Raw genomic sequence first — 94,600 nt, 5'->3', positions numbered from 1 at the left:
CCGGGGATGAATCTACGAAGCAGGCTTTATGCCCAGGGGGCGCCCCCATCTCACCAGCAACTTCCCGATGATCAGTCGGGGATCATCATACCCGGAGGAGAATGATCGGGATATAAGGGGCGCCATTCATGGCGACCTCAATGACGCGCCGGACCCTGATACCGCAGCGTATTTAAATTCCCCTGCAACACCAAATCCCGCTTCAGCGTTGACACCTGTCGGCACACCTCCGCGATCGCGCGGTGATCGCGTAACTTCTTCTGCCACTTCTCAGGTACCTGATCCAGCTGCTGATACAGCGCCTCGAGCGAACCAAACTGCAGCAGCAGTTCCCGTGCGCTTTTCGGCCCGATGCCGGGCACGCCTGGAATTTTGCTGCTGCTGATACCGCATAAGCCCCAGTAATCCGCCAGCTGGGCCGGCGCGACGCCGAACTCCTGTTCGATAAATGGCACGTCCAGCCAGCGCTTTTGAAAATAATCGCGGATGCGGATGCTCGGCGCCAGCAGCTGGCAGTAACCTTTATCGGTGGAAACGATGGTGGCCTGATGACCGGCGTCGGCCATCTTCACTGCCAGCGTCGCGGCCAGATCGTCCGCTTCATCCTGTTCGGCAACCCAGCATCTGACACCGCTGGCCTCAAAGGCCGCCTGCAGCGAGGCCATCTCCTGCTGTAAATCATCCGGCATCGGCGGGCGACCCGCTTTGTAGTCCGGCAATAACTGATGACGCCAGCCAGGCTGTCGGTCATGGCTGTCAAACACCGCCACCACGTGCGTTGGCCGCGTGTGACCCAGCAGCTGATGCAGCGCCGCCACGCAGGCCTCACGACAGGGCGAACCCTGCACCGCATGCAGGCGGCGGATCAGATTGAGCGCGTCGATAATAAGCAGATGAAGCGACATAGTGATACCGGCAGCCCGCAGGCTGCCTTCCTGATGGGTTATTTGATGATTTCGTAGCAGGGGATGTAAGCGCTGCCGGGCAGCTTCATGCGCTGCTGCGCGACGAAGCCCTGCAGCAGTTCGTCCATGCGGTGCATCAGATCGGCATCGCCTTGCAGCTGATACGGACCTTTTTCCCGGATTTCGCGGATCCCCATCTCTTTGACGTTACCGGCCACGATGCCCGAGAAGGCACGCCGCAGATCCGCCGCCAGTTTTTCCGCTGGCTGATTCGGGAACAGCTTGAGGTTGGCCATATTTTCGTGGGTCGGCAGGAACGGCACCTGCAGATCCGGTGCAATGCGAATCGACCAGTTGAAGCTGTAGGCATCGCCGGTTTCGCGGCGGTACTCTTTCACCTGCGGCATGGCTTTCTTCATCAGACGCGCCACTTCCGCAGCATCATCAATGATGATTTTGTAATGCCGGCGCGCGGCTTCACCCAGCGTATTAACGATGAAATCATCCAGCACGCGGAAGTAATCGGCGCTCTCTTTTGGCCCGGTGAGGATCAGCGGCAGGACCTGGTCGCTGTTCTGCGGATTCATCAGAATGCCCAGCAGATACAACAGCTCTTCTGCCGTGCCGACGCCGCCCGGGAAGATCACGATGCCGTGCGCGATGCGCACAAAGGCTTCCAGACGCTTTTCGATATCCGGCATGATGATCAGTTCATTCACCAGCGGGTTAGGTGGCTCCGCAGCGATGATCGACGGTTCGGTCAGGCCGATAAACCGGCTGTCGTGATAGCGCTGCTGTGCATGGCCTACCGCTGCCCCTTTCATCGGCGCTTCCATCACGCCCGGACCACAGCCGGTACAGATGTTCAGTTCGCGCAGGCCCATCTGGGTCCCGACATTGCGGCAATATTGATATTCGACCGCGTTGATGGAGTGACCGCCCCAGCACACCACAGTGTTGGGATATTCGCCCACGTGCAGCGCGCGTGCGTTGCGCAGAATAGAGAACACCTGATTGGTGATGTGCGCGGAGTCGGTGACGTCCTGATTTTGTAAACGATCCGCCGCCGAGAGCTGACCGTTAACAAACAGAATGTCGCGCAGTACGGCAAACAGGTTCGCCTGCAGCGAACGGATAATCCGGCCGTCAACAAACGCCTCTTCCGGCGGGTTGATCAGCTCCAGTTTCACGCCGCGCTCGCGGCGCAGCACGTTGATGTCAAAGTTTTCGAAGCGGGAAAGCAGTTCGTGGCTACTGTCGGTCTGGCTGCCGGAGTTGAGTACCGCCAGCGAGCAGTTGCGAAACAGCTGGTAGAGATCGCTGCTGGCAGTACGCTTCAGCATGTCGACTTCCAGCTGGGAGAGCAGATCCATTGAGCCAAGCGGGCTGATATGTGTAATCAAGAGAACTCCTTTACACGCAAATGCGTGACTGATGACGCTGCGCTTAACCCGTTGAGCGCAGTGACGAAAATCCTTCGGTAAGCACGCTGTCGCCCTCGCGCCTGTACCAGAGTACCGTTGTCGGCCGCGAATGCTCAAGTGGAACCGCGCATCCGTGCGGCGGCCTGCGAGACATCTCGCAATCTGTTACTGGCGCACCAGGCGGGAGTAGCCCGGCGTGAAGGGGACATTGCTGCGCCACGGATTGATATCCAGCCCGCCGCGCCGCGTGTAGCGCGCGTAGACGGTTAATGCTGCTGGCTGACAAAAGCGCTGAATATCGTTAAAAATACGCTCGACGCACTGCTCGTGAAACTCATTGTGCTGGCGGAACGAAATCAGATAGCGCAGCAGCGCTTCGCGATCGATACGCGGGCCCTGATAGCGAATCATCACCGAGCCCCAGTCCGGCTGATTGGTGATCAGACAGTTCGATTTCAGCAGATGGCTGACCAGCGTCTCTTCAACCACTTCGCTGCCCGTTGCGCTGGCGAGGTAATCAGCGTTAAAGCCGTAATCGCTGATGGTGATATCCTGCTCGTCAATGACATCGCCAGCGAAGTGCCCGATCGGCTGACCTTCCACTTCGCTCAGACGAAACAGCGCCACGCTGACCTGGCCGTTAGCGCAGGCGCTGAGATCGCGCTCCAGCGTTTGCCGTACGGCGCCCCAGTCGGCGAAAATCGTCTGGTTAAAGCTGTTAAGATAGAGTTTGAAGCTTTTGGACTCGATCAGATTCACGCTGTCGGCGCTTAGCACCACTTCGCCGACCGCGACCTGCGGCACGCCTTTGCTGTTTAGCCAGGAGAGTTCATACAGCGTCCAGATATCTGCGCCGTGGAACGGCAGGTTATCGGGATAAAGCCCGAGCGGCTCGCGATTCAGGCTGCGCGGCACCGCCTGCAGCAGCGTGTTATCGTAGCGATCAACATACGCGGTGGGCTTACCCAAAGTCAGGCCGCTCAGCGCCGTATCCCGGTTTTCAGAAGACATAACGGTTACCACTAAAATCCATCAAAGGGAGTCAGTGTAACCGATCACCAGCGAGAAGATGAATGATGCAGCAAACCGCAGAGGCCCTGCGCGATTTTACCGCCCGTTATGTAGCGCACTGGCAGCAGCAGCACGGCCATTTTCCCGCCAGCGCAGAGCTGTACGGCGTGCCGTCGCCCTGCATTATCAGTGAACTGGATGAGCGTGTCCTGTGGCAGCCGCAGGACTTTACCCTGCCAGCCTCGCTGGCAGCCGTTGAGCGCGCACTGGATATTCAGCTGCAGCCGGACCTCACCACGTTCTACACCACGCAATTTGCCGGCGACATGCACGCGCAGTTTGCACAGCAGCCGCTGACGCTGCTGCAGGTGTGGAGCGAGGACGATTTTACCCGCCTGCAGGAGAACCTGATTGGTCATCTGGTGATGAAGCGCCGTCTGAAACAGAGCCCGACGCTGTTTATCGCCACTACAGATTCGGAGCAGGATGTTATCGCGGTGTGTAATCTGACCGGTGAGGTGATTGTGGAGCAGCCGGGAACGAAAAAACGGCAGAAACTGGCGGTGGATATTCAGACATTTCTTAATGCTTTACAACCGGTTAGTTCGTGAGTTGCAGACTTTTCTCGCAGCCTTTGTAAGAGATCTCTCACAACTGTTGTGCGAGATCGCCAGATCATTGCGCAGACTTCCGGAAGTCCGCAATGTAAAAATATTGTGAATCATGCAGTTATGGCATCAATCCGAAAATACAGACATGGCTTAATCGTTTAACGGCGCTTACTGACTTGTTATTGCGATGGTTTCTGCCAGAATAGTCACCACTGGCAGGAAGCCACGGATTGAGAGACGTTCAGGAGAATGTCAGCCAGGCGGCAGGAACGTAACGGAGTTTACGTCACAGGGAAGGCTTCAGGATGAAGCAGGACACTCCGGAGTGAGTAAAGGACACCTCCAGGATGGAGAATGAGAGCCACGCGGGATGTGGCGGGCCAGGATGCTAAGGACCAATGTCACGATGACAGGCGACGGAAAGCGCAGGAACAGTTGTCAAGGATGAGCAGGGAGCACAGCGGTGGCGGGAATGCTGCAAACGAACCGGGAGCACTGTAATCACAGTGCTCCCTTTTTTTATGCCGTTTTTGCGCGCGCACCCACTAATGATATGCTTGCCGCCCCTTTTTGACGCGGAGGTAGCGTATGTCGACGCACCTGATTATTCAGCGGCTGCAGCAGGTCGAAGCGGTGATGCGCGAACACGGCCACTGGCAGACGCACGCCCCGGCGGCGGAAGCCTTTAATAGCACGCAACCTTTCTGTCTCGATACCCTGCAGCCGCTCGAATGGCTGCAGTGGGTCCTGCTGCCGCGCATGCAGGCGCTGCTTGACGCCGGCGCCGCGCTGCCGCAAAACTTCGCCGTTACACCTTATTATGAGATGGCCCTGCCGCCCACCACGCCGGGCCATGCAGCGCTGCTGCTGACGCTCAGCCAGCTTGATGCGCTGTTTGCGCCGCCGGACGTCTGATGCTGGAGATCATTTATCAGGATGCATGGCTGGTTGCGGTAAATAAACCGGCGGGCTGGCTGGTGCACCGCAGCTGGCTCGATCGCAAAGAGAAAGTGGTGGTGATGCAGACGGTGCGCGATCAGATTGGTCAGCACGTATTTACCGCGCATCGCCTCGATCGGCCCACGTCTGGCGTGCTGTTGATGGGGCTCTCCAGCGAAATCGGGCGGCTGCTGGCGCAGCAGTTTGAGCAGCATCAGATTCAGAAGACCTATCACGCAGTGGTGCGCGGCTGGCTGGACGGTAGCGCAACGCTGGATTATCCGCTGGTGGAAGAGCTGGATAAAATTGCCGACAAGTTTGTCACGGAACCGCGCGCGCCGCAGCCGGCAGTCACCGATTATCGCGCGCTGGCGCAGGCAGAACTGCCGGTGACTATCGGCAAGTACCCCAGCGCACGTTATACGCTGGTTGAGCTGTCGCCGCACACCGGGCGCAAGCATCAGCTGCGACGCCATATGGCGCACCTGCGTCATCCGATTATTGGTGACAGCTCGCACGGCGATCTGCGGCAGAACCGCGGTGCCGCAGCCCACTTTGGCATGGATCGACTGATGCTACACGCCAGTGCGCTGACGCTAACGCATCCGGTGACCGGCGAACCGCTGGTGATTCGCGCCGGGCTGGATCGCGTCTGGCAGCAGATGCTGCAATCGTTTGGCTGGCAGCAGCAACTGCCCGAGGTGCCGAGGGTTGAGTTTGCCGCTGAGGCAGTCCAGGATAAGCCGACAGAATAAAGGAGCGGCAAAATGGCAAAGATTGGCATTTTTACAGGTACGGTGTACGGCAACGCGCTGCTGGTTGCCGAAGAGGCGCAGCCGGTGCTGGAAGCGCAGGGGCATGAGGTGAAGGTGTTTGAAGATCCCTCACTGGCCGACTGGCAGGCTTACAGCAAAGAGGTCGCGTTAATTGTTACCTCGACCACCGGGCAGGGCGATTTTCCGGACAATATCGCGCGGCTGTATGTGCAGGTGCGCGATGAACTGGGCTATCAGCCTGAGCTGCGCTATGGCGTGATCGCTTTAGGCGACAGCAGTTACGACCATTTCTGCGGGGCTGGAAAGACTTTTGATGCCACGCTGCAGGAGCAGCAGGCGCAGCGTATTGGCGAGGTGCTGCTGGTGGATGCGACGGAAAATCCGGAGCCCGAGTCAGTGACCACGCCGTGGGTGGAGAGCTGGGGTAAGTTGTTGTAGTTTGGCCTGGTTCACGCCCTCACCCTAACCCTCTCCCGCTGGCGGGAGAGGGAACAGCCTGTGCGCGGGGGCTGCAGGGATGAAACTTAATGGTTCACCCGAACAGCTTCCTCTTCCGCCAGGTTTGCGCACATCACGTCACCGGTGCCGGATTGAATACTGCCAGCTGGTTACGTATTCCCCAGCGATCTGACCACGTCTGTTTACGTCCGCTGGCGATATCCAGAATCAGCTCGAACAGCCGCCAGCCGACCTGTTCAATACTCTCTTCACCCGTCGCGATGGTGCCGGCATTGATGTCCATCAGGTCATGCCAGCGGTTCGCCAGCGCGCTGCGCGTCGCCATTTTGATCACCGGAATTGCCGCCAGACCGTAAGGCGTGCCGCGCCCGGTGGTGAACACCTGCAGCGTAATGCCGGAAGCCATCTGCTGGGTGCCACAGACAAAATCGCTGGCCGGCGTGGCGGCGTAAATCAGCCCGCGCTGCGTCGGGCGCTGTCCGGGTGACAGCACTTCGACAATCGGGCTGCGGCCGGATTTGGCAATTGAGCCCAGCGCTTTTTCTACCACATTGGCCAGGCCGCCTTTTTTATTGCCCGGCGACGGATTCGCGCTGCGGTCGGTTTGCCCCTGGCTCAGATAATCGTCGTACCACGCCATCTCCTCCAGCAGCCGTTTGCCCACCGCTTCGTTTACCACACGCGGCGTCAGCAGATGGATCGCATCGCGTACCTCGGTCACTTCCGAGAACATCACCGTCGCACCACAGCGCACCAGCAGATCCGAGGCAAAGCCAACCGCCGGGTTGGCCGTCACGCCGGAAAACGCATCACTGCCGCCGCACTGGGTGCCGACCACCAGCGCTGACGCCGGGCAGGTTTCGCGCTGACGCTGGTTGAGTTTTTTCAGATGGCGCTCGGCCACCTGCAGAATTTCATCGACCATCGCGCCAAAGCCCACGTGACGCTCATCCTGCAGGCGCACGATATCGCGCTCATCCAGCGAAATGGCCTGTACGTCCGGTGTACCGGTCAGCAGGCGCTCCGGCTGTAATTTTTCGCAGCCGAGGCTCACCACCATCACTTCGCCGCCAAAATTAGGATTCAGCGCAAGATTGTGAATGGTGCGAATCGGCACCACCGCCGCCGGTGCGTTGATCGCCACGCCGCAGCCATATAAATGGTTGAGCGCCACCACGCCATCGACGTTGCTATAGCGCGGTAGCAAATCGCGCTCAATCAGCTGCACCACATAATCCACCACGCCCGCCACGCAGTGCACGCTGGTGGTGATGCCGAGCAGATTGCGCGTGCCGACGCTGCCGTCGGCGTTGCGATAGCCTTCAAAGGTGTAGCCGTCCAGCGGCGGCAGGGGCGGCGGCACGTTGGTTGCCAGCGGCAGGCTGGCCAGCGGCGGGGCGGCGGGCAGCGCCACCAGTGACTCCTCAATCCAGCTGCCACGCGCAATCGGGCGCAGCGCTGTGCCAATCACTTCACCGTAACGCACGATGTCGCCATGCAGGGCGATATCGCTCAGTGCCACTTTGTGCCCCTGCGGCACATGCTCAGTCAGCTGCAGACCGTCATCAAAGCGGCTGCCTGCGGGCAATCCCTGATCGTTGACCACTATCGCCACGTTATCGGCGTCGTGCACTTTAATGTAGCGCGGTTTGTCTGTCAGAGGTCGGTTCATTGCTCACCTTCCGGTTCGTCGCACCGGTCATAGCGGTGCGGTTGAAATCACGTCCGTCACATCATCGTTATTTGCCAGCCTCAGTATAAGCAGGGGTATTCACCCGCGCATTGTGCAACTGACTGGCTTTGTGCCGCGATCGGCGCGCAGTTTGGTTCGTTTTACCAAACGCAAGTGAAGAGCCTCACAAAGCGTACGCTTGCTGTTCGCTTTTGCAGCAATCTGGCGGCTGAATGGCGGGTTCCGTGAGCCACGCCGCAGCGTTATGGGCAAATGCCAGAAAATCGTGCCGGATTGGGGATTATCCTCGGGCGTTCCTCCAGTGTTTCGCGGCGATGCTGTTCCTATACTGATTGCCGTTCTTCAACGTTTGGTTATTCGTCACGACGCATCATCGTTTTGCCATAACAACAATCGCCGTGTTTAACCCAACATCATTCTGATACCCAACGCGATGTGTATGCAGTCAGAGTGAATGTAGCGTTCGCTATATTTCAGGAGTGCATCATGAATAGTTACAGCCAGACAGCGGCAGCGGTGCAGAAGCGCACCAACGCCCGTTACTGGATTGTGGTGATGTTATTTATCGTCACCTCGTTCAACTACGGTGACCGGGCCACCATTTCGATTGCCGGTTCGGCGATGTCGAAGGAGATCGGTCTCGATTCCGTCGGCCTCGGCTACATCTTCTCCGCCTTCTCGTGGGCGTACGTTATTGGTCAGATTCCTGGCGGCTGGCTGCTGGACCGCTTCGGCTCCAAACGCGTCTATTTCTGGAGCATCTTCCTGTGGTCGCTGTTTACCCTGCTACAGGGCTTTGTCGACATCTTTAGCGGCTTCGGCATTGTGGTGTCGCTGTTCCTGCTGCGCTTCATGGTGGGACTGGCGGAAGCGCCGTCTTTCCCGGGTAACAGCCGTATTGTTGCTGCCTGGTTCCCGGCGCAGGAGCGCGGTACCGCCGTCGCCATCTTTAACTCCGCCCAGTACTTCGCCACGGTGATTTTCGCACCGATCATGGGCTGGCTGGTGGCCGAGGTGGGCTGGGCGCACGTGTTCTGGTTCATGGGCGGGCTGGGCATCATTCTCAGCTTTATCTGGCTGAAAGTGATTCATGACCCGAACGATCACCCTGGCGTGAACAAAGCCGAGCTGGAGTACATGGAGCAGGGCGGTGCGCTGATCAACATGGATGCGAAGAAAGCCGAGCGTAAAGTGAGCTGGGATGAGAAATGGTTCCAAATTAAGCAACTGCTCTCCACCCGCATGATGTGGGGGATCTATCTCGGTCAGTACTGCGTTAACGCCCTGACCTATTTCTTTATTACCTGGTTCCCGGTGTATCTGGTGCAGGCGCGCGGCATGTCGATTCTTAAAGCCGGCATGATCGCCTCGATTCCCGCCATCTGCGGCTTCCTCGGCGGCGTGCTGGGCGGCGTGATTTCAGATTATCTGATGCGTAAAACCGGCTCGCTAAACATCGCGCGTAAAACCCCGATTGTCATCGGTATGCTGCTCTCCATCAGCATGGTGATGTGTAACTACACCGAAACCGAATGGGTAGTGGTGCTGTTTATGGCGCTGGCGTTCTTTGGTAAAGGCATTGGCGCGCTGGGCTGGGCGGTGATGGCCGATACCGCACCCAAAGAGATCAGCGGCCTGAGCGGCGGTCTGTTCAATATGTTCGGTAACTTCTCTGGCATCGTCACGCCGATTGCCATTGGTTACATCATCGCCACCAGCGGTTCGTTTGAAGGGGCGCTGATTTATGTCGGCATCCATGCGTTTGTGGCGGCGTTCAGCTTCCTGGTGATAACCGGCGATATCAAACGTGTCGAACTCAAACCCCGGTCATAAGGAACCGAATATGAATACGCAAAGTTCCCCGGTGATTACCGACATGCAGGTGGTTCCGGTGGCGGGTTACGACAGCATGCTGCTCAACATCGGCGGCGCGCACAGCGCCTGCTTCACCCGCAATATCGTGGTGCTGACCGACAGCGCCGGCCACACCGGCGTCGGCGAAGCGCCGGGCGGTGAAACCATCTATGAGACGCTGGTCGCGGCAATACCGCAGGTGAAAGGGCAGCAGGTGGCGCGCATGAACCGGCTGGTGCAGCAGGTGCACAAAGGTAACCAGTCGGCGGATTTCGATACCTTCGGCAACGGCGCCTGGACGTTTGAGCTGCGGGTCAATGCGGTGGCGGCGCTGGAAGCGGCGCTGCTCGACCTGCTCGGCCAGTGCCTCGGCGTGCCAGTGGCCGAACTGCTGGGGCCGGGTCAGCAGCGCGATGAGGTCACGGTGCTGGGCTACCTGTTTTACATTGGCGATCGGCGTAAAACTGATTTGCCGTATCAGAGCGGCGACGCGGCCGGTCACGACTGGTATCACCTGCGCCATCAGGAGGCGCTGACGCCAGACGCGGTGGTGCGCTTAGCCGAAGCGGCGCAGGACAGGTACGGCTTCAAAGATTTCAAACTGAAAGGCGGCGTGCTGCCGGGCGAGCAGGAGATTGCCTCGGCGGTGGCACTGAAGCAGCGTTTCCCGGACGCGCGCATCACCGTCGATCCCAACGGTGCCTGGCATCTGGATGAAGCCATCGCGCTGTGCAAAGGCCTGCACGAGGTGCTGACCTATGCCGAAGATCCGTGCGGTGCCGAGCAGGGATATTCCGGGCGCGAAGTCATGGCCGAGTTTCGCCGCGCCACCGGTCTGCCGGTCGCCACCAATATGATCGCCACCAACTGGCGGGAGATGAACCACGCGGTGATGCTCAACGCGGTCGATATTCCGCTGGCCGACCCGCACTTCTGGACGCTGAGCGGCGCGGTACGCGTGGCGCAGCTGTGTGATGAGTGGGGGCTGACCTGGGGCTGCCACTCCAATAATCACTTCGACATTTCGCTGGCGATGTTTACCCACGTCGGCGCAGCGGCACCGGGTAAACCGACCGCCATCGATACCCACTGGATTTGGCAGGAGGGCGACCAGCGTCTGACTAAAGAGCCGCTGCAGATCCGCAACGGCAAAATTGCCGTGCCGGACAAGCCCGGCCTCGGCGTTGAGCTGGACTGGGATCGCCTGCGCCAGGCTAACGCCCTGTATCAATCGCTGCCGGCAGGCGCACGTAATGACGCCACGGCAATGCAATATCTGGTTCCCGGATGGTCGTTCGACCGCAAGCGTCCGGCTTTTGGACGCCGCCATGCATAAGGAGCAGGAAATGAGTCACACCCCGAAAATTACATCAATGCAGGTCATTCCGGTGGCCGGTTACGACAGCATGCTGCTGAATCTGAGCGGTGCCCACGCGCCGTTTTTTACCCGCAATATCGTGATTGTGAAAGATAACGCCGGCCACACGGGCGTGGGCGAGATCCCCGGCGGCGAGAAAATCCGTCAGACGCTGGAAGACGCGGCGGCGCTGGTGACCGGAAAAACCGTCGGCGAGTACAAAAATATCCTTACCCTGGTGCGCACTACCTTTGCCGATCGCGATGCCAGCGGGCGCGGCAATCAGACCTTTGACCTGCGCACCACCATTCACGTGGTGACCGGCATCGAAGCGGCGCTGCTGGATCTGCTCGGCCAGCATCTTGGCGTCAACGTGGCGTCGCTGCTGGGCGAAGGACAGCAGCGTGACCGCGTCGAGATGCTCGGCTACCTGTTTTACGTCGGCGATCGCCGCAAAACGTCACTGCCGTATCAGAGCCAGACCGATGATCCGTGCGACTGGTATCGCCTGCGGCATGAGGAAGCGCTGACGCCGGACGCGGTGGTGCGCCTGGCAGAAGCCGCCTACGAAAAATATGGCTTTAACGATTTCAAACTGAAAGGCGGCGTACTGCGCGGCGGTGAAGAGGCCGAAGCAGTAACCGCACTGGCGAAGCGTTTCCCGCAGGCGCGCGTGACGCTCGATCCCAACGGCGCCTGGTCGCTGAATGAGGCCATCCTGCTCGGTAAACAGCTGAAAGGCGTGCTGGCTTATGCAGAAGATCCGTGCGGCGCTGAACAGGGTTACTCCGGACGTGAAGTGATGGCCGAGTTCCGGCGCGCCACCGGTCTGCCTACCGCCACCAATATGATCGCCACCGACTGGCGTCAGATGGGCCACACGCTGTCGCTGCAGTCGGTCGATATTCCGCTGGCCGATCCGCACTTCTGGACCATGCAGGGCTCGGTGCGCGTGGCGCAGATGTGTCATGACTTCGGCCTGACCTGGGGTTCGCACTCCAACAACCATTTCGATGTTTCGCTGGCGATGTTCACCCATGTGGCCGCCGCCGCACCGGGCGCCATTACCGCCATCGACACCCACTGGATCTGGCAGGAGGGCAACCAGCGCCTGACCAAAGAGCCGTTGCAGATCAAGGGCGGCATGGTGCAGGTGCCGCAGAAGCCGGGTCTCGGTGTCGAACTGGACATGGATCAGGTGATGCAGGCCCATGCGCTGTATCAGCAGCATGGACTGGGCGCGCGCGACGATGCGCAGGCGATGCAGTTCCTCGTGCCGAACTGGACATTTGATAACAAGCGTCCGTGCCTGGTGCGCTGATTTTATTCCGCCCGCCCGCGGGCGGCGGTGCTAAATAACAGGAGTAAAGATCATGAGCAATGCCTGGCCCAACCCTTTTCGTCGTCGTTTGCTGGCAGGGGAAACCCTGATTGGCAGCTGGTGCGCCCTTGCCAATCCTCTCACCACGGAAGTGCTGGGGCTGGCGGGCTTTGACTGGCTGGTGCTGGACGGCGAACACGCGCCGAACGACATCACCACCTTTATTCCGCAGCTGATGGCGCTGAAAGGCAGCCCGAGCGCGCCGGTGGTGCGACCGCCGTGCAATGAGCCGATCATCATCAAGCGTCTGCTGGATATTGGCTTCTATAACTTCCTGATTCCGTTTGTGGAAACCGCAGAAGAGGCGGCGCGCGCGGTGGCATCGACCCGCTATCCGCCAGCCGGTATTCGCGGCGTGTCAGTTTCGCATCGCAGCAACATGTACGGCACGCTGGCGGACTACAACGCCACCATCAATGACAACATCACCGTGCTGGTGCAAATCGAAACCCAGCAGGCGGTGGACAACATTGACGCCATCGCGGCGGTTGACGGTGTAGACGGCATCTTTGTCGGCCCGGGCGATCTGTCAGCGGCGCTGGGCTATCTCGGCCAGCCGGCGCATCCGGAAGTGCTGAAAGTGATCCGTTACATCCTTGAGCGCGCCAAAGCCGCCGGTAAGCCGAGCGGGATTCTGGCGCCGGTGGAGGCTGACGCACGCCGTTATCTCGAATGGGGTGCCAGCTTTGTTGCCGTCGGCAGCGATTTGGGTGTTTTCCGCCACGCCACGCAGGCGCTGTGCGACAAATTTAAGCAGTAACTGACGAAGGGGAAAGGCAATGAAAATTGGATTTATCGGCCTCGGCATCATGGGCAAACCGATGAGTAAAAACCTGGTGAAAGCCGGTTATACCCTGGTGGTGCGCGACCATAACGCCAGCAACGAAGCCGAACTGGTGGAGCTGGGTGCCACCGTGGCGAAAACGCCGAAAGAGCTGGCCGCGCAGGTAGACGTGGTGATCACCATGGTGCCGAACTCACCGCAGGTAAAAGAGGTGTGTCTGGGCGAGAACGGCATCATCGAAGGGGCGAAGCCGGGGCTGGTGGTGATCGACATGAGCTCCATCGCGCCGCTGGCCAGCCGCGAAGTGCATGATGCGCTGGCAGAAAAAGGCATCAGAATGCTGGATGCGCCGGTGAGCGGCGGTGAGCCAAAAGCAATTGAAGGCACGCTGTCGGTGATGGTCGGCGGCGATAAAGCGCTGTTTGATCAGTGCTACGATGTTCTTAAGGCGATGGCCGGTTCGGTGGTGCACACCGGTGATATCGGCGCGGGCAACGTCACTAAACTGGCCAACCAGGTGATTGTGGCGCTCAACATTGCCGCGATGTCAGAAGCGCTGTCGCTGGCCACCAAAGCCGGCGTCAATCCGGAACTGGTTTACCAGGCGATTCGCGGCGGTCTGGCGGGCAGCACCGTGCTGGATGCCAAAGCGCCCATGGTGCTGGATCGCAACTTTAAGCCTGGCTTCCGTATCGATTTGCATATCAAGGATTTAGCCAATGCGCTTGATACCTCACACGGCATTGGTGCACATCTGCCGCTGACCGCGGCGGTGATGGAGATGATGCAGGCGCTAAAAGTCGACGGGCAGGGTACGTCCGATCATAGCGCGCTGGCTTGCTATTATGAAAAATTAGCCAAAGTTGAGATCACCCGGTAGTGCCCGCGTCCGGTGTCTGCGGATGCCGGACGCTGTACTGCCTTAGCCAGACGGATTTCCGTCACCTACCGCGCTCGGATTGCCTATGAAAATTGTCATCGCACCGGATTCATACAAAGAGAGTTTGTCCGCCCTGGAAGTGGCTACCGCGATAGAAGCGGGATTTCGCGAAATTTTCCCCGCCGCTGACTATGTCAAAATACCGGTCGCCGACGGCGGAGAAGGCACGGTTGAAGCAATGGTGGCGGCAACCCAGGGCAACATCGTCAGACTGACGGTGACCGGGCCGCTCGGCGAGCCGGTCGACGCGTTTTACGGATTATCCGGTGATGCGCGTACCGCCTTTATTGAGATGGCGGCGGCCAGCGGGCTGGAGCTGGTGCCTGCGGCACAGCGCGATCCGCTGATCACCACCTCCTACGGTACCGGTGAACTGATCAAAAACGCGCTGGATCGCGGCGTCGATCACATCATCATCGGCATCGGCGGCAGCGCCACTAACGACGGCGGTGCCGGCATGGTACAGGCGCTCGGTGCCCGGCTGCTGGACAGCGACGGCAGCGGGATTGGCTACGGCGGCGGGGCACTGCCGCAGCTGGCGAAGATTGAGATCGCCGATCTGGATCCGCGCCTGCTGCAGTGCCGCATTGAAGTGGCGTGTGACGTGACCAATCCGCTGATTGGCGAAGAGGGGGCGTCGGCGATTTTTGGCCCGCAGAAAGGGGCCACGCCGCAGCTGGTGCAGCAGCTGGATGCCGCGCTCGGCCATTACGCCGCGATTATTCAGCGCGACCTGGATATTGATGTGCTGCACATCGCCGGCGGTGGCGCTGCCGGCGGCATGGGCGCGGCGCTGCATGCGTTTTGCCACGCGGAACTGCGGCGCGGCATTGAGATTGTCACCGAAGCGCTGGGACTGGCTCAGCAGGTGCAGGATGCCGATCTGGTGATTACCGGTGAAGGGCGCATCGACAGTCAGTCAGTCAACGGCAAAGTGCCGGTTGGCGTAGCGCAGGTGGCGAAGCAGTTCAATAAGCCGGTGATCGGTATTGCCGGCAGCCTGACGGCGGATGTCGGTGTGGTGCATCAGCACGGGATCGACGCGGTGTACAGCGTGCTGTCGGGTATCTGTTCGCTGGAAGAGGCGCTGGCCAATGCCGCGCAGAATGTCCGCCTGACGGCAAGGAACGTCGCTGCCACGATCAAGGTGGGGCAGGGGTTGTAGGGGGAGGCGGTGCGGTTTTCCCCTCACCCTAGCCCTCACCCCAGCCCTCTCCCGCAGGCGGGAGAGGGGGCTGATGGTGCACGGATTTGGATTTCGCGCTGTTCCTCTGGATCGCACCGGACGGTTCCCTCTCCCGCCGGGAGAGGGTTAGGGTGAGGGCCCAGCGCACAACCCTCACTACGCCACGCCCAGCACCTGACGCGCTTCGCGCGCCACATTCGCCATCTCGTCGCTCAGCTCCAGCAGCTCTGGTTCCAGCGCTGCGATATCGCTCTCCTGATGCAGACTCTTCTCCAGCTGCTGACACAGCTGTTTCAGCCGCGGCACGCCGCTGTAGCTGGCGCTGCCGTGCAGCTTGTGGATAATCTCGCGCAGCCCATCGACGTCATTCTGCGCCATACATTGCGCCACGCGCTGCTCCACTTCCGGCAGAAAATCCAGCAGCATCTGCAGCAGATCGCGCGCCAGCTCGGCTTTATTCGCCGCCTGGCGCAGCGCCAGCGCCCAGTCGAGTGAGGGCGCGATCGCCGGTTGTCGCACCGCGCTCGCCACGCTGCCCGGCGCATAGCGCTGCAGCAGCTGCTTCAGCTTGTCCTCATCAATCGGCTTGGCGAGATAGTCATTCATGCCGGCGGCGATCAACTGCTCACGTTCGCCATCCAGCGCATGCGCCGTGACCGCGACAATCGGCGTGCTGGCGTGCTGTGGCAGGCTGCGGATGATCTCGCTGGCGCGGATGCCGTCGATGTCTGGCATCTGAATATCCATCAGAATCACGTCCAGCCGCTGCTGTCGCGCCTGGTGAATCGCCTGACTGGCGTTGTCGCACAGAATGATGTTCTGGACCTGCTCCTCCAGCAATGCGCCGATCAGCTTCAGGTTGGCCGGATTATCATCCACCGCCATCACCGTCAGCGGCTGTCTTACGCCGCGCGGGGCGGCGTCGCTGTGACGCATGTTGAGATCGAGCAGCATCGGCAGCAATCGCGTCAGCGACACCGGTTTGGCAATGCAGCCGGCGATACCGCGCGCGCGCAGATCGTCAGCGAACAGCATCATTTCGCTCGGCAGCGCCAGCAGCACCGAGTCGGCGTGTGCGCGCAGGCGGGCAATCAGCGCATCGGACAGCGTAGCCGGATGCGGATCGCTGACCGGCAGCCCCATCAGCAGCAGCGGGAAATGGGCGTCGGGCAGATCGTCAAGGCTGGCAAAGTGCTGCACCTGCAGAGGCGTAATGCTCAGCATCTCCTGAACCGCTTTCGCCACCGCCGGATGGGGTTCGATATAAGCCAGCGGCGTGGCGTGCAGATCGTCCAGCATGCGTGGAATCGCCGGTGCGTTAGGATTGAGATCCAGATGTACCTGTACCCAGAAGGTGGAGCCCTGATTCTGCCGGCTGTGGAAGGCGATCTCACCGCCCATTTCGTGTACCAGTTTCTGCGTAATCACCAGGCCAAGACCGGTACCGCCGTGACGGCGCGAAATACTGGCGTCCGCCTGACGAAATGCCTGGAACAGCTGCGACTGCTGCTGCTCAGAGATACCGATGCCGGTATCGTGCACCTGAATCTCCAGTTCCGCCCGTGTGATGCTGAGATGACGCAGCTCGACGCGCAGATCAATGTGGCCGCGCTCGGTGAATTTGATGGCGTTGCCAATCAGGTTGATCAGAATTTGCTGCAGACGCAGCGGATCGCCAATCACATTATCCGGCACCTGTTTCTCCAGGCACACGGTGATCTCGAGGCCTTTCTCATGCGCGGACGGCGCCAGCAGCACCAGCGTTTCATCCAGCGTGGCGCGCAGCGGGAACGGGATCGACTCCAGCACCAGCTTACCGGCTTCCAGTTTGGAGAAATCGAGCACGTCGTTAATGATGCTCAGCAGGTTATTGGCCGAACGTTCAATGGTGCTCATGTAATCACGCTGGTTGGTGCTCAGCCCGGTTTTCAGCATCTGGCGGGTAAAGCCAATGACGCCATTGAGCGGCGTGCGCAGCTCGTGCGACATATTGGCGAGGAACTCTGACTTGATGCGGGCCGCTTCCTGGGCGCGCTTTTTCGCCAGATCCAGTTCGACGTTCTGAATCTCCAGCTGCTCCAGCGTTTCGCGCAGATCGTAGGTTGCCTGATCGATGTTCTGCTGCATCTCTTCATGGTAGGCAGTGAGCGACATCGCCATGGCGTTGATGCCGTTTTTCAGGATGCTCAGCTCGCCCAGCATGTAGCCATCCACGCGGCTGTCGAGCTGGCCACGCCGGATGCGGTCCACGGTGGTAACCATGTTGCGAATCGGGCCGGTGACGTCGCGCATCAGTCGATAGGCAAACAGCATGGCGATGCACAGGCAAAACAGCAGCAGCAGAGTGGCGACAAACACCTCTTTGTACTGCTCCAGCCGCACCGACTGCAGATCCAGCTCAATCGCCACATAACCCAGCGGATTGCCTGCCGGCTTGGCGTCTTCACCCGGCAGTTCGTCCACCGAATAGCGTTCAGAGATAATTGGCGTGCGCAGCACCATCAGGTTGCCGTGTCGCTCCACCGACACGCCATCCGCCAGCGTGGAAATATCGGCTTTTTGCAGCAGCGCGAGGTTCTGGTTGTTATTGGAGCTGACGTAGATGTGATTGTTGTTGTCGAAAACCGTAATGGCACGGACAATATCGGAATGACGGCGATGCAGCAGGCTGACCAGCTCGCGAATCGCATCACGATTATGCCACGTCATGCCGTACTCGCTCGACACCGCCAGCGGTTCGATAATGTTAGCGCCGGCATCGCGCACCTGGTGCTGCAGTTCGTTGTAGCGGTGCACCACGAAGAAGGTACTGAGCAGCAGGCCAATCATCAGCGTCGGCGCCAGTATCAGAATCATCATTCGCGCCCGCAGGCTGTATTTGGTCATAATTGTGGCCTGGCGACTCCTGACATTTTATCCCTGTGCAAAAACCGCGTACGGCTGCACACCTAATGAAAACTGAGAATTCACAATACTATGGCGCAATTTTACTCCGCAAAACAGCGCGTGACGACGAAGCAACGTCTCAGCGTCACCATTGACGAGCTCGATCCCTTTGGTCAGGGCGTGGCGCGCCATAACGGTAAAACGCTGTTTGTCAGCGGCGCGCTGCCCGGCGAACAGGCCGAGGTGATCCTGACCGAAGATAAGCGTCAGTTTGCGCGCGGCAAAGCCAAAAAGATTACACAACCGAGCCCGCAGCGCCAGCAACCGCGCTGCATCCATTTCGGCGTATGCGGCGGCTGCCAGCAGCAGCACGTGTCCGTGGCGCTGCAGCAGGAAAGCAAAGCGCGGGCGCTGGGCCGCATGCTGAGTCAGGAAGCGGCGCTGCCGGTGCAGGTTGATGAGATCATCAGCGCTGCGCCCTGGGGCTATCGCCGGCGCGCGCGTCTCGGTTTGCAGTGGCTGCCGAAGCAGCAGCGCCTGCAGATGGGCTTCCGTCAGGCGGGCAGTAACGATCTGATTGATGTGACGCAATGCCCCGTTTTGGTGCCCGAGCTTGAGGCGCTGCTGCAGCCGCTGCACCACTGTCTCAGCAGCCTGCACGCAGTGAAACGGCTGGGGCATGTGGAACTGGTGCTGGCGGATAACGGTCCGCTAATGGTGCTGCGCCATCTTGATGCGCTCTCCGCTGCGGACCGGACAAAACTGGAACGTTTTTCGCATGAGCACCGGCTGATGATCTGGCTGGCGGACGGCAGTGACGCGCTGCAGGCGCTCGGCGCGGAGCAGCCTTACTACCGCTCGTTTGATTTGCAGCTAACCTTTAGCCCGCAGGATTTCATTCAGGTCAACGATGGCGTGAATCAGCAGATGGTGGCACAGGCGATTGCCTGGCTGGATCTGCAGCCGGACGATCGGGTGCTCGATCTGTTCTGCGGCATGGGCAACTTCACATTGCCGCTAGGAAAGTTCGTACAAAATGCGGTGGGTGTGGAGGGCGTTGCAGCATTAGTGCGCCAGGCAGAGTATAATGCTCAGCTTAACAATCTCAGAAATGTCTGCTTCTTCCAGCACAATTTAGAGGAAGATGTCTCGCGCCAGCCCTGGGCGGCGCAGGGATTTAATAAGGTGTTACTGGATCCGGCGCGTGCCGGGGCCGCGGGCGTGATGTCGCATATCGTTAAACTTGCGCCGCAACGCGTGGTCTATGTTTCCTGTAACCCGACAACACTTGCCCGCGACAGTCAGACATTACTGTCGGCGGGCTACCATCTGGAAAGGGTCGCGATGCTGGATATGTTCCCTCATACCAGCCATCTCGAATCCATGGTGCTGTTTAGCAAAACATAAGCGATGTTTAAGTCGCTGTGGCAGGAGAGGATATGGTTGCGGTTAGAAGTGCGCATTTAAATACGGCCGGGGAATTTGCCCTTGACCAGTGGATCGCCAGCTTGAGTATCAGTAATCCGCAATCCTGCGAACGACTGGCGGAAACATGGCGCTACTGTGAAGCCGAAACGCACGACCATCCAGATCAGGCTCTGCTGCTGTGGCGCGGTATTGAGATGGTGGAAATTCTCACCATGCTCAGTATGGACATCGACAGTCTGCGCGCCGCGCTGCTGTTCCCGCTGGCCAATGCGGGCGTGGTGAGCGAAGAGGATCTGGAAAAGGCCTTTGGCAAAAGCATCGTCTCGCTGGTGCACGGCGTGCGCGATATGGATGCCATCCGTCAGCTGAAAGCCATTCACAACGACTCGATGGCCTCGGAGCAGGTGGATAACGTGCGCCGCATGCTGCTGGCGATGGTGGAAGATTTCCGCTGCGTGGTCATCAAGCTGGCAGAACGTATTGCCCATCTGCGCGAGATGAAAGATGCGCCGGAAGATGAGCGCGTGCTGGCGGCGAAAGAGAGCACCAACATTTATGCGCCGCTGGCCAACCGTCTTGGTATCGGCCAGCTCAAATGGGAGCTGGAAGATTACTGCTTCCGCTACCTGCATCCTGACGAATACAAACGCATCGCCAAACTGCTGCACGAACGCCGCATCGATCGTGAACAATACATTGATAACTTCGTCGATAACCTGCGTAAAGAGATGCAAAAAGAGGGCGTGCGTGCGGAAGTTTACGGCCGTCCCAAGCATATCTACAGCATCTGGCGCAAAATGCAGAAGAAGTCGCTGGCGTTTGATGAGCTGTTCGACGTGCGCGCAGTGCGCATCGTCGCTGAACGTCTGCAGGATTGCTACGGCGCGCTCGGTACCGTCCACACGCTGTATCGTCATCTGCCTAGCGAATTCGACGATTACGTCGCCAATCCCAAGCCAAACGGCTATCAGTCGATTCATACCGTGGTGCTGGGACCGCAGGGCAAAACGGTCGAGATTCAGATCCGTACCCGCCAGATGCACGAGGACGCTGAACTGGGCGTCGCGGCACACTGGAAGTACAAAGAAGGACCGACGGCCAGCAACGTGCGCGGTGCCGCAGGGCACGAAGAGCGCATCGCCTGGCTGCGTAAACTGATTACCTGGCAGGAAGAGATGGCGGATTCCGGCGAGATGCTGGAAGAGGTGCGCAGCCAGGTATTTGATGATCGCGTGTACGTGTTTACCCCGAAGGGCGACGTGGTCGATTTGCCGGCCGGTTCCACGCCGCTCGACTTTGCCTACCACATTCACAGTGATATTGGTCATCGCTGCATCGGTGCCAAAATCGGCGGCCGTATCGTGCCCTTTACCTATCAGCTGCAGATGGGCGATCAGATTGAGGTGATCACCCAGAAGCAGCCGAACCCGAGCCGCGACTGGCTGAACCCCAACCTCGGCTATATCACCACCAGCCGCGGGCGCTCGAAAATTCATGCCTGGTTCCGTAAACAGGATCGCGACAAAAATATCGCGGCCGGCCGGCAGATTCTCGATAGCGAGCTGGGCCAGCTGGATATCAGCATGCGCGAAGCCGAGAAGCTGCTGCTGCCGCGTTATAACGTCAGCTCGCAGGATGAGCTGCTGGCGATGATTGGCGGCGGGGATATCCGTCTTAACCAGATGGTTAACTTCCTGCAGGCGAAGCTCAACAAGCCGAGCGCTGAAGAGGAAGATCGCGAGGCGCTGCGTCAGCTGACGCAAAAATCGCATCAGCCGTCGTCGGCGCGCAAAGAGAGTGGCCGCGTGGTGGTGGAGGGCGTCGGCAATCTGCTGCACCACATTGCGCGCTGCTGCCAGCCGATTCCGGGCGATGATATTGTCGGGTTTATTACCCAGGGGCGCGGCATTTCGATTCACCGCGCCGACTGCGATCAGCTCAGCGAACTGATTTCGCATGCGCCGGAACGGATTGTCGATGCGGTGTGGGGCGAAAGTTACTCCAGCGGTTATTCGCTGGTGGTACGCGTGACGGCCAACGATCGCAGCGGGCTGCTGCGCGACATCACCACCATTCTGGCCAATGAAAAGGTCAACGTGCTGGGCGTGTCCAGCCGCAGCGACACCAAAAAGCAGCTCGCCACCATTGATATGGATATCGAGATTTATAACCAGCAGGTGCTGGGTCGCGTGCTGGCGCGCCTTAATCAGGTGCCGGATATTATCGATGCGCGCCGCTTACATTAAGCCCTGCTGAGACCGGTGCGCAGCAATGCGCACCCGGGCAAAACCGCGTAATTACCCTGCAGGGTCGCCATTAATGGCGGCTTTTTATCTTGTTGTTCCGGGGAGTTTCATGACTGCTTTAAACCGCCTGCTCACCATCATGCAAACCCTGCGCGATCCGGTGCGCGGCTGCCCGTGGGATCGCCAGCAGACTTTCGCCTCTATCGCGCCGTATACGCTGGAAGAGACCTATGAAGTTATCGACGCCATCCAGCGCGAAGACTTTGACGATCTGCGCGGCGAACTGGGCGATCTGCTGTTTCAGGTGGTGTTCTACGCCCGCATGGCCGAGGAACAGCAGCGTTTCAACTTCGATGACATCTGCAACGCCATCAGTGACAAACTGGAGCGTCGCCATCCACACATCTTCGGTGAAGTCCAGGTCGATTCCACGGCCGAAGTGCTGAAAAACTGGGAGGCGATCAAGCAGCGCGAGCGTGCGGAGAAGTCGCAGCACTCGGTGCTGGACGATATCCCTAAAGCGCTGCCGGCGCTGATGCGCGCCTATAAAATCCAGAAGCGCTGTCACAGCGTAGGCTTCGACTGGGACAGCCTCGGGCCGGTGCTGGATAAAGTGCATGAAGAGATCGACGAAGTAATGCATGAAGCGCAGCAGGCGGTGGTGGACAGCGACAAGCTGGAAGAGGAGATTGGCGATCTGCTGTTCGCCACCGTCAATCTGTCACGCCATCTTGGCAGCAAAGCGGAAACCGCGCTGCAAAAGGCCAACGACAAGTTCGAGCGCCGCTTCCGTCAGGTAGAGAATATTATTCAGGCCCAGGGGCTGAGCATGGAACAGGCTACGCTGGCGCAGATGGAAGCCGCCTGGCAGCAGGTCAAAACCGGCGAATAACCTTATTCAGCCTCTCTGCGCAGCGCTGGTGATTATTCCAGCGCTGCGCATAAAATCACCGCCTGAGCTTACTCGATTCAGCCAGTCGGCAACTTTGTGACGTACGTCAACATTTCACCCGGCACTCTCCGCTATGTTACAGGCTGTAATGCGAGGAGGATGGTGTGATTCATCAATTGTGGCTGCGGACGACTTCGGGTATACTGTTTTCCCGTCCTGGTTATTCCACCGTCTTTAAACCTAAACTCTCAGGTTCAGCATGACAACGAATTATATTTTTGTGACCGGCGGGGTCGTTTCCTCTCTGGGCAAAGGCATTGCCGCAGCCTCCCTCGCAGCCATCCTTGAAGCACGTGGTCTGAATGTGACCATCATGAAACTCGATCCGTATATCAACGTCGATCCGGGTACCATGAGCCCTACGCAGCACGGTGAAGTGTTCGTCACCGATGACGGGGCCGAGACCGATCTGGATTTAGGTCACTACGAGCGCTTCATCCGTACCAAAATGTCGCGCCGCAACAACTTTACTACCGGCCGTATCTACTCAGAAGTGCTGCGCAAAGAGCGTCGCGGCGACTATCTGGGCGCGACCATTCAGGTTATCCCACACATCACCAACGCCATTAAAGAGCGCATCATTGAAGGTGGCGAAGGTCATGACGTCGTGCTGGTGGAAATCGGCGGAACCGTGGGCGATATCGAATCCCTGCCGTTCCTGGAAGCGATTCGTCAGATGGCGGTCGATGTTGGCCGTGAACACACCATGTATATGCACCTGACGCTGGTGCCTTACATGGCGGCGGCGGGTGAAGTGAAAACCAAGCCAACTCAGCACTCGGTTAAAGAGCTGCTGTCGATTGGTATTCAGCCTGACGTGCTGATTTGCCGTTCAGACCGCGCGGTGCCCGCTAACGAGCGCGCGAAGATAGCCCTGTTCTGTAACGTGCCGGAAAAAGCGGTTATCTCGCTGAAAGACGTTGATTCGATCTACAAGATCCCGGGCCTGCTGAAATCGCAGGGTCTGGATGATTACATCTGCAAGCGTTTTAACCTGAGCGCGCCGGAAGCCAATCTGGCCGAGTGGGAGCAGGTGATTTACGAAGAAGCCAATCCGGGCGGCGAAGTCACCATCGGTATGGTCGGCAAATATGTCGAACTGCCGGATGCCTACAAATCCGTGATTGAAGCGCTGAAGCACGGCGGCCTGAAAAATCGCGTCACCGTTAACATCAAGCTGATCGATTCGCAGGATGTGGAAACGCGCGGCGTCGAAATTCTGAAAGATCTTGATGCTATCCTGATTCCTGGTGGCTTCGGTTACCGCGGTGTGGAAGGAAAATTGCTGACCGCGCAATACGCGCGTGAAAACAACATTCCGTACCTCGGCATTTGCCTTGGCATGCAGATTGCGCTGATGGAATTCGCGCGCAACGTGGCCGGGATGGAAGGCGCCAACTCCACTGAATTTGTGCCAGACTGTAAGTACCCGGTGGTTGCGTTAATCACCGAATGGCGCGATGAAAACGGTAACGTTGAACAGCGTACCGAGCAGAGCGATCTGGGGGGCACCATGCGTCTGGGAAGCCAGCAGTGCCAGCTGACGCCGGAAAGCAAAGTGCGCCAGCTGTACGGCTCTGACGTCATTACTGAGCGTCATCGCCACCGTTACGAAGTAAACAATCTGCTGCTGAAGCAGATTGAAGCGGCGGGTCTGCACATTGCAGGCCGTTCCGGCGACGATCAACTGGTGGAGATCATCGAGATCCCGAATCATCCATGGTTTGTAGCCTGCCAGTTCCACCCGGAATTCACGTCGACCCCGCGTGATGGTCATCCGCTGTTCGCTGGCTTTGTGAAAGCCGCGCAGGAGCACCAGAAGCGTTTAGCGAAGTAAGAGTTTAACGAACAGCGCGCGAACTTTTCGCGCGTTGTTTGTCTTAGGATTGACTAACTTGTACTGAGGAAAATCGAATGTCCAAAATCGTTAAAGTCATCGGTCGCGAAATCATCGACTCCCGTGGCAACCCGACTGTAGAAGCAGAAGTGCATCTGGAAGGCGGTTTCGTTGGTCTGGCTGCTGCGCCATCAGGTGCATCAACCGGTTCACGCGAAGCACTGGAGCTGCGTGACGGTGATAAGTCTCGTTTCCTGGGCAAAGGCGTAACCAAAGCGGTTGCTGCGGTTAACGGCCCAATCGCTGACGCGGTAAAAGGCAAAGATGCCAAAGACCAGGCGAACATCGATAAGATCATGATCGAGCTGGACGGTACTGACAACAAATCCAACTTCGGTGCAAACGCCATTCTGGCGGTTTCTCTGGCAGCAGCGAAAGCAGCAGCAGCCTCTAAAGGTCTGCCACTGTACGCACACATTGCAGAACTGAACGGCACCCCGGGCAAATACTCTATGCCACTGCCAATGATGAACATCATCAACGGTGGTGAGCACGCGGATAACAACGTTGATATCCAGGAGTTCATGATTCAGCCGGTTGGCGCGAAAACCGTGAAAGAAGCCATCCGTATGGGTTCTGAAGTGTTCCATCACCTGGCTAAAGTTCTGAAAGCCAAAGGCATGAACACCGCGGTAGGTGACGAAGGTGGCTACGCGCCAAACCTGGGTTCAAACGCCGAAGCGCTGGCCGTTATCGCCGAAGCTGTTAAAGCAGCAGGCTACGAGCTGGGCAAAGACATCACCCTGGCGATGGACTGCGCAGCATCTGAATTCTACAAAGACGGCAAATATGTGCTGGCTGGCGAAGGCAACAAAGCCTTCACTTCTGAAGAGTTCACCCACTTCCTGGAAGACCTGACCAAACAGTACCCAATCGTTTCTATCGAAGACGGTCTGGATGAGTCTGACTGGAACGGCTTCGCTTACCAGACCAAAGTGCTGGGCGACAAAATTCAGCTGGTGGGCGACGACCTGTTCGTGACCAACACCAAAATCCTGAAAGAAGGCATCGAGAAAGGCATCGCTAACTCTATCCTGATCAAATTCAACCAGATCGGTTCTCTGACCGAAACCCTGGCTGCGATCAAGATGGCGAAAGACGCTGGCTACACCGCGGTCATCTCTCACCGCTCTGGCGAAACTGAAGACGCGACCATCGCTGACCTGGCGGTCGGTACTGCCGCTGGCCAGATCAAAACCGGTTCTATGAGCCGTTCTGACCGCGTTGCTAAGTACAACCAGCTGATTCGTATCGAAGAAGCACTAGGTGACAAAGCGCCGTTCAACGGTCTGAAAGAAGTTAAAGGCCAGGCGTAATCGCCTGCGGATGTGGCTAAACGGCCACATCGCCTGACATCAAGCCCCGCCTCGTGCGGGGCTTTTGCTTTTTATGGCACGAAGCAGCTGTGAAGCGACGCACAAAATCTGCCATAATCTGCGCCTCGAATTTCTGACGTGAGTAAAAAATGTTCTACCCGATTAACGAAATGTTCCAGACGCTGCAGGGCGAAGGTTTTTACACCGGCGTGCCGGCCATCTTTATCCGCTTACAAGGATGTCCGGTGGGCTGTAGCTGGTGTGATACCAAACATACCTGGGAAACACGGGCGGATCGGGAGACGTCGCTGGGGGACATTCTGGTCAAAACCGTGGAGAGCGATGCCTGGGGCAGCGCCGATGCGGCCACGCTGATTGAGAGCATTCAGCGTCAGGGCTGGACCGCCCGCCATGTGGTGATCACCGGCGGTGAGCCGGCAATTTTTGACTTACGTCCACTGACCGAAGCGCTGGAGGCGGCCGGTTTTCAGTGTCAGATTGAAACCAGCGGCACGCATGAAGTGCACTGTTCCGCTGCTACCTGGGTGACGGTGTCGCCGAAGGTGAACATGCGGGGTGGCTACGATGTGCTGCCGCAGGCGCTGCAGCGTGCCGATGAGATCAAACATCCGGTGGCGCGCGAGCGGGATGTGGAAGCGCTGGATGCGCTGCTGGCTGGCCTGCAGGATGAGAAAAAACGCATTGTGGCGCTGCAGCCCATCAGCCGTGGCGAGGCGGCGACCAGACTGTGTATTGAAACCTGCATTGCCCGCAACTGGCGGCTTTCGATGCAGACGCACAAATACCTGAACATCGCCTGATTCACCGAATGCGCACCCGGCAAAATCAACGCAATTGTGGCTGGTGCGCATCAATGCGCACCCTGTAAAACTCATTACACCGTAGGCTCGCCATTGATGGCGACCTGGCCAATGGTACCCGATGCGCATCAATGCGCACCCTGTAAATCGCACTGCACCGCAGGGTCGCCATTGATGGCGACCTGGCCAATGGTACCCGATGCGCATCAATGCGCACCCTGTAAAACCGCACTGCACCGCAGGGTCGCCATTGATGGCGACCTTCTGACCTTTACCGCGGCTGTCAGCCGCGATAGACGCAACCTGCGGTGCAGGTCTCTTTGATCATCACTGCACTCAGCTCAGGCAGAATCGGCTTCATCTCATCCCAGATCCATTTCGCCAGCACTTCGCTGGTCGGGTTCTCCAGACCGGGAATATCGTTGAGATAATGGTGATCGAGGCGATCGTAGATCGGCCTGAACGCCGCCTTCAGTTCGGCAAAATCCATTACCCAACCGGTATGCGCATCCACTTCACCGGTAATTTCCAGTCGCACCAGAAATGAATGGCCGTGCAGACGACCGCATTTATGCCCTTCCGGCACGTGAGGTAAGCGGTGGGCCGCTTCAAACTGGAACTCTTTAAACAGCGTGGTAGACATAATGGCTCTCAGACGTAAAAACCGCTGAAGTCTACCTGAAAAGCAGATTTTTCGCACCCGCCAGCGCTGAAAAGGGCATTTCTGCCGATCTGCCGTTTACGCCGTAAATTAACTGATTGAATTAAGGCAACTTTATTTACCACTTTTACTGGTTAGTCTGACCCAAAAAACCACTTAGTCATTTTGGTTATTTATTATGTCGAAGCCTTATTTAATCGTTAATATACAGGCCGGTAACCTACCCACTCTTCCGCCGCTTCCCGGTACGGATTTCTGACACTGGAATTTTTAACGCGATGACGACTCAGGCACCCCCAGCGATGCTTCCGCTATCCCCGGAGCAAATTGCGCGCTTACAGGCCGCGACCACCGATTTCAATCCAACGCAGCTGGCATGGCTTTCTGGCTACTTCTGGGGCATGGTTAATCAGGCACCGGGCACCGTTGCCGCGCCTGCGCCAGTCGCCGCTGAGGTGCCGGGCATTACGCTGATCTCCGCCTCCCAAACCGGCAATGCGCGCCGGCTGGCCGAGCAGCTGCGTGACGATTTGCTGGCGGCGAAACTGAGCGTCAACCTGGTGAATGCCGGCGACTATAAATTCAAACAGATCGGTCAGGAAAAACTGCTGGTCATCGTGACCTCAACGCAGGGCGAGGGCGAACCGCCGGAAGAGGCGGTGGCGCTGCATAAATTCCTGCTGTCGAAGAAAGCGCCGAAGCTGAGTGATACCGCCTTTGCCGTGTTTGGTCTTGGCGATACCTCCTATGAATTTTTCAGTCAGGCCGGTAAAGACTTCGACCAGCGTCTGGCTGAACTGGGCGGCGAACGCCTGCTGGATCGCGTGGATGCCGATGTTGAATACAGCGAACTGGCCAGCGCCTGGCGTCTGCAGCTCACCGATATTCTCAAAGCGCGCGTGCCGGCGGAACCGGCAGCGCAGCTGGCAGCCAGCGCGGCTGGCAGCGTCAACCAGGTGGACAGCAGTCCTTACACCAAAGAAGCGCCGCTCACCGCCAGCTTTGCCCTGAACCAGAAAATTACCGGTCGCAACTCAGATAAAGACGTGCGCCATATCGAAATCGATCTGGGGGATTCCGGTCTGCGTTACCAGCCAGGCGATGCGCTCGGCGTATGGTATGAAAACGATGCGGGACTGGTGCAGGAGCTGCTGCAGCTGGTATGGCTGAAAGGCGATGAGCAGGTCGAGGTGCGCGGAGAAACCCTGCCGCTGGCCGAGGCGCTGCAGAAACATTTCGAACTGACGGTCAACACGCCGCAGATCGTCGAGCAGTATGCGGCCCTGTCGCGCAACGAGGCGCTGCTGGCGCTGGCGGGCGACAAGCCGAAGCTGCAAAGCTTCGCGCAGAGTTTCCCGATTGTCGACATGGTGCGCCAGGCGCCCACCGAACTGAACGCCGGACAGCTGACTGGCCTGCTGCGTCCGCTGACGCCGCGGCTTTACTCCATCGCCTCGTCGCAGGCGGAGAGCGAAACCGAAGTGCATATCACCGTCGGCGCGGTGCGTTATGAAATTGACGGCCGTCAGCGCGGCGGCGGCGCTTCTACCTGGCTGGCCGATCGTCTGGAAGAAGATGGCGAAATCCGCGTGTTCATCGAGCATAACGATAATTTCCGCCTGCCGGCCAATCCGGATGCGCCAGTGATCATGATCGGCCCGGGCACCGGCATTGCCCCGTTCCGCGCCTTCATGCAGCAGCGTGAAAACGACGGTGCCAGCGGTAAAAACTGGCTGTTCTTTGGTAATCCGCACTTCACCGAAGATTTCCTCTATCAGGTAGAGTGGCAGAAATACGTTAAAGACGGTCTGCTGACCCATATCGATCTGGCGTGGTCACGCGATCAGGCCGAAAAGATTTACGTACAGGATAAAATCCGCGCCAGAGGAGCGGAAGTGTGGCGCTGGATTGAAGAGGGCGCGCACCTGTACGTCTGCGGCGACGCCAATCACATGGCGAAAGACGTTGAACAGGCATTACTGGATGTGGTGGTCGAACACGGCGGCATGGATCGTGAAACCGCTGACGAATTTTTAAGTGAGCTGCGCATTGAGCGCCGTTATCAGCGAGACGTTTACTAATGAGCGAAAAACATCCTGGACCGCTGGTGGTTGAAGGCAAACTTTCCGACGCCGAGCGTCTGAAAAAGCAGAGCAACTACCTGCGCGGCACCATTTTAGAAGATCTCGACAATGGCCTGACCGGCGGCTTTACCGGCGATAACTTCCTGCTGATCCGTTTTCACGGCATGTACCAGCAGGATGACCGCGACATCCGTGCCGAGCGCGCCGCGCAGAAGCTGGAACCGCGTCATGCGATGATGCTGCGCTGCCGTCTGCCGGGCGGCATCATTACGCCAACGCAGTGGCTGGCGATTGATAAATTTGCCACCGACAAAACGCTGTACGGCAGCATTCGCCTGACCAACCGTCAGACGTTCCAGTTTCACGGCATTCTGAAGAAGAACGTTAAGCCGACTCACCAGATGCTGCATGAAGTCGGACTGGACGCGCTGGCCACCGCCAACGACGTCAACCGTAACGTGCTGTGTACCTCGAACCCGGTGGAGTCAGAGCTGCATCAGGAAGCGTACGAGTGGGCGAAAAAGCTTTCCGAGCACCTGCTGCCGCAGACGCGCGCCTACGCCGAGATCTGGTGGGATCAGGAGAAGGTCGCCACCACCGATCAGGAGCCGATCCTCGGTGAGACCTATCTGCCACGTAAGTTTAAAACCACCGTGGTGGTACCGCCGCATAACGATGTCGACCTGCATGCGAACGATCTGAACTTCATCGCCATTGCGGAGAACGGCAAGCTGATTGGCTTTAACCTGCTGGTCGGCGGCGGCTTGTCGATTGAGCACGGCAACAAAGCCACTTACGCGCGCACCGCCAGCGAGTTTGGTTACCTGCCGGTGGAGAAGATCCTTGATGTGGCTGCGGCGGTGGTCACCACGCAGCGCGACTGGGGTAACCGTACCGATCGTAAAAATGCCAAAACCAAATACACGCTGGAGCGCGTTGGCGTCGAGACCTTTAAAGCCGAAGTCGAGAAGCGTGCCGGCCTGACCTTCGAGCCGATTCGCCCATACGAATTTACCACCCGTGGCGATCGCATCGGCTGGGTGAAGGGCATCGACAAGAAATGGCACCTGACGCTGTTTATCGAAAACGGTCGCCTGCTGGATTATCCGGGCCGTCCGCTGAAGCGCGGTATCGCGGAGATTGCCAAAGTGCATCAGGGCGATTTCCGCCTGACCGCCAATCAGAACCTGATTGTGGCCGGCGTACCGGAGGCGCAGAAAGCGCAGATTGAAGCCATTGCGCGTGAGCACGGCCTGATGGAAGCGGTCACGCCGCAGCGTGAAAACTCCATGGCCTGCGTGGCCTTCCCGACCTGTCCGCTGGCGATGGCTGAAGCCGAACGCTTCCTGCCGTCTTTCGTCAGCAAAGTGGAGGAGATCATGCACCGCCACGGCGTCGGCGAAGAGCACATAGTGTTACGCGTTACCGGTTGTCCGAACGGTTGCGGGCGTGCCATGCTGGCCGAACTGGGCCTGGTGGGCAAAGCGCCGGGCCGTTACAACCTGCATATTGGTGGTAATCGCATCGGCACGCGCATCCCGCGCATGTACCGCGAAAACATCACGGAAAACGAAATCCTCGCCAGCATCGATGAGCTGGTGGCGCGCTGGGCCAGCGAGCGCACGGCAGATGAAGGGTTTGGTGACTTCGTGATTCGTGCGGGCATTGTGCAGCCGGTGGTCGATCCCGCCCGTGATTTCTGGGACCCGGAGGCAGTATGACACTACCCGATCTCGCCAGCCTGAACAGCGGCAGCAAAGTCGATCGCATCATGGCGCTGGCGGAAAGCAACGTCCAGCTGGAAAAGCTCTCTGCCGAACAGCGCGTCAGCTGGGCGCTGGAGCAGCTGCCGGGCGCCTTTGTGCTGTCGTCGAGTTTTGGTATTCAGGCGGCAGTGTTGTTGCACATGGTCACGCAGCAGCGCCCGGATATTCCGGTGATCCTCACCGATACCGGTTATCTGTTCCCTGAGACCTACCGCTTCATTGATGAACTGACGCAGCAGCTGAACCTGAATCTGCAGATCTTCCGTGCCGAAACCTCACCGGCGTGGCAGGAAGCGCGCTACGGCAAGCTGTGGGAGCAGGGCGTTGAAGGGATCGAGCAGTACAACCAGCTAAACAAAGTCGAGCCGATGAACCGCGCGCTGCAAACGCTGGGTGCGCAGACCTGGTTTGCCGGCCTGCGCCGCGATCAGTCCGGCAGCCGTGCCAGCCTGCCGGTACTGGCCGTGCAGCGTGGCGTGTTCAAAATCCTGCCGATCATCGACTGGGATAACCGTCAGGTGCACCAGTATCTGAAGCAGCATGGGCTGAAGTACCATCCGCTGTGGGACGAAGGTTACCTCTCCGTGGGCGACACGCACACCACGCGCAAGTGGGAGCCGGGGATGGCTGAGGAAGAGACGCGCTTTTTCGGCCTCAAACGCGAATGCGGGCTACACGAAGGCTGACGGGCGCATTTGCTGCGAGTGCGCATCGGTGCGCACCCGCAAAAACCGGCAAGATCTTACAACGTCGGATTAGCCAGCTCCGTCAGCAGCGGCTGCAAAATGCGTACGCTGTCGCGCGTGCGCTGATGGATGCGCCCCGGCAGCCAGTGGTCGATGTAAGTCAGATTATCGCGCCCGGTCTGGTGGCGCACCGTACCCTCCGGAAAGTGAGGTGACCGCGCGCGCTGCTGCTCACCGGCTTTATTGCCCAGCGCCCAGTTGGCTGCGGTAACGTCCAGCAGCGGAATCCCGGCTTTATCAAACGGATTAACGCCCGGGTAGTCGCGTGCGGTCAGCACGTGGCTGGCGGCCGTGATGCCGTAACGGTGCGCAATCTGCAGGGCGCGCGCGCTGGTCTGCTTGCGTACCGCCGCTGGTGTATTCATGCCGTTATTAAAGTAGAGGCGATCGCCAACGATCAGGCTATTCAGATCGATCACCAGCAGCGTATCTTTCTTCTCCTGCACGCTCATGCGCGCCAGATAATCATCCATACCGTGTAAACCGGCTTCGCCTGCGCTCAGCGCCACAAAGCGCACGCCATAGTGCAGCGGCGTTTGACTCAGCGCCTGCGCCAGCTCCAGCATCACGCCCAGCCCGGAAGCGTTATCGTCCACGCCCTGCAAACGCAGGCCGCCGAGATTATTGTCTGCCTCGTGCTGGCTGAGCGGCGTCCAGGTATCCAGATGGGTGACGATCAGAATCTCCTGCGGCACGCTGCCGGCGCGTGCGGCGATCACCGAGGTCGCCGTCACTTTATGGCGGCGCGTGATGCCCTGTTTCTCCAGCCAGTTATAGCTGGTATTAAACTGCCGGGTATTGCTCTGATAACCGAGCTGGGTGAACTGCTGCTGCAGATAATCTGCCGTCATCAGCTCGGCGGGGCTGCCGCTCATGCGGCCCGGGAAATAGGTGGCAATGTGGCGCAGCTGCTGTTCGGCAAAGTGGCCAGGGGCGCTCGCTGCAGCCTGCGCCAAAAGAGGCAAACCGCCGGCAATCAGTGCGGCCAGCACGCTGCGGCGGAGAGTGGCAAACATAGTGGTTGTCCTTTTCTGACATCCCGTCAGGGTAAAAAAATTCTGAGTTAGTATGAAACTGTGACGCCGCCTGCACAATTTGTATCGCTCCGAAACACCAGCAATATCATTTGTTAAGCACAAATTGTTATCAGCAATCCCGGTGCGTTATTCCATTTGGTAACTACTCATGCTAATTCGTAATTTCATCTGCCAGAAGGCGGGGACGTATAGTCGCGTTAACTTATTGTAAAACTAACAAGGTTAACGTGGATTACTTGCCTCTCTTTGCCGATCTCAAAAACCGTCCGGTGCTGGTGGTCGGCGGTGGCGAAATCGCTGCGCGTAAAATTGAGCTGCTGCGGCGTGCCGGTGCGCACGTGCGTGTGGCCGCGCGCGAGCTCGGCCATGAACTGCAGGCGCTGCGCGACATTAACGCCATCGAGTGGATTGCTCAACACTTCGACGCGGCGCAGCTGGACGATGTTTTCCTCGTGATTGCCGCCACCGACGATAACGCTCTCAACGCGCAGGTATTTGATGCCGCCAATGCGCGCCACAAGCTGGTGAATGTGGTCGACGACCAGCCGAAATGCAGCTTTATCTTCCCGTCGATTGTTGACCGCTCACCGCTGGTGGTGGCGATCTCCTCCAGCGGCACCGCGCCGGTGCTGGCGCGTCTGCTGCGTGAAAAAATCGAAGCGCTGCTGCCCGCCAATCTCGGGCAGATGGCCGAAGTGGCCGGTCAGTGGCGCGACAAAGTCAAACAGCGCTACCACAAAATGTCTGACCGTCGTCGCTTCTGGGAGCGGGCTTTTAATGGTCTGTTTGCCAGCCAGATGGCGGCGGGTAACGTCAACGAGGCGCGCCGCACGCTCGATCGCGAACTGGAAAACACCTCCGATAATCAGGGTGAAATCACACTGGTCGGTGCCGGCCCGGGCGACAGCGGTCTGCTGACGCTGCGCGGGCTGCAGGTGATGCAGCTGGCCGATGTGGTGCTGTATGACCATCTGGTCAGCGACGAGGTGCTGGAGCTGGTAAGACGCGATGCCGATCGTATCTGCGTCGGCAAACGCGCCGGCGCCCATTCGGTGCCGCAGGAAGAGACCAATCAGCTGCTGGTGACGCTGGCGCAGCAGGGCAAGCGCGTGGTGCGCCTGAAAGGCGGCGATCCGTTTATTTTTGGCCGCGGCGGCGAAGAGCTGCAGGCGGCGCAGGCGGCGGGCATTCCGTTCCAGGTGGTGCCGGGTATCACCGCGGCCGCGGGTGCTACCGCGTATGCCGGTATTCCGTTAACCCACCGCGATTATGCCCAGAGCGTGCTGTTTATCACCGGTCACTGCCGCGCCGACGGCGACGGTATCGACTGGCCGTCGCTGGCGCGCGCGCGTCAGACGCTGGCAATTTACATGGGCACGGTGAAAGCGGCGGAAATTGCCGCCGGGCTGATCGAACACGGCCGCGCGCCGTCAACGCCAGTGGCGGTGATTGGTCGCGGCACGCGCCAGGATCAGCAGGTGCTGACCGGCACCTTAGCACAACTCGAGGCGCTGGCAGCTGCCGCGCCGACGCCAGCGCTGTTAGTGATCGGCGAAGTGGTGAATCTGCACGGGCAACTTGCCTGGTTCCAACATTCGGCACAGCAGGGGGCTCGCGAGTCCGCCGTTGTCAATTTGGCTTGAGGAAAAATTATGGACCAAAATCGTCTCACTCATCTGCGCCAGCTGGAGGCAGAGAGTATCCATATCATCCGCGAGGTGGCGGCCGAGTTCAGCAATCCGGTGATGATGTACTCCATCGGTAAAGACTCCTCGGTGATGCTGCATCTGGCGCGCAAAGCCTTCTATCCGGGCACGCTGCCGTTTCCGCTGCTGCACGTTGATACCGGCTGGAAATTCCGTGAAATGTACGAGTTCCGCGATCGCACCGTGAAAGCGATGGGCGCAGAGCTGCTGGTGCACCGTAACCCGGAAGGCGTGGCGATGGGTATCAACCCGTTCGTGCACGGCAGCGCCAAACATACCGACATCATGAAAACCGAGGGCCTGAAGCAGGCGCTGAACAAATACGGTTTTGATGCGGCGTTCGGTGGCGCACGCCGTGACGAAGAGAAGTCGCGCGCCAAAGAGCGTATCTATTCGTTCCGCGATCGTTTCCACCGCTGGGATCCGAAGAACCAGCGTCCGGAGCTGTGGCACAACTACAATGGCCAGATCAACAAAGGCGAAAGCATCCGCGTGTTCCCGCTCTCCAACTGGACCGAGCTGGATATCTGGCAGTACATCTTCCTGGAAAACATCGAAATCGTGCCGCTGTACCTGGCGGCACCGCGCCCGGTACTGGAGCGCGACGGCATGCTGATGATGATTGATGACGATCGTATCAACCTGCAGCCGGGAGAAGTGATTAAGCAGCGTATGGTGCGTTTCCGTACCCTCGGCTGCTGGCCGCTGACCGGCGCGGTGGAATCCGAGGCGCAGACGCTGCCGGAAATCATTGAAGAGATGCTGGTCTCCACCACCAGTGAACGTCAGGGGCGCGTGATTGACCGCGACCAGGCCGGTTCGATGGAACTGAAAAAACGTCAGGGTTATTTCTAAGGAGACGCCGATGAATACCGTTATTGCCCAACAGATTGCCGAGCAGGGCGGCGTTGAAGCCTGGCTGACCGCGCAACAACACAAAAGCCTGCTGCGTTTCCTCACCTGCGGCAGCGTCGACGACGGCAAAAGTACGCTGATTGGCCGTCTGCTGCACGATACGCGCCAGATTTATGAAGATCAGCTGTCGTCGCTGCACAACGACAGCAAACGCCACGGCACCCAGGGCGAGAAACTCGATCTGGCGCTGCTGGTTGATGGCCTGCAGGCCGAGCGCGAGCAGGGCATCACTATCGATGTGGCCTATCGCTATTTCTCCACCGAGAAGCGCAAGTTCATCATCGCCGACACGCCGGGGCACGAGCAGTACACCCGCAACATGGCGACCGGCGCCTCGACCTGCGATCTGGCGATCCTGCTGATCGATGCGCGCAAAGGCGTGCTGGATCAGACCCGTCGCCACAGCTTTATTGCCACGCTGCTGGGCATCAAACATCTGGTGGTGGCGATCAACAAGATGGATCTGGTGGCGTACAGCCAGGAGACCTTCGAGCAGATCAAACAGGATTACCTCGATTTTGCCGCGCAGCTGCCGGACGATCTTGATATCCGCTTTGTGCCGATGTCGGCGCTGGAAGGCGATAACGTCGCCACCCCGAGCGTAACCATGCCGTGGTACAGCGGCCCGACGCTGCTCGACGTGCTGGAGACGGTAGAGCTGAAGCGCGTGGTCGACACGCAGCCGATGCGCTTCCCGGTGCAGTATGTTAACCGGCCGAACCTCGACTTCCGCGGCTATGCCGGTACGCTGGCGTCGGGCGTGGTCAGCGTCGGCCAGCGGGTGAAAGTGCTGCCGTCCGGTGTGGAATCCAGCGTTGCGCGTATCGTCACCTTTGATGGCGACCTGCAGCAGGCGGCCGCCGGTGAGGCGATTACCCTGGTACTGAACGATGAGATCGACATCAGCCGTGGCGATCTGCTGGTGGATGCCGCAGCCGATTTGCAGGCGGTGCAGTCCGCGACGGTCGACGTGGTGTGGATGGCGGAGCAGCCGCTGCAGCCGGGACAAAGCTATGAAGTGAAAATTGCCGGCAAGAAAGCGCGTGGCCGCATCGAAAAGATTCTCCATCAGGTAGAGATCAATACGCTGGAAAAACGCGCGGTCGACAGCCTGCCGCTCAACGGCATCGGTCTGGTAGAAGTGACGTTTGATGAACCGATGGTGCTGGATGCTTACCAGCAGAACCCGGTGACCGGCGGCATGATCTTTATCGATCGCCTGAGCAACGTGACCGTCGGTGCCGGCATGATCCATCAGCCGCTGAGCGCCGCGCGCAGTCAGGCTGGCCAGTACAGTGATTTCGAGCTGGAGCTGAACGCGCTGGTGCGCCGTCACTTCCCGCACTGGAACGCGCGCGACCTGCTGGGCGGTCAGTAATGGCGCAGCACGACGAAAACGTGGTGTGGCATGACCATCCGGTCACGCGCGCTGAACGCGAACAGCAGCACGGCCATCGTGGCGTGGTGCTGTGGTTTACCGGGCTCTCTGGCTCGGGTAAGTCCACCGTGGCCGGTGCGCTGGAGCAGGCGCTGCACCGGCTGGGCGTCAGCACCTATCTGCTGGACGGCGACAATGTGCGTCACGGCCTGTGCCGCGATCTCGGTTTCAGCGATGAAGACCGCAAAGAGAATATCCGGCGCGTGGGCGAAGTGGCGAAACTGATGGTGGATGCCGGACTGGTGGTGCTGACGGCGTTCATCTCGCCGCACCGTGCCGAGCGCCAGATGGTGCGCGATCTGCTCGGTGACGGGCAGTTTATCGAGGTGTTCGTCGATACGCCGCTGGCGGTGTGCGAAGCGCGCGATCCGAAAGGCTTGTATAAAAAAGCCCGTGCCGGCGAGCTACGTAACTTCACCGGTATCGACAGCGTTTACGAGGCGCCAGACGCGCCGGAAATCCAGCTGGATGGTGAACAATTGGTTACAAAACTGACCGGCCAATTGTTAGACCTGCTGCGCCACCACGATATCATCAGATCCTGAACCGACAGCGGCAAATCTCACGGTTTGCCGCGCTTTAGCGTCAACAGGATCTCTATGCAGAACGTTACCCCCATGCTGGCACGCAAAGATGAACGCACCCCGGATGAGCCACGCTCATCGCTGCCGGGCGGCGTGATCGGCTTTCTCTCGTACTGGTGTGCGCTGGGCATCCCGTTTCTGCTGTACGGCTCTAACACGCTGTTTTTCTTTCTCTACACCTGGCCTTTTTTCCTCGCGCTGCTGCCGGTTTCGGTGCTGATTGGCATCGTGCTCAGCCTGATGCTGCGTGGCCGGCTGTGGTGGAGCGGCCTGATTACCGCCCTGGTGGTGGTGTGCCTGTTCTGGCTGCTGTTCTCCTTTCTCTCCGGCTGGTAATCCGGCGCTGATGTGCAAACGCATCGGCAGGTTACAAAACTTTACCTGCCGTCCGGTGCTTTCCCCGTCATTATTTGTCCAGATAAATCTGCTTGCGCGCCATTTTCGCTGCCGCAGTGGAGTCCGGCGTCAAGTTATGGGATGATTGAGCCGTTTTTCAGGGGGCGGGGATGGGAAAACTGACGTTACTGCTGCTCGTGCTGCTGGGATGGTTGCAATACTCCCTGTGGCTGGGCAAGAACGGTATCCATGATTACACGCGCGTCAGCGAAGACGTGGCGTCACAACAGGCGAATAACGCCAAACTCAAAGCGCGTAACGATCAGCTGTTTGCCGAAATTGACGATCTCAATGGCGGTTCAGAGGCGATTGAGGAACGCGCACGCAGCGAGCTGGGCATGATCAGGCCTGGCGAGACTTTCTATCGTCTGGTGCCAGACCAAAACAAACGTAATGCGCAACAAGCGGCGCAGAACCAACAACGATAAACCATGAATCAGCTCTCTTCCTCTGCGGATGTGATTGCCGTGGTGCCGGCTGCCGGTATCGGCAGCCGCATGCAGGCCGCCTGTCCGAAGCAGTATCTCACTATCGGTCCATTAACCCTGCTCGAACACAGCGTGGCGCGCCTGCTGGCGCATCCGGCGGTAAAGCAGGTGGTGGTGCCAGTCAGCCCGGATGACGGCTGGTTCGATAGCCTGCCGCTGGCGCAGGATGCACGCGTACTGCGCGTCACCGGCGGCGAAACCCGCGCCGAATCGGTGCTGGCCGGATTACAGACCATCCGCCACAGCGCCTGGGTGCTGGTGCACGACGCGGCGCGGCCGTGTCTGCATCCCGATGATTTAGCGCGTCTGCTGGCGGTGCGTGAGCACAGCAAAGTCGGCGCGATTCTGGCGGCACCGGTGCGCGACACCATGAAGCGCGCGGAGCCCGGCAAAGGTGCCATTGCGCATACCGTCGAACGCGATGATTTGTGGCATGCGCTGACGCCGCAGTTTTTCCCGCATGCGCTGCTGACCGCCTGCCTGACGCGCGCGCTCAATGAAGGCGCGACCATCACTGATGAAGCCTCGGCGCTGGAGTATTGCGGCTATCATCCTGAGCTGGTCAGCGGACGCAGCGACAATATTAAGGTAACGCGGCCGGAAGATCTGGCGCTGGCGGCCTTCTATCTCACTCAGATTCAGTTAAAGGAGCACGCATGATGCGTATCGGTCACGGTTTTGACGTGCACGCGTTTGGCGGCGAAGGCCCGCTGGTGATTGGCGGGGTGCGTATTCCCTTCGAACAGGGCTTTATTGCGCATTCCGACGGCGATGTGGCGCTGCATGCGCTGACCGACGCGCTGCTGGGCGCGGTGGCGATGGGCGACATCGGCAAACTGTTCCCGGACACCGATCCGGCATTCAAAGGCGCCGACAGCCGCGGTTTGCTGCGCGAAGCCTGGCGTCGCATCCAGCAGAAGGGCTACCGCATCGGCAACGTCGATGTCACCATCATCGCTCAGGCACCGAAAATGCTGCCGCACGTGCCGCAGATGCGCGTCAACATCGCCGAAGATCTCGGTTGCCACATGGATGATGTCAACGTCAAAGCCACCACCACCGAGAAGCTGGGCTTCACCGGTCGCGGTGAAGGCATTGCCTGCGAAGCCGTGGCGCTGCTGGTGAAGGCCGATCGGGCATGAGTGAGCTGCTCTACCTGCACGGCGTGCCCGCTGCCACCGGTATGATTAAAGCCAGTCCCAAAGATTTCGTGGTGATTGAAGATCTCGGCTATCCCTATGACGGCGAAGGCGAGCAGCTGCTGGTGCGCATCCGTAAAATTGGCTGCAACACGCGTTTTGTCGCTGAGGCGATCGCCAAATTCCTCGGCGTGCATCAGCGCGATCTCAGCTATGCCGGCATGAAAGATCGCCACGCGGTCACCGAGCAGACGCTGTGCTTCCGCGTGCCGGGCACGGCGATGCCCAACCTTGCCGGCTTCCAGCAGGAAGGCGTGGAGATCCTGCAGGTGATTCGCCACAAGCGTAAACTGCGCACCGGCGCGCTGGCGGGCAATGCGTTTCGTCTGGTGGTACGTCAGGTGTCCGATCGCGCGCAGGTGGAATCGCGGCTGCAGCAGATTCAGCAGCAGGGCGTGCCCAACTACTTTGGCGAACAGCGCTTTGGCCGCGGCGGCAATAACCTGACGCAGGCGCGCCTGTGGGCAGAGGAGAAATTCCGTCCACGCGACCGCAGTATGAAAGGCATTTTGCTGTCGGCGGCGCGCAGCCAGCTGTTCAATCAGCTGACCAGCGCGCGTCTGCAGCGTGACGGTGCGCTGGATCGCGTGCAGCCCGGCGATGCGCTGCAGCTCAGCGGGCGCGGCAGCTGGTTTGTTGCCCAGACGGACGAGTTACCTGCGCTGCAGCAGCGTGTGGATAACCACGAACTGCGCATTACCGCGCCGCTGGCCGGGCGCGGCGAGCTGGGCACTCAGGGCGAAACGCTGGCGTTTGAACAGCAGCAGCTGGCGGGCGCGGCCGATCTGCTCGGCCTGCTGGAGCGTGAACGCGTCGATGCAGCGCGGCGCGCCATGCTGGTGGTGCCGAAAGATCTACAGTGGAACTGGTGGGATGACGTCACGCTCGAGCTGCAGTTCTGGCTGCCGGCCGGCAGTTTTGCCACCAGCGTAGTGCGTGAGCTGCTGAGCAACGGCGCGGCGGCCCCGCTCGGCGACGAATAAGCGAACCCGGCGACGATGAGTAAAAATCTCACCATCAAGGATATTGCCGTACTCGCCGGTGTGTCGATCACTACCGTCTCGCGCGTGCTTAACAAGCATGCGTGGGTGTCGGAAAAAACCCGCACGCGGGTGGAACAGGTGATCGCCGAGCATCAGTTCAGCCCCAACCTGATGGCGCGCGGCATGATATCGCGCCAGAGCTATACGCTCGCGGTGATCGTCTCTGACATCACTAACCCTTACTTCGTCACGCTGGTGGCGCAGATTCAGCAGGCCTGTCTGGCCATCGGTTACAAAATCACCCTGTACGATACCCAGTCGGCCAACCGCAGCCCTCAGCACGACGATGACGAAAGCGCGATTTTTCAGTCGATTATCGATAGCCAGATCGATGGGGTGATCGTGCTCGGCGGTCACAGCGACTACGCGCCGATTCCATCCGGCTACCTGACGCTGCTGGAATCGCTGATGGACAAAATGGCGGTGGTGGTGGTGGGGCAGCCGCATCCTGCTGGCCGCTGGCCGTGCGTGATGCGCGACCAGCAGCACTGCGTCGGGCTGGCGGTGAATCATCTGCTGGCGCGCGGCCTGCGCGATATCGCGTTTATTGGCGGCTCGCGCAAAGTGTGGGTGACGCGCGAGCGCGTCAGTCACTTCCACGCCACGCTGCGGCAGGCCGGCATTACGCCGCGCGACAGCTGGATCTGCCTGAATAACTTCTATCCTGAACACGGCTATCAGGCGGTTGATACGCTGTGGCAGCAGGCAGAGCAACCGCAGGCGCTGGTGGCAATCAACGATCGCGTGGCGATGGGCGCGATCCGCGCGTTACGCGATCGCGGCATTGACGTGCCTGAGCAGGTCGCGGTCATCAGCTGCGAGCGCTTCCCCGGCAGCGAGTATTTTATCCCGCGCCTGACCAGCGTCGATCACCAGAATCCGCAGCTGGGGCAAAACATTATCACCATGATGATGGCGCAGCTGGACGGCAGCTTAAGCCCGCACGCGCGCTGCAGCGCACCGCTAAAGCCGGTATTGATCCCCGGCGAATCCGCCTGATCTTCTCCCCTTAAACGTTCCGCCTGCTTTCGTTGCGCTTTGTTAGCGCGATCGCAATTTCACGATCCTCACGTTGACTTAATATGCGCCATTAAATAAGTTGGCTCACAACCTGAAAACGTTTTCAGGTTGGCGGGAAAACAGTTTAAGGAGCGGTAATGAAACCCACCATGATGACCTACATCCACCAGCAACCCGAGGTGCTGAGCCATCTGCTGGCGTGCTATCCGCAGGGATTACCGGTGCTGGGCAAGGCGAAAACAGTGCTGATTCTGGCCACCGGCTCCAGCATCAACGCCGCGCTCAGCGCCAAATATTACGTTGAGCAACTGACCGGCGTACGCATCAGCGTGCAGGAGCCGTTTCACTTTCAGCACTACGAGCAGTGGGATCCGGCGACCGATCTGGTGATCGCGATTTCACAGAGCGGCGAGAGCACTTCGACGCTGGCAGCGATCGACGCGCTGAAAAAACAGCACGGCGTGGCAACCTGGGGCATCACCAGCAAAATCACCAGTCCGCTGGCGCAGGCGGTGGATCACGCCGTAGACATCATGAACGGCGAAGAGCGCGTCGGTTATGTCACTAAAGGCTATGTCGCCACGATCCTGACGCTGATGCTGATTGGCGTGCACAGCGCGCGCCACAGCGGTCGCCTCAGCGCAGAGCAGGAGCAGCAGGCGCTGGCGCAACTGCAGCGCGGCGTCGACGCGATTCCGGACATCATCGCCCGCACCGAGCGCTTCTGGCAGCGCTGGCAGGACGATCTCACTGCGGCGCCACGCTTTATCTCGATTGGCTTTGGTCCGGCGATTGGCGTGATCAAAGAGATGGAGACCAAATTCAGCGAAACGGTGCGCGTGCCGTCGCAGGGCATTGAACTGGAAGCGTTCATGCACGGCCCCTATTTCGAAATCAATCCGCAGCACCGGCTGTTCTTTATCGATGTCGAGGCGCCGGTGCGCGAACGCCTGCAGCTGCTGCGCCAGTATGAGCAGCGCGTGACGCCGCACGTCTGGAGTCTGTGTCTCGGGGAGAGCGATGATGCGCGCACGCTGGCGCTCGGCGTGGAGGTCAGCGAATGGATAGCGCCGCTGCTGATGGTGATTCCGTTCCAGATCCTCGCGCATCACATCGCTGAAGCCAAAGGCAACAATCTGCCGCAGCGCATATTTACTGATTTTGGCGTGGCGATGAAGAGCAAAACCAAACCGGGTGATTACGACTAACGCCGGGCGCGAGCCATAAGGATAACAACAATGAAACTCGATTACGTGAAGCTGGCGCAGGCCATCAGGGAACAGGTCGGCGGCGACGATAATATCAGCCATATTTCACACTGCGCCACGCGACTGCGGCTGACGATAAACGATCTGGCCAGTGTCGATATGCCGGCTATCAGTAGCCTGCCGGGCGTCATCCGCGTGGTGAACGCGTCCGGACAGCTGCAGATTGTGGTCGGGCCGCAGGTCGAACAGCTGTATCAGGCGATGCAGCAGGGCGCAGCGCCGGTGGCCGAACCGGTGAAGCCCGGCAAAGACGAGCGCGGCGTTGCGGGCAAAATGCTGGCCACGCTCGGCGCTATCTTCACGCCCTACATTGGCGTACTGGCCGGCATCGGGGTGATCAAAGGCATCATGGTGCTGCTGCAGACGCAGGGCTGGGTGGCGGACGATGACCTGCTGTTCGCCATGTTCAACGCGCTGGCCAGCGGCGTGTTTGTCTTCCTGCCGCTGTTTATTGCCGTCACCGCAGCAGACCGTTTCGGTGCCAGCCGTTTCACCGCGCTGGCGCTGACGGCGGCGATGGTGTTTCCGCTCACCCAGCCGGATCTACCGGCGCACTTCGCGCTGTTCGGCCTGAGCATCAGCCTGAAGATTTACGGCGGCGCGGTGATTCCGGCGATTCTGGCGGTGCTGCTGCTGAGCAAGGTTGAGCGCCGGCTGAAACAGTGGATCCCCGAGGTGGCAGCGCTGGTGTTTGTGCCGTGCCTGTCGCTGCTGATTTGCGGTTTTGTGGTGTTCACGGTGATTGGCCCGCTGGCAGATTACGTTGGCGTCGGCATCGCCAGCGGCTACAGCTGGCTCTATCAGCTCAGCCCGATGATCTCCGGCGCGCTGCTGGCGGGCATTGGTCAGCTGTTCGTGGTGTTTGGTGTGCACTGGGGCATCATCCCGCTGGCGCTGATCAATATTCAGGTGCAGGGCTATGACACCATCATGGCGATGTTTATGTCGGCGGTGATGGGGCAGTTTGGCGCGGTTACCGGCGCGATCTTCATCGCCCGCAGCCTGCGCGACCGGCAGATTGCAATCTCGGCGTCGCTGTCAGCGTTCTTTGGCATCACCGAACCGGCGCTGTACGGCGTCAATCTCAAGTACCGCATGCTGTTTATCTTCGGCTGCATCGGCGCGGCGCTCGGCGGTGGCATCACCGGGCTGCTGCAGGTGAAAACCTACAGTTTCCTGCCGGTGCTGAACGTGTTTGAACTTGGCCTGTTCGAAGGCCCTGAGTCGAAGATGATCTATGAAGTGGCGGCAATTGCCGTGGCTTTCCTCACCCCATTCATTCTGACGCTGATTTACGGCCGCTGGACGCTGCGCAGCGTGAATAAAACCGGCGCCTGATGCGCTGATTCGTTAACACCAAAACAGGGAAATCGCATGCGGCTGCTTCGCAGGGCCGCGTGCACCTTAAGGAAAGGTCATGAACACATTCACCAGGAGAAACAAGGCAGCACTGCTGCCGCTGGCCACCCTGATGCTGGGCGCGGCACCGCCGGCGCTGGCGGAAGGGTTTGTTGAAGACAGCACGCTGGAGGGCACCGTCTATTACTGGCAGCGCCACCGTGAGCGTAAAGATCTCGATCCGCACAGCACGCACTATCAGCACTATCAGACCAACCTGCATCATAGCACGCTGACCGGCGCGCTCGATTATCAGTCCGGCTATCTGGCCGATACCGTGGGCATTGATGTGGCGGCCTTCGCCACCTGGGATCTGTTTGAAGGCAGCCCGGCGCATCCCAACGAGATCAGCTTCAGTCACGGGCCTTCGATGTGGGAAGACCGTGGCGTCGGCGAACGTAACGGGCTGGATCTCTACCGTGCCGCGCTGAAACTCAAAGCCGGCGACTACTGGCTGCGGGCCGGTTATATCCAGCCGAGCGGTCAGACGCTGCTTGGCACCCAATGGGGATTTCTGCCCGGCACCTACCAGGGCGTGGAAGTCGGGGCAGTCTATGACTATGGCGCTGCCGGCGCGCTGTCGCTGTCGTGGATGGGCGCCAACAAGTACAAAGCACCGTGGTATCGCAAAATGTACGAGTTTCGCGAAATCGACCGGCAAACACGCATTCCTTATCTGCACTCGCTGGGCGCGAAGTATGACTTCAAAAACGGCAACACGCTGGAGCTGGCGTGGGGTGAATCTCCGCATTATCTCGACAAATATTTCGCCAAAGCGGCGCGTCAGACCACGCTGTGGGATAACCCGTTCAGCGTCAGCTGGCAGTTCTACGGCTCGCAGGATCGTACCGGTCGCCATGATGTTTACGATGAATTTGCCTGGCAGCAGGGCCTGACGCTGGCGTACCAGTGGGATCGCTACCAGTTCCGGCTCGAGGGCAGCGCGGTACACGCACCGGGGAAACAAGGTTACTACACCGTGGCGATGACGCCGATCTATCCCAACTCCGCAGGCCGCATCGATATGTGGTGGGATTCGCGCTCTGACTTCAACGCCGACGGCGAAAAAGCGCTGTTTGCAGGCCTGATGATCGATCTCAGCGACATCGTCTGGCCGGGCGTCAGCATCGGTGGCTCGTTCGCCTGGGGCTGGGACGGTAAACCGGCGCGCGGCGGCGACTGGTCGCAGCAGCAGCGCCTGACGGAAACCGCCATCAACGGCGATCTGGTGTGGCAGGTGCAGTCCGGCTGGGCCAAAGACACGGTATTTAAGCTGCATCTCACCGCCTACAACAACCATAGCGATAACCCCAGCTGGGGCGGCGGCTATGGCAACGTTTTCCAGGATGAAAAGGACGTCAAATTCATGATGATTGCCCCTTTTAGCCTGTTCAATCACTCACGACACTAAGGATGATGACCATGAGGATTCGCTTCTCCGCGCTGACCGCAGCGCTGTTACTGGCCGGGCTGGCGCACGCCGAAACCCACGTTTTAATCAATCAGGTCGGCTACGATGTTGCTGCGCCGAAAAACGCCATCGTGCAGCTGACCGGCGACTCGCGCGCTAAACCGCCGGTGAAATTTACCCTGCTGGATAATGAGACCAATAAAGCGGTGCTGAGCGGCAAGCTGCAGCCGCAGGGTGACGTGCCGGGCTGGGGCGATCGCACCTTCTATCGTGCCGACTTCTCAGGCTGGCAAACGCCGGGCCGCTACGTGCTGCAAACCACCAGCAGCGACGGCGATGTGCGCTCCGGGCCGTTCATTATTGGTGCCGATCTGCTCGAGCGCTATACGCTGTCCGATGTGATTGCCTATTTCAAAAGCCAGCGCGTCACCGGCCTGTTCGATAAGGCGGACCGCAAACTGCCGCTGCCACCGGGTACCGGCAGCGGTACGGTTGACGTCCATGGCGGCTGGTATGATGCCACCGGCGATTACGGCGTGCACCTGTCGCACCAGAATCTGACCTCTTATTTCAATCCGCAGCAGGCGCCGCTGGTGGCGTGGAGTTTATTGCGCGGTTATCAAAATCTCGGGGCGCGTGATAACCCGAACTTTGACGAGTATCGCCGGCGCATGCTCGACGAAGGGCTGTACGGTGCCGATTTCCTGGTGCGCATGAAGCGGCCGGGGGAATCCTTCTTCCAGGCGATCTCATCGCCGGGCAAAGAGAAGCTGGCTCAGGACCGGGTGATCGCCAATCCCAACTGGCGCACGCAGATCAAAGAGAAGGAGTCAGATTCCACCATTGTTGAAGAGGAGGCGGTCGGCCCGCTGGCGTGGCAGGCCAGTTTCCGCTCCGGTGCCGGCATGTCAATTGCCGCGCTGGCGCTGGCCAGCACCATGGAGAATGACGGCAACTTCACGCGGCAGCAGTATCTGCAAACCGCAGAGGATGCCTTTGCCTTCCTGCAGAAAAATAACCTGCGCATGGTGAACGACGGCAAAGAGAACATCGTGGATGATTACACCGCGCTGCTGGCGGCAACCGAACTGTATCGTGCCTCACAAAAAGCGGTGTATCTGGCTGCGGCGCAGCAGCGCGCGGAGAGCCTGATGGCGCGACTGACGTCGCTGGATAACTGGCATGACTACTGGCGTGCCGACGGCGAAAAACGCCCGTTCTTCCATCCGTCCGATGCCGGTCTGCCGGCGATCGCGCTGCTGGAGTACGCGCGCATCGCGCCGCAGGCGCAGCAGGCGAACATCCGCCAGACGGTAAAACGCTCGCTGGGCTTTGAGCTGGCGGTCACCAAAGAGAGCAATAACCCGTTTGGCTATGCGCGCCAGCTGATTCAGCTGAAAGACGGCGTGAAGCGCACCAGCTTCTTCTTCCCGCACGACAGCGAAGCTGCGCCGTGGTGGCAGGGCGAAAACGCGCGTATCGCCTCGCTGGCCGCCGCCGCCCGTCAGGCGATGCCGCTGTTCGCGGACGATAAAGCCTTTACGCAGCAGCTGCAGAGTTATGCCTGGGATCAGCTCAACTGGATCCTCGGTCATAATCCGTACGACGTCAGCATGCTGACCGGCAGCGGCTATCGTCACATCAGCTATCTGTTCTTCAATTCGTGGAAATACACCACGCTGCCGGGCGGTATCGTCAACGGCATCACCGGCGCGTCGAATCAGGTTGCGGACGGCATCGCCTTTGACGAAGGTTATGCGGTCACACGGAAGGATGACGACTGGCGCTGGGCGGAAGGCTGGCTGCCGCACTCGGCCTGGTATCTGTATGCGGTGAGCTTACCGGATCGTCACTGAGGTGATAAATCAGCCCGGCTTTTCGCCGGGCTTTTTACCGGTTGCCATTGCGTTTGACTGCTTATTGTTGCGACAACTGCCGACGGTTGCGTGATTTACGCCTACCACTTCCCGCGCCTCACCGCTAGAATGCAAACATCCTTGTGCCGCCAGCGCAGGACCGCTTGCGCCGCTGAAGGCGCAAAACGGGCGCGGCGGTCGGTGGACCGGTTAATGAAAAAGGTCAGAATCAGATGCGGATACGGCTCAGCAACGATGATGGAATTCAGACTCCCGGCATTGGCGTGTTCCCTGGCGTGAAGACATTACGACAGGTTGATCCTGGCGCCGGCGTGGCGCGGAAGAGGGCAGGCGACGGGCTGTACCAGGCTGAGGTGAATCCGGCATGGTAAACCGGCGCATCGAAACGCTTCTGGCCCAACTGCGCACGCAGGGTATTCACGATGAGCATCTGCTGAAAGCCATCGCTGATGTCCCGCGTGAACGCTTTATTGACGAGGCATTTGAACATAAAGCCTGGGAAAATGTGGCGCTGCCGATTGGCAACGGCCAGACCATTTCTCAGCCATATATGGTGGCGCGCATGACGGCGCTGCTGGAGCTGAACCCGACCTCGCGCGTGCTGGAAATTGGCACCGGTTCGGGTTATCAGACCGCCATTCTCGCGCATCTGGTTAATCACGTTTACTCGGTTGAACGCATCAAAGGGCTGCAGTGGCAGGCGAAACGCCGCCTGAAGCAGCTCGATCTGCATAACATTTCCACACGCCACGGCGACGGCTGGCAGGGCTGGGCCGCGCGGGGGCCGTTTGATGCCATTATTGTGACTGCCGCACCGCCAGAAATTCCGACTGCGCTGATAGCGCAACTGGGAGAAGGCGGCAAAATGGTGCTGCCGGTGGGTGAGGACCAGCAGGTACTTAAGCGCCTGCGTCGTCAGGGTGGTGAAATCATTGAAGAAACGATTGAGCCGGTGCGCTTTGTGCCGCTGGTTCAGGGCGATCTGGCATAAAGCCATCTTACGTATTTCTTCACAATCGTTACATGGCATGGCGCAGTTGATATTGTTACTATCCTTGTTAATCAATGCGAAAGCGCGTTTTTGACGGCACAGACAGTGAATCATGCGGTCAACGTCGACACACAGTTTTATCCAGGATTGCCATCACGGGGGATCAATGAGCACGGGAAGCACAGTATTTCAATTACGCCGTCTGGCGGCACTTTCACTGGTCGGTTTTTGGCTGGCAGGCTGTAGCTCTGGCGACAACACACAAGCCCCCATCAGCCAGATTGGCAGCAACAGCGGCGACAGCGGTATGGCTGCTGCTCCCACCACAGGCGGCGGCATGATCGCCGCGCAGAACAGCACCGTGCCGGCGATGCCGCGTGGTGGAATGTTAAGCGGTGGTACACCATCAGCCGCGCCTGCGGGTGGAATGGTTAGTGGCAATAATAATGTGACCACTGAAAATGGTCGTATTGTGTACAATCGCAATTATGGGAATATTCCTAAAGGCAGCTACGGCGGTGAAACCTACACCGTTAAGCGAGGCGATACGCTGTTCTATATTGCCTGGATTACCGGCAATGATTTCCGCGATCTGGCACAGCGCAATAATATCGCGGCGCCCTACAGCCTGAGCGCCGGGCAGACGTTACAGGTGGGTAACGGTAACGGTCAGACCATCACCGGTGGTAACGCGATAACCGCAGCGGATGCCACGCAGGGCGGCGTTCCGGTGGCATCGAATCAGACGCAAATTAAATCCACCCCTGTTGCACAGCAACCTGTTATTACGTATTCTGATGATTCGGGTTCGACAGGCGGGAAAATGCTGCCGTCGAAAGGGGCAAATAATGTGGCAACGACCACAGCTCCGGTTACCGCACCGCCCACAGTTAGCAGCACAACTAATAGCACAACACCAGTGGGAAGCTGGCGTTGGCCGACTGATGGGAAGATCATCGATAACTTCTCCGCTGCGGAAGGCGGAAACAAAGGGATCGATATCGCCGGGTCGCGTGGACAACCTGTCGTCGCCACTGCATCAGGAAGAGTGGTATACGCAGGCAACGCGCTCCGCGGGTACGGTAATTTAATCATCATCAAACACAACGATGATTACCTGAGTGCCTACGCCCACAACGATACCATGCTGGTCCGGGAACAACAGGAAGTTAAGGCGGGGCAAAAAATCGCTACCATGGGTAGCACCGGAACCAGTTCAGTAAGATTGCACTTTGAAATTCGTTACAAGGGGAAATCCGTAAACCCGTTGCGTTATTTACCGCAGCGATAATCCGGCAGAACCTTAGGTGTTCTGCCCTTGGATCACGGGTAGGAGCCGCTTATGAGCCAGAATACGCTGAAAGTTAATGAGTTACACGATGATGCGGAATTCGAGGAGAACGGAGCTGAGGTTTTTGATGAGAAGGCTCTCGTTGAGAACGAACCTGGTGATAATGAAGTAGCTGAAGAAGAGTTGCTGTCACAAGGTGCGACGCAACGCGTTCTGGATGCGACGCAGCTTTACCTCGGCGAGATTGGTTATTCACCACTGTTAACGGCGGAAGAAGAGGTGTTCTTCGCCCGTCGCGCATTACGCGGTGACATTCCTTCTCGTCGTCGCATGATCGAAAGTAACTTACGCCTGGTGGTAAAGATTGCCCGCCGTTATAGCAATCGTGGTCTGGCGCTGCTGGATCTGATTGAAGAGGGGAATCTCGGCCTGATTCGCGCCGTAGAGAAGTTTGACCCGGAACGCGGGTTCCGCTTCTCAACTTATGCCACCTGGTGGATTCGTCAGACCATTGAACGGGCTATCATGAACCAAACCCGTACTATTCGTCTGCCGATTCACATTGTTAAAGAGCTGAACGTTTACCTGCGTACCGCGCGTGAACTGTCGCATAAGCTGGACCATGAGCCGAGTGCGGAAGAGATCGCCGAGCAGCTGGACAAGCCAGTTGACGACGTAAGCCGTATGTTGCGTCTCAACGAGCGCATTACGTCGGTTGATACGCCGTTAGGCGGTGATTCCGAGAAAGCGCTGCTGGATATCCTGGCCGATGAGAAAGACAACGGTCCGGAAGACACCACGCAGGACGATGATATGAAACAGAGCATCGTTAAGTGGTTGTTTGAACTCAATGCCAAGCAGCGTGAAGTGCTGGCACGTCGTTTCGGCCTGTTAGGCTATGAAGCGGCAACGCTGGAAGATGTGGGCCGCGAAATCGGTTTAACCCGTGAGCGTGTCCGTCAGATTCAGGTTGAAGGTCTGCGTCGTCTGCGCGAAATTCTGCAGACGCAGGGTCTGAATATCGAAGCACTGTTCCGCGAATAAGCCGTAGCTGGCAATAAAAACGGTGACCATAAGGTCACCGTTTTTTTATGCCTGTCATTCAGGCCGGCGCGCCGCGAACGCGCCGGTGACTGATTACATCAGGGTTTTCAGACGGTAAATCCACTCCAGCGCCTGTTTGGGCGTCAGGCTGTCCGGATCGAGCGCTTCCAGCGCCTCTACTGCCGGCGAGATTTCCGCCACCAGCAGCGGCAGCTGTGAGCCTTCCACCGTTGAGCCGGCAGAACTGCCTGACAGCGCTTCCAGCTCTTTTAGCTTGTGGCGCGCACGCTTAATCACCTCTTTTGGCACACCGGCCAGCGCCGCCACGGCCAGGCCGTAGCTCTTGCTCGCGGCGCCATCCTGCACGCTGTGCATAAAGGCAATGGTGTCACCGTGTTCCACCGCATCAAGATGCACATTCACCACGCCTTCCATTTTCTCCGGCAGGGTCGTGAGCTCGAAGTAGTGGGTGGCAAACAGCGTCATGGCTTTGATGCGATTCGCCAGGCTTTCGGCACAGGCCCAGGCGAGCGACAGGCCATCATAAGTGGACGTCCCGCGGCCGATTTCGTCCATCAGCACCAGGCTGTTTTCGGTGGCGTTATGCAGAATGTTGGCGGTCTCGGTCATCTCGACCATAAAGGTAGAGCGACCGGAGGCGAGATCGTCGGCGGCACCGACACGGGTAAAAATGCGATCAATGGGGCCGATCACCGTCTCTTCCGCCGGCACATAGCTGCCGATCCAGGCCATCAGCGCAATCAGGGCCGTCTGCCGCATATAAGTACTCTTACCGCCCATGTTGGGGCCGGTAATGATCAGCATGCGACGCTGCATCGAAAGCGACAGCGGGTTGGCAATGAACGGCTCTTTCAGCACCTGTTCCACCACCGGATGGCGACCGGCGGTGATGCGAATCCCGGCTTTCTCCTGCAGCACCGGGCGGCAATAGTTGAGCGTCCAGGCGCGTTCGGCCAGGTTGGCCAGTACGTCCAGTTCTGCCAGCGCCGCGGCGCTCTGCTGCAGCGCTTCGAGGTGCGGCAGCAGGCGATCGAACAGCTCGTCATACAGGCTCTTTTCCAGCGCCAGCGCTTTGCCTTTCGACGTGAGAACCTTGTCTTCGTACTCTTTCAGTTCGGGAATGATATAGCGCTCAGCATTTTTCAGCGTCTGGCGGCGGACGTAATGGATAGGCACCAGATGGCTCTGTCCGCGGCTGACCTGAATGTAATAGCCGTGCACAGCGTTGAAGCCAACCTTCAGAGTATCCAGCCCCAGTTTTTCGCGCTCGCGAATCTCCAGGCGGTCAAGATAGTCGCTGGCGCCGTCGGCCAGCGCGCGCCACTCGTCCAGCTCGGCGTTATAGCCGGGCGCGATAACACCACCGTCGCGCACCAGCACTGGCGGCGATTCAATAATGGCGCTTTCCAGCAGTTCGCGCAGTTCGCTGAAATCCCCCATCCGATCGCGCAGCGCGTTGAGATGGGGCGCGGCCACGCCCGCTAACTGGGTATTGAGTTCTGGTAATTGCTGGAAGGCATGACGCATGCGTGCCAGATCGCGCGGACGCGCGGTGCGCAGCGCCAGACGTGCCAGAATACGCTCCAGATCGCCCACCTGGCGCAGCACCGGTTGCAGTTCTTCGCTCAGCGACTGCAGTTCGGCAATTGATTCCTGGCGGCGCGTGATGGTGGCCACGTCGCGCAGCGGCATATGCAGCCAGCGCTTCAGCATGCGGCTGCCCATCGGCGTGACGGTTTTATCCAGCACCGCCGCGAGCGTATTTTCGCTGCCGCCCGCCAGATTCTGGGTGATTTCCAGATTGCGCCGGGTGGCCGCATCCATAATGACGCTGTCCTGCTGGCGCTCCATACTCAGCGAGCGAATATGCGGCAGCGAGGTGCGCTGCGTATCTTTCACATACTGCAGCAGACAGCCCGCCGCGCGCAGCGCCAGATGCGCCTGCTCGACGCCAAAGCCGCTGAGATCGCGCGTGCCAAACTGCAGGTTTAACTGCTGACGTGCGGTGTCGATTTCGAATTCCCACAGCGGACGCCGCCGCAGCCCGCGGCGCTGATCGATCAGCGTCATGGCCTGCAAATCTTCCGGATAAAGTAGCTCTGCCGGATTGGTGCGCTGCAGTTCGGCCGCCATGGTCTCGACATCGCCCGGCTCGCTAAGGCGGAAACGCCCGGAGCTGATATCCAGCGTGGCATAGCCAAAACCGCGCTGGCTCTGGAAGATGGCTGCCAGCAGGTTATCCTGGCGCTCCTGCAGTAACGCTTCATCACTGATGGTGCCGGGCGTTACAATGCGCACCACTTTACGCTCAACCGGCCCTTTGCTCAGCGCCGGATCGCCAATCTGCTCGCAGATCGCCACCGATTCGCCCAGCTGCACCAGCTTCGCCAGATAGCCCTCAACGGCATGATAGGGCACGCCGGCCATCGGGATTGTTTCACCGGCGGACGCACCGCGCTTAGTCAGCGAGATCTCCAGCAGCTGCGATGCGCGTCTGGCATCGTCGTAGAACAGCTCATAGAAATCGCCCATGCGATAAAACAGCAGGATGTCAGGATGATCGGCCTTCAGGCGCAGGTATTGCTGCATCATCGGAGTATGGGTTGAAAAGTCCTTGTCTGTAGACTCTTTCATATTGAATTAACTCATTTTTATGGCTTTAGAAGTACTCAAGTGGCCCCATTTGAAACCCTGATAAATCCATCTAAATCCGAAAATTTGTATGCCAGATGTATTCTAGCTACTATCGAGAATACAACATGGCTCTTCTGGTATACATGAGGCAACAACAGTGAAGATGACTCTGAATCAATCAATAATTATCAATAAGTTATCGATAGAAACCAAACCTGAGTTAGATTCAGACGGACGAGTTGTGTATGTGCCTAACATTTCTGGTAAGCCGTATCTTATCACTGACAGCCACCGTGATTCACCCGTAGGCTTTGGTGTAAAGATCAGTGCAACAAAGAAGACCTATATCATCCAGAGAAGAGTTTCAGGAGGGGACAGAAGTCCTTCAGAGGGCAAGTCACCTTCACAGGTAATCAGAGCGACGATAGGTAATGTATCGGATTTTGCATCGATTGATCAGGCTCGTGAAGTTGCGAGAACCTATGCACAATCGATGAAATCTACTAAAAGAAACCCAAATGCAGTTAAACGAGAAGCTGATATCGCAGAGCTGACCCTCAGTGAGATTTTTGCTCAGTATCGTCAGCACCTCTTAGGACGAAGCAAACCAGCAAAACCAAATTCAATCCGGGTGCTGGATAAAGCGGAACAAAAGCTTAAAGAGTGGGAGCGGTATAGGGTCCGTGACCTCACAGGAAGCCTCATTCTTAAGAAGTTTGATGAGATAGCCTCAAAAACCAGAACGACGGCCGAGCAGACTTTTAGATGGGCAAATGTGGCAGTTCAACATTCTATCGATGTAGAAGCGATGAATGCACAAAGCCAGCAACGACTGCCTGTTCTCACTTACAACCCATTCACTGTGCTCAGAGTGCAAAAGAAATACCGTAGTCGCTCTGAACTGGAAGAAAGCTATCAGTCAAAAGGTGTGAGAAATCCGCTTTCAGCAAAAGATACATTGGGTAAGTTTCTGGATGCACTGAACAACAAGAGAAGCTTTAACCGCCTTGGTTGCGATTATCTCCTGCTAACGGTGTTGCTTGGTGCGAGGAAGGAAGAAACGGCTTCTCTATGCTGGAGAGAGGAGCTATCGGCAGAAGAAGCAAAGTCTACGAGCTATGTCGATTTGGCTAATAAGAAAATTTTCTTCTTTGATACTAAGAACAGGACGAATCATGAGCTTCCCATCTGTGATGCTGTCAGATGTTTGTTAGAGCAAAGAAGGGATATCGTTTTTGATAAGGAAGTAAAAGCGAGTCGCAGAAAATGGGTGTTTCCAGCACGATCACCTCGAAGCAAAAGCGGGCACTATAGTGATAGTAAAACACTTAGGGAATACCTATGTGCAGAAGCCGGAATCGCTAAGTTAGGCACTCATGACCTGAGAAGAACCTTTGGCAGGATCGCTGAAGAGATTGGCTCCTATGCTGTTGTAAAGAAGCTTCTGAATCACCGTAACACAACAGATCCTACCGAGAGGTATGCTGAACCGGACAAAAACCGAGTGTTTGAGGCACTACAGCGGATTGAGCTACATATACTGATGACTGCGCCAAGGTTATATAATAATTTACTGGCTTCAGCAAAATACCCACCAATACCTGAATATTCTGGGAAGCAAGCATGAGTGCTATTGAAACCTTGAGAGAGATGTCAGAGGTCTGGAGTTTGTTTGGTGACATGCCAGATGATGCCACCATTGGGGTAGATTTAGCGGCATTGTATTTAGGGGTAAGTGTTAAAACCCTTGCTCGTTATCGCCAAAATGGGGATGGTCCACCCTATGTGCAGTATCAGTCTTCTGAAAGCAAAGCTCGCAACCAACGGGTGAATTATTTGCTTGGTGATCTTCGTGCTTGGCGAGACGGACATAGAGTAAGTAGCACCATGCAGGCCGCTCATGTAAGAGGATTAGCTTTCACTTCTTTAAAAGATTTTGTCGAACCTAAGCCATTCTATGTAGATAGCTATGAAAATGAGATAATTGGACAAATTCTTACTTTGCCAGACAAAGTTTTTAAAGATTGCCTAAAAAATCATACTTGCGAGGTAATTTGGATAAGTGTTGAAGAAGCTCTATCAAGGCAATGGAGAAATGCAGAAGAAAGAAAAATATGGCACAGTGTTTTTCGTGAGACTATCCAATACATTATTCTTGAATCAACTTCACAACAAGAGAAACATGAAATATTATCTAATTTGGATATAAAGCATTGAGCGAAAATATTAAGGTGCTTTATTCAAGCACCTTTTTTTACTAATAGCGAAGGTCTTCACTGTTAAATATCTGACAAGTTTTTGTTTCTTTATGAAGCATTTTCCTAGTCTCCTCATCATATCTTTTGGAAGCTAAGATGTAATGCAGAGTGGCTTTATAGGAATCTAAAACATTGGGAGGGCATAAAAGTTCTAATGTACCAAATGAGAAAAGTTTAACCCCATCAAAAAGATAAAACCTCCCATCGTTGGATGTTGATAAATGCCACTGTTGATCTTTGAATTTTTCAGCGGGCCGATTTTCGACTGAAATTGCTGGTCTTATGACTTCAAAGCCATTTATTCCAACTAATCTTGCTGCGAAATTAACAATTAAAGTGGGAATAACAGGAAGCATTAGAGATAGAGCTATCAGAAAAAGCAAAGCCAATCCAAAAGTTGTCAAGCTTTGTTTTATATAACTTACCGAATTTTTAATGTGAATAAAGTAGAAAGCAGGTAGCAATGTGATGGTTAGGACCACTATACCTAAACCGTAATATTTGAGAACTTGAATTAATTCCGAGTCAGTATTGTCAAACTTGAGACTCTGAGTAATGACAGGGAACGGGAAACAAAACATCCAAGATACTAACCCTATGAAAAAGGCTCTACCTACAAAGAGAGAAGTTAATCTAAAAATGTCTATTTTTGAATGTGATATATTGTAGTTTTCAATTATCGATTTCTTATTAAAAAACAAGCTAAAAACTATTGGAAAAAAAGTGCTGCATAGTATTATCTTAAATACATTAAATTGGTTCATTTCAGTTTCCGTAAACTCTGCCAAATAAACCAATAAAGTAAAAGATATCAATGTACTCAAAAGTAATATTATTGAATGAGTTCTCTTTACACGTTCATAGCCTAAAATATTTGGCACTTCTCTTTTTATAACTAAGCAACCCATAAAAGATGGAGAATAAAACAGGAACATAAAAAGAAAAAAGCTAAAAAGAATTATTGCACCAGAAAAAGAAAATAAACTTTCAAAAGTAACTGCTTTTAGGAAAAGATCTGTTCTGCCTAAAAAGACAAGATAAGTCCATATAAATCCAACGGTAATAAGAGTTAAAAAGGCACCCGAAGCAAAGAATTTGATAGCGGGTTTCTTGAATTCCTCAAAAGTCATGGGTTACATCCTTTAAAGAATGAAAAATATCCTGCAAAATTATAACCTGCCTTAGTTGACAAATCTATTCTATATGATAAGAACATTTCGATAAACCCATTATGATTCAAAAAGTTTATAGAAAGAAAATGCAAGATTTAGATAGGTTTTAAACAAGTATATTGCAAAATACTTTACAGAAATATTAGTGATATCAGATATATCAAGGGTTGGTGTAATTAAAGCTTGGTATAAGGTAAATAGAAAAAACCTTCTATCTACCTTATACATAAATGCAATAATTAATTTAGATCCACTTGATATTACTGATTTTTTTAAGTAAAAAACAATAATTTCTTTGCAAGATACTTATAGGTCATTTTCTATGTAGGTTATACATATACCTATTTTGCAAGATTTTTTAGACAAAACTGGAACTGAAAAAATGTAAATAAAATAAGGAGACATATGGATAGAATAGTAACTAATACAATAATAATGGATACAGGGGAGAGATGTTGCATAATCACTGATAAAGTTTCAAAAGTGCCACTTTATTATCCATGTTTATATATATCATCAGAATTAAGAAAGAAGAACGAATCTATTTCAACTATTGAGCTACATTCAGCGAGTATAGCTTTGTTTTACAGGTTTTTAAATTTTAAGAAGATAGATATAGAGGCAAGGATCAGAGCAGCAGAGTTTCTTAATCTTCAAGAGATTGATGGACTAAAAGAATTTATAACTAAGAGAATGAAAAAAGAGAAGGTTGCAAGTCTTGATAGTGGGTGCAAGGTTAATAGTAATACTCAGTACTTCAGATTAACAGCAATTATTAAATATCTTGAATGGTTATGTGACTTTTTCACAGTGAGTTATAAAAGAGATCACAAGCTTATCGAAAAGTTCATTGCGAAATTGAAAAGTCATAGACCTAAGATCAGATTCAGGAACCAAGATTCAGCAAAAGATAGAAACCTCAATCAAAATCAAATTAATATTTTGTTTGAGATTTTGAAAATAGGTTCAGAAATGAATCCATTTAATTCTGATGTTCAAAGGCGAAATAGACTAATGATACTGATTCTTTATAACTTGGGATTGAGGGCAGGAGAGCTACTAAACATCAAAATCGAAGATATTGATATAGGTTCTCAGACAATTTTTATAAACAGAAGAGCTGATGATCCTCATGACTCAAGGATTAAACAACCGCTCGTTAAAACATTAAGTAGAAAGTTGTCTATATCTGATGACTTAAGTCAGGAAATTTCCAATTATATTAAAGTCGAAAGAAGAAAGCACAGAATGAAAAAGGATAATGGTTATCTTTTTATTTGTCATAAAAAGGGAAATACCTTTGGAGAACCATTATCTATTCAGGCATATCATAAAATCATTAATGCCCTAAGGATTTCTTGCCCGGAACTTTCCAGAATGACAGGGCATAAATTAAGACACACCTGGAATTATGAATTTTCTTCAAAGATGGACCGCATGGAGAGTCCACCAAATCAATATGAGCAAGAACAAATGAGGTCTTTACTCATGGGCTGGAAAGAGGGTTCGGGGACTGCTTCTACTTATAACAGAAGATTCACCGAAAACAAGGCCGCAGAGTTAGCTCTGAATATGCAGAAAGATATGATTAATAGAGGAGGTGTTTAATGTTAAAAGTAGATGTTGTTAGTGAAGATAATGAGAGCGCTTATGAAGCTAAAACGAAAGGTTATTACTTTTCTCTAAATGATGAGGCATGGAGGCTAAGCCGAAATGTGACGGTAAATGTTAAAATGGTTAAGGATGTAATTGATAGAGAATTAATGGAAGGATACTTAAAGGTGCTTAAATATCTGGCTTGTGAGTTAAGTCCTGCTTCAGTTAAATTAATAAATAATAATTTCAGGAGGTTTATTGTAAAGGTAGAGCCAAAGCGAGTTGATGAGTTTTCCCTTGTGAGGTTTAGAGGATCTGATGGCAAGAACAATAATATTATGTCATCGGTAAGGATACTCATAAAAAAATGGTATGAATTGGGCTACTCTGGAATAGATGAAGATGCATATGATTTCTTGTGTAAATTGATAATCCCTGACAATAAAAAAGGAGAAGTCGTAAGAAGAAGAGATCAAGTTAAAGGCCCATTTACTGATATCGAATTACAATCTTTTCTTGAAGCTTGCTATAGAGCATATGATAAGGGAAACATAGATATTACTCAATTAGCAATGGCTTTGCTGATAAGCGCAACTGGAAGAAGGCCACTACAGATTTCACAGATGAAGGTATCTGATATAAGAAGATTAAAAGTAAATGAGAACAGCTATTCTTATGTTATTAGCATCCCAAGGATAAAGCAAGGCTTGGGATTCAGAGAAGCTTTTAAAAACTTTCAGGTGACAAAAGAATTGTACGATTTACTCCGTAAGCAGTGTGATTTGAGCATCGAAAAAACTCGTAGCACACTTAAAAGAGAGCTAACTGATAAAGAACTTGTAAATTTACCGCTATTTATATCAATGCAAAAGTTAGAAAGCTTCAAAATCAATAACGAACTGAGAGAAATATTTGTATCGGATAAAGCTCACGAATACTCTGTGAAGATAAATAAGACACTTACTTTTATTGCTAAAACAGAAAATATTATTTCGGAAAGAACTTATGAAAGATTAAATGTAAACCCTCGACGATTTCGTTATACGGTTGGCACAAGAGCTGCGAGAGAAGGTGCCAGCGAATTAGTCATTGCAGAACTATTAGATCACTCCACAACTCAATATACGGGGGTGTATGTTGAGTTTAATGCTGATCATGTTGCAAGAATTGATGAAGCAGTGGGAAACCAAATGCAAAAATATGCTGGTTTTTTCCAAGGTAAAATTCAGGGTGATAATTCAATAAAGAAAAATGAATTAGCAATAAGGGATTCATCAGGGGAGGTCACTGGAGCATGCGGTGGTTGTAAATCATGTCAGGCTAATGTTCCAGTCCCTTGTTATACCTGCCATCACTTTCGACCATTTATTGATGCACCACATATAGAACTACGAGATTATTTATTAAAAAAAAGAGAAAGAATCATGACTGATACTAATGATGAAACTATGAGTAAAACATTAGACAGAACAATAATGGCTGTAGAAGAAGTAGTAAAAAAATGTGAGACTTTAAAATTACAAAGGAGCAATAGATATGAATGAAAGTGATATAATTAATTTTAGGAATAGAACAGAAATCTTAGCAGAGAAAAACCTTAAAGAATTTATTCAAAATTGCAAAGAACAACTAAGTGGAAATCTATTTGATAACAAATGGGAGAGTAATCATTGGAAGAAAATATTTAAATTTTCTAAATTTAAGATAAAGAATGTTAAGTTGGACTCGTTCAGTAAGGCAGAAGATCTTGATTACTCTTACATTGGGTTTTGCAAATCATATGTGGCATATAATTTTTGCTCTAATATTAGAGGGTTCGATAAACTAACTTTTCCCATTGTGCTTAGGTTGATTGAAAAAAATCTTTTAGCCTTCACTGGGTCTGGTGACATAAAATCACTAAATCCAGTAATTCTCGATGAATGCTTGTCAGACATTAACGAAAACTACACTAAAGGAGTTGCATATAGTTGTGGTAAATTTATGGAGAGATTGGTTGCTTTCCTGAATGAGAAAGAATTCCTTAATTGTGGATTAATGAAGTGGAGTAGTTACATCAGACCACCTGAATCAAGGCTTTCAATCTCTGATAATGCAGACAATGCCAGATTAGCGAAACTGCCTAATGAAAGAGCATTACGAGCAATTGGTGAGATCTTTTCAATGCATGATTATGACCTTCACGAAAGAGACCTGTTTGTTACTTCAGTGTTTGCGTTGCTGATGTGTGCACCCAGTCGTATAACTGAAATATTATCACTTAGAGCTGATTGTGAAATTGTTGAGAAGAACAGTGAAGGAAAGGAATGCTATGGCCTGAGATTCTATTCATTGAAAGGTTTTGGGGCAAACATTAAGTGGATACCTGAAATTATGGTTCCTACTGCCAAACTTGCAATTAAGAGATTGCTAAAGTTATCTGAAAATTCAAGAGCAAGAAGTAAGATATTTGAGGAGGAGATGAAAAAAGAAGGATGCGGAGAAATCTGGTTTGATAAGGAAAAGGATGTTCGCTTTAGTAATGCTCTTTGTGCTCTATTCAACAATCAGCTCAGCATGAAACGTCAAACTGGTAATGATTTGTTTAAGATAACGAATACCTTCTTCTCAAAAGAGTTAGGCTATTCAAAAATCAGTAAGCATAAGAATTTTTTTGAAAGGCATGGTTATCACGATGAGGATAATGAACCATTATTTCTCAGAACTCATCAAGCAAGACACTTACTCAACACTCTCGCCCAAAGAGGGGGCCTCGGAGAACTGGATATAGCAAAGTGGTCAGGTAGAGTGTCCATTACCCAGAACAGAGTTTACAACCACATCACTGAAGATGAAATGATTGAAAAAGTGAAAGCTCTGGGGATTAATCAAAATAACATAATTCCCTGCGATAGTGATGTGAATGAGAACTTTGAAATTTCAACTATTCATGAATTAAAAAATAAGTTAGAGCATGGTGCTGTTCATGCTACTGAGTATGGATATTGTGTACATGATTATGCTTTTGCTCCCTGTAGCAAATACTTTGATTGTATCAACTGTAGTGAGCAGGTATGTGTCAAAGGGGAGAAGCAGAAACTCGAAAGGCTCAGGTCCTTACTTGATACGACCGAAGACCTCGTTGATAAGGCTAAAGAAGCTATCAGTGAAGAGGAACTTGGAGCTGACAAGTGGTATCAGCATCAAACCAAGACACTTGAAAGAGTGAAGGGGATAATTGCATTGATGGAAAACCCCGAACTGCCTGATGGTTCGCTTGTAAGAACGCATGGGGACGATTTTTCACACCTGTCTCGTGTTTTAGAAATGAAAAAGGATGACAGTATTATTATAAACAACAAGGAGAAAATTAATGGCAAAACACCTAACCAATAAAGATCTACAAATAATTATAAATTGTATTGCAGGTTGGCAAGGTTCAAAGCAGGGTAAGTTTACCTGGGAAAACCTTTGTGACTCTGTTACTGAGCTTCTGGGAAAGAGACCGACAAGACAATCCCTTAGTCAGCATAAAGAGATAGTAAGAGCTTTTGAACTTCAAAAGAAAAACATAAAATCTGGAGTATCTGAAGTTAAGAGACCTGCAAATCTCAACATTGCTTCACAGCAGATAAAAAATTTGCAGTTGAAAAATGAATCTCTCAAAGAAGAAGTCAGAGTTTTAAAACAGCAATTTGTGATATGGCAATATAATGCTCACAAACATGGAATTAAAGAACACCAACTCAACGCACCCTTAATGTCAGTTGATAGAGAAAGGAGTGAAGATTAGATTTAATTGATGTAAATAATTGAATTTTAAGGAGTAATATTGCACTTTAAAGTTAAGTAACTTTTATTGATTACCGTGTTGTCATTTCGTTATTATGTTGTTAAAGGCAATTTAAAGAGGGCATGAGTTTTGACGGTAGCGAAGGATAGTTCAACTGATGATATTGTGCATGGTAATGACCTTAGGGGTATGGATGATTTTTATGTTCGAACAACTGAATTTTTATGCCCCTATCTGAAGTGCAGAATAAAAGCGACACCTTGCAGTTACAGATCCGAGAATGTTAATCAATCGTATTTCAAATATACTGGCGAGCATAAGTCAGGTTGTGGCATACATGATGAAAAAAAACGCAACCGAAACAACTCTAATGATGAAAAAACACATAACTCTCCTCCAGCTCCATTCATTTCAATCCTTCGTCTGGAAAATGACGAAAGGATTCACAGAGAAAAAAACGATAATAGGACCAGAAAAGTAAATGATGAAGAAGATGTTGTAAGAGAACATCCTGTTTCGTCTTCAAGTATTAAACCAATAGTTGATTACTATCTTTCAGGAGTTAACAATAACGAGTTCCTTTCAATACCGCCCTATGAAAAAAGGACTTATAATGAGACATTTCAGAAGTTAAAATATAAACCAGATGTTAAGTATTTTAAGCCCGCAATATATTTTGGTGCACTACAATCTAATCTTACTTTAGATCCTAATGCAGATGAGTATGAGATTGTTTTTCTTGCTCGCAAAAAAGGAACAAAAGAAGCCTTTAAGCTTAAAGTTGATGCATCAAACTGGAACTCAAGCCAGAAAGATGTTTTCTTCAAAGAGTATGAAAAGCAAAGAGAGAAAGCTGAGAGGTACAGGAAATCCCTTTTTGATAAAAACACAAATTCCTATAAAAAAGCTAATAAGTTTCTAACTGTTTTCTTTTTTGGTTTTCCTGATGATAAAGAACCACTGTTGCTACATACAAATCATTTCAAATTGGTTTATGTTTCTTTCATCGATGATGTTAAAGATACTTTCAATACGAGTAATGAAATTTCGATTGTCTCACAAACAAACTTATACGAACTGACTGCGAATGAGACAAATATATCGGATTTTGAAGCTAATGATGTTAGCTATGTTGACTCTGACTATCTAAATTCAGCATCGTTCCTGCCTGAGCCTGAGCCTGAGCCTGAGCCTGAGCCTGAGCCTGAGCCTGAGCCTGAGCCTGAGCCTGAGCCTGAGCCTGAGCCTGAGCCTGAGCCTGAGCCTGAGCCTGAGCCTGAGCCTGAGCCTGAGGCAGAAGAACCCAAATCGCGCGGAGGATTTTTAAATGGTTTGAAAGCTATTATTGAAAAGTTTCGACGATAGTATAGCTATTGATTTTTAGTTCATATGCGTTATAAGTAACATGTCAAGGATGACAACTTAGCAAGGATGCTTATTATGGATAAATTACAAAGATATTTGCCTGACCAAAGGTTTTTGATTCTTCTTAATCGATTTATCATACGATACGATGAGTCACAATGTAGTAAAAATAAAGTTGTTAAAGATGCCTATCTTTTCTGTGTGGGTTACTTCTTTAAATATCAGCAAGATTACGAAAATCCTTATCTAAGAGGGCCCAGCAATATTATTGCTATTTTGAGTTCGGCTTTACTTAGTCCAAACTTCTATTCAATACCTTCGAACATTAGTCTTGATCGTGTTTTATATTTCTATAAGTTCATTATTGAATACATAATATGGAATGAGTATGAAGTTGAGGCTATATTCAGATCTCAGAAGCTAAGTTTTAGAAAAGAGATTCCCTATGAAATTAAAAACCCAACTTCTTGTAAGAAAAAGAGGTTGTAATAACTTTTCATCACTTAATCCCAAGTTAATAACTTCTTCAGCAATGGCTTTTCAACTTTCTCAAAGGGCAGTCAAAAAGGCCATTTTTTTAAGCATTTACAGATCCTCACTCACTTGTCCTGCTTCCTGCTTCCTGCTTCCTGCTTCCTGCTCAACCCTCAACCCTGAACCCTGAACCCTGAACCCTCAACCCTCAATCCTGAACCGTGCTGTCATAAGCTTACCAACTAAGTAAGTATTCTAACTATTTCTTAGTGTTACTAATGAGTGCTTTTCAAGTTGCACTTTTTAAGAACATGTCAATAAAATGCTGATAAAAACATCACTAGCATGATCTAAGCTCTGGGTTTTCTTATAAAGATAGGGGATTGTTCTTTTAAGATTTTAAATTAACAAAGAGTATGGCTTTTTACCGCTAGGGTTATTGACGAGTAAATCATTAATGTTGTTTATTGGAGTGGTATCGATACACAGACACAACTTTACAAACCTAACTGAACAAGCAAGAGGGTATCACTATGATCAAGTTCTCTACTCTGTCTCAGCGCATTTCTGCTATCACTGAAGAAAATGCTATGTATACCAAAGGTCAGGTTATCGTCCTTAGCTGATAACGTATGACAAAGGCCGCATCTCGTATGCGGCCTTACTTTTTTTGGAGCACACCATGTCACTAACGAATGTTAAACCCCTCATTAAAGAATCTCATCACATCATCCTCGCAGATGATGGAGATATTTGTATTGGAGAAATCCCAGGAGTATCTCAGGTCATCAATGACCCTCCTTCCTGGGTAAGACCAGCTCTTGCCAAAATGGATGGTAAAAGGACAGTTCCCCGGATTTTTAAAGAACTGGTTAGTGAGGGTGTCCAGATTGAAAGTGAACTTCTGGAAGGATTGGTTGCTGGCCTGGCGGAAAGGAAGCTCCTTCAGGACAACTCCTTCTTCTCAAAAGTGCTGTCTGGCGAGGAAGTAGAAAGGTACAACAGGCAAATCCTTCAGTTCTCCCTGATTGATGCTGATAACCAACATCCTTTCGTGTATCAGGAACGGCTAAAGCAAAGTAAGGTAGCCATCTTCGGGATGGGAGGATGGGGCACATGGTGTGCACTTCAACTGGCTATGTCAGGTATAGGCACCTTAAGACTCATTGATGGGGATGATGTCGAGTTGTCAAACATCAACCGGCAGGTGTTGTATCGCACAGATGATGTAGGCAAGAACAAAGTTGATGCTGCCAAAGATACGATCCTTGCCTATAACGAAAACGTGAATGTGGAGACATTCTTTGAGTTCGCTTCTCCCGACAGAACAAGACTTGAAGAACTCATTGGTGACAGCACCTTCATCATCCTTGCTTGGGCAGCACTGGGTTACTATCGTAAGGACACTGCTGAAGAAATCATCCATAGCATAGCTAAAGACAAAGCCATCCCTGTTATTGAGCTGGGTGGTGATCCTTTAGAGATCTCTGTTGGTCCCATCTACCTCAATGATGGTGTTCATAGTGGATTCGATGAAGTTAAGAACTCTGTTAAGGATAAGTATTACGACAGCAATTCAGGCATTAGAAAGTTTCAGGAAGCCCGTCTGAAGCACTCGTTCATAGATGGTGATAGAAAGGTAAATGCCTGGCAAAGTGCTCCCTCACTATCAATCATGGCAGGTATCGTTACCGATCAGGTTGTCAAAACCATAACTGGATACGATAAACCACACCTTGTAGGAAAAAAATTCATTCTTTCATTGCAGGATTTCAAGTCCCGCGAAGAAGAGATTTTTTAAATGAGCATTGATAGTATTACATTTAACGACAAAGGTTATCTTACCAAAAACATACAATCTCAATTCGCTTCAAAAATTTATGAGATTATGGAGTCGTCACAAGATTCATCTGAGGACTCATGGACTTATATATACAAAAATTCCTTAGAACAAAAAGATCTCTCATTCTTAACTCCGGCAGATGAGATTGAAAAGAGTTTCAATTCATGTTTTGCGGATTTTTGCGATAATAAATTCAGTTTCTTCTTCAGAAGACTCTCCAATGAAGTGAAAGATAATGTTGCTTTAAGTGAAGCTTCAGCAATTGCTTATCACTTTTGTAATTCCGATGAGTTTAAGGATCTGATTGCGAACTTAACCGGAAGGAGGATAGGAAATACCGACCTTTTCTATATCAATCGTTTTGATAAAGGCCATTTTCTCAACACACATACGGATTCAGGTAACAATGTCGGGGTAGCCTTGAATATTACTCAAAATTGGGACCCGAACTTTGGTGGTTTAACACATATACTTGATCAGGATAGAAAGAAGGTTGTTGATACATTGACCCCAGGTTTTGCTGAGTTGTTTCTTTTTGATACATCAGAGAAACAGGTTCCTCATTTCGTATCGATGGTTACAGCTAATCAGAAAAGCAGGCGAATGTCTGTAATAGCAAGGTATGGGAAGGCTTAGATTAATGACTAAAAGTTCTTTATGGCTTACGATGTTAATGGCTTTAATATGGGGAACTTCATTTCCTGTTTCAAAAATTGCGATTAATGTGATAGGGCCTTATGCATTCCGAATGGCTGGTTCTCTTGTTTCATGTGGTATTATTTTTTTGATATTCAACAAAAGTATCCGTGAAAGCATTAAAACCCTTAACTTTGATGAATTTTTAAGAATCGCAATAATTGCGGTGCCAAATGTTTTCCTGGTTCCAACACTCAATAGCATCGCACTTCACTTCACCTCTGTTACGAATGCGACAATCCTTGTTTACACAATGCCTTGCTTTACCTCGATTATCCTGATGGGTTTAGCAAGAAAGCTGAACTTACTCTCCCTGTTCTCACTCCTTCTTTGTTTTTCGGGGATCTTCTTGATACTTAAAGAAGTGCATGTTGGGTTGGGTGAGATTGTAATTCTGTGTAGTGCCATTTTCTGGGCTATAGGAGCTGTCGTTTCTCAAAAGATAGTGACTGTTACTCCATTCAAGGCGAGGCTATTTTGGCAGATATTAGTTTCAACTATTCTGGTTTCCATTACTTATCCTTTCTTCCAATCAGGTCCATTATTACAACCTCTTGTCACTGCTTTCACTAATACTGAGTGTCTTCTTTGTGTTCTCTATCTCGGTATTGTAGGTAATGCACTGGTATACTTCATCTGGTTTTATCTCATTCAGAACGAGAGTGCAGAATTCGCAAGCTATGCGACTCTGCTATCACCCGTTATAACAGTAATTATCGCTTCGACATTCCTCAATGAACAACCCTCAAGCAAGCAAGTAATTGGTTTTAGCTTGATTTTAGTTAGTGCTCTTTTGGTGAACGTAGTTAGACCATACTTAAGCAGAAAAGCCTAACTTGGTATTTTAATATATATACGGGATTTTGGATGCTACTTATAGTAAAATAATTAAAATTAAGCTATTTCAAAAAAATGAGAGGTTGAAAAGTTCATGGGTGATACGAAAAATTTAAGAGTAAAATATAATAATGAATGGCCTAATTCTTTTTTATTTCCTTCTGAATTAATGCTTAGAGAAAAAATGGAGGAAGCTGATTTAAAGCAAGTCTTTTCTCCTGCTCTATTAAAAGATTCAACAGACCAAGGTTTTCACTCGCTTCTGGGTAATTTTCTTGAGAGTCTTGACCAGTTGCCCTATAGGCCTGATGCATCCTTTGACTCTATCTGGAAAACTCTGGATGCCGAGTTTTTTCGCTTAATGGACGAAGTAAACTCTAAAAGTAATATGTCTCGCTTCGATTGTTTTGTAAGTTATGTGATTGAAAACGAAAATACGTGCAAAGAATTTTACTCAATTGCTGAGGTTATCCCATTACAGACATGTGAATATGTTGCTAAAAGGATAATTACCAATAGTATTTCATTGGGAAATCATTCAGATATGTTTTTGAAAAGAATCAAGAAATCCTTAGGGGAGGATTTATATACTGCAATAATTGAAAAATACAATTCTAACTGGGAAGGCAATTCCGCAAGTGTTCAGAGAAAGGCAGGCATGTTGATAAGGAAACTAATTGTTGGGGAAGAAATTAATATTAATAATGTGAATTATGAATTAGATAAGAGGCAAGTCGCCGATTTTCTTATATCAGTAATAATGACACAATTTAGAAACGAACGCTTTCATGGCACAACATTTCCTCCTTTTAGAAGCAGTGTTGCAACCATGAAAACCTATGCTCATTGCTATTACATATTTCATCTTGCATATGCATTATTACTTGAGGTTTTTTTATACAGAGAATTTGGTGTTATTGATCAACAATCGACCTCTGATGCTATAAAAGAAAATAGGCGCCTCTTTTTATTAGTTTTTGATAAGTTTTTGATGAGCTAGTTTTATTCTAATTGTGGGGATTTCATTTGTTAGATTAAAACACAATTTTCAAATTGTGTTTTAATCTTAAATAAAAATTCATACCATAGGCATTAATCTCGTCCTAATTTCTTAACCTCCTTATATAAGTTTATCAGGTGTTCAATAGTCAAATCTAAAATTGGTTCGTACATAAATGAATTTAAATGAATATTTGAACTAACTGTTATACTTACTTTTTCAATTGTTTTATTTTCAATTCGAGATGGAACAAGATTTTTAAACTCTTTGGCTAAATTACCAAATTGATTTGCTTTTTGACACCAATAATCGGGTTGATTTATAAGTAAACGAATCTGGTCTGTAAGAAAACTTTCAGTTTTTAATCTAATAGCTATTGAAAGTAGAACTTTGTCTTCAAGGTTAAGACCATCATGTTCATTCTTAGCACAAATACTATCAGCATTATAAAAAAGAATATCAATGATTTTTCGATCATCTGTAATGGGGTGTGTCGTGTTAAAAGTTAAATTATAAATTTTAAAGTAATCAGATATAGTAATTTGTAATGTATCGCTTTTCCAATGTAATAAACTCGTCAGTAATAGATACTCAGGATCAGATGTGGTTTTTGTGTATTCTAATAAGTTTCGAGTAAATGGTATTGTTGCACACAAGATGCTTTCATTTTTTAATATGTTATCCTTCCATTTCCCAATAAAGTAATTTTTAATTCCTTCCGCTTTTGTTAAAGCTAATGCTGTCGCATTTCTGTTTGCCATCAAGCATCGTTCACGATGAACAAAGTTATTAGCTAATGTACGAAAAAAATCAAAGTTATGAGTTAAAATAATTTGGTAAAAGTTATCATTTAAGCTCAAGTCTTCTAAATACTGTATTATTGCATGTTTATTTTTATAATCAAACGAATCAGCAACATCATCAATAATAAATAACGTTTTTAAATTCTCCTGCTTTCTGTATTCAACATCAAATATGAAGTTTAATAGATATAATGCGCGTTTTTCTCCCTGGCTAAGATTTTTAATTTCTCCCCTAGTGCATGTGGAAATATCTTCTCCATCCTTGAAGGCAAATCTAAGCTTGGCATTTTCCTGACCTAAAGAGGCTTGTTGTTGATTTTCTATAAATAGCGTGAATGGCATATCAACGAACCTATCGTTGAAAAGTGTTACAGCATTCTGCCAACGAGGTGCTATCTCATTTGCTTCATTTTCAATAAGCTCTAATTCGGGCTTTTCTTCATCATATTTTTTTAGGAAATTCACTGCCTCTTCGCTACTACTAATGTAGAAGATCCACAATTTCTTTTTAAAACTATCTAAATTTTCAGGTTTAATGTTTTCCAGAAATGCATCAAATTCTTCTACAGGAAGTTTTTCAATGAAATCAATTAGTGATTGAGTTTGAGCGTTCTTAGACAGGCTAGTTCTTATTCTTTTGAGTATCTTATCTTCATCTATTTTTGCATGTATTTCTTCAAGCTTAGCATCTAATCCTTTTTTATCAATTGAATTGCTCTCTCCTCTTAAATGAATTTTGTGTCCACTTGCAAAAAAACCTTGCTTATCTAATGTAGTAAATGAGTTTTCTGCTTTTATAGGGTTGAAAATGCCTTTTTGATAAATTGTTCCTGTTTGCTCAAAAAGCTCTTGATATCGCTCATTGAACTCATTTGCTTTAGATATAAAATCTTGGCTTTTTAATATCTCAACAGCTTTTTGATCAAATAAAACAGAGTATTTATACTCTTTTAGGAATGGTCTTTGGTCAGATGATAATGCAGTTGCAATACAAGATACAAATGAATTGGATTCAAAGTCTTTTTTTAATGTAGCTTCAATGTCAGCCTTTTTAACTCCTGACTGTTTATTTAATGATATCAAAACTTTGTTTTTTAGTTCTTCTAAGTCTACAATTATTTTATCATATCGGGATTTTACATCAGGGTTAACAAGAATGTTCGTTATTGATGAACTTTCTGAGTTGATATCAATTTCAGATTTTAGAACATAAATATGGTTCGGAGTAACAGAGTCATTATCTACTTTAATATCACAGAGACTTGGCCTTTGGAATCTTTCTTCGCAAGGTAATTCGCTGTTAGCTAACTTTTCAAAAGTTCTCGTAAATGAGGTTTTCATCAGTCCATTCGGGGCATAGATCGCATAACTGTTATTTATTCCGTCCTGATTGAAATGAAATAAATGTTCTAGTTTCTTAATACCATAGCAGTTTTGTAGTCTTAAATTTAATCTATTCATGTCATTACCAGAGAGAGTTTGTTAATTGATAATTTTGTGTTTGATTCTTCTTGTTGCTCTGGAGTTGCTAAATTTTAAATTATTGTGTATCTAATTATATTTATACTGAAACTAACTCCGAGATTTTTATTGCTACTATTGTTAAAGAGTCTTGATTAGTATCAAGACCGCTCCGTGATGCCAATAATGGGCTAACATTTCGCAATGCTTCGTATGAGGTATCGTGCACTATTGGGATAAGCTGATTACCTGCAAGCAGTGCTGATAACTCTTTGTCTGCAACACCTTCATTAGGTAGTCTCTTTAAAAGAGCCGGGGTAACCAATACAATTCCTATTCGGGAATTTGCTAAACCTTTATCAATAGCCCTCATCATTGGAACTCCAAGACCAAGGTCTTTTTCACTGAACCAAACTTTTACACCAGCATCAACGAGTAGATCATGAAGCTCTTTTGCTACTCCTTGTCGATCATCCCATGCATGGCATAAAAATACGTCGCGGAGGTCAGGCATTACTTCTGCTTTTTTTTCAACTGTTTCTCTTATTGGTGTCAAAGAAAGCACTTGAGCCGAAGTATAAGATACAGACGAATTGCTATTAGACCAGCGAGGGCGAGAACTGTTTCCGCTTCTGTTATTGCTTTTAGTGGATGATGCAGGAGAACTACTGTAAGGATTAGGAGAATATGATCGTGAACCGTATGTGCTATAGCTACTACTACATGCTGGACAGGATGCTCTACCGCTCGCTGTCCGATGACCTTTAGATGGGGCTGTACATCTTGACATTACAATCTCCTTTGTGTTGTAACAGTTTTTTGGAGGGGCTACTTTTATCTATTTAAAATCAGTATGTCATTATCCTAAAATGATTTAGAGAAAAAATTAATACTTGAACCCAAATATTTTCTCTAAAGATTAATTATCAGTATGTTGCTGATAAGGTGTTGAGGTGATTTAATTATTTGCAGAATTTCTATCTACATTTCTTGCACTGACTTTGATTAGTTACTCCTCCATCTTTTGTCCTGTAACCAAAAATGCTCATAAGCTCTTGTTCAGTACTTGCTTTGATCCCACATTTTGGGCATTTGTGAGGTAAAGAAATTTTTCCAGGCATTTTTCTTCCTTAATTTTACTAATATAAGAGGATTGTATTCGGGTCAATGCTAGTTCTTTTTTTCTTTGAAAAAGGAAATTTCGATATGTTTTCATAAGAAACATTCATCATATCGGATAGGGTAAGCTTTTCTTTAGTATTTTTTTAGAAAAAAAGACCAGCCTTTATGCTGGCCTTATGTAGTTTATTGATTCTATTAGATATTTTATTTATCGATTGATGATTTTATCGAAAATGTGCATCCATCGCTTAAGTTGTAGTTCCGTATCTCGGATACCTTCTTGTGAGTTGAAGTCGCCTTTCTGTGGAAAAAACATAACTCGCCACTCCGGGTTTTGCACATCATCTACAGCGATGTAAAAACCTGATTCACGAAAATCATGTGTGCGGTCAAGTTCTCTATTTAAGCCTGTTCTTTGTCTTGTAGTAGACAAATTGTATCGCCACTCCTTGACCGCTGAGAAGGGATAGGTCTTTTGTTTATTCTCTTCCTTGAGATGAATCAGTCCTCTGTGCTGGTCGAGTTTCATTGAAGTAGGGCCAAATTCATGGCTCCACATCCCGTCCTGCTCGCCAAAATGGTCCTTGGTGCTGGCATTCCACTTCTTAATTCGGAATTTTTTATAAGCAAACATCAAGAGCATGATGCTTGTAAAAACCCAAATTAAAGCAAGTTGCACTAATCCTCTCATACCCAAGAAGTAGAAGATGACAATTGGCAGAGCGATGGCAATCCATACTCGTTTCATCATTAGGAAATTAGGCTGCTTAACTTCAGTCATTGTTGTCATAGAACCATCCAGTATTGTTTCGTTGGATTCAGAGCGCACGCATCCATCAGCTTATTTTGCCGATAAATCAGTGAGCTATATCGCTTCGTTTGAAGTTACATTACGGCCATTAATGAGTTTCTAGCAAATCATTTGTACCGATCGATCAGATCTTTTTGATAGCTCTAAACTATCATGATAGTGAAATTGATCTGTAAAAACGATCGATCGGTTTTCCCTATCAATATGATTATTAATAAGAATAGATAGCGCATTTGACTTAATGTGTAGTTTTAAGCTACTGATAACTAGCAGGTTTAAGAGGCATCAAATGGAAAATCTTTTTTTCCCAGTGGTGCTTTCCATGATGATTGCGAGTGGTTCTTTATCTCCAAGGTTTTGGGTGGGGGTAACGAAGTGGATAGGTTTCATCTTGATTGACGGCTTGAGAATGCTCAGACCCGTTGCTTTCAAGGCTTGGATAATCTGCTTCAGGTATGGCACCCATAGTAGCCAGCGAACCCTGCCGTTCTGTTTGATATTCGGCTCCTCAATATGTGGAATAGCAGGGGAGTGGAACATTGGCTCGTCGTCTATGTTCGCCAGTCTTTCCACTGCTACTAACTCCTCCTCAGGCAAGTCTGTATCAGCTAACACCTGAGGTTCGACAGCAGGGGTTAGGGTAACCTTCTGGCTCAGACTCGACCATGAGTAGGCTTTACCTAACTGGGAGGCTTTGAAGGCGATTCCTGCATACTCAAATGAGAAACCATTCATTTTACCCGTTGAAGCAATGCTCGCTTTGGCTGTTATCTTTAGCTTGCTGAGTTCATAAACAAAATCGTCAATTGTGATGGTGCCATAGAGACTGAGCACCGCCTCAATTGCTTCCTGGATGATTTTCTTTGGTGCTTTGTTGCCTGTCCTTGCTTCCATCATTTCTTCATTCCTGTCAGTTTTCCTGACTTTGGGTGTTGAAGAAGGAGATGGACCTTTTGTTCGTGTGAGCTGATGATCCCGCTCAAGCTCTTGAATGATTCTGGTGCTGATGAGGTTCTCATTTCTGCCGAGGTAGAGCTGGCCATCAGGTATACGGATGCGAGAAGCAATTATATGTATGTGCTGGCCGGCCTCGTCATCATGCAGGACATAGCAACGGAGATGAGTATCGCTGAAGCCCATTCGCTTCATATAGTAGTCAGCAACAAGCTTCCACTGCTCATTACTGATTGAATCTCCTACAGGAAGGCGAAGAGAGTTGTGCCAGACAGGTTTCTGCACATCTGGGCGGAGCTTCTGTGTTCGCATGAACTCAACAGTCACCTCATCGACAGATAAGCCAATCATGTTACCGCCGATTATTACAGGAGCTGTTTTGTGATGAGATGCTGGGGCAAGTGCATATGAGACAACACCTCTGAAGCACCTACCCCTGCGGATTTTTTGCATTCCTTTCACGAGCGGAAAATCACTTATCGAGTGAGAGCAGGGCATCTCTCACATGAGATAGCTTCAGCCTGAGAGTATCGACTTCATTACTCAAAGGCTGAACATCTGATCCGCGACGAATAAGAAATGAAGTGAGGTTATTCAACTTTTGCAGAGAAGCCGTCAGTTGATGCCAGGCTTCTTTGTTCACCTCTGGAACTGAGGGAGGCAATTGCTTGAGAGCTGAAGATCTCAGCCAACAGCTCCTGCTTAGCTGTCCTCTTAACTGGTTTAGTTTGCTCAGCTCAACCTCATTTAATCTGACAGTCACAGAGTATCTGCGAAGACGATTAGGCGGTAGCTTCTTTGCGATAGGATCATTGGTAAACGAACAAGGAAACTCATCATCGAAAATTATATTTATTTTTTCCATATTAACTCCTTTTGATATTTAGTCTTAATAGCAAATCCGTATGCTATATGTAATAAATACCATAAAGATCAATAGTGTCAATGGTTTGGCTTTTGCTTGTGAGGTGGCTTTGATCTTTCTTTTTCAACCGAAGGGCAGAAAAAGCAAGGCAACTGAGCTTCGCTCAGTTAGCCCTTGCTTGGTTAATTAACTTGACTAATTAAAAGAGCGTGATATTAAAGTTATAATTAATTAAATAGGAGGTTTTAATGGAAATAAATAATGCTAGTCGTGATGCCGATAATTGGATGTCTGTTGGGGTGGTTTTGACCGCAACTAAAATTCTGGTCAGCTTTCCAAATCATAGGGTTTGTTCAAAATATAAAGTTTCGATAGAAGGCTTAGATGGAATGAAAAGAGATTATTTATTTTATCCAGACGATAAAGTTGTAGATTTTATAGGTAAAAAGATAACCTATGTGTATAAAAGATTCGATGACGAGAGTATTTGCGACATCCTGCATATCTATAATTAATTACCAGGCTTATTTTCGTTGTTTTCTTTCCCATTTGAAAGTTCATCACTTTTGGGGAAATTAATAGTAAGCAAGAGCTTTTGAAACTCAATAAGAATCAAACTATGTAATTCATCATTGATTTCATCATTAGGAATAATTTCCAAATCTGGGTTGGTTGTTAAATTAATTACCAAGTTTTCAGAATTAGCTTTTTTATTTATTTGAGTTTCAGACTGTTTGTTTTTTTCTTCACATTCAAAGAAAGCCGAACCATAACTTAAGTGAAAGTTTGGCAAAAAACTATCTGAAGAAGTATCTAATATCAAAAATATACTTTCCTTTTGATTAAAATTCTTCGACGAATTATCTATGATCGCTATGATTCTGAATGGTCCGGTAATATTCATTATTAATCCTTGATTTAAAGTTTTTAACAGGGGCAGACTATTTTTAGAGAGGAATTATTGTATATACCTCCAGTCTTGAAAACAATAATGTTCGATAAATCGCTCGCTATCAATTATTCCTAAAGCAAAATCATCATATTTGCACAGAAAAACTTAACCTGCTTTGCTTGAGCATTAAGGGCAACTTTAGAACATCTCGCCATTTTTCTCAATAACCACAGAATTATGTAGTGACTGTTGACATGTGGACCATACATCTTCCGCTGGTTTCTCAGACATTAGATTGATTCTTCATCATTGCATTTATAATCAATAGCTTAGCCAACGACTCTTATTGAGCGGAATTTAATCAAACCATAAATTCATGTAATCATATTGGCATGTGTCATAAAACTTTTCAAAACAAATTTACATTTTAAAACATGATGATTATCATTGCAGAATAAGAATTTTCTGTAACTTTAAAAATTAAATACAGTAAAAACAGATGGTTGTTGGATTTGTCTGTTTATGGTCGTTTTTTTTGAGGTTCATTGCCTTATTTAAAAGGTAACTAAAATTTTTAGATTTCTTCTTTGATACTTTCTGGATGGTAATGTTATGCAAAAAAACATATCAAAAACAATGCATTCTGAATGGGTGTTGAGGAGTACCCTTTACTGGATGAGTTCTATCACCCGCTGGAAGTTGGATGAAGACGATCAGCACTGGCTCGTCTCGTTCGAAGACTGGAACGACGAGGTTGAGTTCGAGTTCGAACGACTGCTGAATGACTACAAACTCAGGGAAAAGCTTCAGTCTCATACCGGCCATGTCAGGACTTCTATCATCGACAATGTTCTGAGGAGCATCGATTCGAGACTTGCCGAATGAATACGATGCCATTCAACTTTGACCGCCTGAGCAATGGCAAAGTCTTCATCAGCAACCTTGCTGGCTTTCACAGCTTCGTCGATGACGAAGATCTGCATCTTCTTGCCGATAACAAATTCCCTCCAGAACAAACAACATCTCGACTACTTGAAAGCAGATTGTTCATTTCAGACGATGCTACTCAGGCAGTTTCAAAAGCCTCCCTAAGTTCTGCATTTGCCAAACGACTGATGAATGAACTGGCCGTCCGTCCAATCTTCATGATAGTGCCGACTCTCAGGTGCGATCACACATGCAAGTATTGCCAGGTCAGCAGAGCATCGATTACTGCTGATGGTTATGACCTCAATCCAGAACTGATACCGCAAATCGTCAGCACCATTAAGAAGCTGGGCGCTCCACCTTACAAGATTGAAGTGCAGGGCGGAGAACCGCTTCTCAGGTTCGATCTCGTTCGGGCAATTTATGAGGAATGCGAGAGTTCATTAGGTAGTGATGCTTTCGAAATGGTTATTGCCACCAGTCTCTCAATACTGGATGAAGGCATTCTCTCATGGGTGAAAGAACGGAATATTACTTTCTCAGTTTCTCTTGATGGTAATGAAGCCATCCACAATAAAAACCGCATCCTCACCGACTATCAGGCTCACAACAAAGCCGTTACAGGCATTCAGAAAATCACAGAAGAGCTGGGAGCAAACCGGGTAGCTACGGTAACCACAGTTACTAAGGAGCTGACAAAAGAGCCAGCTTCCATAGTGGATGCTCATCTGTCTCTTGGCCTAACCGACATGTTTATCAGGCCATTAAGTCCTTATGGGTTTGCTCAGAAGCAGAGTTTCACTTTTTCAATGCCTGAATATTTTGAGTTTTATAAAAAGTTAATGCAGGAAGTGTTGCTTCACAACCAGAAGGGTATACCTGTCGTTGAGCATTCGGCTTCAATCCATCTAAAGCGAATTTTCAATCCGGGCTTCAGTGGTTATGCAGATCTGAAATCACCAAGCGGAGTCGTGCTGAACTGCATCTTGTTTAACTATGACGGCAAGGTTTACGGTAGCGACGAAAGCCGTATGCTCCAGAAAGTAAATCCCGAAGCAGATTTCAGTGCAGGAGAGTTTGCTTCACTCTCATTCAGTAGCAACGAATATTACCGTTCCGCTCTTTCATCTTCATTTAACTTTGCCATGCCAGGTTGTAACACCTGCGCATATCAGCCTTTCTGTGGAGCAGATCCTTGTCAGAACATCAGTGTTAATGGCGAACCTGTTGGTGACAAGAGTCGGTCAACCTTCTGCCAGTATCACAAAGGGATGTTCCGCTTCCTGCTGAATGAAATCTCTCAGGATGGACCAATGGCTGAGATGCTCAAAAGGTGGGCTTATGTCTGAGGTGCTGAGAAACGATATTTTTCGGTTTTCATCGGACTTGCCAGTTCAGCAAGGCTTCTACCGCCTGTGCAAATCCAAGCCCGAAAATCCTCAATTCTATCTACCAAATTTGCTTGTCACTGCAACACAACTCGATTCCAGACTGCCTGCATATTTTGCAGACTCGATTGTGAGCCGGGAACTTTTCGATTCCATTGAAGATGGTGACATTGGGATCGTCAACAACGGCAACATGCTCCGGGTAATTCTGTCCCGTATAGCAAACCATAACACTGTCCTGGTCACTGAAAGGTGCAACAACAGTTGCCTGTTTTGTTCTCAGCCTCCTAAAGCTGGAAACGATGACTGGCTTCTCAACCAGTCAGCTCTCGCTATCGCTTCCTTCTCTCTGAAGGGAGTAGTGGGAGTGAGCGGGGGAGAGCCTTTGCTCTATGGCGAAGACTTCCTGCATTTTCTGGACTTCATAATCGAAAATTCCCCTGAGACAGCACTGCATGTTCTAACCAACGGACGGAAGTTTGCGGATGTCAGCTTTACCCAGCAGATGAAGGAAAGAAGCGATAAGCTCAAAATCACGTTTGGGATACCTCTTTATTCTTCAAGAGCATCAGTGCACGACTATCTGGTCGGAAGCGAGGGAGCTTTTGATGAAACAGTCAGAGGACTGATCAATGCCGGTAACTCAGGCATCAACATAGAACTAAGAGTCATCCCTACTCAGGCGAACTATACAGAGCTTGATGACATCGTTGAGTTTGCTGGTCGTGTGTTCTCGAACATTAACCAGATCTCCCTGATGGGACTGGAGTCGATTGGGTGGGCCCGTAAGAACTGGTCCTCAATCTTCATTGAGCACGACAATTACAGTGAAAAAATCCTTTCGGCTATAGACACTGCACACAGGTCAGGTATCCCTTTTACCATCTTCAATTACCCACTGTGCCACCTTCCTGAAAGGGCATGGGATTTTGCTACACAGTCCATCTCTGACTGGAAAAATTACTATCCCAAAGAATGTGATGAATGCACTCAGAAGTCTTCCTGTGCTGGTTATTTCAGTTCATCAAAAGGCCGTTTTCATCAACCTCCGAGACCAATAATATGAAAAAATTTAATTTCGCGGCTCTGCTTCCTGGATTTTTGGCTCTTAATAACTCTGTATGGGCAAGTGATTCATCTACTGGTGCCAGTGATTTACCTGGTATGACTTTGAACGAACATGATTTGGTGATAGCTCCGCTCAACACCGAAGTGCCGTTCTACATTGCAGGACACAGAAGTCACAGTTCTCACCGTAGCCACAGCTCACATCGTTCCTCATCAGGCGGAGGTTACTATGGCGGAAGCACTCCTTACTATCCCAAAACATACAGCTCGCCAGGCACCTCAGACTCATCCAGTTCAGGAACTCGTTCGTCGTCGTCCTCCTCCTCTGTCCGTTCACTTAGCTCAAATGACACAACCACAACAAACTCAGCAGGGACCACAGGTGCCAATCGAGCGAGTAACGGGCTAACTGCGGATACTGAAAAACGTAAGCGGTTAATCATGCGAGTGCAGTTCGCCTTACTCGATAAAGGTTTCTACAACGGTAATATTGACGGGAGCATGGGGCCAGCCACAAGGACAGCAATCAAGAATTATAGAGTTGCAAATGGATTACCCACTCCCGTAAGAGAAACATTAGACACTCAGCTATTGAATTCCTTAAATATACTGGCCCGATAGATATTGAGAATAAATATAATGAAGATAAAACTTTCAATTTATAAAACAAAAAAAGTAACAGATGATATTGATCAGGTTTTGAACTTGGAAAAAGTTCAAAAACCTATTGAATTTGAAATGGATGATGCAAGAGCATACCTTTTTGCAAAGCAAATTTCTGACCCAGTGCTACCTGAATGGACAACATTATTTACAAGCTAAAAGACAGACATAAAGCCCGATTTTTTTGGAATGAATAGTAGCACTGGAGCAGTACTGGTGGTTGAGGTTGATAACTCAAGGTATCTTATTCCGTTTGGAACTGGTCATCACTTAATCAATGATAGTAGCATTGTCAAAGGTTTTGGATTGAAAACAACCCTTAAATGTATTGAGCATAAAAAAATCCGTAGCCTGGATAAAGGCAGTCATAACGAAACCAATCTTCTAACTCGGAATCAGAGTAGTAAAGAAGTCGATATATATAATCTTAAAGTAGATTCTGAAATGGATATTCTCACGACCCTCACAGGCACTTCCACTGAAGATTTTTTAGGGAATAAAATAACAGGGAAAGACGCTTTTATAATTGTGCCAGACATTGACTTAAAAAAGATCCCTGAGTTATTAATAAAAATAGACTCTATTTATCAATTACCCCTTCCCGAAGAATTCGAATGGGTTAACAATATTAAAGAGGCTGATGAGGCCGAAGTTGAAATACTTGATTCACTTTTGATTGATTTGATAAAAAAAAGAGAATTCAGTGATATATGGTTAGGTGAGCCAGAAATTGTGGATTGGGAAAATCAAATAGGTTATTGCTTCGAGAAGAGACAACGGTTTGCACATGAAAATTTAGCAATAGAACAATTATGTGATTTTTTCGACAGTAAAAATATAGAGATAACTATTGACGATATTAAAAAAAATTACCTGCATGTTTTGAATGCAGATCATGAATCGATAAAGAAATGGTCTTTGTATAGATGCATTTATGCTGAAATAAAAGAAGGTGATCAAAACTACATTTTGCGAGACTCCATATGGTATGTGGCCGATAGAAAATTTGTCACAACCATTGATGATGAGATGAAAAAAATTCTACATTATGAGGAGTCTGATAAGTTTCCATTATACTCCTTTAAAAGAGAGGAGGATTATAATAACAATGTTTGTCTTGGTGACAAATCATTCACACATATGGATCAAAAATTCATTCATCATGGTGGAGGGAAAAGCAAAATTGAATTTTGCGACCTTATAAAAGATGCATCCGATTTTATTCATGTGAAATATTATAGTGGTTCACAAAGTATGAGCCATCTTTTCTCACAAGGATTTGTCGGTTCTGAGCTTTTTATAAGCGATTCAGAATTCCGTGGGAAACTTAATGAGAAGCTTCCTGACCATATAAAATTAGCTGATCATATAACACGACCTGATGCTAAAAATTATAAATTAGTTTTCGCCATAGCTACCAATAAAAAACTGCCTGAAGATCTACCTTTATTTTCAAAAATAAATTTAAAAAACTTTCACAAGAGTATCAGCAATTTTGGTTACGAAGTCAGGATCTGCAAAATAGATGTAGACCCTAATATTTACAAAAGGAAGTTATGTAAACCACAAAAAAACAAGCTTTAAGTTAGTTTGTTAATGTCGGAAATTTCTGTCAGTTCATTCAAGAAATCACTTTTATTCCTCAGAAGCCAATGAAAAACTTTTGGGTTCTCAAGCAATTTCTTAATATGAGAAATGATAATTGTTAGTTTTAAGCTATTTGAACCATAAGTTTCTTTGATTTTTTGAGTGTCAAAATGAACTTGAGCCATTTCTTTCTCAAGTCGTTCTATCGCTTTCCTGTTCGCAAGTTTTGAGTCTGATTTCTTTTTGGGGTGCTGTATAAGGTATTCAGGAGAGGAACTGTGATATAGTGATTCCGAAAATAGGGTTGAATAATTTTCAAACTTTACCATCAGGTTCGCACATTCTATCTGTCTTAAAGGAACCATTTTCTTTAAGGTTCTAAAAGTATTAACCGGGATATCCTTATCGTTAAACAGCTCTATCACTTCCGGGCAGATCCCCTTTAAGACTGATAGGTTAGATTTCAGAGAATCAACACTTATATTTAGTGCGGTGCAAAGCATTTCAACAGGAACTCCTACTCTTACAGCTTCTTTAAGCATTCGTTGGATCTGTATTATTGTTATTCGGTTAACTTTTTTATTTGGTGTGTAAGTGTCGTATGTTGTCGAAATAAGGCAATTTACTTTATCCTCACCTAACTCTTTAAGGGCCTCAACCCTAAGGTGGCCATCGAGGATTTTCACAGAATTATCTGTTTGATCAATGAAGACAAGTATTGGTTCTACTAAGCCGATGGCTAATATAGTGCTTTTTATTTGGGCGAATTTTTTACTGATTTGAAAATTTACAGGAAGCTTTTTTGTGTAAGTCAGATCAGCCAGTTTAAAACTTACTGATTTGTCATTGAAGCAGTATTTGATCATTTTACACCTCAATTAGTAGTGTTTCTAACTATGACTTTAACAACATCTTGTAGACTTTCTTCAGCTACTATTTTAGAAAAACTCTCATTACTGGTAAGCTCTTTGAATATCTGACTTGCAACTAATAGTTTTATTTCCACATATTCAGCTTTGTTTTTGATTTTTTTATGTTGGGAGATATTATCCTGATAAAGTTGTTGTAACTCATCAGTGGTCATTTTTTTCTTTTTCTTGGCAACACCAAAGTTATTATTAATAAATCCCTTGAGTCCTTCATCTCGTGAATCGAGTATTTCACGAATCTTACCAACATCTTTATGTTTTATTAAACCTTCATCAAAAGCTTTTATCAATAGTTCTTGACCACCCTCGAAGTCTACTCTTGCAATTTCAACAGCAAATGATATTGGTATGCATCCTGACTCAACAGCCGAAAGTAACTTATTTTCCCCTTTATTAATGAGCATGGTTAGACTTGTAATCCAGTGCAAAGATAGGCCGGTAGAGCTTGATATCTCCTTATTAGTTAATCCTTGCTGAGTCATTTCTTTTATTCGTTGAAACTGTTCCCCTGCTCTTGGAATTACTCGGGCCATATTTTCGACTAAACTCATGATGTAAGCCTGGTTTTCGTCTATATCCAATATAAAAGCGGGAATTAGCTCCTCACCCAATGCAGTCAACGACTCAAGTCTACCTTGACCGCATATTAAAGCGAAATCGTATTTTTTATCAACGATCCTTCGAATCGTTATGGGTTTTCTTAGTCCACTGGCATCAATGCTTTCAGTTATTTCTGCATGACGAAATTTGTTCCTCGACCGAGGAATTACCACCTTAATAGAAGATATTTTAACCATGTGAACATTTTGATCTCGCATTTATATTACATCCTTATTATCAGTTGATAGCATATTAAAGAATGGCTTGATATCATCAAAACGATACATTTCGAACAAAAGGTTATTGTTATCTTTGAGTTTTAATTCATTTTCAAAAAAATCTAATGACGGTAATATGTAGTAATCAACAGGCTCTGTGTTGAGACTGTTCATTCTTGCAATGATGCTAATTTCTGGATTTAGACTCCTGTCCAATCGCACTATCCATCTATGCTTGTTTAAACCTGTTTTTTTACATCGTGAAAGCACTATAGAGAAGCTTAAAGCTTTATTAACTGAAATTAGTTTATTTTCAAGTATATTCACTTCACTACTTATAATTTCATTTTGTATTTTGTTAACAATATCACCGTGTTTTTTTCGTAGGTAAGAGTTTATCTCTAAGTATTGATAATCTCGATCAGGAGTATAATCTATTAATTTATAAGCATTTAGAAGACCTCCAAAGCGATTTGCAATTACACTGCTTGATGGACTACCATCCTCCTCATCTATAATAAAACCTGATATTTTTCCATGCTTGGAAAGGATTTTTCTCAAACAATCAAGAATTTTTTCATTGCTCATTTTTATAGAACGATTATCAATTATTTCCTTAGCTAATTTGAATTTTTCTTCTGAAATGATGGGTTTAAAAAAGTAACTATACTCAATCCATTCATCTTCAGGGTTTCTGACCTTTTTTGTCTTTAACTTTTGTGATGTTCGGTTGTATGTGTATTTTCCTGTATATCTGCTATTAATAAGAATGGAGTGAATTCGACCACGTGTCCATTCTGTTTTATCGCTGAATCTATACCCCTCCTGATTAAGTCGTGAAGCGATAAGATACTCATTTAATCCGTCAAAAATGAACATATTGAAAATCTTTTTTATCAGCTCAATTTCTTTTTTTGTTCCAGGAACGAGAACTATTCTGTCTGTTTGAAGGCTCTTTCTCTCACCATGAGCGAGTATCATCTTTGATTTATTATTATTATCAAGTAACTTTCTTTGAAGCCCATATCCGGGTTTTCCTCCTTGATAGTATCCTCTTTTCGCCAGGTTTACGTGTCCTGCAAATACCTTTATCGAAAGGTTTTTACTTAAGGCTCCCGCTGCGTACATAAGTGAAGAAAGTATGAATGTTTCAGTTTCACTATTTTCCGGGAGGTTTTCGGCACAATAAATGACATTCACATTGTTCATTTTGAGAAGATATTTATAGTAAATGCCTTCTTGAGGATCCTTGAATCGACCAAAACGACTTACATCGTATACAAGGACTGCATCGATATTAATAATCTTTGTTAGAACATCATTAACAAGTTTATTAAAGTCATGCCTTCCAGTAGTAGTTACACCACTCTTACCTGCGTCGTCATAGGTATGTATGATTTCCATATTATGCTCATCAGCATATTTTTTTATGAATCGTGCTTGGTTATCTAAAGAAAACTCCTGAAGATTAGTAGACATCCGTAGATACTGGGCAACCCTAACCTTATGTATCTTATCAGTTTTATCAATCATTTTAGTGCCTTGATGAAACTACTTGAGAAATGAATTGGTTAAAAATTGATCATTTTTCAATCGCTTTCAACCTTTTTTTGTTTTCTGCAAGGCGGATTTTTGAGATATGGAATTAACATTTCTCGGAAGGAACAAACGATGAGAGGTTTGAGGGTGCTAAAGAGTGGAAAGCTGGATTATCTCTTTGTGCTGGAAGTTAAACGGAACTTTTAAGTTTTGCCGTAAAAATTTTTCTTAAAAAGTATTTTATATGTAGCCTAAAAAAGAAAGTTTTATAATTTTTACTTACAAAACAGAATATTAATAGATGTTTATAAGTACTGCTGCATCATGGGGGTGTGGCCACTGAAGTCCATTTGCTCTGCTCCTTTCATCTCATTCTCACTCAGGATTCACTCTTTTGATTTCCGCTGGCTGGACAGGGGCAGCCGGGGATGGATGGTTATCACACTGGCGGATAACGAAAGGGCAGATGTTAGCATTTTTGCGCAGCCCGCTTCATCCGCCAGCCGATGTTTCTGGCTGGCGACCATATCAAATTGCGACAGGCGGTAAAAAGCAAATTTTACGCGGCGGGGAAAACTGTGGAGCCAGCACGCAAATTCGGCGCTTAGCGCGGCCGGGCGCTGCCGCTGCCGCGCTACAGGTGAGTGTCAGTTCGGTCAGTGCACCCCTTACCTCTGCGGCGTTTTCATTACCTGAGCAGAGATATGGCTGGTCATAACTGCAGAATCACAACGGGCGTAAATTTACGACATTGCTCTGTAAGTCGCTTCGTTGAACGATTACCATGAGCATTCGTGTTTCATCTGGCTTATGGATATCCGATGCGTTTTAAGGTTGCTCTTCTTCCGCTTATTTGTTTGCTTGCTGCCTGCAGCAGTAAGCCTGCCCCCCAGCAGCAATCCGCCGTTGTGCCTGCACCGAAAGGGGGGTTTTTACTGGAACCTTCTCACGCCATTCAGCCGATGTTTGGCGACTTTGCCGGTAATCCGGCGGCAGAACAATTTATCGATCAGATGGTGGCGAAGCACGGTTTCAACCGCGACCAGCTGCATGCGGTCATTGGCCAGGCGAAGCGACTGGATTACGTGCTGCGCCTGATGGATCAGCAGGCGCCGAGCTATACGCCGCCGAGCGGGCCGAACGGCGCGTGGATTCGCTATCGCAATAAATTCATCACCCCGGATAACGTGCAGAACGGCGTCGCCTTCTGGAATCAATATCAGGATGCGCTGCAGCGCGCCCAGCAGGTGTATGGCGTACCGCCGGAGATCATCGTCGGGATTATCGGGGTGGAAACACGCTGGGGTCGGGTGATGGGCAAAACCCGTCTGCTGGATGCGCTGGCGACGCTCTCGTTTAGCTATCCGCGCCGTGCCGCTTACTTCAGCAGCGAGCTGGAAACCTTCCTGCTGATGGCGCGCACCGAGCAGGACGATCCGCTGGATCTGCGTGGCTCTTTCGCCGGTGCCATGGGCTACGGCCAGTTTATGCCGTCCTCCTATAAGCAGTATGCGGTCGATTTTAACGGCGACGGCCATATCAATCTGTGGGATCCGGTGGATGCCATCGGCAGCGTTGCCAACTACTTTAAAGCGCACGGCTGGCGTTCCGGTGAAAACGTCGCCGTGCCCGCCAGCGGTCAGGCACCGGCGCTGGAGAACGGTTTCAAAACCTCTTATTCAGTGAATACGCTGGCAGCCAGCGGTCTGGCACCGCAGGGTTCGCTGGACGGCAACAGCCAGGTCAGCCTGCTGCGGCTGGATCTCGGCACCAGCTATCAATACTGGTACGGTCTGCCTAATTTCTACGTGATCACGCGCTACAACCACAGCACGCACTATGCCATGGCGGTGTGGCAGCTGGGGCAGGCGGTCGCCCAGGCGCGTCAGGGCAACATGCTTTAATACTGTCCTTATAAAGTATGAGGGTATAAGATGGCGCCCCTTTTGCGGTGCCTTCTTCATCGCATACCGACTACTGAGGAATATGTATGACGACTTTACCTGCCTGCCCGGCCTGCCAGGCAGATTACACCTGGCAGGAGGGTGATAACCTGAACTGCCCCTCCTGCGGCCATATCTGGTCCGCCAGCGCGGATGACAGCAGCGAAGGGCTGGTAGTGCGCGATGCCAACGGTAACCTGCTGGCAGATGGCGATAGCGTAACCGTAGTGAAAGATCTCAAGGTGAAAGGCAGCTCTTCCATCCTGAAAATCGGCACTAAAGTGAAAAGCATCCGTCTGGTTGAAGGTGACCACAATATCGATTGCAAAATCGACGGCTTCGGTCCGATGAAACTCAAATCTGAGTTTGTGAAAAAGAACTAATTGCAGGACGGCGATGCGCCGTCCTGTTGCTTTCCCCCGCAGGATGCGGAAGTAATGACATCCGCGCCCGTGCGCGCTATCACTACGCCTGAGCCTGCAGCACCTGACTCCACTGCGCCATCCACACTTTTTCGGCAACCGCACTTTTCTCTTCGCGCCTCGCGCAGCAAAACAGGTAGTGTGTGACTCTTCCACACAGACAGGAGCGTTGCTATGCAAGACTGGAATCCCCAGCTGTATCGTCAGTTTGAATCTGAGCGTACGCGTCCGGCACAGGAGTTGCTGGCGCGTATTCCCGTCAACGAGGTGCGCTTTGCTACGGACCTGGGATGTGGCCCGGGCAACAGCACGGAACTGCTGGCACAGGCCTGGCCGCAGGCGCACATCACCGGCATCGACAGCTCTGAGGCGATGCTGGAACAGGCGCGGCAACGCCTGCCGGACTGTGATTTTCGTCAGGCCGATATCCGCAGCTGGCAGCCTGAGCAGCCGCAACAGGTCATTTATGCCAACGCGTCGCTGCAATGGCTGACCGACCACGAAACCTTGTTGCCGCATCTGGTAAACCAGCTGGCACCGGGCGGTGCACTGGCGGTGCAAATGCCGGATAACCTGCAGGAGCCGTCGCATCGTCTGATGCGTGAGGTGGCCGCCAGCTCACGCTGGCAGGGGCATATTTCGCCTCAGGCGGCAGAGCGCAAACGCCTGCTGAGCAGCGATCGCTACTATGATTTATTAGGCGATGCAGGCTGTCAGGTCGATATCTGGCGCACCACTTACTATCATCCGATGGCAGATGCGCAGGCGATTATCAGCTGGCTGCGTGCCACCGGGCTGCGTCCGTTCCTTGCCGCGCTGGATGAGGCGCAGCAGGCGGACTTTTTACATGACTATCATCAGGCGCTGCTGCCCGCTTACCCGACGCGTAGTAATGGACAGGTTTTGCTGGCCTTCCCGCGTTTATTTATGGTGGCGGTGAAAACGCGCTGACCTCACCGGAACGCAGCGCGCAAAATGCGACGGCGGCGGTTGAAAAGGGCTTGTTGCCGCACCATTTACTGCTAACGTGAAGCGCCACAACAGGAGAAGGCGATGAACGACGAACAACTTCAGCAGCTCAGCCGCCGTATTGGCGAACAGCTCAGGCATCGTCAGGCGACGGTGACGGCGGCGGAGTCCTGTACCGGCGGCTGGATTGCCAAGGTATTTACCGACATCAGCGGCAGTTCGGCCTGGTTTGAGCGTGGCTTCGTTACCTATAGCAATGAGGCCAAGCAGCAGATGGTTGGCGTGCAGGCGGCGACGCTGGCGCAGCACGGTGCCGTCAGTGAGCAAACGGTACGCGAAATGGTGACCGGCGCCTGTGCCGCGGCCGGCGCTGGCTACGGTATTGCGGTGAGCGGCATCGCCGGACCAGATGGCGGCACGGCTGAAAAGCCGGTCGGTACCGTCTGGTTTGCGCTGGCGGGTCCGGAGGGCCGCGTGCTGGCGCAGCGCCAGCAGTTTACCGGCGATCGTGATGCTGTCCGGCGTCAGTCGGTCAGCTGGGCGCTGCAGGCGCTGCTGGATGAATTTCTGACAAATTAAACTTGATACTGTATGACTATACAGTATAATTAGCGGCAACAGAACGAGCAGGCATACACGGTGCCCGCTCACCCGGCATGATTAGGAGTGGAAATGGCGATTGACGAGAACAAACAGAAGGCTTTAGCTGCCGCGCTGGGCCAGATTGAGAAACAATTTGGTAAAGGCTCCATCATGCGCCTGGGTGAAGACCGCTCGATGGATGTTGAAACCATCTCTACCGGCTCCCTGTCGCTGGACATCGCGCTGGGCGCGGGTGGCCTGCCAATGGGCCGTATCGTTGAGATTTACGGACCTGAGTCATCCGGTAAAACCACGCTGACCCTGCAGGTCATTGCTGCTGCGCAGCGTAAAGGCAAAACCTGTGCCTTTATCGATGCCGAGCACGCGCTGGATCCGGTATACGCCAAGAAACTGGGCGTCGACATTGATAACCTGCTGTGTTCGCAGCCGGATACCGGTGAGCAGGCGCTGGAGATCTGTGATGCGCTGGCCCGTTCGGGTGCGGTAGACGTGATCATCGTTGACTCCGTGGCGGCGCTGACGCCGAAAGCGGAAATCGAAGGTGAAATCGGTGATTCGCACATGGGTCTGGCTGCGCGTATGATGAGCCAGGCGATGCGTAAGCTGGCGGGTAACCTCAAGCAGTCCAACACGCTGCTGATCTTCATCAACCAGATTCGTATGAAGATTGGTGTGATGTTCGGTAACCCGGAAACCACCACCGGTGGTAACGCCCTGAAGTTCTACGCCTCCGTGCGTCTGGATATCCGCCGTATCGGCGCCATTAAAGAGGGCGATGAAGTGGTGGGGAGCGAAACCCGCGTTAAAGTGGTGAAGAACAAAGTGGCAGCACCGTTTAAGCAGGCTGAGTTCCAGATCATGTACGGTGAAGGCATCAACACCTTCGGCGAGCTGGTTGACCTCGGCGTGAAGCACAAACTGGTGGAAAAAGCCGGTGCGTGGTACAGCTACAACGGCGATAAAATCGGCCAGGGTAAAGCGAACGCCACCAACTTCCTCAAAGAGAACCCGGCGATTGCCAATGAGCTCGACGTTAAGCTGCGTGACATGCTGCTGACCGGTGCAACGGCGGAAGCGGCGACAGCGGATAGCGCAGCTGATAAATACGAAGAAGCCAGCGAAACCAACGAAGATTTTTAACCATACCCACGGGAGCAGCAATGCTCCCGTTTTGCTTTTTCCCGCCCGTGCTTTTCCTCTCTGCCTTCTTGCTTTACCCTGCGCAACAGTCACAACAAGGTAATCCTATGTCATCGACCTCATCACAGGCTCCGGAGCCAACCTTTTCCCGGGTACTCGATCGTGCCATGCGTATTTTGTCGCAGCGCGACCATAGCCGCGACGAGCTGAAACGCAAACTGCAGCTGAACAATCAGCGTGCGGCCTGGCTGCAGCAACAGGAGAGCCAGCCGATACCGGAAGCGCTGCTGGAGAAAGTGCTCGACTGGTGTCAGGAGAATGGCTGGCTCAACGACCAGCGTTTTACCGAACGCTTTATTCAGAGTCGCGCGCGCAAAGGCTATGGTCCACAGCGGGTGCGCATGGAGCTGCAGCAAAAAGGCATCGACCGTGATGAAATCAACCAGGCGCTGTTCGATAGCGAGGTTGACTGGAGCCAGTGCGCGGCCGAGGTCGCTAAACGTAAATTCGGCGAACCGCTGCCGCAAAGCTGGGCGGAAAAAAGCAAAGTCCAGCGCTTTCTGATGTCGAAAGGCTTTATGATGGAAGACATTCAGGCGATTTTCAGAAATATTGACGACTGAAAGGCGATGGGATTTTACTTCCCATTGAAGAAAATTTATCTTATTCCCACTTTTTGTTCCTCAGTCAGTGGCGGGCCGGGCGCATGCGGTTTGCCAGCGAAAGGGAACGTTCGTTAGCGTGATTCCAGGAATTTTATGAGCAAGAGCACTGCTGAGATCCGTCAAGCGTTTCTCGACTTTTTTCATAGCAAGGGACATCAGGTTGTAGCCAGCAGCTCCCTCGTACCAAACAACGATCCGACGTTGCTGTTTACTAACGCCGGCATGGTGCAATTTAAAGACGTTTTCCTTGGTCAGGACAAGCGCGATTATTCGCGTGCCACCACGTCGCAGCGCTGCGTGCGTGCCGGCGGTAAGCACAATGACCTGGAAAACGTCGGCTACACCGCGCGTCACCACACCTTCTTTGAAATGCTGGGCAACTTCAGCTTTGGCGACTACTTCAAGAAAGAAGCCATTGCCTACGCCTGGGAACTGCTAACGGGCGAGCAGTGGTTTAAGCTGCCGAAAGAGCGTCTGTGGGTAACCGTATACGAAACCGATGACGAAGCCTTTGAAATCTGGGCCAATGATATCGGCGTACCGCGCGAACGTATTATCCGCATTGGCGATAATAAAGGCGGTGCTTACGCCTCTGACAACTTCTGGCAGATGGGTGACACCGGCCCTTGCGGTCCGTGCACCGAAATCTTCTACGATCACGGCGACCACATCTGGGGCGGCCCTCCGGGCAGTCCGGAAGAGGATGGCGATCGCTATATCGAAATCTGGAACATCGTGTTCATGCAGTTCAACCGTCAGGCCGACGGCACCATGCAGCCACTGCCGAAACCGTCGGTGGATACCGGTATGGGCCTTGAGCGTATCGCCGCGGTACTGCAGCATGTGAACTCCAACTATGAAATCGATCTGTTCGCGAAGCTGATTAACGCGGTGGCGCAGGTAACCGGCGCCACCGATCTGAACAACAAATCACTGCGCGTGATCGCCGACCACATCCGTTCATGTGCCTTCCTGATTGCCGATGGTGTTATCCCGTCGAATGAAAACCGTGGCTATGTGCTGCGCCGCATCATTCGTCGCGCGGTGCGTCATGGCAACATGCTGGGCGCGAAAGAAGCCTTCTTCTACAAACTGGTGGCTCCGCTGATCGAGGTGATGGGCGCAGCAGGTGAAGATCTCAAGCGTCAGCAGAAGCACGTTGAGAACGCCCTGAAAAATGAAGAAGAGCAGTTTGCTAAAACGCTGGAGCGCGGCCTGGCACTGCTGGACGACGAGCTGGCGAAGCTGAAAGGCGACACCCTCGACGGCGAAACGGTCTTCCGTCTGTATGACACCTTCGGCTTCCCGGCGGACCTGACTGCTGACGTATGCCGTGAGCGCAATCTGAAGATTGACGAAGCAGGCTTTGAAGCGGCGATGGAGCAGCAGCGTCAGCGTGCGCGTGAAGCCAGCGGCTTCGGTACCGATTACAACACGGTTATCCGCTTTGATACGCCGACTCAATTCAAAGGTTACGACCACCTCTCGCTCGAGGCGACGGTGCAGGCGCTGTTTGTGGACGGCCAGCAGGTTGAGCAGGTCACAGCTGGGCAGGATGCGGTGGTGATTCTGGAGCAGACCCCGTTCTACGGTGAGTCTGGCGGCCAGGTGGGTGATACCGGCACCCTGACCGGGAAAAATGCTGAATTTAGCGTGCAGGATACGCAAAAATATGGCAAAGCCTTTGGTCATATCGGTAAGCTACGCCAGGGTCAGCTGCGGGTGGGCGATCGCCTGCAGGCGCAGGTCGATGAAGTGCGTCGTTCGCGCATCATCCTTAACCACTCCGCGACGCATCTGATGCACGAAGCGTTGCGCGAAGTGCTGGGCGATCACGTTGGCCAGAAAGGCTCGCTCAACAACGACAAGTACCTGCGTTTTGACTTCTCACACGGCGAAGCCATGAAGCCGCAGCAGATTCGTGCGGTTGAGGATATCGTTAACGCCCAGATTCGCCGCAACCTGCCTATCACTACTAACGTGATGGACCTGGAAGAGGCGAAAGCGCTGGGCGCCACCGCGCTGTTCGGTGAGAAGTACGATCAGCGTGTGCGCGTAGTCAGCATGGGCGAATACTCCATTGAGCTGTGCGGCGGTACGCACGCAGCCCGCACCGGTGACATCGGCCTGTTCCGCATTCAGGGCGAAGCCGGCACGGCGGCGGGTATTCGCCGTATCGAAGCGGTGACCGGTGAAGCGGCGATTGCACAACTGCATGCGCAGAGCGATCAGCTAACCGACATTGCTCAGGTGGTGAAAGCCAACCACAGTAATCTGAACGAGAAAGTGCGCGGACTGGTTGAAAACGTGCGTGCGCTGGAGAAAGAGCTGCAACAGCTACGCGATCAGCAAGCGGCGCAGGAAAGCGCTTCACTGAGTAGCAAAGCGGTTGAGGTGAAGGGCGCGAAACTGCTGGTAAGCGAACTCAGCAATGTCGAGCCAAAAATGCTGCGCACGATGGTGGACGATCTGAAAAATCAGCTTGGTTCTGCTGTCATCGTACTGGCAACCGTTGCAGAAGGTAAGGTGTCGCTGATTGCTGGCGTCACCAAAGATCTGACCGATCGGTTGAAGGCCGGTGAGCTGATTGGCGAACTGGCTGCGCAGGTCGGCGGTAAAGGCGGCGGGCGTCCGGACCTGGCGCAGGCTGGCGGAACCGACGCCCAGGCACTTTCTGGCGCGCTGGCTGGCGTGCCGGAGTGGGTGAGTAACCGGCTGTAACGAAATAAAATTAAGCATCGTGAAGAGCGCCAGGAACATCTGTTTCGGCGCTTTTTAACGCGGTGTGCACCAGGTAATGACAAAGTCCGGTTGATGTAGTGTATTTCGGCTAAACTAACTATCAGCAGAATGTATTGGCATGGCAGAACACAATGGTGTATTTGTCATAGGCATTGTTCAGCGTTATATGATGGATATGGCCGGGAGACCGAACAGGCCCGACTCTTTTAATCTTTCAAGGAGCAAAGAATGCTTATTCTAACTCGTCGAGTTGGTGAAACCCTCATGATTGGTGATGAGGTAACTGTAACGGTGCTGGGTGTTAAGGGTAACCAGGTCCGCATAGGCGTAAACGCGCCAAAAGAAGTGTCGGTTCACCGTGAAGAGATCTATCAGCGCATCCAGGCTGAAAAAACACAGATTACACCTCAATAACGTATTCAGTGCCTCGCTATGTGGCGAGGCGCTACCGCTTCTCTTCCTCCCGTCGTTGTTTTTATCCGTTCACGCTCTCCTGATTTTTACGCGAATTATGTCGGCTGCCGCACGCTTTTACTGTTGATAAATCACTCTTTTTGTCGGCAAAACATGCGGATTGCACGTCATTTGCGCAATCAAACCTGAATCGGTAAAAAGTCGGGAAAAATTGTTTGACTTATAAGTCCGGGAAAGTAATATGTGCGCCACGCAGTGCCGATGAGCGGAAACAAAGTTCAAAAGCACGGTTCGCAAGAACGCGTAAGGTGAGGTGGCCGAGAGGCTGAAGGCGCTCCCCTGCTAAGGGAGTATGCGGTCAAAAGCTGCATCCGGGGTTCGAATCCCCGCCTCACCGCCATTTTCCGATGCATCCATAGCTCAGCTGGATAGAGTACTCGGCTACGAACCGAGCGGTCGGAGGTTCGAATCCTCCTGGATGCACCATCTTCGGATATGGTATTTACTTCAGAGTAGTAAGAGTGAACGAGTAGTTCCTTTCATGGTGAGTTGTTAGCACCCTGCGTTGTACAAGAATCATTTAATGCATCCATAGCTCAGCTGGATAGAGTACTCGGCTACGAACCGAGCGGTCGGAGGTTCGAATCCTCCTGGATGCACCATCTTCTCCGAGATGGAAAGTGCCTCAGTGTGTCATGATGCGATAATCGTTCAGGACGTGCTAAGGAGGATAACGTTGCTTTAGCAACGGCCCGTAGGGTGAGGCGCAAGCCGAATAATCCTCCTGGATGCACCATTCTTTGTATCATTCCCAGGTTGATTTCAGTTAGTCCATCGTAAGAAAATCTCTCAATGCATCCATAGCTCAGCTGGATAGAGTACTCGGCTACGAACCGAGCGGTCGGAGGTTCGAATCCTCCTGGATGCACCATCTTCTCCGAGATGGAAAGTGCCTCAGTGTGTCATGATGCGATAATC

The 94,600-nt window shown here is 51.5% G+C and carries 80 protein-coding genes, 4 tRNA genes and 1 pseudogene; 67 read left to right on the top strand and 18 right to left on the bottom strand.

Annotation, left to right across the window (positions count from 1 at the left end; all coding sequences use genetic code 11):
- Positions 1–137: 137 nt before the first annotated feature.
- From xni to queF, 3 genes are all read right to left on the bottom strand, one after another.
- The gene (gene xni, locus C1Y42_RS22220; protein ID WP_104094370.1) at positions 138–905 is read right to left on the bottom strand and encodes a flap endonuclease Xni; all 768 of its coding nucleotides are present in this window, start codon (positions 903–905) and stop codon (positions 138–140) included.
- Positions 906–943: 38 nt separating this feature from the next.
- Positions 944–2,308, bottom strand: coding sequence for a nucleotide 5'-monophosphate nucleosidase PpnN (ppnN, locus tag C1Y42_RS22215; protein ID WP_021507381.1), 1,365 nt, complete (start codon positions 2,306–2,308; stop codon positions 944–946).
- Between the two features lie 186 nt (positions 2,309–2,494).
- Positions 2,495–3,340: an NADPH-dependent 7-cyano-7-deazaguanine reductase QueF gene (queF, locus tag C1Y42_RS22210; RefSeq protein WP_058757052.1), complete on the bottom strand. Its 846-nt coding sequence runs from the start codon at positions 3,338–3,340 to the stop codon at positions 2,495–2,497.
- 62 nt (positions 3,341–3,402) lie between these two features.
- Here queF and syd point away from each other — a divergent pair, with 62 nt between their 5' ends.
- The 4 genes from syd (at position 3,403) to C1Y42_RS22190 (ending at position 6,104) form a co-directional block, all read left to right on the top strand.
- Positions 3,403–3,951 (top strand): SecY-interacting protein, encoded by a 549-nt coding sequence (gene syd / locus C1Y42_RS22205; protein WP_059010890.1) that lies wholly within the window; start codon positions 3,403–3,405, stop codon positions 3,949–3,951.
- A gap of 588 nt (positions 3,952–4,539) precedes the next feature.
- A complete protein-coding gene (locus C1Y42_RS22200; RefSeq protein WP_021507377.1) occupies positions 4,540–4,866 on the top strand; it encodes a YqcC family protein in 327 nt (108 codons plus the stop codon).
- On the top strand, positions 4,866–5,645 hold the full coding sequence (gene truC, locus C1Y42_RS22195) for a tRNA pseudouridine(65) synthase TruC (RefSeq protein ID WP_104094369.1): 780 nt from the start codon (positions 4,866–4,868) through the stop codon (positions 5,643–5,645). Before C1Y42_RS22200 ends, truC begins: the two co-directional genes overlap by 1 nt.
- Before the next feature lie 12 nt (positions 5,646–5,657).
- Complete coding sequence (locus C1Y42_RS22190; protein ID WP_021507375.1) at positions 5,658–6,104, top strand: flavodoxin; 447 nt, start codon at positions 5,658–5,660, stop codon at positions 6,102–6,104.
- A 133-nt stretch (positions 6,105–6,237) separates the two neighbouring features.
- On the opposite strand, the gene garD is transcribed toward C1Y42_RS22190, so the two are convergent.
- The gene (garD, locus tag C1Y42_RS22185) at positions 6,238–7,797 is read right to left on the bottom strand and encodes a galactarate dehydratase (RefSeq protein WP_058757048.1); all 1,560 of its coding nucleotides are present in this window, start codon (positions 7,795–7,797) and stop codon (positions 6,238–6,240) included.
- 507 nt (positions 7,798–8,304) lie between these two features.
- Here garD and C1Y42_RS22180 point away from each other — a divergent pair.
- The 6 genes from C1Y42_RS22180 to C1Y42_RS22155 all read left to right on the top strand — a co-directional run bounded on the left by C1Y42_RS22180 (position 8,305) and on the right by C1Y42_RS22155 (position 15,299).
- Entirely contained in the window at positions 8,305–9,651 is a 1,347-nt protein-coding gene (locus C1Y42_RS22180) for an MFS transporter (protein WP_058771607.1), read from the top strand.
- Between the two features lie 10 nt (positions 9,652–9,661).
- On the top strand, positions 9,662–11,008 hold the full coding sequence (locus C1Y42_RS22175) for an enolase C-terminal domain-like protein (RefSeq protein ID WP_104094368.1): 1,347 nt from the start codon (positions 9,662–9,664) through the stop codon (positions 11,006–11,008).
- 10 nt (positions 11,009–11,018) lie between these two features.
- Complete coding sequence (gudD, locus tag C1Y42_RS22170; protein WP_058757045.1) at positions 11,019–12,350, top strand: glucarate dehydratase; 1,332 nt, start codon at positions 11,019–11,021, stop codon at positions 12,348–12,350.
- 52 nt (positions 12,351–12,402) lie between these two features.
- A complete protein-coding gene (gene garL, locus C1Y42_RS22165) occupies positions 12,403–13,170 on the top strand; it encodes a 2-dehydro-3-deoxyglucarate aldolase (RefSeq protein ID WP_021507370.1) in 768 nt (255 codons plus the stop codon).
- Positions 13,171–13,189: 19 nt separating this feature from the next.
- The gene (gene garR / locus C1Y42_RS22160; RefSeq protein WP_058771604.1) at positions 13,190–14,074 is read left to right on the top strand and encodes a 2-hydroxy-3-oxopropionate reductase; all 885 of its coding nucleotides are present in this window, start codon (positions 13,190–13,192) and stop codon (positions 14,072–14,074) included.
- Positions 14,075–14,159: 85 nt separating this feature from the next.
- The gene (locus tag C1Y42_RS22155) at positions 14,160–15,299 is read left to right on the top strand and encodes a glycerate kinase (RefSeq protein WP_058757043.1); all 1,140 of its coding nucleotides are present in this window, start codon (positions 14,160–14,162) and stop codon (positions 15,297–15,299) included.
- Positions 15,300–15,476: 177 nt separating this feature from the next.
- Here C1Y42_RS22155 and barA read toward each other — a convergent pair whose 3' ends face one another.
- Entirely contained in the window at positions 15,477–18,206 is a 2,730-nt protein-coding gene (gene barA / locus C1Y42_RS22150) for a two-component sensor histidine kinase BarA (RefSeq protein ID WP_059010902.1), read from the bottom strand.
- Positions 18,207–18,296: 90 nt separating this feature from the next.
- Here barA and rlmD point away from each other — a divergent pair, with 90 nt between their 5' ends.
- From rlmD to queE, 6 genes are all read left to right on the top strand, one after another.
- Positions 18,297–19,613, top strand: coding sequence for a 23S rRNA (uracil(1939)-C(5))-methyltransferase RlmD (gene rlmD, locus C1Y42_RS22145; protein ID WP_021507366.1), 1,317 nt, complete (start codon positions 18,297–18,299; stop codon positions 19,611–19,613).
- A gap of 32 nt (positions 19,614–19,645) precedes the next feature.
- Positions 19,646–21,880 (top strand): GTP diphosphokinase, encoded by a 2,235-nt coding sequence (gene relA, locus C1Y42_RS22140; protein ID WP_104094367.1) that lies wholly within the window; start codon positions 19,646–19,648, stop codon positions 21,878–21,880.
- A 109-nt stretch (positions 21,881–21,989) separates the two neighbouring features.
- A complete protein-coding gene (mazG, locus tag C1Y42_RS22135) occupies positions 21,990–22,772 on the top strand; it encodes a nucleoside triphosphate pyrophosphohydrolase (RefSeq protein ID WP_104094366.1) in 783 nt (260 codons plus the stop codon).
- Positions 22,773–23,031: 259 nt separating this feature from the next.
- Positions 23,032–24,669, top strand: coding sequence for a glutamine hydrolyzing CTP synthase (gene pyrG, locus C1Y42_RS22130; protein WP_021507363.1), 1,638 nt, complete (start codon positions 23,032–23,034; stop codon positions 24,667–24,669).
- A gap of 77 nt (positions 24,670–24,746) precedes the next feature.
- Complete coding sequence (gene eno, locus C1Y42_RS22125; RefSeq protein ID WP_021507362.1) at positions 24,747–26,045, top strand: phosphopyruvate hydratase; 1,299 nt, start codon at positions 24,747–24,749, stop codon at positions 26,043–26,045.
- Positions 26,046–26,194: 149 nt separating this feature from the next.
- Positions 26,195–26,866: a 7-carboxy-7-deazaguanine synthase QueE gene (gene queE / locus C1Y42_RS22120; RefSeq protein WP_021507361.1), complete on the top strand. Its 672-nt coding sequence runs from the start codon at positions 26,195–26,197 to the stop codon at positions 26,864–26,866.
- 283 nt (positions 26,867–27,149) lie between these two features.
- On the opposite strand, the gene queD is transcribed toward queE, so the two are convergent.
- Positions 27,150–27,512 (bottom strand): 6-carboxytetrahydropterin synthase QueD, encoded by a 363-nt coding sequence (gene queD / locus C1Y42_RS22115; protein ID WP_176428100.1) that lies wholly within the window; start codon positions 27,510–27,512, stop codon positions 27,150–27,152.
- A gap of 293 nt (positions 27,513–27,805) precedes the next feature.
- Here queD and cysJ point away from each other — a divergent pair, with 293 nt between their 5' ends.
- From cysJ to C1Y42_RS22100, 3 genes are read left to right on the top strand one after another with little or no spacing between them, the layout of a single operon-like run.
- Positions 27,806–29,608: an NADPH-dependent assimilatory sulfite reductase flavoprotein subunit gene (cysJ, locus tag C1Y42_RS22110; protein ID WP_104094365.1), complete on the top strand. Its 1,803-nt coding sequence runs from the start codon at positions 27,806–27,808 to the stop codon at positions 29,606–29,608.
- On the top strand, positions 29,608–31,332 hold the full coding sequence (gene cysI / locus C1Y42_RS22105) for an assimilatory sulfite reductase (NADPH) hemoprotein subunit (protein ID WP_021507358.1): 1,725 nt from the start codon (positions 29,608–29,610) through the stop codon (positions 31,330–31,332). Before cysJ ends, cysI begins: the two co-directional genes overlap by 1 nt.
- A complete protein-coding gene (locus C1Y42_RS22100) occupies positions 31,329–32,063 on the top strand; it encodes a phosphoadenylyl-sulfate reductase (RefSeq protein ID WP_058759741.1) in 735 nt (244 codons plus the stop codon). The genes cysI and C1Y42_RS22100 overlap by 4 nt, the downstream gene beginning before the upstream one ends.
- A 56-nt stretch (positions 32,064–32,119) precedes the next feature.
- Here the strand turns inward: C1Y42_RS22100 and C1Y42_RS22095 are convergent, their stop codons facing one another.
- Positions 32,120–33,139 carry an aminopeptidase gene (locus C1Y42_RS22095; RefSeq protein ID WP_104094364.1) on the bottom strand — a complete coding sequence of 340 codons (1,020 nt, stop codon included), beginning with the start codon at positions 33,137–33,139 and terminating at the stop codon, positions 32,120–32,122.
- 248 nt (positions 33,140–33,387) lie between these two features.
- On the opposite strand from C1Y42_RS22095, the gene cysG reads away from it, so the two are divergent.
- From cysG to rpoS, 17 genes are all read left to right on the top strand, one after another.
- Entirely contained in the window at positions 33,388–34,803 is a 1,416-nt protein-coding gene (cysG, locus tag C1Y42_RS22090; protein WP_021507355.1) for a siroheme synthase CysG, read from the top strand.
- Positions 34,804–34,812: 9 nt separating this feature from the next.
- Positions 34,813–35,721, top strand: a complete 909-nt coding sequence (cysD, locus tag C1Y42_RS22085) for a sulfate adenylyltransferase subunit CysD (protein WP_021507354.1) — start codon at positions 34,813–34,815, stop codon at positions 35,719–35,721.
- A 10-nt stretch (positions 35,722–35,731) separates the two neighbouring features.
- A complete protein-coding gene (cysN, locus tag C1Y42_RS22080) occupies positions 35,732–37,159 on the top strand; it encodes a sulfate adenylyltransferase subunit CysN (protein ID WP_058759743.1) in 1,428 nt (475 codons plus the stop codon).
- Positions 37,159–37,764: an adenylyl-sulfate kinase gene (cysC, locus tag C1Y42_RS22075; protein ID WP_021507352.1), complete on the top strand. Its 606-nt coding sequence runs from the start codon at positions 37,159–37,161 to the stop codon at positions 37,762–37,764. Before cysN ends, cysC begins: the two co-directional genes overlap by 1 nt.
- A 54-nt stretch (positions 37,765–37,818) precedes the next feature.
- Complete coding sequence (locus tag C1Y42_RS22070; protein ID WP_021507351.1) at positions 37,819–38,139, top strand: DUF3561 family protein; 321 nt, start codon at positions 37,819–37,821, stop codon at positions 38,137–38,139.
- Positions 38,140–38,309: 170 nt separating this feature from the next.
- Positions 38,310–38,627 (top strand): cell division protein FtsB, encoded by a 318-nt coding sequence (ftsB, locus tag C1Y42_RS22065; RefSeq protein ID WP_021507350.1) that lies wholly within the window; start codon positions 38,310–38,312, stop codon positions 38,625–38,627.
- A 3-nt stretch (positions 38,628–38,630) separates the two neighbouring features.
- On the top strand, positions 38,631–39,347 hold the full coding sequence (ispD, locus tag C1Y42_RS22060) for a 2-C-methyl-D-erythritol 4-phosphate cytidylyltransferase (RefSeq protein WP_021507349.1): 717 nt from the start codon (positions 38,631–38,633) through the stop codon (positions 39,345–39,347).
- The gene (gene ispF, locus C1Y42_RS22055; protein WP_031279680.1) at positions 39,347–39,829 is read left to right on the top strand and encodes a 2-C-methyl-D-erythritol 2,4-cyclodiphosphate synthase; all 483 of its coding nucleotides are present in this window, start codon (positions 39,347–39,349) and stop codon (positions 39,827–39,829) included. Before ispD ends, ispF begins: the two co-directional genes overlap by 1 nt.
- Positions 39,826–40,869, top strand: a complete 1,044-nt coding sequence (truD, locus tag C1Y42_RS22050; RefSeq protein WP_104094363.1) for a tRNA pseudouridine(13) synthase TruD — start codon at positions 39,826–39,828, stop codon at positions 40,867–40,869. The genes ispF and truD overlap by 4 nt, the downstream gene beginning before the upstream one ends.
- Positions 40,870–40,884: 15 nt before the next feature.
- Positions 40,885–41,928: a LacI family DNA-binding transcriptional regulator gene (locus C1Y42_RS22045; RefSeq protein WP_104094362.1), complete on the top strand. Its 1,044-nt coding sequence runs from the start codon at positions 40,885–40,887 to the stop codon at positions 41,926–41,928.
- Between the two features lie 158 nt (positions 41,929–42,086).
- On the top strand, positions 42,087–43,157 hold the full coding sequence (locus tag C1Y42_RS22040; protein ID WP_059010921.1) for an SIS domain-containing protein: 1,071 nt from the start codon (positions 42,087–42,089) through the stop codon (positions 43,155–43,157).
- 30 nt (positions 43,158–43,187) lie between these two features.
- Complete coding sequence (locus C1Y42_RS22035; protein WP_059010923.1) at positions 43,188–44,555, top strand: PTS transporter subunit EIIC; 1,368 nt, start codon at positions 43,188–43,190, stop codon at positions 44,553–44,555.
- A 79-nt stretch (positions 44,556–44,634) separates the two neighbouring features.
- Positions 44,635–46,026: an OprD family outer membrane porin gene (locus tag C1Y42_RS22030; RefSeq protein ID WP_104094361.1), complete on the top strand. Its 1,392-nt coding sequence runs from the start codon at positions 44,635–44,637 to the stop codon at positions 46,024–46,026.
- A gap of 11 nt (positions 46,027–46,037) precedes the next feature.
- A complete protein-coding gene (locus C1Y42_RS22025) occupies positions 46,038–47,882 on the top strand; it encodes a glycoside hydrolase family 9 protein (RefSeq protein WP_104094360.1) in 1,845 nt (614 codons plus the stop codon).
- Between the two features lie 385 nt (positions 47,883–48,267).
- The gene (locus C1Y42_RS22020) at positions 48,268–48,894 is read left to right on the top strand and encodes a protein-L-isoaspartate(D-aspartate) O-methyltransferase (protein ID WP_021507341.1); all 627 of its coding nucleotides are present in this window, start codon (positions 48,268–48,270) and stop codon (positions 48,892–48,894) included.
- A gap of 166 nt (positions 48,895–49,060) precedes the next feature.
- Positions 49,061–50,185: a murein hydrolase activator NlpD gene (nlpD, locus tag C1Y42_RS22015; RefSeq protein ID WP_058776000.1), complete on the top strand. Its 1,125-nt coding sequence runs from the start codon at positions 49,061–49,063 to the stop codon at positions 50,183–50,185.
- A 51-nt stretch (positions 50,186–50,236) separates the two neighbouring features.
- On the top strand, positions 50,237–51,229 hold the full coding sequence (gene rpoS / locus C1Y42_RS22010; RefSeq protein WP_021507339.1) for an RNA polymerase sigma factor RpoS: 993 nt from the start codon (positions 50,237–50,239) through the stop codon (positions 51,227–51,229).
- A 93-nt stretch (positions 51,230–51,322) separates the two neighbouring features.
- On the opposite strand, the gene mutS is transcribed toward rpoS, so the two are convergent.
- Positions 51,323–53,884: a DNA mismatch repair protein MutS gene (mutS, locus tag C1Y42_RS22005; RefSeq protein WP_104094359.1), complete on the bottom strand. Its 2,562-nt coding sequence runs from the start codon at positions 53,882–53,884 to the stop codon at positions 51,323–51,325.
- Positions 53,885–54,041: 157 nt separating this feature from the next.
- Between mutS and C1Y42_RS22000 the strand changes: the two genes are divergently transcribed.
- Entirely contained in the window at positions 54,042–55,511 is a 1,470-nt protein-coding gene (locus C1Y42_RS22000; protein WP_104094358.1) for a tyrosine-type recombinase/integrase, read from the top strand.
- Positions 55,508–56,101: a hypothetical protein gene (locus C1Y42_RS21995; protein ID WP_104094357.1), complete on the top strand. Its 594-nt coding sequence runs from the start codon at positions 55,508–55,510 to the stop codon at positions 56,099–56,101. Before C1Y42_RS22000 ends, C1Y42_RS21995 begins: the two co-directional genes overlap by 4 nt.
- 40 nt (positions 56,102–56,141) lie before the next feature.
- On the opposite strand, the gene C1Y42_RS21990 is transcribed toward C1Y42_RS21995, so the two are convergent.
- Complete coding sequence (locus C1Y42_RS21990) at positions 56,142–57,272, bottom strand: hypothetical protein (RefSeq protein WP_104094356.1); 1,131 nt, start codon at positions 57,270–57,272, stop codon at positions 56,142–56,144.
- Between the two features lie 447 nt (positions 57,273–57,719).
- On the opposite strand from C1Y42_RS21990, the gene C1Y42_RS21985 reads away from it, so the two are divergent.
- From C1Y42_RS21985 to C1Y42_RS21935, 11 genes are all read left to right on the top strand, one after another.
- On the top strand, positions 57,720–58,922 hold the full coding sequence (locus tag C1Y42_RS21985; protein ID WP_104094355.1) for a site-specific integrase: 1,203 nt from the start codon (positions 57,720–57,722) through the stop codon (positions 58,920–58,922).
- Positions 58,922–60,454: a site-specific integrase gene (locus tag C1Y42_RS21980; RefSeq protein WP_104094354.1), complete on the top strand. Its 1,533-nt coding sequence runs from the start codon at positions 58,922–58,924 to the stop codon at positions 60,452–60,454. The genes C1Y42_RS21985 and C1Y42_RS21980 overlap by 1 nt, the downstream gene beginning before the upstream one ends.
- Positions 60,447–62,285 (top strand): integrase, encoded by a 1,839-nt coding sequence (locus C1Y42_RS21975; protein ID WP_104094353.1) that lies wholly within the window; start codon positions 60,447–60,449, stop codon positions 62,283–62,285. Before C1Y42_RS21980 ends, C1Y42_RS21975 begins: the two co-directional genes overlap by 8 nt.
- A complete protein-coding gene (locus C1Y42_RS21970) occupies positions 62,263–62,682 on the top strand; it encodes a hypothetical protein (protein ID WP_104094352.1) in 420 nt (139 codons plus the stop codon). The genes C1Y42_RS21975 and C1Y42_RS21970 overlap by 23 nt, the downstream gene beginning before the upstream one ends.
- A 129-nt stretch (positions 62,683–62,811) precedes the next feature.
- Entirely contained in the window at positions 62,812–64,047 is a 1,236-nt protein-coding gene (locus tag C1Y42_RS23770) for a hypothetical protein (RefSeq protein WP_146068818.1), read from the top strand.
- Between the two features lie 75 nt (positions 64,048–64,122).
- Positions 64,123–64,536 carry a hypothetical protein gene (locus tag C1Y42_RS21960; RefSeq protein ID WP_104094351.1) on the top strand — a complete coding sequence of 138 codons (414 nt, stop codon included), beginning with the start codon at positions 64,123–64,125 and terminating at the stop codon, positions 64,534–64,536.
- A gap of 518 nt (positions 64,537–65,054) precedes the next feature.
- The gene (locus C1Y42_RS21955) at positions 65,055–65,147 is read left to right on the top strand and encodes a pantocin A family RiPP (protein WP_012770338.1); all 93 of its coding nucleotides are present in this window, start codon (positions 65,055–65,057) and stop codon (positions 65,145–65,147) included.
- A 56-nt stretch (positions 65,148–65,203) separates the two neighbouring features.
- Entirely contained in the window at positions 65,204–66,322 is a 1,119-nt protein-coding gene (locus C1Y42_RS21950) for a ThiF family adenylyltransferase (protein ID WP_104094350.1), read from the top strand.
- On the top strand, positions 66,323–67,000 hold the full coding sequence (locus tag C1Y42_RS21945) for a 2OG-Fe(II) oxygenase family protein (RefSeq protein WP_104094349.1): 678 nt from the start codon (positions 66,323–66,325) through the stop codon (positions 66,998–67,000).
- Between the two features lie 4 nt (positions 67,001–67,004).
- Positions 67,005–67,895, top strand: a complete 891-nt coding sequence (locus C1Y42_RS21940; RefSeq protein ID WP_233210745.1) for a DMT family transporter — start codon at positions 67,005–67,007, stop codon at positions 67,893–67,895.
- A 96-nt stretch (positions 67,896–67,991) separates the two neighbouring features.
- Positions 67,992–68,897: a hypothetical protein gene (locus tag C1Y42_RS21935; protein WP_146068817.1), complete on the top strand. Its 906-nt coding sequence runs from the start codon at positions 67,992–67,994 to the stop codon at positions 68,895–68,897.
- A 92-nt stretch (positions 68,898–68,989) separates the two neighbouring features.
- Here C1Y42_RS21935 and C1Y42_RS21930 read toward each other — a convergent pair whose 3' ends face one another.
- The 5 genes from C1Y42_RS21930 to C1Y42_RS21910 all read right to left on the bottom strand — a co-directional run bounded on the left by C1Y42_RS21930 (position 68,990) and on the right by C1Y42_RS21910 (position 74,913).
- Entirely contained in the window at positions 68,990–71,041 is a 2,052-nt protein-coding gene (locus C1Y42_RS21930) for a hypothetical protein (RefSeq protein WP_146068816.1), read from the bottom strand.
- A 220-nt stretch (positions 71,042–71,261) separates the two neighbouring features.
- Positions 71,262–71,951, bottom strand: a complete 690-nt coding sequence (locus C1Y42_RS21925; RefSeq protein WP_104094345.1) for a toll/interleukin-1 receptor domain-containing protein — start codon at positions 71,949–71,951, stop codon at positions 71,262–71,264.
- A gap of 540 nt (positions 71,952–72,491) precedes the next feature.
- A complete protein-coding gene (locus tag C1Y42_RS21920) occupies positions 72,492–73,073 on the bottom strand; it encodes a DUF4755 domain-containing protein (protein ID WP_104094344.1) in 582 nt (193 codons plus the stop codon).
- 306 nt (positions 73,074–73,379) lie between these two features.
- Positions 73,380–74,501: a relaxase/mobilization nuclease domain-containing protein gene (locus C1Y42_RS21915; RefSeq protein WP_104094343.1), complete on the bottom strand. Its 1,122-nt coding sequence runs from the start codon at positions 74,499–74,501 to the stop codon at positions 73,380–73,382.
- A gap of 19 nt (positions 74,502–74,520) precedes the next feature.
- The gene (locus tag C1Y42_RS21910; protein ID WP_104094342.1) at positions 74,521–74,913 is read right to left on the bottom strand and encodes a hypothetical protein; all 393 of its coding nucleotides are present in this window, start codon (positions 74,911–74,913) and stop codon (positions 74,521–74,523) included.
- Positions 74,914–75,161: 248 nt separating this feature from the next.
- On the opposite strand from C1Y42_RS21910, the gene C1Y42_RS23500 reads away from it, so the two are divergent.
- Entirely contained in the window at positions 75,162–75,428 is a 267-nt protein-coding gene (locus C1Y42_RS23500; protein ID WP_146068815.1) for a hypothetical protein, read from the top strand.
- On the opposite strand, the gene C1Y42_RS21905 is transcribed toward C1Y42_RS23500, so the two are convergent.
- A complete protein-coding gene (locus C1Y42_RS21905; protein ID WP_104094341.1) occupies positions 75,425–75,817 on the bottom strand; it encodes a hypothetical protein in 393 nt (130 codons plus the stop codon). The genes C1Y42_RS23500 and C1Y42_RS21905 overlap by 4 nt on opposite strands.
- A gap of 600 nt (positions 75,818–76,417) precedes the next feature.
- Between C1Y42_RS21905 and hxsD the strand changes: the two genes are divergently transcribed.
- The 5 genes and pseudogenes from hxsD (at position 76,418) to C1Y42_RS21880 (ending at position 81,435) form a co-directional block, all read left to right on the top strand.
- On the top strand, positions 76,418–76,690 hold the full coding sequence (hxsD, locus tag C1Y42_RS21900) for a His-Xaa-Ser system protein HxsD (RefSeq protein ID WP_104094340.1): 273 nt from the start codon (positions 76,418–76,420) through the stop codon (positions 76,688–76,690).
- Entirely contained in the window at positions 76,687–78,081 is a 1,395-nt protein-coding gene (gene hxsB / locus C1Y42_RS21895; RefSeq protein WP_104094339.1) for a His-Xaa-Ser system radical SAM maturase HxsB, read from the top strand. Before hxsD ends, hxsB begins: the two co-directional genes overlap by 4 nt.
- Positions 78,074–79,186, top strand: coding sequence for a His-Xaa-Ser system radical SAM maturase HxsC (gene hxsC, locus C1Y42_RS21890; protein WP_104094338.1), 1,113 nt, complete (start codon positions 78,074–78,076; stop codon positions 79,184–79,186). The genes hxsB and hxsC overlap by 8 nt, the downstream gene beginning before the upstream one ends.
- On the top strand, positions 79,183–79,809 hold the full coding sequence (gene hxsA, locus C1Y42_RS21885) for a His-Xaa-Ser repeat protein HxsA (RefSeq protein WP_104094337.1): 627 nt from the start codon (positions 79,183–79,185) through the stop codon (positions 79,807–79,809). Before hxsC ends, hxsA begins: the two co-directional genes overlap by 4 nt.
- 18 nt (positions 79,810–79,827) lie before the next feature.
- Positions 79,828–81,435 (top strand): annotated as a pseudogene (locus C1Y42_RS21880) (TIGR04141 family sporadically distributed protein).
- Here the strand turns inward: C1Y42_RS21880 and C1Y42_RS21875 are convergent.
- Genes C1Y42_RS21875 through C1Y42_RS21865 form a run of 3 tightly spaced genes read right to left on the bottom strand, consistent with a single transcriptional unit; the run spans position 81,432 to position 84,718 of the window.
- Entirely contained in the window at positions 81,432–82,304 is an 873-nt protein-coding gene (locus C1Y42_RS21875; protein WP_104094336.1) for a plasmid partitioning protein RepB C-terminal domain-containing protein, read from the bottom strand. The pseudogene C1Y42_RS21880 and the gene C1Y42_RS21875 sit on opposite strands and share 4 nt — an antisense overlap.
- An 8-nt stretch (positions 82,305–82,312) precedes the next feature.
- On the bottom strand, positions 82,313–83,185 hold the full coding sequence (locus C1Y42_RS21870; protein WP_104094335.1) for a ParB/RepB/Spo0J family partition protein: 873 nt from the start codon (positions 83,183–83,185) through the stop codon (positions 82,313–82,315).
- A complete protein-coding gene (locus tag C1Y42_RS21865) occupies positions 83,186–84,718 on the bottom strand; it encodes a recombinase family protein (RefSeq protein WP_104094334.1) in 1,533 nt (510 codons plus the stop codon).
- An 827-nt stretch (positions 84,719–85,545) separates the two neighbouring features.
- Between C1Y42_RS21865 and mltB the strand changes: the two genes are divergently transcribed.
- From mltB to C1Y42_RS21805, 12 genes are all read left to right on the top strand, one after another.
- A complete protein-coding gene (gene mltB / locus C1Y42_RS21860; protein WP_031279678.1) occupies positions 85,546–86,628 on the top strand; it encodes a lytic murein transglycosylase B in 1,083 nt (360 codons plus the stop codon).
- Between the two features lie 86 nt (positions 86,629–86,714).
- A complete protein-coding gene (locus tag C1Y42_RS21855; RefSeq protein WP_104094333.1) occupies positions 86,715–87,050 on the top strand; it encodes a zinc ribbon domain-containing protein YjdM in 336 nt (111 codons plus the stop codon).
- 213 nt (positions 87,051–87,263) lie between these two features.
- On the top strand, positions 87,264–88,040 hold the full coding sequence (gene tam / locus C1Y42_RS21850; protein ID WP_104094332.1) for a trans-aconitate 2-methyltransferase: 777 nt from the start codon (positions 87,264–87,266) through the stop codon (positions 88,038–88,040).
- A gap of 102 nt (positions 88,041–88,142) precedes the next feature.
- Complete coding sequence (pncC, locus tag C1Y42_RS21845; protein WP_010616727.1) at positions 88,143–88,637, top strand: nicotinamide-nucleotide amidase; 495 nt, start codon at positions 88,143–88,145, stop codon at positions 88,635–88,637.
- 93 nt (positions 88,638–88,730) lie between these two features.
- On the top strand, positions 88,731–89,801 hold the full coding sequence (gene recA / locus C1Y42_RS21840; protein WP_021507334.1) for a recombinase RecA: 1,071 nt from the start codon (positions 88,731–88,733) through the stop codon (positions 89,799–89,801).
- 107 nt (positions 89,802–89,908) lie between these two features.
- Entirely contained in the window at positions 89,909–90,424 is a 516-nt protein-coding gene (locus C1Y42_RS21835; RefSeq protein ID WP_223815705.1) for a regulatory protein RecX, read from the top strand.
- Positions 90,425–90,559: 135 nt separating this feature from the next.
- A complete protein-coding gene (gene alaS / locus C1Y42_RS21830; RefSeq protein WP_104094331.1) occupies positions 90,560–93,187 on the top strand; it encodes an alanine--tRNA ligase in 2,628 nt (875 codons plus the stop codon).
- A gap of 249 nt (positions 93,188–93,436) precedes the next feature.
- The gene (gene csrA, locus C1Y42_RS21825) at positions 93,437–93,622 is read left to right on the top strand and encodes a carbon storage regulator CsrA (RefSeq protein ID WP_058759760.1); all 186 of its coding nucleotides are present in this window, start codon (positions 93,437–93,439) and stop codon (positions 93,620–93,622) included.
- 307 nt (positions 93,623–93,929) lie between these two features.
- A tRNA-Ser gene (locus C1Y42_RS21820) sits at positions 93,930–94,022 on the top strand.
- Between the two features lie 9 nt (positions 94,023–94,031).
- A tRNA-Arg gene (locus C1Y42_RS21815) sits at positions 94,032–94,108 on the top strand.
- Positions 94,109–94,207: 99 nt separating this feature from the next.
- Positions 94,208–94,284: transfer RNA gene (locus C1Y42_RS21810), tRNA-Arg, on the top strand.
- Between the two features lie 192 nt (positions 94,285–94,476).
- Positions 94,477–94,553, top strand: a tRNA-Arg gene (locus C1Y42_RS21805).
- Positions 94,554–94,600 lie beyond the last annotated feature (47 nt).

Origin of the sequence: Pantoea sp. ICBG 985 (assembly GCF_002928365.1) — a bacterium.
GTDB classification, from domain to species: Bacteria; Pseudomonadota; Gammaproteobacteria; order Enterobacterales; family Enterobacteriaceae; genus Pantoea; species Pantoea dispersa.
Note: the sequence above shows the minus strand (reverse complement) of the source record. Positions and strands in the feature narration are given on the sequence as shown.

What these genes read in the sequence shown, in the direction of transcription:
- ftsB (WP_021507350.1), top strand. Translation starts at nt 38,310, where the DNA reads ATGGGAAAACTGACGTTACTGCTGCTCGTGCTGCTGGGATGGTTGCAA.
- hxsC (WP_104094338.1), top strand. Translation starts at nt 78,074, where the DNA reads ATGTCTGAGGTGCTGAGAAACGATATTTTTCGGTTTTCATCGGACTTG.
- C1Y42_RS21995 (WP_104094357.1), top strand. Translation starts at nt 55,508, where the DNA reads ATGAGTGCTATTGAAACCTTGAGAGAGATGTCAGAGGTCTGGAGTTTG.
- garL (WP_021507370.1), top strand. Translation starts at nt 12,403, where the DNA reads ATGAGCAATGCCTGGCCCAACCCTTTTCGTCGTCGTTTGCTGGCAGGG.
- gudD (WP_058757045.1), top strand. Translation starts at nt 11,019, where the DNA reads ATGAGTCACACCCCGAAAATTACATCAATGCAGGTCATTCCGGTGGCC.
- C1Y42_RS22045 (WP_104094362.1), top strand. Translation starts at nt 40,885, where the DNA reads ATGAGTAAAAATCTCACCATCAAGGATATTGCCGTACTCGCCGGTGTG.
- cysC (WP_021507352.1), top strand. Translation starts at nt 37,159, where the DNA reads ATGGCGCAGCACGACGAAAACGTGGTGTGGCATGACCATCCGGTCACG.
- mazG (WP_104094366.1), top strand. Translation starts at nt 21,990, where the DNA reads ATGACTGCTTTAAACCGCCTGCTCACCATCATGCAAACCCTGCGCGAT.
- nlpD (WP_058776000.1), top strand. Translation starts at nt 49,061, where the DNA reads ATGAGCACGGGAAGCACAGTATTTCAATTACGCCGTCTGGCGGCACTT.
- C1Y42_RS22020 (WP_021507341.1), top strand. Translation starts at nt 48,268, where the DNA reads ATGGTAAACCGGCGCATCGAAACGCTTCTGGCCCAACTGCGCACGCAG.
- C1Y42_RS22040 (WP_059010921.1), top strand. Translation starts at nt 42,087, where the DNA reads ATGAAACCCACCATGATGACCTACATCCACCAGCAACCCGAGGTGCTG.
- C1Y42_RS21935 (WP_146068817.1), top strand. Translation starts at nt 67,992, where the DNA reads ATGGGTGATACGAAAAATTTAAGAGTAAAATATAATAATGAATGGCCT.
- C1Y42_RS21985 (WP_104094355.1), top strand. Translation starts at nt 57,720, where the DNA reads ATGGATAGAATAGTAACTAATACAATAATAATGGATACAGGGGAGAGA.
- C1Y42_RS21875 (WP_104094336.1), bottom strand. Translation starts at nt 82,304, where the DNA reads ATGATCAAATACTGCTTCAATGACAAATCAGTAAGTTTTAAACTGGCT.
- C1Y42_RS22155 (WP_058757043.1), top strand. Translation starts at nt 14,160, where the DNA reads ATGAAAATTGTCATCGCACCGGATTCATACAAAGAGAGTTTGTCCGCC.
- C1Y42_RS22190 (WP_021507375.1), top strand. Translation starts at nt 5,658, where the DNA reads ATGGCAAAGATTGGCATTTTTACAGGTACGGTGTACGGCAACGCGCTG.
- queF (WP_058757052.1), bottom strand. Translation starts at nt 3,340, where the DNA reads ATGTCTTCTGAAAACCGGGATACGGCGCTGAGCGGCCTGACTTTGGGT.
- relA (WP_104094367.1), top strand. Translation starts at nt 19,646, where the DNA reads ATGGTTGCGGTTAGAAGTGCGCATTTAAATACGGCCGGGGAATTTGCC.
- C1Y42_RS22070 (WP_021507351.1), top strand. Translation starts at nt 37,819, where the DNA reads ATGCAGAACGTTACCCCCATGCTGGCACGCAAAGATGAACGCACCCCG.
- C1Y42_RS21950 (WP_104094350.1), top strand. Translation starts at nt 65,204, where the DNA reads ATGTCACTAACGAATGTTAAACCCCTCATTAAAGAATCTCATCACATC.
- hxsB (WP_104094339.1), top strand. Translation starts at nt 76,687, where the DNA reads ATGAATACGATGCCATTCAACTTTGACCGCCTGAGCAATGGCAAAGTC.
- xni (WP_104094370.1), bottom strand. Translation starts at nt 905, where the DNA reads ATGTCGCTTCATCTGCTTATTATCGACGCGCTCAATCTGATCCGCCGC.
- C1Y42_RS23500 (WP_146068815.1), top strand. Translation starts at nt 75,162, where the DNA reads ATGGAAATAAATAATGCTAGTCGTGATGCCGATAATTGGATGTCTGTT.
- C1Y42_RS22030 (WP_104094361.1), top strand. Translation starts at nt 44,635, where the DNA reads ATGAACACATTCACCAGGAGAAACAAGGCAGCACTGCTGCCGCTGGCC.
- garR (WP_058771604.1), top strand. Translation starts at nt 13,190, where the DNA reads ATGAAAATTGGATTTATCGGCCTCGGCATCATGGGCAAACCGATGAGT.
- ispD (WP_021507349.1), top strand. Translation starts at nt 38,631, where the DNA reads ATGAATCAGCTCTCTTCCTCTGCGGATGTGATTGCCGTGGTGCCGGCT.
- C1Y42_RS22180 (WP_058771607.1), top strand. Translation starts at nt 8,305, where the DNA reads ATGAATAGTTACAGCCAGACAGCGGCAGCGGTGCAGAAGCGCACCAAC.
- pyrG (WP_021507363.1), top strand. Translation starts at nt 23,032, where the DNA reads ATGACAACGAATTATATTTTTGTGACCGGCGGGGTCGTTTCCTCTCTG.
- C1Y42_RS21945 (WP_104094349.1), top strand. Translation starts at nt 66,323, where the DNA reads ATGAGCATTGATAGTATTACATTTAACGACAAAGGTTATCTTACCAAA.
- truC (WP_104094369.1), top strand. Translation starts at nt 4,866, where the DNA reads ATGCTGGAGATCATTTATCAGGATGCATGGCTGGTTGCGGTAAATAAA.
- C1Y42_RS21905 (WP_104094341.1), bottom strand. Translation starts at nt 75,817, where the DNA reads ATGAATATTACCGGACCATTCAGAATCATAGCGATCATAGATAATTCG.
- C1Y42_RS21915 (WP_104094343.1), bottom strand. Translation starts at nt 74,501, where the DNA reads ATGCAAAAAATCCGCAGGGGTAGGTGCTTCAGAGGTGTTGTCTCATAT.
- C1Y42_RS21960 (WP_104094351.1), top strand. Translation starts at nt 64,123, where the DNA reads ATGGATAAATTACAAAGATATTTGCCTGACCAAAGGTTTTTGATTCTT.
- recA (WP_021507334.1), top strand. Translation starts at nt 88,731, where the DNA reads ATGGCGATTGACGAGAACAAACAGAAGGCTTTAGCTGCCGCGCTGGGC.
- hxsD (WP_104094340.1), top strand. Translation starts at nt 76,418, where the DNA reads ATGCAAAAAAACATATCAAAAACAATGCATTCTGAATGGGTGTTGAGG.
- C1Y42_RS22100 (WP_058759741.1), top strand. Translation starts at nt 31,329, where the DNA reads ATGACACTACCCGATCTCGCCAGCCTGAACAGCGGCAGCAAAGTCGAT.
- C1Y42_RS21975 (WP_104094353.1), top strand. Translation starts at nt 60,447, where the DNA reads ATGAATGAAAGTGATATAATTAATTTTAGGAATAGAACAGAAATCTTA.
- C1Y42_RS21970 (WP_104094352.1), top strand. Translation starts at nt 62,263, where the DNA reads ATGGCAAAACACCTAACCAATAAAGATCTACAAATAATTATAAATTGT.
- queE (WP_021507361.1), top strand. Translation starts at nt 26,195, where the DNA reads ATGTTCTACCCGATTAACGAAATGTTCCAGACGCTGCAGGGCGAAGGT.
- pncC (WP_010616727.1), top strand. Translation starts at nt 88,143, where the DNA reads ATGAACGACGAACAACTTCAGCAGCTCAGCCGCCGTATTGGCGAACAG.
- rlmD (WP_021507366.1), top strand. Translation starts at nt 18,297, where the DNA reads ATGGCGCAATTTTACTCCGCAAAACAGCGCGTGACGACGAAGCAACGT.
- rpoS (WP_021507339.1), top strand. Translation starts at nt 50,237, where the DNA reads ATGAGCCAGAATACGCTGAAAGTTAATGAGTTACACGATGATGCGGAA.
- C1Y42_RS21920 (WP_104094344.1), bottom strand. Translation starts at nt 73,073, where the DNA reads ATGACAACAATGACTGAAGTTAAGCAGCCTAATTTCCTAATGATGAAA.
- C1Y42_RS21855 (WP_104094333.1), top strand. Translation starts at nt 86,715, where the DNA reads ATGACGACTTTACCTGCCTGCCCGGCCTGCCAGGCAGATTACACCTGG.
- hxsA (WP_104094337.1), top strand. Translation starts at nt 79,183, where the DNA reads ATGAAAAAATTTAATTTCGCGGCTCTGCTTCCTGGATTTTTGGCTCTT.
- C1Y42_RS21870 (WP_104094335.1), bottom strand. Translation starts at nt 83,185, where the DNA reads ATGCGAGATCAAAATGTTCACATGGTTAAAATATCTTCTATTAAGGTG.
- barA (WP_059010902.1), bottom strand. Translation starts at nt 18,206, where the DNA reads ATGACCAAATACAGCCTGCGGGCGCGAATGATGATTCTGATACTGGCG.
- alaS (WP_104094331.1), top strand. Translation starts at nt 90,560, where the DNA reads ATGAGCAAGAGCACTGCTGAGATCCGTCAAGCGTTTCTCGACTTTTTT.
- C1Y42_RS21930 (WP_146068816.1), bottom strand. Translation starts at nt 71,041, where the DNA reads ATGAAAACCTCATTTACGAGAACTTTTGAAAAGTTAGCTAACAGCGAA.
- garD (WP_058757048.1), bottom strand. Translation starts at nt 7,797, where the DNA reads ATGAACCGACCTCTGACAGACAAACCGCGCTACATTAAAGTGCACGAC.
- syd (WP_059010890.1), top strand. Translation starts at nt 3,403, where the DNA reads ATGATGCAGCAAACCGCAGAGGCCCTGCGCGATTTTACCGCCCGTTAT.
- C1Y42_RS21865 (WP_104094334.1), bottom strand. Translation starts at nt 84,718, where the DNA reads ATGATTGATAAAACTGATAAGATACATAAGGTTAGGGTTGCCCAGTAT.
- C1Y42_RS21910 (WP_104094342.1), bottom strand. Translation starts at nt 74,913, where the DNA reads ATGGAAAAAATAAATATAATTTTCGATGATGAGTTTCCTTGTTCGTTT.
- C1Y42_RS22095 (WP_104094364.1), bottom strand. Translation starts at nt 33,139, where the DNA reads ATGTTTGCCACTCTCCGCCGCAGCGTGCTGGCCGCACTGATTGCCGGC.
- mltB (WP_031279678.1), top strand. Translation starts at nt 85,546, where the DNA reads ATGCGTTTTAAGGTTGCTCTTCTTCCGCTTATTTGTTTGCTTGCTGCC.
- ispF (WP_031279680.1), top strand. Translation starts at nt 39,347, where the DNA reads ATGCGTATCGGTCACGGTTTTGACGTGCACGCGTTTGGCGGCGAAGGC.
- C1Y42_RS22035 (WP_059010923.1), top strand. Translation starts at nt 43,188, where the DNA reads ATGAAACTCGATTACGTGAAGCTGGCGCAGGCCATCAGGGAACAGGTC.
- C1Y42_RS21940 (WP_233210745.1), top strand. Translation starts at nt 67,005, where the DNA reads ATGACTAAAAGTTCTTTATGGCTTACGATGTTAATGGCTTTAATATGG.
- cysI (WP_021507358.1), top strand. Translation starts at nt 29,608, where the DNA reads ATGAGCGAAAAACATCCTGGACCGCTGGTGGTTGAAGGCAAACTTTCC.
- C1Y42_RS21980 (WP_104094354.1), top strand. Translation starts at nt 58,922, where the DNA reads ATGTTAAAAGTAGATGTTGTTAGTGAAGATAATGAGAGCGCTTATGAA.
- C1Y42_RS21955 (WP_012770338.1), top strand. Translation starts at nt 65,055, where the DNA reads ATGATCAAGTTCTCTACTCTGTCTCAGCGCATTTCTGCTATCACTGAA.
- C1Y42_RS21835 (WP_223815705.1), top strand. Translation starts at nt 89,909, where the DNA reads ATGTCATCGACCTCATCACAGGCTCCGGAGCCAACCTTTTCCCGGGTA.
- C1Y42_RS21990 (WP_104094356.1), bottom strand. Translation starts at nt 57,272, where the DNA reads ATGACTTTTGAGGAATTCAAGAAACCCGCTATCAAATTCTTTGCTTCG.
- csrA (WP_058759760.1), top strand. Translation starts at nt 93,437, where the DNA reads ATGCTTATTCTAACTCGTCGAGTTGGTGAAACCCTCATGATTGGTGAT.
- cysJ (WP_104094365.1), top strand. Translation starts at nt 27,806, where the DNA reads ATGACGACTCAGGCACCCCCAGCGATGCTTCCGCTATCCCCGGAGCAA.
- C1Y42_RS22025 (WP_104094360.1), top strand. Translation starts at nt 46,038, where the DNA reads ATGAGGATTCGCTTCTCCGCGCTGACCGCAGCGCTGTTACTGGCCGGG.
- eno (WP_021507362.1), top strand. Translation starts at nt 24,747, where the DNA reads ATGTCCAAAATCGTTAAAGTCATCGGTCGCGAAATCATCGACTCCCGT.
- mutS (WP_104094359.1), bottom strand. Translation starts at nt 53,884, where the DNA reads ATGAAAGAGTCTACAGACAAGGACTTTTCAACCCATACTCCGATGATG.
- tam (WP_104094332.1), top strand. Translation starts at nt 87,264, where the DNA reads ATGCAAGACTGGAATCCCCAGCTGTATCGTCAGTTTGAATCTGAGCGT.
- C1Y42_RS21925 (WP_104094345.1), bottom strand. Translation starts at nt 71,951, where the DNA reads ATGTCAAGATGTACAGCCCCATCTAAAGGTCATCGGACAGCGAGCGGT.
- C1Y42_RS22175 (WP_104094368.1), top strand. Translation starts at nt 9,662, where the DNA reads ATGAATACGCAAAGTTCCCCGGTGATTACCGACATGCAGGTGGTTCCG.
- truD (WP_104094363.1), top strand. Translation starts at nt 39,826, where the DNA reads ATGAGTGAGCTGCTCTACCTGCACGGCGTGCCCGCTGCCACCGGTATG.
- C1Y42_RS22200 (WP_021507377.1), top strand. Translation starts at nt 4,540, where the DNA reads ATGTCGACGCACCTGATTATTCAGCGGCTGCAGCAGGTCGAAGCGGTG.
- cysD (WP_021507354.1), top strand. Translation starts at nt 34,813, where the DNA reads ATGGACCAAAATCGTCTCACTCATCTGCGCCAGCTGGAGGCAGAGAGT.
- cysN (WP_058759743.1), top strand. Translation starts at nt 35,732, where the DNA reads ATGAATACCGTTATTGCCCAACAGATTGCCGAGCAGGGCGGCGTTGAA.